Origin of the sequence: Microcoleus sp. F10-B2 (genome assembly GCF_036704965.1) — a bacterium.
GTDB lineage: Bacteria > Cyanobacteriota > Cyanobacteriia > Cyanobacteriales > Microcoleaceae > Microcoleus.
The window spans coordinates 1-97486 of the sequence record NZ_JAUBTB010000018.1 but is presented as its reverse complement, the minus strand read 5'-3'; the positions used below and the strand labels follow the sequence as shown (position 1 = coordinate 97486).

At 46.4% G+C, this 97486-nt stretch carries 60 protein-coding genes and 1 pseudogene; 34 read left to right on the top strand and 27 right to left on the bottom strand.

Translation table 11 applies throughout. The features are described from left to right. Nucleotides 1–28: 28 nt before the first annotated feature. The 5 genes from QUA99_RS09800 to hetZ form a co-directional block, all read right to left on the bottom strand. Nucleotides 29–358 carry a hypothetical protein gene (locus tag QUA99_RS09800; RefSeq protein WP_333235839.1) on the bottom strand — a complete coding sequence of 110 codons (330 nt, stop codon included), beginning with the start codon at nt 356–358 and terminating at the stop codon, nt 29–31. A 346-nt stretch (nt 359–704) separates the two neighbouring features. Beyond that, the gene (locus QUA99_RS09795) at nt 705–914 is read right to left on the bottom strand and encodes a hypothetical protein (RefSeq protein ID WP_333235840.1); all 210 of its coding nucleotides are present in this window, start codon (nt 912–914) and stop codon (nt 705–707) included. A 106-nt stretch (nt 915–1020) separates the two neighbouring features. Further along, nucleotides 1021–3387: a DUF3488 and DUF4129 domain-containing transglutaminase family protein gene (locus tag QUA99_RS09790; protein ID WP_333235841.1), complete on the bottom strand. Its 2367-nt coding sequence runs from the start codon at nt 3385–3387 to the stop codon at nt 1021–1023. A 506-nt stretch (nt 3388–3893) separates the two neighbouring features. Continuing rightward, entirely contained in the window at nt 3894–4964 is a 1071-nt protein-coding gene (locus QUA99_RS09785) for a hypothetical protein (protein ID WP_333235842.1), read from the bottom strand. Beyond that, nucleotides 4957–6138 (bottom strand): heterocyst differentiation protein HetZ, encoded by a 1182-nt coding sequence (hetZ, locus tag QUA99_RS09780; RefSeq protein ID WP_333235843.1) that lies wholly within the window; start codon nt 6136–6138, stop codon nt 4957–4959. Before hetZ ends, QUA99_RS09785 begins: the two co-directional genes overlap by 8 nt. A 151-nt stretch (nt 6139–6289) precedes the next feature. On the opposite strand from hetZ, the gene QUA99_RS09775 reads away from it, so the two are divergent. After that, nucleotides 6290–6754 (top strand): hypothetical protein, encoded by a 465-nt coding sequence (locus tag QUA99_RS09775; RefSeq protein ID WP_333235844.1) that lies wholly within the window; start codon nt 6290–6292, stop codon nt 6752–6754. Nucleotides 6755–6950: 196 nt separating this feature from the next. Here QUA99_RS09775 and sds read toward each other — a convergent pair whose 3' ends face one another. After that, nucleotides 6951–7922 carry a solanesyl diphosphate synthase gene (sds, locus tag QUA99_RS09770; RefSeq protein WP_333235845.1) on the bottom strand — a complete coding sequence of 324 codons (972 nt, stop codon included), beginning with the start codon at nt 7920–7922 and terminating at the stop codon, nt 6951–6953. Nucleotides 7923–9484: 1562 nt separating this feature from the next. Between sds and QUA99_RS09765 the strand changes: the two genes are divergently transcribed. From QUA99_RS09765 to QUA99_RS09710, 12 genes are all read left to right on the top strand, one after another. After that, nucleotides 9485–9712: a helix-turn-helix domain-containing protein gene (locus QUA99_RS09765; RefSeq protein WP_333235847.1), complete on the top strand. Its 228-nt coding sequence runs from the start codon at nt 9485–9487 to the stop codon at nt 9710–9712. Between the two features lie 370 nt (nt 9713–10082). Further along, nucleotides 10083–10247, top strand: a complete 165-nt coding sequence (locus QUA99_RS09760; protein ID WP_333235848.1) for a hypothetical protein — start codon at nt 10083–10085, stop codon at nt 10245–10247. Nucleotides 10248–10285: 38 nt separating this feature from the next. After that, nucleotides 10286–10546, top strand: a complete 261-nt coding sequence (locus tag QUA99_RS09755; RefSeq protein ID WP_333235849.1) for a transposase — start codon at nt 10286–10288, stop codon at nt 10544–10546. Between the two features lie 535 nt (nt 10547–11081). Next, nucleotides 11082–11255: an ATP-binding protein gene (locus QUA99_RS09750; RefSeq protein ID WP_333235850.1), complete on the top strand. Its 174-nt coding sequence runs from the start codon at nt 11082–11084 to the stop codon at nt 11253–11255. 448 nt (nt 11256–11703) lie between these two features. Next, complete coding sequence (locus QUA99_RS09745) at nt 11704–14256, top strand: CBS domain-containing protein (protein ID WP_445250997.1); 2553 nt, start codon at nt 11704–11706, stop codon at nt 14254–14256. 51 nt (nt 14257–14307) lie between these two features. Next, complete coding sequence (locus tag QUA99_RS09740) at nt 14308–14706, top strand: response regulator (RefSeq protein ID WP_333235853.1); 399 nt, start codon at nt 14308–14310, stop codon at nt 14704–14706. Next, nucleotides 14703–17861, top strand: coding sequence for a PAS domain S-box protein (locus QUA99_RS09735; protein ID WP_333235854.1), 3159 nt, complete (start codon nt 14703–14705; stop codon nt 17859–17861). Before QUA99_RS09740 ends, QUA99_RS09735 begins: the two co-directional genes overlap by 4 nt. 58 nt (nt 17862–17919) lie before the next feature. Then, nucleotides 17920–18057 (top strand): hypothetical protein, encoded by a 138-nt coding sequence (locus tag QUA99_RS09730; RefSeq protein ID WP_333235855.1) that lies wholly within the window; start codon nt 17920–17922, stop codon nt 18055–18057. 106 nt (nt 18058–18163) lie between these two features. Continuing rightward, the gene (locus QUA99_RS09725) at nt 18164–20104 is read left to right on the top strand and encodes a response regulator (RefSeq protein WP_333235857.1); all 1941 of its coding nucleotides are present in this window, start codon (nt 18164–18166) and stop codon (nt 20102–20104) included. Then, entirely contained in the window at nt 20105–22012 is a 1908-nt protein-coding gene (locus QUA99_RS09720) for a PAS domain S-box protein (protein WP_333235858.1), read from the top strand. It begins immediately after the preceding gene. A 584-nt stretch (nt 22013–22596) separates the two neighbouring features. Next, nucleotides 22597–23049 carry a response regulator gene (locus QUA99_RS09715; protein ID WP_333235859.1) on the top strand — a complete coding sequence of 151 codons (453 nt, stop codon included), beginning with the start codon at nt 22597–22599 and terminating at the stop codon, nt 23047–23049. A gap of 129 nt (nt 23050–23178) precedes the next feature. Further along, nucleotides 23179–24840, top strand: coding sequence for a diguanylate cyclase domain-containing protein (locus tag QUA99_RS09710; protein WP_333235860.1), 1662 nt, complete (start codon nt 23179–23181; stop codon nt 24838–24840). A gap of 94 nt (nt 24841–24934) precedes the next feature. Here QUA99_RS09710 and QUA99_RS09705 read toward each other — a convergent pair whose 3' ends face one another. The 4 genes from QUA99_RS09705 to QUA99_RS09690 form a co-directional block, all read right to left on the bottom strand. Beyond that, the gene (locus QUA99_RS09705) at nt 24935–28234 is read right to left on the bottom strand and encodes a PAS domain S-box protein (RefSeq protein WP_333235861.1); all 3300 of its coding nucleotides are present in this window, start codon (nt 28232–28234) and stop codon (nt 24935–24937) included. A 477-nt stretch (nt 28235–28711) separates the two neighbouring features. Beyond that, nucleotides 28712–33733, bottom strand: coding sequence for a PAS domain S-box protein (locus tag QUA99_RS09700; RefSeq protein ID WP_333235863.1), 5022 nt, complete (start codon nt 33731–33733; stop codon nt 28712–28714). A gap of 553 nt (nt 33734–34286) precedes the next feature. Next, a complete protein-coding gene (locus QUA99_RS09695; RefSeq protein ID WP_333235864.1) occupies nt 34287–35507 on the bottom strand; it encodes a hybrid sensor histidine kinase/response regulator in 1221 nt (406 codons plus the stop codon). A gap of 248 nt (nt 35508–35755) precedes the next feature. After that, complete coding sequence (locus QUA99_RS09690; RefSeq protein WP_333235865.1) at nt 35756–42250, bottom strand: PAS domain S-box protein; 6495 nt, start codon at nt 42248–42250, stop codon at nt 35756–35758. 756 nt (nt 42251–43006) lie between these two features. Here QUA99_RS09690 and ppsA point away from each other — a divergent pair. Next, the gene (gene ppsA, locus QUA99_RS09685) at nt 43007–45484 is read left to right on the top strand and encodes a phosphoenolpyruvate synthase (RefSeq protein ID WP_333235867.1); all 2478 of its coding nucleotides are present in this window, start codon (nt 43007–43009) and stop codon (nt 45482–45484) included. Between the two features lie 490 nt (nt 45485–45974). Here ppsA and QUA99_RS09680 read toward each other — a convergent pair whose 3' ends face one another. Beyond that, the gene (locus QUA99_RS09680) at nt 45975–47222 is read right to left on the bottom strand and encodes an ISL3 family transposase (protein WP_333235868.1); all 1248 of its coding nucleotides are present in this window, start codon (nt 47220–47222) and stop codon (nt 45975–45977) included. A gap of 426 nt (nt 47223–47648) precedes the next feature. Here QUA99_RS09680 and QUA99_RS09675 point away from each other — a divergent pair, with 426 nt between their 5' ends. Together QUA99_RS09675 and QUA99_RS09670 are read left to right on the top strand one after the other, a co-directional pair. Next, nucleotides 47649–47969, top strand: a complete 321-nt coding sequence (locus QUA99_RS09675) for a DUF6464 family protein (RefSeq protein ID WP_333235869.1) — start codon at nt 47649–47651, stop codon at nt 47967–47969. A 1301-nt stretch (nt 47970–49270) separates the two neighbouring features. Continuing rightward, a complete protein-coding gene (locus tag QUA99_RS09670) occupies nt 49271–56107 on the top strand; it encodes a DUF4347 domain-containing protein (RefSeq protein WP_333460334.1) in 6837 nt (2278 codons plus the stop codon). A gap of 51 nt (nt 56108–56158) precedes the next feature. On the opposite strand, the gene QUA99_RS09665 is transcribed toward QUA99_RS09670, so the two are convergent. Next, nucleotides 56159–56716: an NUDIX hydrolase gene (locus QUA99_RS09665; protein ID WP_333235871.1), complete on the bottom strand. Its 558-nt coding sequence runs from the start codon at nt 56714–56716 to the stop codon at nt 56159–56161. A 90-nt stretch (nt 56717–56806) separates the two neighbouring features. On the opposite strand from QUA99_RS09665, the gene QUA99_RS09660 reads away from it, so the two are divergent. Beyond that, nucleotides 56807–57592 (top strand): AMIN domain-containing protein, encoded by a 786-nt coding sequence (locus QUA99_RS09660; RefSeq protein ID WP_333235872.1) that lies wholly within the window; start codon nt 56807–56809, stop codon nt 57590–57592. Between the two features lie 66 nt (nt 57593–57658). Here QUA99_RS09660 and QUA99_RS09655 read toward each other — a convergent pair whose 3' ends face one another. Continuing rightward, on the bottom strand, nt 57659–58255 hold the full coding sequence (locus QUA99_RS09655; RefSeq protein ID WP_333235873.1) for a DUF3172 domain-containing protein: 597 nt from the start codon (nt 58253–58255) through the stop codon (nt 57659–57661). A 287-nt stretch (nt 58256–58542) separates the two neighbouring features. On the opposite strand from QUA99_RS09655, the gene clpS reads away from it, so the two are divergent. Then, the gene (clpS, locus tag QUA99_RS09650) at nt 58543–58824 is read left to right on the top strand and encodes an ATP-dependent Clp protease adapter ClpS (protein WP_333235875.1); all 282 of its coding nucleotides are present in this window, start codon (nt 58543–58545) and stop codon (nt 58822–58824) included. A gap of 241 nt (nt 58825–59065) precedes the next feature. On the opposite strand, the gene QUA99_RS09645 is transcribed toward clpS, so the two are convergent. Then, nucleotides 59066–59398, bottom strand: a complete 333-nt coding sequence (locus QUA99_RS09645) for an RNA-binding protein (RefSeq protein WP_333035208.1) — start codon at nt 59396–59398, stop codon at nt 59066–59068. A gap of 286 nt (nt 59399–59684) precedes the next feature. Next, a complete protein-coding gene (locus tag QUA99_RS09640) occupies nt 59685–60965 on the bottom strand; it encodes a hypothetical protein (RefSeq protein WP_333235876.1) in 1281 nt (426 codons plus the stop codon). 409 nt (nt 60966–61374) lie between these two features. On the opposite strand from QUA99_RS09640, the gene QUA99_RS09635 reads away from it, so the two are divergent. Further along, a complete protein-coding gene (locus QUA99_RS09635; RefSeq protein ID WP_333235877.1) occupies nt 61375–62757 on the top strand; it encodes a UDP-N-acetylmuramoyl-tripeptide--D-alanyl-D-alanine ligase in 1383 nt (460 codons plus the stop codon). A gap of 123 nt (nt 62758–62880) precedes the next feature. Here QUA99_RS09635 and QUA99_RS09630 read toward each other — a convergent pair whose 3' ends face one another. Then, the gene (locus QUA99_RS09630) at nt 62881–63315 is read right to left on the bottom strand and encodes a hypothetical protein (RefSeq protein ID WP_333235878.1); all 435 of its coding nucleotides are present in this window, start codon (nt 63313–63315) and stop codon (nt 62881–62883) included. 216 nt (nt 63316–63531) lie between these two features. Here QUA99_RS09630 and QUA99_RS09625 point away from each other — a divergent pair, with 216 nt between their 5' ends. Beyond that, complete coding sequence (locus QUA99_RS09625) at nt 63532–64668, top strand: HNH endonuclease (RefSeq protein ID WP_333235879.1); 1137 nt, start codon at nt 63532–63534, stop codon at nt 64666–64668. A gap of 121 nt (nt 64669–64789) precedes the next feature. Here QUA99_RS09625 and fusA read toward each other — a convergent pair whose 3' ends face one another. The 5 genes from fusA to rpsB form a co-directional block, all read right to left on the bottom strand. After that, the gene (gene fusA / locus QUA99_RS09620; RefSeq protein ID WP_333235880.1) at nt 64790–66874 is read right to left on the bottom strand and encodes an elongation factor G; all 2085 of its coding nucleotides are present in this window, start codon (nt 66872–66874) and stop codon (nt 64790–64792) included. 445 nt (nt 66875–67319) lie between these two features. Further along, nucleotides 67320–69833, bottom strand: coding sequence for an ATP-dependent DNA helicase RecG (gene recG, locus QUA99_RS09615; protein WP_333235881.1), 2514 nt, complete (start codon nt 69831–69833; stop codon nt 67320–67322). A gap of 164 nt (nt 69834–69997) precedes the next feature. Beyond that, the gene (locus QUA99_RS09610) at nt 69998–70927 is read right to left on the bottom strand and encodes a hypothetical protein (protein WP_333235882.1); all 930 of its coding nucleotides are present in this window, start codon (nt 70925–70927) and stop codon (nt 69998–70000) included. Nucleotides 70928–71118: 191 nt separating this feature from the next. Continuing rightward, nucleotides 71119–71778, bottom strand: a complete 660-nt coding sequence (tsf, locus tag QUA99_RS09605) for a translation elongation factor Ts (protein ID WP_333235883.1) — start codon at nt 71776–71778, stop codon at nt 71119–71121. Between the two features lie 321 nt (nt 71779–72099). Continuing rightward, nucleotides 72100–72924, bottom strand: coding sequence for a 30S ribosomal protein S2 (gene rpsB / locus QUA99_RS09600; RefSeq protein ID WP_333235884.1), 825 nt, complete (start codon nt 72922–72924; stop codon nt 72100–72102). Between the two features lie 211 nt (nt 72925–73135). Here rpsB and QUA99_RS09595 point away from each other — a divergent pair, with 211 nt between their 5' ends. The 4 genes from QUA99_RS09595 (at nt 73136) to QUA99_RS09580 (ending at nt 78259) form a co-directional block, all read left to right on the top strand. Then, nucleotides 73136–75562: a cation:proton antiporter domain-containing protein gene (locus tag QUA99_RS09595; protein ID WP_333235885.1), complete on the top strand. Its 2427-nt coding sequence runs from the start codon at nt 73136–73138 to the stop codon at nt 75560–75562. 116 nt (nt 75563–75678) lie between these two features. Next, nucleotides 75679–76182 carry a hypothetical protein gene (locus QUA99_RS09590; protein ID WP_333235886.1) on the top strand — a complete coding sequence of 168 codons (504 nt, stop codon included), beginning with the start codon at nt 75679–75681 and terminating at the stop codon, nt 76180–76182. 296 nt (nt 76183–76478) lie between these two features. Beyond that, nucleotides 76479–77084 (top strand): DUF3038 domain-containing protein, encoded by a 606-nt coding sequence (locus tag QUA99_RS09585; protein WP_333343236.1) that lies wholly within the window; start codon nt 76479–76481, stop codon nt 77082–77084. Nucleotides 77085–77086: 2 nt separating this feature from the next. Continuing rightward, a complete protein-coding gene (locus QUA99_RS09580; RefSeq protein ID WP_333235888.1) occupies nt 77087–78259 on the top strand; it encodes a DUF4335 domain-containing protein in 1173 nt (390 codons plus the stop codon). 230 nt (nt 78260–78489) lie between these two features. Here the strand turns inward: QUA99_RS09580 and QUA99_RS09575 are convergent, their stop codons facing one another. Further along, a complete protein-coding gene (locus QUA99_RS09575; RefSeq protein ID WP_333235889.1) occupies nt 78490–80568 on the bottom strand; it encodes an abortive infection protein in 2079 nt (692 codons plus the stop codon). A 5-nt stretch (nt 80569–80573) separates the two neighbouring features. Beyond that, nucleotides 80574–81245, bottom strand: a complete 672-nt coding sequence (locus QUA99_RS09570) for a hypothetical protein (RefSeq protein ID WP_333235890.1) — start codon at nt 81243–81245, stop codon at nt 80574–80576. Nucleotides 81246–81623: 378 nt separating this feature from the next. Between QUA99_RS09570 and QUA99_RS09565 the strand changes: the two genes are divergently transcribed. Beyond that, on the top strand, nt 81624–82892 hold the full coding sequence (locus QUA99_RS09565) for an RNA-guided endonuclease TnpB family protein (RefSeq protein WP_333235891.1): 1269 nt from the start codon (nt 81624–81626) through the stop codon (nt 82890–82892). Then, nucleotides 82889–83827 (top strand): OmpA family protein, encoded by a 939-nt coding sequence (locus tag QUA99_RS09560; RefSeq protein WP_333235893.1) that lies wholly within the window; start codon nt 82889–82891, stop codon nt 83825–83827. Before QUA99_RS09565 ends, QUA99_RS09560 begins: the two co-directional genes overlap by 4 nt. Nucleotides 83828–84104: 277 nt before the next feature. Here QUA99_RS09560 and QUA99_RS09555 read toward each other — a convergent pair whose 3' ends face one another. Beyond that, a complete protein-coding gene (locus QUA99_RS09555; protein ID WP_333235894.1) occupies nt 84105–85217 on the bottom strand; it encodes an AI-2E family transporter in 1113 nt (370 codons plus the stop codon). A gap of 145 nt (nt 85218–85362) precedes the next feature. Between QUA99_RS09555 and QUA99_RS09550 the strand changes: the two genes are divergently transcribed. Then, entirely contained in the window at nt 85363–86313 is a 951-nt protein-coding gene (locus QUA99_RS09550; protein ID WP_333343238.1) for an alpha/beta hydrolase, read from the top strand. Between the two features lie 91 nt (nt 86314–86404). Here the strand turns inward: QUA99_RS09550 and cysS are convergent, their stop codons facing one another. After that, nucleotides 86405–87994, bottom strand: coding sequence for a cysteine--tRNA ligase (gene cysS / locus QUA99_RS09545; protein ID WP_333235896.1), 1590 nt, complete (start codon nt 87992–87994; stop codon nt 86405–86407). Nucleotides 87995–88482: 488 nt separating this feature from the next. Between cysS and QUA99_RS09540 the strand changes: the two genes are divergently transcribed. The 7 genes from QUA99_RS09540 (at nt 88483) to QUA99_RS09510 (ending at nt 96053) form a co-directional block, all read left to right on the top strand. Next, entirely contained in the window at nt 88483–88686 is a 204-nt protein-coding gene (locus QUA99_RS09540; RefSeq protein ID WP_333235897.1) for a hypothetical protein, read from the top strand. Between the two features lie 98 nt (nt 88687–88784). Further along, nucleotides 88785–90119 (top strand): DUF4912 domain-containing protein, encoded by a 1335-nt coding sequence (locus tag QUA99_RS09535; protein ID WP_333235898.1) that lies wholly within the window; start codon nt 88785–88787, stop codon nt 90117–90119. A gap of 568 nt (nt 90120–90687) precedes the next feature. After that, a complete protein-coding gene (locus QUA99_RS09530) occupies nt 90688–92001 on the top strand; it encodes an ABC transporter substrate-binding protein (RefSeq protein WP_333235899.1) in 1314 nt (437 codons plus the stop codon). Nucleotides 92002–92185: 184 nt separating this feature from the next. After that, nucleotides 92186–93085, top strand: a complete 900-nt coding sequence (locus QUA99_RS09525; protein WP_333235900.1) for a sugar ABC transporter permease — start codon at nt 92186–92188, stop codon at nt 93083–93085. 219 nt (nt 93086–93304) lie between these two features. Next, nucleotides 93305–94168, top strand: coding sequence for a carbohydrate ABC transporter permease (locus QUA99_RS09520; protein WP_333235901.1), 864 nt, complete (start codon nt 93305–93307; stop codon nt 94166–94168). A 118-nt stretch (nt 94169–94286) separates the two neighbouring features. Beyond that, complete coding sequence (locus QUA99_RS09515; RefSeq protein WP_333235904.1) at nt 94287–95369, top strand: ABC transporter ATP-binding protein; 1083 nt, start codon at nt 94287–94289, stop codon at nt 95367–95369. Between the two features lie 333 nt (nt 95370–95702). Continuing rightward, nucleotides 95703–96053, top strand: coding sequence for a hypothetical protein (locus QUA99_RS09510; protein ID WP_333235902.1), 351 nt, complete (start codon nt 95703–95705; stop codon nt 96051–96053). Nucleotides 96054–96627: 574 nt separating this feature from the next. Here the strand turns inward: QUA99_RS09510 and QUA99_RS09505 are convergent. Together QUA99_RS09505 and QUA99_RS09500 are read right to left on the bottom strand one after the other, a co-directional pair. Next, a pseudogene (locus QUA99_RS09505) lies at nt 96628–97028 on the bottom strand (Rpn family recombination-promoting nuclease/putative transposase); the annotation flags it as partial. A 94-nt stretch (nt 97029–97122) separates the two neighbouring features. Then, nucleotides 97123–97486 (bottom strand): transposase (locus QUA99_RS09500; protein ID WP_333241866.1); only part of this gene is annotated, 364 nt, incomplete at its 5' end.

The following is a 97486-nucleotide window of genomic DNA, read 5'->3' as shown; positions in this document are numbered from 1 at the left end:
TCTTTCACCGATCGCGTCATTGGATTTCTCACCGGATGGTCTTGGATTTTACAGTCTTTATCTCTATCACATCTTTACAAAAATGGTATAAGGAATGCCGATCGCACCCCGTTGCCGTCTTAAACTGCCACTCAATCTTATGACAAGGCGACTGGGCATAATAAGCCCCACACAACCGAATCGGTTCCATTTTCATACCCACTCCAGCAGGCGGCAACATCTGGACTAACCGATCGCCCCCCACGCCTATCACCGCCGCCAACGCCTCCAACTGCTGAGGAGAAGGAGGCGGATTAAACCGAAACTTTTCCCAACGGGCGATCGCACCCATTGGTGACAAGTTAAGACTTAATTGCATTTGTCAATCAGCAATATTACTCAAAAAAACTGCTTTTTTAGGAGTGGAAAATTCACGATTTAAGAGGGAGTAAGTATAAATATCACCCTCGGCACGATCGCACGATCGCCCAAATCTCAGTTTTCTACCCAAAATCCGAGTAAATGTTGAGCATAATTGCTGATTGACAAATGCTTTCTTAGCTTAACTTGTTACCAATGGATCGCACCTCCTAACCCCGCCATCTTACTCAACCCATTCGGCGTTAACTTATTCGCCCGTCGAAACCGCCCCCAAAAATGGCTCAAACTCTCACCATCCAACGGTTCCACCCGAAACACTCAAGGCTGGATATCGATCGCTTCCATCACTTGTACTCCCCAGTAACTTCTTTGAGAGTTTCCAAATCAATCCTTGATAATCCCTTCTTCAAAGCCCGAATCGCCGCCTCCCTGAGAATCATATCCAATAGCCCCACATAACCCCTAGTCGCCTCCCCCAAGACCTTTAGCATCGGCTTACTATAAAGATTAGAAGCCACTGGTAACTGCAAAACCTTCTTTTCCCAAACCTCCACCGCTTAAACTCCTGCCCCGACAACTTACCAAACCGAAGACTTAACCGAAAACGGTTATAAACCTGTTCATCCCGCTTAATCACCGCATCTAAGCGATCGGTATCGCCTAAAACCAGCGCTTTTTGAGTTTCTTCAAGTGCGATCGCCTCAAATTTTCCACCAACTGCCGCAACTGGTTCAAATTTCCCGCTTCACCGCCGTACTTCCAGCGCACGTAAGCTTGCGAAACTTCATCAATCACCTCAGCTTCATCAGTTGCATGATTACCGCGCATAGCCTCAGCATACTCCAAAGGCGTTTGAGCGCGAGGTTTCACAAATCCCCTACTCGCCAAATCCTTAAGCATTTCCTGATAAACCCCCTCCACCGGCGGCAATTTCGCCAGCCAGCGGCGGTGGCGCCATTTGCGCCACAGTTGCCAAATTAACCAGCCAATAAAGCCAAAGCCGATCGCAGCAATCAAGCCAGTAAATAACCCCACCCAACCCCTAGCAAACTGGCCCACAAACCAGCCCACAATCAAACTGATCCAGCCAATTACAAAACCTATAACTGAATCCAGCCCGCTTCTGAGAGGAGTCGGTAGCCAACCCGCGATCCACTTCCAAAACGATTCGATCGCACTAAAAGTCTGGTTGTCTTCCACCGAAGCCGGAATCAGCGGATAACCGGGAATCGGATTAAAAGCAAACCAGCCGTGATTGGGAAAATATACCTCTGTCATCAAAAAAGCGTCGGTATTTTTCACAATATACAAACCCGTAAACGGGTTAAATTCCCCCGTATCGAAACCGCCCGCCAGTCGCGCCGGAATCCCGATCGACCTCAGCATAATTGTCAGTACCGTCGAAAAGTGGTCGGGATATCCACCTGTAACTTTTTTGCCATCCTGGGTATTTTTGTAACCAAACAGAAAAGCCTGGACTAAATCTTCACCTTCCTCTAAGTAAGGCAAAGCTTTTTCAATTTTATAATTAGGGTTTTGCTTCAAATATTGAGCTAAGTACAAAGCTTTTTCGTAAGGAGAATCGATCGGTCTGTCCGACTGAGATACTCTAGTTCTTGCCGCCAAGATTTCTTCAGTTTTTTCTCGCACCTTCTGGGCAATTTCCGGCGGCACATCCAAATAGAACTTGCGAATATTTTTCGGGTAATTAGTACCAGTTTTCCCCAACAAAGAGCGATCGCGAAAAGGCACATTTGAAATCACCGTATAAGTCAAACCTTCCGCCAATTCCACAGGCGATCGCAAACCCCCCTCCGCATCAATCGCCACATCGGTCGTCGGAAAATAAAGTTCCCTCGGCTTGTTTAAAGCCGGAATCAAATTCGGCAACTGAGCCACAATAGTATAACTTTGAATCACCTCTTGGAAGCGGGGCGCATTGGGAAACGGATTCAGATAAAATTGATAAGACCACCTAGGTCTATTCACCTTAAAAGCGTCGTCGTTGCGAGAAATTTCCCAACCCTGACCGGTGTATTTGTCAAATCCCAACACGCGCCAAAAACCCGCCGCCTGCGATCGCACCCGCATCACCACTTGAGGTTTCATTTCTCCCCGCAAATTTTGATTGATGCGCTGGTTGAAACCGTAATAAAAAGTAGAGTCTACCTCTCCTGGTCCAGAGTCTGGGTTTCTCCCCCTGCCTCCGCCAGTCCCTTTTTCATTTCCCCCTCTGACATACCCAGGATTCAGAATGCTGCGGGAGTCAAACTCGCCCTGATATTCAATAGGAGCACTCACCGGAAAAGTCCGCAACTGATAGCCAGGGAGGCGCGGCAAAAACGCAAAAATAGTCAGCCCCAACCCGACAGTTATCAGCAGCAGCCAACCAAAATACTTTGGGGATAAAGTAGCAGCAAATAGCGACAGGCTTTCATTTTTCCCTTTACCTCGTGCTTTTTCGCCAATGACTTCTGGCTTCAAAAATCCCAAGCGCGATCGATAATCCAACACCAAAGTCGGCAGCGCTAAAGCCAAAAACAACAACAGCAGCGGCCCAAAAGTCAAGGTTTGGCTGAGAGTCGCTGCTACCCCCAACAAAATTAGCCCGATTACCATCGAGTAGCCTAAATCCTTGCGGCGGGGCAAATCAAAACTGTGCAGAACTTGAAGTTGGATTAACAGTTGCGCCAAAACTAACCGCGTATCGTTCAATTCTCCCACCAAGCGGCTAAAAAAAGCGAACAGCGCCACCAGCATTCCAATAGCTATGCAGAACTTAGCAGCTACATTGCGATCGCGGCGGCGGTACCAACTCCAAGTTGCTCCCACAATACTAACAGGCACAGCCCACAAGTTCAGGGCTTCTTCAGCAGCAACGTCAGTAGCTACAATTCCCACAATTACCAACAACTGAACTAGGATTCGCAGCAGTAAAGAATCCTCAACCACCGGCGGAGGCATAGCCTCGATCTGCTCCCACAGCTTACCCAAAACAGGTATATTTCGCAGGTTATCAGTTGTCATGTGCACCCATCCAACGATTTTAGATTTTAGATTTTAGATTTTAGATTGAACCCACAGATTAATCTGGGTTTTAACTAATATCTAAATCTGATTTCCCTGTCAAACGATTTTAGATTTTAGATTTTAGATTTTATCCACATATCGATCTGGGTTGTAACTAATATCTAAATCTTATTTCCCTGTCAAACGATTTTAGATTTTAGATTTTAGATTTTATCCACAGATTAATCTGGGTTGTAACTAATATCTAAATCTTATTTCTCTGTCATTAGATTTTAGATTTTAGATTTTAGATTTTATCCACAGATTAATCTGGGTTGTAACTAATATCTAAATCTTATTTCTCTGTCATTAGATTTTAGATTTAATCCACAGATTAATCTGGGTCTTAACTAATATCTAATTTTTGGGGCTTTCCACGACAGAAGTCGAGGGATTGCATCTGTTTGTGTGTGAGGTCAAACCAGAGAGTAAAAACCTAAATTATTTACTCTAATTATACCTTTCTAGTTGCTATCTTGTTCTGCCCAAATTGGACGAATAGCAAACATCAAAGGTCTGGTCTCGAAGTTTTGGAATCGAACTTCTAGAGCATAATTCTTGTTAGGTTGTGGGTCAAACAACTCCACACTTAAATGCCCGGAATTCGGACGATGTGCTGTTGCTTCGGCATCTCCTCCCTTGAGTTCCAAACTTCCTGCCCCTGGAAATTGGCACTCAACTCTTAAACACGGCATTGGCTGTTCTCTGTTGCGGTTCGACAGGTATTGAGCCTCCAGAGTCAGCGAACCCAAACCAGTCAGCCACTCCCGCGAAACAGGTGCCTGATTCACAGGACAATCCAAAGTTAGAGACTCAATGATTTCCCTGGCGGCCAATAGCGACAGCACCATTTGTTGATCGGTACTCGCTGCTTCGTAATTCGGGAAATCTTCTAAATCTAGAAGTCCCCGCAAAGAACCTCTGAGCACTAAACCAGCTAACTCGTTAAGTTCCTGAGATTGGCCCGGAAACAAGCTATCTACAGCGCGAACTAACTTCGAGCCTTCCCGCAGCGACGACATTACCAGTTCCTGACAAGGTTCTAGCAGTTGAGCAAAAACCCTTTCGGCGATCGGAATTGGCAGGCGGCCCCACCTGATATTTTGTAGTTGGGGAGTCCAGAGGTGCAGGGGGGGAACCCATTGCGGGGCTACATCGTCTGGGTAATCGTGGTCGTAGCTTTTGAATTCTGTTTCCCAGGGGAACAGCGGCGGGTTAGATTCAATTGCGGCTCTAAGCCTTTCTTTTAACAAGGTCTGAAAACGGTCTTGCACGGTCGGTATTTCTCCAATTGTCAGCGGTTGTGCGGGTGCATTGCTGTGCGCCCCCACTTGATAGTCCAGCGGGTCTGGTTCGTCCCATTCCCAGTATTCCACCCCGGAATTCTCTTCTGTGTCGCCCCACTCTTGTGAGCGAGGGGACGGATTGAGGTTTTCCTCATCTTGGCTAGAGGCATTCGCGATTGGCGCCTGCAATATCCAGTCTAAAAAATGGCGCTCGAAAGCCTCTGCATCCCTGTTCGTTTCGTTATTCATCACTAGATGCCCCTTCTCCGGAATCTGAACGATTTCGCAATTCCCACGCAAGTTCCAGCAATTTAAACCACCGCTTCTGTACCTGGGCTACCGTGCTGCCCAGGGTTTGGGCGATCGCTGACTCTGACAGACCTTGTTGCTTCAACTTTAGCAAACGCTGTCCCTCAGGGCCAATTTGCTCACCAAAATCCTGCCACTGAGAAGGCAGCAAACCCAGATTTCGATCTAAGTCTGCTTCCAGCCACTGGTGAACGAGTTCCCAGCGGTGCGACATGGCGAACCTGAGCAAATGGTACTTGAAGCGCTGCTGCAAATAGTCTCTTTGGCGGGGAGTTATGCCCAGGAGCGACTCTATTTCATTAGTCGGCAAGTCTTGCAAGCGCAGCACGAAGTAATCAGCGCAGTCTTGTTGGTTGCGCTCTTTCAAGTAAGCGACTAATTCGTCAATCACGTTTTGCCGCAGAGATTCTGACTCGTCGCCTAGCGGGCGAATTGCCGCCGAACCCTGTCCGGCCATCGCTTCCCGCACCGAGTGCACCGAGGTGTCGTTCCAAGTTTGGTCGGAATCAGAAGCCCCTCCGTCGGCGGCTTGTTCCATATCTACGGAGGTTTCTTTGGGCTGCTGCTGGGAAAAGGTTTGGGCCCGTAAAATAATTAGTTGCTGGCTGCGGTTCCGAGGCAAAGGAATGCGCCGCTTGCCGAAGCGCTCTACAAAAGCCATGTACTCTGCTAGTTCTAAGCGAGTCCGGGGACTGTAGGTAGGTGGCAGTTGGGTTTCGCGCCGGAATGCCTTTAAAGCTTCGAGATAAAATCCTTGCAAAAAATCTTTGATCAGTTCTACTCGCGCCTGATAGCTAGACTGCACCTGCGGAGGGGTGATGTAGCGATAGACGATCGCGCTGAGGGTACTGTGCAATTCTACTCGCCCGGGCCCGGAACCTAAATCGTGATAGTGGAGGCATTGTTGCAAGCGGTGCTGGGCGAGACTTAGGGCCGAACCTTCTATGTCTCCAGAGGCTTGAATCCGCTGGCTTTCGGTGCATATCCTGTTGACTTCTGCTGCGAGTCGTCCTGCTACATCCCGGCAGTTCTGCTCAGACGCGCGAGTGGACTTTTTGAGTTCGTCTAACAGCAGTTGAAAGATGGTTTCCACGCTCTGGCAGATTTCCCGCATGATAGTTTACAGCTAACAATGAAACTAGCACACCCTGCGACTTTAAATTTGGGATTTTACATTTTATAGTGGGCAGTGCTGGGTATCACATACTTGGACGCCCACCTGTTACCCTGAAATTCTTAAACTCAAATCTCAAATTAACTGACTGATGGATTTAGACCAACAGATTCAAGCACTGATCGAAAAAGCTCCGCCCGACGGTTCGACGCCACAAATCTTAAAGGCGATCGCTCCTGCCCTGGTGTTGATTGCCCAACAGCTACAGCACCTGGAATACTCGATCTTGCAAGCGGTAGACCAAAGTTGGGCGATCGTGGTTTTGAGCAATCTCAAGCAACCGGGACGGGAAAAGAGGGTGATTTATGCTTGGAGCAGTCTTAAAGATGCGTCGCAGGCGGCGACGGCTGGGGGCGATCGCCTCAGACCGGTGACTTTGCCTGTCACTCACATTTTATTTCAGATGATAGCTCTTGAAGGTCTAAACAGCGTTGTTTTTTTTGAAAGTCCAGGCAATCAGGAAGTGGGGACGGAAATCCCTCGCGAGCAAATACAGAGCTTAATTAACGTTTACTTGCAACAGTATCGATCTGCTCCGCCGCCGGATATTGCCTAAACAACTCTATTTTCTATTAATTGGTAATAGGGCATTAGGTATTGGGCATTACCCATTACCAATTCCCCATTACCAATCAAGTCTGTCTTGGACGCGCAGACTCTAACTGTAGGGCGATGCACACCGCACCTTAGCACTACAGATAGTGTAAAAAATGATTTCTTGCCTAAGTCCTAAAAGTGTAACTTTTTAACCTCTAATAAAGTCTGCTCAAAACGTATTCAGCCAAATCAATCAAAGCTTGACGGGATTCTGAATGGGGCAGCGCAGCTAAGTATTCGACGGCTTTCTGTGCGTGATTTGTGGCTAGTTCTCGCGATCGCTCTATGCCTTTAGAATCTTCTACCAGTGCCAGGGCCTGCTCTATATCTCCTTCTTGAGCAAACTCGCGATCGACGAGAACTTCCAAGAAAGGCTTTTCTTCTAGGGCAAATAGCGCTGGTGCTGTCAGATTACCGCTTCTGAGATCCGAGCCTGCTGGTTTGCCCAAAGTTTCCGTTGAAGCGGTGAAATCTAATATATCATCTACTATTTGGAATGCCAAACCAATGTTGCGACCGTAGTTGTACAAATCGTCTGCTATTTCCGGTGAAACCTGGCTCAAACAGCCCGCTGCTTTGGAACTGTTGGCAATTAAAGACGCTGTTTTGTAATAACTTTTTTCTAGGTAAGCTTCGATCGACAAGCTGGTGTCAAATCCATTGAGTCCCTGTTGAATTTCCCCCTCAGCTAAATCCATAATCACTTCTGAAAGCAGTTTGACTACTGGCAGGTTGTCGAGATTTGCCAAATGCCAGGAAGATTGAGCAAACAGAAAGTCCCCCGCCAATACTGCCACTCGGTTGTTAAACCTACTGTGAACCGTCGGCACTCCCCGCCGCAGATCCGACTCGTCAACCACGTCGTCGTGCACTAGACTAGCTGTGTGGATCATTTCCGTGATTTCAGCGAGGCGGCGGTGTTTTTCCGTGATTTCCCCATCGGGCATAGTCGCCTTGGCCATCAACAGAACGATTGCGGGTCTCACTCGTTTTCCCTTTGTGCCGAATAAGTATTCTGCAGCCGCGTACAAGATGGGATGACGGGCACCCACTAACTGTTTTAAGTTTTCTGTCAACAGTCGCAGGTCTTCTTCAACCGAGGAAAATAGGAGAGTGCTAGAGATCATGAATACGCCGACTCAAGCCGTAAAGTAACAAAATTTTACATATCATATCTTTATTTTAAGGTAATTCTCTGTAATAGAAAAGAAAAATTTAGGCGATCGTGAGTTATTTGTCATCTGCAAGCCGATGGGAGTGACCCGACTGCCAGAGACGACGAGTAGCCCCCGGCCAGATGGGTTGCCCCTATTGTATCGAATTGTTAAGGACACTGCCAAAAAATCTCTAAATCCCAGAAACCCTGTGTTATTATGGCTATTAAGGATTTAAACAATTCTATACATTAAGTACAGCCAGACTGGCAGGTAACTTTTAGGTGCCTGTAAAAGTTTCGTAGAGCCAGCCTTGTTAGTCGATCGCAGCGAAAATTTCTGGGACAGATTTTTAGTTCCTCGCGGCTAAAAGTTTTCAGAAGTTAAGAGTAGCGCATCTTATGTGCACGGTAGCTCAAAGCAGCTAAAGTGGATAGTTTTAGGCTGTTTAAGCATCTGTAAAGCAGTAAATCATTGTTGATGACCGGGAACGCCTAAATGTTCCCGCAGGCTTGATATGGAAAAGCAGCCTTCAGAACCAAGGCATGGTCTTGCGTGCTGACTTAATGTAGTAGGTCTTGAACTTGTCCTCCTCCTCCTAGTCCTTGACTTTTGGTTCTAATTATGATTTATCGCGATATTCCTCTAATTATTCCCATTCTGGCCGCCGGCTATGTAATGACTATTTATGTACTGCTGATGTTGGCCGAACGCAGCGCTAAAATAACTCGATTAGGCGAGTAGTGCACTGGACTGCAGCCGAATTCGGCTGCAGTGCCCTGGCTTCACCGCAGAGAATTCCGAATACTCAATAATAACCCTGCCTTGAATGCTTGCGCACAAAGGCAGGGTTATTATTTACAATTGCCGGCACCGCGATTTTCTGGGGTACAAGTTACTGCAAAACTTAGGACAATTTCCAGGCCTAAGCATGGGGACGCTTATTCCCATGCGAAAAATTTGGCGACCAGGAACGACAAATATACGAATAAACCCGGTTTATGCGGTCTGCGTGCGTAAGCGAACTAAGTTTTGAGGTCGTAGTCTGAAACCTTGATTTACCAGAAAGCTTATAGTGTGCCTCGGCAAGAGAAGCCCTCTTACCGACCGCCCTGAAAGCTTTATTCTACGGTTGGCAATCAAAAACTGTCCGAAGTGTTGCTGTAGGGAAATTCACCGATTTCTGCTTTTTTCAACGCGGCTTGGGGGTCGTTTTAAACGCCGCATCTCAAGACATTCAACCGGCAAATAAGTTAGCAAATTTGGCTTTAAACTTAGTATTGATGTTCAATGCCAAAAGCCTGTGAGGCAGGATCTTATATGTAGTAGCAGCTTGTATCGCTCACATCAAATATCGTGTCGTGGAAACCCTAGCAATGTTCCTATAAAGCTATCAAAGCGCTCTCAAAAAGGGAGATTTTGAACTTGTCGGTTATGGTGACAAACCCAAATATAGCAATTCCATTTTAGATGTAAATATGGATTTCTATGGTCAAATAGAAAAGTTTGATAATAAATGAAAGGGAAGAAAGCAAATGTCAGCCAATCAAAATGAAAAAGAAAGACAAATAGAAGGTTTAATCAAATTTATAAATAGTAATGGAGACTCGCGAGAAATGAAGAGATCCTTAGCCGTAAAACTGGCTCTACAAGGTTATGTGTACAGAGCGATAGAAAATATACTAAATGTATCTCAAGGTTATGTAAGTAAATGGAAAAAAAGATTTATAACACAAGGAATACCAGGTCTAAGATTAGGCTAGAGAGGAGCGAAAACCAAGCTAACAAGAGAAGAGGAAGAATCAACCATAGAGTGGTTATCATGCCAAGAATATTGGGATATATCCGAACTAGAAATATATTTAATAGAGGAGTACGATGTCATATTTGCATCGAAAGAAAGTTACTATAAGATTTACAGAAAAGCGAAGATAACCAGACAAAAAGCTGAAAAAGTAAATCCGAGAAAAAATGAAGAATTAGTCAAAAAAAGAAATGAAAAAATCAACCAAATTCTCGAAGATAATAGAGAGGAAATAGAGTCGGGACAGCTTGTAGTGTATGCAATAGACGAATGCCATTTAATGGGAGGAGACATCTTCTGGTGAAGCATGGGGAAAGTCAAAAGAACGCGTGGAAATACCAATTAATAATTATCAAGATAGACAAACTTATTATGGTGCATTAAATTTGTTAGAACCAGATTTAATTCTCGAAAAATATTCAACAGGAAATGGAGAAAATACTGTCAAATTTGTCGAAAATTTACAAAAAAAAATGTCGGAAAAAGATTGTTAATATTTTGGGATGGAGTCAGACATCATACCGGAGAGAATATGCAGAATTTTTTAGCAAAACAAAATGAAGGACTAGCCCCTTCGGAATGGAAAATTACTTGTGAACTTTTTGCCCCGAAGGCCCCCGAAGAAAATCCAGTTGAAGCAATTTGGTTTCAATTAAAAAGTTTGCTCAGGAGGTTTTATCGTTTCGGCAAAAATTTTAATATTGTTAATCTTTTATTTCAATTGTTTGCTAAATATAATCTTTTCAATTTTCCTAACTTGAAAAGATTTGATGCCTTTTCACAATTCATTTAGGATTGCTATATCAATATTCCTATTTTTTTATGGCAAGACCTTACAGACTTCTAACATGAAATTGCCGCGTCTAGCAACCTGCTAGCTTAACTCAAAAATCAATAAACTTGCAGTGCGATCGCTATATTTGATCGAACGGTGCTTAACTGCCTGACTCAGGCCGATATTCCCTGAACTTTCTCGACACCTTGCCAAGCAGAGCATCTGCTGCTACAGATAGAGCAGCCCAAGTAGTTTTCGCTTGAAAAAGATATTCTCGCTCTCACTGTACGGGAGAAAAGTAATTGCCAATATTAGTGACAGTATTGAAACTATATTAACTCTTTATTTCAACCAAAAGACAGATGACAATTTGTCCGACATTATCAAGATCGACGGCTTCAATTGCGGTGTTATCCAGCCGAACTAAATCAAGTTTGGCAAAATCTGATTCACAATGCTTTACAAGCGGCGGACAATTGCCGAGTTTTAAACGTAGAGGCGAGAGCATAAAATCAGAGCCTGCTCGTCAGCGGCAAAGGAATTCCCCGGGGATTTGATTTGGCTGCGAATATTTGAGCCGTTCTTTACCACAAAACCAGGCGGCGAAGGCAGCGGGTTGAGACTGGATATTGTTAAAAAAATTGTGGAAAAACCTTCGGGTAAAATAGAAGTAACATCAGTTCTCGGTCAAAGAACCTTTATTTTGTCAATTTCGATCGCCGTTTAGCGCTATCGGGAGCATCTCATATTTGTAAAAATACTTCTTTTGGCTCCTTCCTTCTTCCTCTTTCCTTCTTCCTCGCAGCCTCGGGCCTCAAAACTCCTGCCTCAAAACTCCAATTTCTAGCTTGGCTGCAAAACTGAGATGCTCCCAGCGCTATCGCACTAAAAATGCTACCGATCCGCGACTAAAAATCCAACTCTAGACCGATGTCAAACCTCGATTGCGGTCAATCGATTTTAGATTTTAGATTTTAGATTTTAGATTGACTTGCGCGAGATAAATGCGGGGGCTTGAGGATTTTCGATTTTCGATTTTCGATTGATTCCACGGATAAATCACGTGGCGGGTACCACCTTTGAAATTCTTGGTCAGCGTGCCGCGACTGTAAAATCTGAAATCTAAAATGGTATTAATAGCTGGTTCCGCCTGCATCTATCCCCTTGATTTGCCCATGTCAACAACAGTTTCTGATACCCACAGCTTGCTAGAACAGGCGATCGACCCCAAACTGCCTGTGCTGCCTCCAGACACACCCTTGAAAGTCGCAATCGCTGCCATGACTCAGGCGAGGGCCAGTTGCATTTTAATCGCGTTTGAGCAGCAACTACTCGGAATTTTTACAGAGCGCGATGTTGTGGAAATAACTGCTAGGGGTATTTCGCTAGCAGGGGTGGCAATTTCTGAGGTAATGACTGAAAACCCGATCGCCCTGAACCTCAATACAGCGGGGAATATCTTCAAGGTATTGAGCATATTGCGATCGGCAAAAACCCGTCATTTGCCCCTCACAGACGAAGGTGGCAACTTGCTAGGCGCTATCACCTGCGAAAGTATCCGTCAAATCCTGAAACCGGGCGACTTGCTGAAAATGTGGCGCGCCGAAGAAATTATGACCGCAGAAGTAATAGTTACCTCAACCAGCGCCTCAGTTTTAGAAGTCGCAAAACAGATGACAACCCAGCGCAAAAGCTGCACAGTCATTTGCACTGACAGCGACAACAAAAATCAGAAACCTGTCGGCATAATTACAGAACGCGACATTGTTAAATTCCAAGCTTCTGGACTCGATTTCGCCGGCACTCCTGTCACCGCCGCGATGAGTTTTCCCCTGATACCGTTGCACGTAAAAGCCACATTGTGGCAGGCTCACCAATTAATGCAGCAGCACCGCATCCGGCGCTTGGTGGTGGTGGATGAGGAAGGATATTTAGCCGGTATTGTGACCGAAATTACCCTGCTGCAGGCATTAGATCCAGTAGAAATGCACGCGAATGTCGAGCTTTTGCAGGAAACAGTTGCCGAAAAAATTCAGGAGTTAAAACTAATGAACGAACACTTGCAAAAAGAAGCGTTTCGGAGAACAGAAGTAGAGGAAAAGTTGCGGATTATAAATGAAAATTTAGAAGAAAAAATTAAACAGCGAACTTTAGAATTAATTAATGCTAACAGTCAGTTAAAAAAGGAAATACAAGACCGCGCCACCGCTGAAGCAGAAGTCCGTCGCCTCAACGCCGAACTCGAACAGCGAGTTTTAGACCGCACGGTTCAACTAGAAGCCAGTAACGCAGAATTGCAGCAAGAAATTAGCGATCGCAAATTGATTGAAGAAAAATTGCAGTTTTCTGAAAGCAAAGTCCGCGCAGTTTTTGAAGCGATGACAGACCTCGTTCTACTGCTAGATATTCATGGCAACATAGAAGTTTTACCGACAAATATGGCAGCTTTTTCCGATCCGGATTGCGATATAGTCAGCTCGACCATCGAACATTTTTTTGACGACGACAACCCGGATGATTGGTGGGTGTTAGTTCAGCAAGTGTTAGAGACGCAACAAACTCTCAATTTTGACTACAGCTTAACAGTTAGCGGTCGCGAGATTTGGTTTTCCGCTTGCATTTCTTTGTTCTCAAAAGATGCAGTAATTTGGGTTGCCCGCAACATCAGCGCCCGAAAACTAGCAGAGTCAGCGCTGTCCCAAAAAAATGCAGAATTAGCTCATACCCTGCAAGAACTGAAACGCACTCAAAAAGAACTGATTCAGTCAGAAAAAATGGCAGCCCTCGGACAGTTAATTGCCGGAGTTGCTCACGAAATCAATTCTCCTTTAGGGGCGATTCGCTCCTCGGTGCAGAACATCGCCGACTTCTGGGCCGAACAATTGCAGCAGTTGCCGATGTTTTTCCAACAACTATCCCCGGAACGGCGGCAGGATTTCTTTGCTTTGTTGCACAAGTCAAGCCAAGAAACGAACAGCTTATCTAGTAAAGAAAAACGTCAGTTAAAAAAACTTTTGCAGCGTCAATTAGAATCAGAACAAATTGACGACGCCGACAGCCTTGCCTGTACCTTATTAGATATTGGCATTGGTAATAATGTACAACCTTTTTTACCTTTGTTGAAAGACCGCAAAAATCGAAATGTTTTAGAAATTGCCTACCAATTTGCGACAGTCCAAAAAAGCACTAAAAATATTGCTAATGCGACAGATAGGGCAGCCAAAATCGTCTTTGCTTTGAAAAGCTACTCTCGTTACGACCAGTCGGGTTCCAAGACTAGCGCTAATATTACTGACGGCATTGATACTGTTTTAATGCTTTACCACTACCAAATCAAACACGGTGTGGAAGTAGTCAGAAACTATGGTACTGATTTGCCCTCTGTGCTATGCTATCCTGATGAACTAAATCAAGTTTGGACAAATTTGCTTCACAATGCTTTACAAGCGATGGGCAACAAAGGAGTGTTAAAAATTGATGTCAAACACCAAGCGAACGCAATATCAGTCAGTATTACCGACAGTGGCCCCGGCATTCCCCCAGAGATTATGCCGAGAATTTTTGAGCCATTTTTCACAACTAAACCTCCCGGAGAAGGCAGCGGTTTGGGATTGGATATAGTTCATAAAATTATTGAAAAACACCAAGGTGAACTGCAAGTAGAAAGCGTGCCCGGTAAAACCAAATTTACTGTCTCTTTGCCCATCGAAATCCCTAGTTACCCTTAAAAAAATGAGAAACAACCTCCGAAATTTAAAATTTAAAAACAGTAATTTTTTATGCCAAAACCAGTAATTTTGTGCGTTGACGATGAAGTTGTGGTTTTAAACAGTTTAAAAATTCAGCTTAAAAAAGAATTTGGGGATGCTTACCTCTATGAAGTAGCAGAAAATGCCGATGAAGCTATGGAAATTATCGAGGAAATTCAAGAAGAAGATGAAAGTGATATTTTGGTCATAGTATCTGACTGGTTAATGCCAGGTATTAAAGGAGATGAATTTTTGATTCGGGTTCACCAAAAATATCCCAAGATTGTGAAAGTCATGCTGACCGGGCAAGCCGATGAAGTAGCAATAGCACGGGTGAAAGAGCAAGCAAACTTGCACCGCTGTTTGTACAAGCCGTGGGATCGCAAAGAATTAGTAGAAACTATAAAAAGTGGTTTGGCAAAAATATGAACAATAAACCTGTGATTATTTGCGTGGATGACGAACCGATAATTCTTGAAAGTTTGAAAATTGAGTTAAAAAAAGCCCTGGGAGAAGAACACTTATTAGAAACCGCTGAAGGGGGCGAAGATGCTTTAGAGTTAATGGAGGAATTACTGGCAGAGGGATGCGAAATTGTGGCAGTGATTTCTGACTATCTAATGCCCAATATCAAAGGGGACGAATTGCTGAAGCAGATTCACAGAATTTTGCCAAAAACTATCAAAATTATGCTAACGGGGCAAGCAGACCTCGAAGCAGTCGCGAATACTATTAAATATGCTAAATTGTACCGCTACATATCGAAGCCTTGGCAGTCAGAAGATTTGAAGTTGACGGTAAAAGAAGCGGTTAACAGCTATTTTATGGAGAAGCAATTAACGGAACAAAATGTTCAACTCCAAAAGCTGAATCAAGAATTGGAAACTTTAGTAGAGGAGCGGACTGCACAACTACGCTTGTCTGAGGAAAAGTTTGCTAAAGCTTTTCGTTCTTCTCCCAACCCGATTACTATTACCAGACTTAATGACGGTCGTTATTTAGAAATTAATGAGGCTTTTTGCCAGACAATCGGTTATTCGGCAGCAGAAATTATCGATCGCACGGCGCTTGAATTGAATCTTTGGCAAAATATACCAGCCCGCGCCGAGTTGTTTAAAATGTTAGACGAAAAAAAAATTGTTCTCAACTACGAATTTGATTTTCGCACTAAAATAGGGGAACTCAGAACCGGGCTGCTGTCAGCAGAAATCATTGACATTCATGGCGAAACCTGCGTGATTTCTGTGATTCAAGATATTAGCGATCGCAAATTAGCCGAAGAACAACTCCGAGCTGTAGCGGCTTCTTTAGCAGCAGCGCAAAGAATCGCGCGTGTCGGTAATTGGGAATGCGATTTCTCTGCCAACACAACTACTTGGTCGGAAGAGTTATCTCGGATTTTTGGGATCGATCCAACCCAGCCTGCGCCAACACTAACTGAGTTTTCGCAATACGTGCATCCGGACGATCGACAACAGTGGCAAACAACGATCGACACTGCTATTGCTAGCGGGCAATCTTACACTTTGGAATATCGAATTCTGCGACCCGAAGTGACAATTGCTGCGGATAATTGCCCGTTAAAAACCGGTGAATGCGGTTTCATCCGCTACATCGAAGCCAGAGGAGAAGCAGTTGTCAACCAACAAGGGCAAGTGACAAAACTCTTCACAACTTTGATGGACATTACCCCACGCAAGCTGGCAGAAATAGCCCTAGCAGAGAGCGAAGAAAAATACCGTCATTTAGTTGAAACTTCTCAAGATATTATCTGGTCTTGCGATGCTGAAGGACACATTACTTTTGTGAACCAAGCAGTCAAACAAATCTACGGTTACGACCCTGAAGAAATGATCGGCTGTTCTTTTAGCGATTTTTTAGCGCCAGCACAAATAGACCGGAACTGGGAAATTCAGCACCGCTTGCTGACGGGAGATTCTGTATTTCAGTACGAAACTATAGTATTAGGAAAAGACGGCAGACCGATTGATGTAAATACCAAGGCGATCGCGCGCTTGGACGCTGAAGGAAACATCATCGGCACAACAGGCACAGCTAGCGATATTACCGAGCGCAAACAAGCAGAAATAGCCCTGAAACAAGCCAAAGAAGAAGCCGACAGAGCCAACAGGGCGAAAAGCGAATTCCTATCGAATATGAGCCACGAATTGCGAACTCCCCTCAATGCAATTCTCGGTTTCAGCCAACTGCTGACCCGTGACCCAGCTCTCAGTGTAGACCAACAGCAATACTTAGGAATTATTATCCGTAGCGGAGAACATTTGCTCGATCTGATCAACAACATTCTTCAAATGTCAAAAATTGAGGTGGGGCTGGTGACACTTAATAAAAACACCTTTGACTTGCACAAAATGTTAAAAAACACTGAAGATATGCTGAAGCTGCCAGCAGAAAAAAAAGGGTTGCAGTTAATTTTTGATTCCACACCCGACCTACCTCAATATGTAGAAACAGACGAAAGCAAGTTGCGCCAAATATTAATCAATATACTTGGAAATGCTATTAAATTTACTACAGAAGGTGGTGTTAATTTAAGAATCAAACATGAGCTGTTGAAAAAGAAAGAACGCGGTGAAATTCAGCTAAGTGACAATTGCTGTTTGCTATTTGAAGTGGAAGACACGGGTTCGGGAATTTATGCGGAAGAAATGGAAAATTTGTTTAAACCTTTTGCGCAAACAGAAAGCGGAAAAAAATCTCAAGAAGGAACCGGTTTAGGCTTGCCGATCAGCAAACAGTTTGTCGAGTTAATGGGAGGAAAAATGACAGTGACAAGCAGTGTCGGTCGCGGCAGCGTTTTTAGATTTGATGTTAAAGTTTCGCTCCCTAATGCAGTGGAAATTCAGGTGGCTCAAACAGCTCGCCGCGTTGTGGGTCTCGAACCCGGACAGCCGGAATACCGCATTTTAGCTGTTGACGATCGCCTGGAAAGTCGCTTGCTGTTAGTCAGAATACTGAAATCCCTCGGCTTTGCTGTGCAGGACGCTGAAAATGGTGTTAAAGCTTTGGAAATGTGGTCGAGTTGGGAACCTCATTTGATTTGGATGGATATGCGGATGCCGGTGATGGACGGTTACGAAGCTACTAAACGGATTAAAGCGCATTTGAAAGGTCAAGCAACGGTGATTATTGCTCTGACGGCAAGTGCTTTTGATGAGGAGCGATCGGTGATTTTGTCTGCTGGTTGCGATGATTTTGTAGCGAAGCCTTTTCGAGAGCAAGTGATTCTGGAAAAGATGGCTAAGTATCTGGGAGTTCGCTATGTTTACGATCGAGAAACTTCGCTAAGTTCTGATGCTGTGGCGTCCGGCGAGGTTTCCAGGGCAACTGAAACGGCTGATTTGGCTTTTACGCTCAATGCTTCATTTTTTGAAGCTATGCCTGCGGAATGGGTTGATGAATTGTATTCTGCGGCGGATGCGGTTGATAACGAGCGGATTTTTCGGCTGCTGTTGTCGATTCCTCCTATTAATGCTAGTTTCCGCAGCGCGCTAGCCGATTTGGCGAATAACTTCCGGTGCGATCGGATAATTGATTTGATTGAGGAATTTAGAAATTTTTGAAGGAAGAAGCAAGAAGCAAGAGGGGGGGGAAGCAAGATGAGCGAGGGGCGGGTTCGGGATGATTGATGATTTAGGTCGATCGACTATTTGTAAACTCGCCGGCGGGCGATCGGCTAATTTACCTGTAGCCAAACTCCCAACCTTGCTAATCATCAGTCTTTCCCAAATCTCAAATCTCAAATCTCAAATGATATAAGTTATGTAAATCTCAAATTAGTTGATTGACGAAGTAGTGCTATAATCAGAAGTTAACTGGTTTTCATAATCTCAGAAATTCTCAATTTAACAAAAAATAGCGCTCGATGATCGGCAATCAAACAGAAGATAATAAAGGCAACATATTAATTGTTGACGACACTCCAGAAAATTTGCAAGTTTTATCAGCAACGCTCTCCGATCGGGGCTACAAAGTCCGGGGCGTAATTAACGGCAAAATGGCAATCAGAGCCGCCCGTTCTGGTTCTCCAGATTTGATTTTGCTCGACATCAAAATGCCGGAAATGGACGGCTATGAAGTCTGCAATCAGCTCAAAATAGATCCAAAAACATCAGAAATTCCAGTTATTTTTATCAGCGCTTTAGATGAAGTATTGGACAAACTAACCGCCTTTAAAGTTGGAGGTGTGGACTATATCACAAAACCGTTTCATGTAGCAGAAGTTTTAGCGCGAATCGAACACCAACTGACGATCCAAAGACTGAAAAAACAATTGATCGATCGCAATACAGAACTCCAACAAGAAATAATAGAACGCAAAAAAGCCGAAGAAGAAGCAGCCGCTGCATCCCTTGCAAAAAGTCAATTCGTTGCCAACATGAGCCACGAATTGCGAACTCCCCTGAACGCTATCTTGGGTTTTACCGAAGTCATGAGCCGCGACTATTTACTCAGCCACGAAAATCTCCAAAATCTCCGAATTATTAACCGCAGCGGTCAACATTTGCTGGAACTAATTAACGATGTTTTAGACTTGTCAAAAATAGAAGCAGGGATAATTAGCTTAGATGAACGCAGCTTTGACCTTTATCAACTCCTGGACACTCTCGAAGAAATGTTTCAGATCAAAGCTGAAACCAAAAAATTGCAACTGAGATTTTCCGTGCAGGCGAATGTTCCCCAATATATAAAAACTGATGAAAAAAAGCTCCGCGTCTGCTTAATTAACCTGCTGGGAAATGCCATAAAGTTTACTATCGACGGCGGCAGCATTTGGCTGCGCGTGAGCGTGGCAGGCAAGCAGCCGGAACCGGCAGAATCGGAGATTTATCATAACTCTACCTCTGTCGAAGAATGTTTAATTTTTTTTGAAGTTGAAGACACAGGAGTTGGCATAGCAGCACCAGAAATTGATACTTTATTTGATGCTTTCGTGCAAACAGAAGCGGGGAAAAAAGTGGCAGAGGGTACGGGATTGGGTTTGACAATTACTAAAAAATATGTGCAGATAATGGGCGGGGATATTGGGGTAAAAAGTGTTTTAGGTGAGGGAACCAGTTTTCAATTTAATATCAGAGTATGTCCCGCTATTTCGTCTGAAATAACAGTCGCGACACTGCAGCGGGCGATCGGACTAGAAGCAAACCAACCTATTTATCGGATTTTAGTAGTTGACGACAATCAAGAAAATCGGCTGCTGCTGGTGAAAATGTTGCAACCAATTGGTTTTGAAGTCCAAGAAGCGGAAAACGGCCGCCAAGCTGTTGAACTGTGGGAAAGTTGGCAGCCTCATTTAATTTGGCTGGATACGCGAATGCCACTAATGGACGCTTTTGAAGCTGTCAGACAAATTAGAGCTAAAGAGAAACAAACTCAGCCACGAACTGTAATTATTGCTCTGACTGCTAGCACTTTTGAGGAAACAAAAGCCGAAATTATCGCCGCAGGTTGCGACGATTTTGTGCGGAAACCTTTTCAAGAACTCATCCTCTTTGATAAGATGGCTTGCTACTTGGGAGTGCGCTATATTTATCAAGAGTTCCCCCCACAGGGAGCGGGGGCTTTACGCCGTTATTTTGTTAGCGAAAAACCAGATTCATTTTTCCGGAGGCTGCTGGCCGAGATGCCTCACCATTGGGTGCAGGAACTCTACGACGCAGTTAGTGATGTTAATGAAGAGCTGGCGATTCAAATTGTCGATCGCATCTGGGAAAGTCATCCAACTTTAGCTGAGGCTTTAAAAGATTTGCTTGCTGATTACCGACTCGACAAGATAATGGATTTAACTCAAGCGAGTTTAAAATAAATGGATAATAGCGAAATTAAAGTATTGGTGGTTGATGACCAACCGAGGAATCTGCGGTTCTTATCCAAACTGCTAACAGCCCAGGGGTATCAAGTTTACCGAGCTATTTGCGGTCAACTGGCGTTGAATGCTGCGATTACCCATTGCCCCGATTTAATTTTGCTCGACATTAGAATGCCGGAAATGAACGGTTATGAAGTTTGTCGTAGACTGAAATCGACAGCGGAAACTGAACAAATTCCCGTGATATTTTTAAGCGTATTAGATGACATTAACGATAAATTACAAGCTTTTCGAGTTGGCGGTGCTGACTATATTTCTAAACCATTTCAAGTAGAAGAAGTTTTAGCGCGCATCGACAAGCAAGTCGGCTTGCAAAAACTGCAACAGCAACTAAAAGAGCAAAACGCTCAACTGCAACAGTCGCAGTCGCTGCTTGCTAGCATATTAAATAGTTCCTTAGACGGTGTGGTGGCTTATTCTGCCGTCCGCAACAGTCAGGGAAATATTGTGAATTTTCAGTGGCTGTTGATCAACCCTGCCGCCGAAAAAATTTCGGGTCTGCCATTAAAAGAGATAGTTGGCAAGAATTTATTGGCTGAAATTTCCGAACTTCGCAAAAACGGGTTATTTGATTTGTATGTTTCTGTAGTAGAAACAGGAGCAACTGTAGACCAAGAATTTTATTACGAACACGATGGAGATACAAGTGGTTGGCTGCACATTGTTGCGGTCAAATTAAACGATGGTGTGGCAGTAACTTTTCGCAACATCACCGATCGCAAACTAGCAGAAATTGCCCTGCGAGAAAGCGAAGAACGCTTCCGCGCGATATTCGAGCAAGCGGCAGTCGGCATAGCTAAAACCGGGCTTGGCGGTCAATTTATGCGTGTAAATCCCGGCTTTTGCCAAATAGTCCGCTATGCAGAATCGGAATTGTTACAGCAAAATTTCCAGGCAATTACTCAGCCGGATGACATCGAAGCTGACAGAGAAAACCTGCGCTTGCTGTTATCCGGGGAGATTCAAACTTTTTCTAGGGAAAAACGTTTGATCTGCAAAGATGGGGAAGTGCGCTGGGCAAATGTTACTGTTTCGGCAATGCGCGATGCCGAGGGGACGCCGCAGTATTTGATTTGTGCGATCCAGGATATTTCCAAACGCAAGCTGGTACAAGAACTGCTGCAAGCGAGTTTAGACACTCAAACCCGTTACGCTCAAGAATTAACTCGTTCTAATGCCGAACTAGAACAGTTTGCCTACGTGGCTTCTCACGATTTGCAAGCGCCTTTGCTCACGATTTCCGGCTACGCTCAAATATTAGAAAAACGCTATCACAACCAACTTGATGCCCAAGGGAATAAATTTATCCGCAATATTGTTAATTCTTGCGGGCGGATGCAGGCGCTGATTGATGACTTGCTGGAGTATTCGCGGGTCGGTCGCAGTCAGAAACCTTTTGAGCTGATAGATTGCAATCGGGTTTTTGAGGATGCTTGTGCTAATTTGCAGTTGGCCATCCGGGAAAATCAAGCTTCTGTTACTAGGGGCGATTTGCCAAGGGTAAGAGGTGATAGTTTTCAACTGCTGCAACTGTTTCAAAATTTAATTGGCAATGCCATTAAGTACCGCAGCAGCGATGCGCCGGTGGTGCAGGTGGGCGCTTCGCGTCAGGGCGATAATTGGGTGTTTTCGGTGCAGGACAACGGTATTGGGATTGCCGAACAGTACCATCCGCGAATTTTTCAGCTTTTTCAGCGCTTGCACACCCAAAAAGAGTATTCGGGAACGGGTATCGGTTTAGCGATTTGTCAAAAAATTGTCGATCGGCACGGCGGTCGCCTTTGGGTAGAATCACAACCCCATCGAGGCTCGACTTTTTATTTTTCTATTCTAGAACAAAAGTGAAGCCAGCAGTCCGCTTGCAGAAGTCAGCAGTCATTTATACCATTTGAGATTAAAGAATTGAAGAACTGGCAATGATTGATGACTGCTAGGGTTTGAAGCTTGCCTAAAGTTGCATTCTTTTTTGAAACTGTTTTACTTAAGCTTTAAATATCTTTATCTTTTCTTTACACAACGGTGCATAAACTGTAGCATATTCACTGATGACATACATCTAAAAATCTATCACTATAAATCTATTAGCTCGATCCTTATACAACTTAACAATCAGCGGTGCCCGTAAGACTTGTCAGTTTTTTTCAACTTTATCCAGAGCATCTTGCTTTGGGATTCAGTAGTTTCCCTAGTAGTTCGCGGACAATAATTTGTGATGTCTTTGCAGTTGGCAGGTTCTCGGACAGACTGCTAATTGAAACAAGCATTAGTGCAAAAATTTTGCGAATCAAGCAAAACGGGAAATTGCTGCAACACAAACTTATTGTTCTCAGCCAGATTTGGCGGATGATGGCAACAGATGCTTTGCAGGCGCTCAGACACCGATCCAAGTCCCGCCACCTCACAAAATCTGTTGGTCGCGAGGCAAAGCCGTGAATTATAAAAAGAAAAATTTTACTCTTTTAATAGCCAACGATGACGAGGACACGCGCTTTTTGGTGAAGGAAGCAATGCGAGAAGTTCGATTAGCAATTAGGAGCGAATTTGTGGAAAATGGAGAACAAGTGCTAGACTATTTGTACCGTCGCGGTCAATATACTGGCAGCAGGAATTGGCATCGGCCCGACTTGATACTTTTGGATCTGAATATGCCGCGGCTTGACGGGCGAGAAACACTAATTTCGATCAGATCTGACCCCGACTTACAACAAATTCCGGTTGTGATTTTAACAACTTCGCACCGCAGCGGAGATATATTGCTTTGCTACCGTTTGGGTGCTAATTCTTTCATATCCAAACCAGTCACTTTTGAAGGATTGGTTGAAGTAATGAAGACTTTATGTCAGTATTGGTTTGAAATAGTTTCGCTCCCGCCGGAGCAGTAAGCTTTAATTCAGGGCTAGATCGATAGTTTGAGTGTAGAGCGAATTTGATAAACCGACATATTGGCCCGATCGCAAGTATCGCTCTCAAAACTAAAAAGTTTCCTTCAACCCGCTCCCAACGCTATAGTTGTGTTAACACGTAACCAATCTCTGAAGATTTTGTTGATTGAGGAAGACCTCGCAGATTCGATGCTGATCCAAGACCTTTTAGGGTCATTCTGCGAATCTCTATTTCGCCTCCAAACTGTTAAATCTGTGGAGATAGGACTCGCGTGTCTGGAAGCAGAAAAATTTGACGCCATACTATTAGATTTTTCAGTGTCAGACAGCTTGGAGGGAAGGGAGGCGATCTCGGTCTTGAAAACCCGATCGCCCACAGTGCCAATTGTGGTGCTGACAGATATCAACGATGAAAATACGGCCCTGTCGGTATTGCGATCGGGCGCTCAAGATTGTTTGGTAAAGGGAAGATTTCACAGAACTCTGCTGGTGCGGGCAATCCATTACGCGATCGAACGCCAGCAAATCGAAGAACAATTGCGGCAGCAGGCCCTCCGAGAGCGGCTGTTGGGCAAAATGATCGAACACATTCGATCCTCAATAGACACGGCAAGCATTCTCCAAAGTACCGTCGCAGAAGTGCGCCAATTTCTCAAAACAGACCGCGTTTTAATTTATCGCTGTCAGGATGGGGCGTCTCAATTCGACGCGGAAGAGCAAAAAGGTGCGATCGTCGCAGGTGACGGTTTGCCATTGGGTTATGTTGACAACCAAAATATTAGTGCTGCTTTGGCGGTGTCATGCTTTGTTTTGGTCGAATCCCAGTCGGTACAAGCAATAGCAGATGTCAGCGCTGCGGACTTGGCTGGCAGTTGCAAAGAATTGCTGGCAGATTGTGAAATGACAGCAGTTGTAAGCGTTCCAATTTGGCAATCTGGCGACTGGGAAACGGTAAACCAAAGATTAGAAAACACTGTTTGGGAAGAAGAAACAACAGAAGATGCAGCCGAAAGTTATATCTGGCAGCCGGCGACAGGTAAACCGCAGGTGCAGGTTTCAAGTGCGCCGGATTCGATCGCAGAAAATGGCAATACTTTGTGGGGAATGCTGACAGCATACAATTGCAGCGGTGTCAGGGAATGGCAGCAGTGGGAAATAGATTTTTTACAGCACTTAGCAAATCAAGTGGCGATCGCGATCGAACAATCTCAACTTTACCGCCAGCTAGCAATAGCCAATCAAAAATTGCAGCAACTGGCAACTACTGACGGACTGACGGGCATTGCCAACCGCCGCCACTTCGATCGCGTTTTGATGTTAGAGTGGCGGCGGTTGGCAAGAGAGGAACTGCCGCTGTCTTTAATGATCTTTGACATCGACTTTTTTAAACTTTACAACGAGTTTTACGGTCACCTCGGCGGCGACGATTGTTTGCGCCAAGTTGCTGCGGCGATTGCCAAAGCTGTCAAGCGGGCTGGGGATCTGGCAGCCCGCTACGGCGGCGAAGAATTTGCCGTAGTGCTGCCCAACACTACCGCCGAAGGGGCAAAGGCTGTCGCCCAGAAAATTTGCGACCGTATCGCCAGCTTGAAACTGCCCCACGCGCGATCGTCGATCTGCCCCTACGTTACCCTCAGTTGCGGCATTGCTACGGCGATTCCTTCTGGCGGCGAATCTCGCGACACCCTAATTCGGAGCGCTGACAGCGCCCTTTATCAAGCCAAAACCGAAGGCAAAAATCGCATTTGTCACGCTAGCAGCAAATCGGAATCTTCCCCGCTTTTTATCTAAAATTTGAAAGTAATTGGTAATTGGTAATATCATGTCTGCGGTCACTACAAACGTTATAATAGTTATTTTACCAGACACGAGAGCAACTTATAACTCACAAGTTTTCTTCTGCTTGCAATTGGCGGATTGGTATTTCGATGACAAACTCCGTACCAATGCCTAATTCTGAATTGCACAGCAATTTTCCTTGATGTTTTTTTACGACAATTTCGTAACTAATAGCCAATCCCAATCCCGTTCCTTTGCCGACGGGTTTCGTGGTAAAAAATGGGTCGAACAAGCGCTGCTGCATAGACTCGGGAATGCCGGTACCGCTGTCGGCGATCGCAATTTTCACCCGTTCGCCCTCCACAACTTCCGTGCGAATCTTAATTCTAGGAACTGGCGAGCTATCCCCGGCCGGTGGGAAACTTCTTTCCCTTTCTTCTACAGCATCGATCGCATTAATCAACAAATTCATAAACACTTGGTTCAATTGACCCGAGTAACATTCAACTTGCGGTAAATTGCCGTACTCTTTAATTAGTGCAATAGCGGGTTTATTTCCTTGCGGCTTCAAACGGTGAGCAATAATCATCAAAGTGCTGTCAATTCCTTCGTGCAAATTCACAGCCTTAAAAGCTGCTTCGTCCAGACGCGAAAAAGTGCGCAAACACTTGACAATCTCCTGAATGCGGTCTGCTCCAACTGCCATTGAATCCAGCAGGTTCGGCAAATCTTCTTGGATAAACTCTAACTCAATTTCCTCAAGTTCTGCCTGAATTTCTGCCGTGGGTTCTGGGTACGCTGCGCGGTAAAGTTCGAGAAGCCTCAACAAATCATTTGTGTAATCTTTGGCATAGCTGATATTGCCAAAGATAAAGCTGACAGGATTGTTAATTTCGTGAGCAACTCCCGCAACTAATTGACCCAAAGAAGACATTTTTTCGCTTTGCACGAGCTGCGCTTGAGTATTGGTAAGCGCGTGATAAGCCATTTCTAATTGCGCTGCTTGTTCTCTCAGTTGCGCTTCCGATTCTCGCAGGGCTAATTCTGCTGCGGTTCGCTCCGTAACATCGACACCGATTCCCCAAAAATCCCACCCTGGAACGGAAAAATCAGCAGAAACATTCGACCAAGCAATTGTTTTGACGCTGCCGTCAGCAGCCTGAATTTCTACTTCTAAATCTCGAAAGTTATGACCGAACTCTACAACTTTTCTAAAGATTTTTTGACGGTAGTTAACATCTGGCATGAGCAGTTGTATTGCTTGCTGGTTGCCGACAAGTTCTGCGGTGCTGTAACCCAGGACTCGTTCAGATTCTCGGTTCCAGACTATGATATTGCGATCGGCATCAACAGCGCTCAGCATTACTGGCATATTTTCGAGAATTAGGCGCAGCTTTGCTTCGCTTTGTCTCAGAGCTTCTTCAACCCGCGCCCTCTCTGTAATGTCAATGGAAACAGCAATTAATCCTGCAACTTGTCCTTTTTCATCTAATATTGGTGTCGCGCGATTTTCATGAATGTGACCTTTGAGTTCAGAAGACCAAATTCTTTCCTTGCCTGCTAAGATAAAGTTAATATTTTCAATAATTTCGGGATAATCTTTGTAGAATTCGTACACTGATAAGCCAACTACTTGTCCGGGCTTAAGTCCTAAAGGTTCTAAGCCTTTTCCTTCAGAAAGCGTAAATATGCCGTAGCGGTCAATGCAGTATAAAACTATGGGTGCATTGTTGACAACGGCGCGGAGGCGTTTTTGGCTGACTTGCAGTTCCAATTCTGCTTGTTTGCGCTCGGTAATATCGATCGCAGCTCCGAATAATTTTACGACTTCGCCTTGCTGGTTTTGCAAGACTTGCCCCCAACCGATCAGATATCTCATTTCTCCGTCGGAACGGTAAATGCGGTGGTCAACTTCGTAGGGTTGGCGGCACGCGATCGCTTGCTTTATAGTTTTTTGAAAGCGTTTTCTATCGTTGGGATGAAGTTTTTGCAAAAAATCTGCATAACTTGGTGTTGGCTCTTCTGGTTGTAAAGCAAAAATTCTTTTCAATTCATCCGACCAAGTAATCTCGCCAGTAATGAGGTCGAATTCCCAGTTACCGATATGAGCAATTCTTTGACTTTCTTCGAGTTTTCGCTGATATTCTAATAGTTCGTCTGCAGCTTTTTTGCGCTCGGTAACTTCTTTGGAGTTGCCGATAATTCGATAGATTCTGCCTGCTTCGTCCCGCAGCGGAGTTAGGGTAACTAGCCACCAAGTCTCTGCTCCTTGGAACTGCAAGCATTGTTCGGAAGTAACGGAATTTTGCGATCGCGCGCAACTGATATAAGTTTGCCGCAGCATGGTTCCGACTTCCTCGCCAAATACAGCTTCGGGAGTTTTGCCGCACCACTCGCTATCGTCCCTGATGCCCAGAATTCGCTTGCCGAGAGGGTTCAAACCGGCATACCGAAATTCGCCGTCAGCCCCTGCATCGATCGCAAAAATTATTTGGTCAATACCGTCATAAATACTGCGCAAAAACTGTTCTTGAGAGCGGAGTTGTTCTTGTACTTTTTTGCGATCGCTAATGTCTCGAATAGAACCGGCGAATCTCAGCGGCCTGCCACTATCGTGCCAAATTGCTTGTCCGCGAGCTGCTACCCAAATGTATTCGCCACTTTTTTTTTGCATCCGATATTCTATATCTTTGAAAGGGATTCTTTGTTCTAAGTGAGCGGATATTGCTGCCAATACCCGCTCGACATCTTCTGGATGAGTTCGCGCTATCCAGCTACCTAAAACATTTTCAAACTCGCTGCTTTCATAACCGAGCAATTCTTTAAAGCGGGGCGACCAATACACCGGATTTTGCGGGTTAAACACGTCTTCCGAAACAATCGGCGCATCCCAAATGCCGTCAAAAGATGCCCTGACTGCTAAGTCAAACCGATTTAAGTTCGCTTCTACAATTTTATGTGCTTGTTGCAGGGCGATTTCGGCTGTTTTGCGATCGCTGATATCTGTCGCCGTGCCGATCGATCCTTGAAATTCACCTGCTGGCGTCAATTTAGGAACTGCTGTCTCCTCGATCCACCGATACTCCCCGTCAGCTCTTTTTAGCCGATATTCTCGCTTAAATTTAGAGTTTAAATTCCAAGCATTCCGATACATTTGTTCCCAAGAGTCTAAATCGTCAGGATGAATGTTTGCCGTCCAACCCTCCGCAGAAATTTGTTCTTCAGTCAGCCCAGTAAATTCTGCCCACTGGAAATTAAAGTAAGTGCAACCGCTCTCTGCATCTGCGATCCACAGCATTACTGGGATGCGGTCGGCCCAGTCGCGCCAGCAATTTTCGGTCGCACCGGAGAAACTGGCGATCGGCGCTTGTTTGGGCTGTTGAGTTTCACTTGTAGAACGGGTCATAAATTTACAAATCGTAAGTTGACAGTTGCTATTTTTATTGTTATTATACGTCGCAATTAACTATCAAAAAATCTCAGCTTTTCCCAACTAATATATCAAGGTGAGATTGATTTGTGCAAGCGTCACATAAATCGCGCAGAATAAACGTAGCACCGCGCACATAAATAGACTCGTGCCAGCGCCATAAAACTTGTTGGCAATGGCTGAATATAGAGTGCGAGCTGAGTACATTAAACGCCGATGAATATTGATAAAAATCCCTGAATTTTATCTGGGGGTTGTGGCGCACGCTAGAGGTCATAGATTGTTCTTGACTTTCTTGCCAATTACCAATTACCCATTACCGATTCCCAATTATCCCTTACCAAGTGCTAATTTATAGCATAAAAAAATAAGGGAACTGCCGGCCCTGCCCGTACTCCAAACCATGATAATCATCAGTCATTCCGAATCGACAATCGAAAATCGAAAACGGTATTATCCCCCCAAATTTGAGTTCGTACCAGTTAAATTGGATCGCACTGGAATTTCAATCAAAAACTCCGCTCCCTCTCCGGGTGTCGAAATACAGCTCAATCGTCCGCCGTGCCGATCGACTATAATCGAGTGAGAAATCGACAGTCCCAAACCCGTCCCCTTGCCCACAGGTTTAGTCGTGAAAAACGGGTCAAACAGCCTCGATAGCACCGGCTCCGGTATCCCCCGCCCGTTGTCCGCAATAGATACCGTTACGAAGCCCGCAGCAGCCTGATAACTGCGAATAGCGATCGTGCTGGGATGTCGATCGCACTCCTCGATCGGACGCTGCTTGTCCCGTTCTTCCAAAGCATCGATCGCATTAATCAAAATATTCATAAATACCTGATTCAACTCGCCGGGAAAACATTCAATTTGCGGTAATAGTTGGTAATCTTTAACTATCTTAATCCCCGGATGGCTGCTGTGAGGTTTTAACCGATTTTGCAAAATCATCAAAGTGCTATCAATTCCCTCGTGAATGTTGACCGATTTGCCAGCGGACTCGTCCAAGCGGGAAAAGTTGCGCAACGATTTCACTATCTCGACAATTCGCTCGGTTCCTACTTGCATCGAATTAAACAATTTCGGGAAATCCTCAGCAATATAATCCAAGTCTATTTCATTAATTTTATCCAAGACTTGGGCCGGAGGATGAGGGCAGTAATGCTGGTAAACTTTAATCAATTCCAGCAAATCTAAAGTGTAATTGCGAGCCGGAGTGAGATTTCCGTGAATAAAGCTGACGGGGTTATTAATTTCGTGAGCGACACCAGCAACTAAGTGACCCAAACTCACCATTTTTTCATTCTGAACAAGCTGAGCTTGAGTGGTTCTGAGTTTGTTAATAGCTGCTTCTAACTCTAGCGCTTTTGAACGTTCTCGGGCTTCCGATTCCTGCAAAGCTGACTCGGCTTGTTTGCGATCGGCAATTTCAATTTGTGCTTGCTCAAACAGCATCGATTGCTGGATCGCGATCGCCAACTGCACGCTAATTTGTTTGAGACACTCGACCTCAATTTCTAGCCAGCGACGGCTGCCCGCGCACTCGTGGGCAATCAATAGCCCCCACAACTTCTCGCCTTGCAAAATCGGCACTACCAAATTAGCTCGTACCTGAAATTGACTTAATAAATTAATGTAGCACTGGGAAAGACCGGCTTTGTAAATATCATCTACAGCTACAGTGCGACCCTGTTCGCAAGCAGAAGCATAGCGGTTTTCAAACCAGGAATCATTAATAGTTATTCCCCCAACTGACAGCCAATTTTTGCCCACCGACTCTACAGTTACAAAACCGCTCCAATCGGGATTAAACCGATAAATGATTGTCCGGTCTGTTTGCAAAAATTGCCGTACTTCAGCAACAGCTTTGGTCAAGATTTCTTTTAAGTTGAGAGAAGAGCGAATACGTTCCAGCATCCCTGCCACCAGACGTTCTCGCTTTAATTGCTGGCGCAAGATAGCCTCGGCAAGTTTGCGAGCGCTAATATCTTCAATCACAGCAATTACATAGTTCGGTTCCCCAAACGCATCCCGCACTAAAGATACAGTCATATTAGTCCAAACAAATGAACCGTCTTTGCGAACAAAGCGTTTCTCAATTGAATAATTCAAAATTTCCCCAGCTAACAGTCTGTCGCGCGACTCGACATCTGCTGCGACATCTTCCGGGTGAGAAATATCTTCAACATTTCGCGTTTTCAGTTCCACTTGTGAGTATCCGACAATATTGCAAAAGCCTTGATTTGCATTCCAAAATTGACCGTCCCGCCACAGTTTAACAATGCCGATCGCCGCTTGTTCAAATACAGCTCGAAATCGATGTTCGCTTTCTTGCAAAGCAATTTCTGCTTGTTTGCGATTGGTAATGTCCATTGCCGTGCCAAACAGCCGCACCACCTGACCAAGCTCATTTTTAACAGCTTGTCCTTTACCGTTAACGTGCCTGATTTCTCCTGATGGAAAATAGATGCGGTGGTCGATATCGTAAGCTGTCCCTTCAGTCACTACCTGTTGCACAACTTCTCTAAATCTTTCTTTGTCATCGGGATGAATTTGCTCAAAAAGTTCTTCCATTGTCGGCGGCCGATTCAATTCTCGACCGTAAACTCGAAACATTTCCTCAGACCAAGTAATAATTCCTGCCTCAATATCGAATTCCCAATTGCCGATGCGGGCTATTTTTTGCGCTGCTTGCAACTGGTCGGCAAGTTGTTGCAGAGATGCGATCAACTGAGTTTTTTCGGCTTCTGCTGCAACGCGGGCGCTGATATCTTTGTGAGTGCCTGTCATCCGCAACGGCCCACCCCATTCGTCGTACTCGACTACCTTGCCCATCGCCATAATCCACTGCCAATTTCCCGCTTTGTTGAGCAGCCGAAATTCAACTTCATAGATATCGGTGCTACCTTCCCAATAGGAATGTAAAGATTCCATTACCTTCGGTCGGTCTTCGGGATGCAGCAAACTTTCCAAACCTTGGATGTGATTTTCAATTTCAGTTTCTTCGTAACCTAGCATTGATTTCCAATGCTGGTCGAAATAAGTTTCGCCCGTAGCTATATTCCAATCCCACAGCCCCAAGGAGCTGCCGGAAACCGCCAACAGCAAACGCTCTTGACTGAGTTTTAATGCCGATTCGGCGCGTTTTAGTTCTGTGAGGTCGGCAATTATCGCCATCATTCCTATTGGTTGACTGGCGCTATCTTTAATGCAGTCAGCTCGCAATTGAGTTTCTTGAATTTCGCCATTTTTAGCCTTGAGTTCAATTTCAGTGCTCCAGGACAAACCTTTCCGCAGCAGCCTAAATAACTTTCTCAAATCTTGAGATTTGGCGTACATTACTGCTGGGCCGCCGGCATTATTTAGTTCATCAACTGTATAGCCGTAGCGCTGAATAAATGCTTGATTGTGATAAATTGAACAGCCGTCCAAATCTGCGATCGCGATCGCGTCGCTAGCGCTGTTTACAGCTTGAGTTACCAGGCACAGAGTCAGTTCGGCTTGTTTGCGAGCGGTAATATCAAAAATCGCTCCGTCGAGCCACACAACCAACCCTTCTAGATTGTAAGTCGGCCTGCCTCTTTCCGACATCCACCGCACCGCGCCGTCAGCGCGAACAATCCGGTATTCTAGATGGTACGGCTGTCTCGACTCTACCGCTGCGTTGACTTCTCGATAGACCATTTCAGTATCTGCCTCATGGATGATGCTGGCAAAACTCAAGCGGTTGTTGCGAATAAAATCCCCAGCAGGATAGCCGCTAATTGCCTCAATTTCATCGCTAATAAATACCATCGTCCACTCAGCGTCACACAGGCAACGATAGATAGCGCCGGGGATATTCTCAACGAGCGATCGAAATCTTGCTTCGCTCTCCCGAAAAGCTGCTTCTGTCTGTTTTAAATTAGTAATATCCAGCACCATACCTTCCCAAACTATATCCCCTTCCTGCCCTATTTCAGTAGGACAATCAACTCGTTCCGGTCTCGCAACCCCTTGCATCCACTTAAATTTTCCCGACGGCACAATCGCGCGCCATTCCTGCTGGCAGGGCTGCATATTTGCCGCAGAAACAGCCAGGGATTCTTCTATTTTTCGGCGGTCGTCTGGATGAATACAACTAAAAATAAGTTCGGGATTCTGCTGAATATTTTCTGGTTCCAATTCATATAAATCGCGACTGCCAGAAGAAATGTAAGGAAAAGATTTTTTACCGTCGGTTGAGAGCCGAAATTGATAAATTATTCCAGGCAAATTGGCAGCAAGTTGCCGCAGTCTAGCTTCGCTTTCTTGCAGGGCTAATTGTTTGCGCCTATCCAGAGTGATATCTCTAATTATACCCACGAGAATTTTACGGCCGTCGGTATTTTCAAAGACGGTTTTTTTTGTAGACAGAATGTGCTTTGCACCGCTGGCGTCCGTAAATATTTCCTCGCTCGCGTTTTCTTCCCCCGTCCTAAACACTTGTTGGTCATTCTGCCAAAAAATTTCAGCTTCTTGTTTAGGGAAAAAGTCGTAATCCGATTTGCCCAGCAGTTCCTCGCGCTGCTTGCCGATTAGCTTGCAAAAAGCATCATTTAACAGTATCGAGCGGTGCTGTTCGTCCTTGACAAAAATTGGGTCGGCAACTGCATCGATGGTATAATTCAAAAACTTTTTACTAGCTTCGAGTTCTGAGAGTGCTAAAATTTTATCTGTAATATCGTTGATAGTTCCTGTCGTCCCCTGCACCGCGCCGTTCCCGGCAAACATCAAAAATTCTTGCACTTCCACCCAGCGAACTTCGCCATTTTTGGTAAGATATCGAATTTGATAGCAGCAGGATGTTTCTTGATGTTTTCCCAGACCTCTAAACGAATTTAAATATTGGTATCGCTCCTCAGAATGAATGTAACTCAAACAAGAAGTTCCTAAGCTTTCATCAACGGTAAATCCGGTAATTTTCGTCCAAGCCGGATTGAGAAAAGTCCAATTGCCAGCAGTATTTGTTTCAAAAACTACTGCTTTGATATTGTCAACAACCTGCTGGTATTTTTCTTGACTTTTTTGCCATTCTGCTTGCCGTTTATGGCGGGCGATCGCGCACCTGAGGGTCCGCACCAGCAGCCGGCTGTCTACTTGTCTTTTCACCAGATAATCTTGGGCGCCGGCGGCAATTAACTCGAGGGCCAGTTCTTCGTCATCGGCGGCTGTCAGAATGACGATCGGAATATTTATACCGCAATCTTGCAGCCGGACAAGAGTATTAAGTTTTGGGCTGTCAGGAAGTGAAAGGTCTAATAAAATTACATCAAAAATCTCGCAGCTTAAAAATTTTATAGCTTCCCGGAGGCTAACTACATTCGTCAAATCAATTGATTGTCCCAGTCGGCGCTCTGACAGCAGTTCTTGAATGAGTTCTGCATCTTCTGCACAGTCTTCTATTAAAAGAACTTTCAAGCAAGCAGGCGTTAAAGTTGACTCAAAAACAGATGTCATACCATTTTAGATTTTATATTTTAGATTTTAGATTTGGAATGACTGATGACTATCGCGGTTTGGCTGTTGTATAAAGTGGCATTTTTTTACTGGTATCCTTTTGCTATTTTTTAGTAATAAAAAAATCAGCAGCGGAGGGAGTTACCTAGCTCATTATTGGGTAACTTAAAGCGCAGGCTTTAGGGTGGGCCGGGTGCTTGCAGACCGCCCCGATTTATTTGTAGAATTGAGTTGTTCGCTGCAAGTTGTCCGCCTGGCCCCAAACCTAGTGGCCCAAAATTATCATACTCTTACCGATATTGCAACTCCACTCTGTTTTAATTTACAACCTTTGGCAGGGAAATAGCAAGGGGAAAAGCAAAATAGTAAGGATGAATCCGGACGAAATTCCTTACTAGAAACTTAGAATCATTACTGTTGAGTAATCGGTTTGTAGTGAGGACTTTCGTCTTCTCTTTCGGGAGGCATCAAGACTTGCATTCCTTACTAATAACCTAATTACGAACTTAATTACGGTTGTCTAACCGGACACAATTTTGCTGAGTTTATTCGATTAAGTTGTCTGCTGTTTGGGCAGTACCACTGTAAACACGCTGCCTTGGCCGACTTTGCTGCTAATAGCAATCTCACCGTTAAAAGGTTTTAAAAGTTCAATACAGGTATAAAGTCCTAGCCCAGTTCCTGTCGGTTCTCCGTCGGTTTTTTCCTCCCCTTTAGGCGGCTTTGAGGTGTAAAAAGGGTCAAAAAGTTTTGACAAATCTTCAGGTGATATACCGCATCCCGTATCTGCAATATCCATGTATATGTTCGATTCGTCTTGGCGAGTCACGATAGTTAGTTCCCTGCTTTTCTTTTCCCACATAGCATCCATTGCATTGTTAATTAAGTTATAAAACACTTGAGAAATATAAGAATAAATTAATGGAATACTGGGAATTTCTTCGTCATAAAAGTATTTTTTCCTGATCTTATTTTTAAAATACAGATTGCCTTCCAATAGCTGAATTTCTCGCTGCACTAAATCGTTGATATTCACAGGGTGCAAATCTTGCTTTTGCTCTTTTCTGCTTTTCATCATCAGAGTGTCCATGATCTGATTGATTTTTGTGACCGCTTGAAAAATATACTTAGTATAATTAAATAGAGAGTCTTCTTGAATTTTTGTGGCTTTTGTTTCAATCAAATCGACGCTAGTCTGGATCACTTGCAGCGGACTTTTGAGGTTGTGAACCATTCCCTGGGTCAAACGTCCGATGATGGCTGTCTTTTCCTGGTCGATCAATTGCTTGGTTTTTTGTTCGACAAGTCTTTCTAGGTTTTGGTTGAGGTGGGCAAGTTCGAGGTTTTTTTCTTCGAGTTTTTTTTGTAAGCTGCGGATTGTCAAATGAGTTTGAATGCGGCTCAACACTTCTTCGTGCTGGAAAGGCTTAGTGATGTAGTCAACGGCTCCTGTCTGAAAGCCTTTTACTTTGTCAAGCGTGTCGGAAAGGGCGCTCATGAATATGATGGGAATGTCTTGCGTTGACGGGTCTGCTTTCAAACGCAGGCAAGTTTCAAAACCGTCAATTCCCGGCATCATGATATCCAAAAGAATCAAGTCTGGATGAATGTATTCAATTTGCTCGATCGCACTTTCGCCATCTAGAGCCACTAATACTTTAAACCCGTAATTCCTTAACAACTCAAAAAGTACGTCGAGATTTGTTTGGTTGTCATCAACAATTAGTATGATGCTTCTTTCGGAATTCTTATCGTTCATATTCAAGGGAAACATTCACTTTCTTGAGTGTTGAGTTGTAGGTTGTGACTTTCAATCGGATTCAAGGCATTTTCTGCATATCTAGAAACCCAGTTGCTTCGTAGATGCTTCTATTTGGAATAACCCTTTTAGGGGCTGGCTGCGAGTGACCGCCCCACAAGCAAATTAAGTTGTCGCTTTACGGGTCGAAGAACCCGTTATTGAAAATGGTGGAATATGTGAGATTTAACTGATTTTGAGTTGTCTGTTAACTACTGTCAATTTTACGACAAATGTTGCTTCAAAAAATCTCGAATTTGCTTGAGCTGAAATCCTTTAGCAAGTTGGCGCACGTGATGAACGAAAGGCACTAATGTCGAGTCAGAATGTTCGAGTTTAGTCGTTTCCTCCAGAATAGCTTCAATATCGCCCATTGCAGCCAATCTTAACAAGCCCAAGAGTGACTCTGACGCAGGAGACACCATGGTTGAGTCAGCAGCAGCGAGCTCAGATGATGCTTTGAGAGTTTGAGCTTTCAGTTTTGTGGTTTCCGATCCGTCTTCGTAAATCCATTCTAGTCTCAAATGCAGGCGCAATAATTCTAACAGCTCGTTAGTTTGAATCGGCTTGGTGAGAAAATTATCGCAACCTGCAAGTATGCTCTCTTGCCTGGTAGTCTCGTAAACCTGAGCGGACAAAGCAAGGATAACCGCATCTTTTAATTGCGGCAACTGTCGCAGCCGCCTGGTAGCTTCCCAACCGTCCATTACGGGCATCAGCAAGTCCATTAAAATTAGATCCGGTAGAAATGCCTGTGCTTTGTGCAAGCAGTCTGCGCCGTCTGTGGCCTGTGCAATTTCAAACCCCAAATGAGAAAGCAGCCTGTGCAGCATGGCGCGATTTACTTCGCGATCGTCCACGATTAGCACTTTGCGCTGGCGGCCGCTAAAACCGACAAGCCGGCGTTTTTCTTGAGTCGAGGGGAGTTCAGAACACTGGGCGACTGCGGGCAAGTCTAGATCGAACCAAAATAAGCTGCCTTTGCCGCAGGTACTTTGGACGCGAATTTCGCTGCCCATCATTGTGACTAATTTTTGGCTGATGGAAAGTCCCAGTCCGGTACCTTCGACGAAATTGTTATGATCGCCGACTTGATGAAAAGGCAAAAATATTTCTTCTAATTTATTCTGCCCGATGCCAATGCCAGTATCTTCGATTTGAAAGCGAATTTTAGCGGTAGGGGGGCGATCGCCAGTATTTGCTGCTGTTATCACCTCGCGCGCTTCTTTTGTTCCCAGCGGCTGGTTCGACATTTGCTGCGCGTCTAACTTCGCGGTCAAATTGATTGTTTGAGTAGCAACTTCCGCTGTTAAACTCGAATTGGGGCTGTTGGTTTCAGGATAATCTTCTGGTGAATTTTCTACATAATCGACTTTAAATGTCACGCTGCCGCTGTTAGTAAACTTAACGGCATTGCTGAGCAAATTAATCAAAACTTGGCGCAACCTTTTTTCGTCAGCAAAAACTGCATCAGGCAGCCCCGACACCTGCTCGTAATTAAAGGTAATTCCTTTTTGAGCCGATCGCATCTGGAACAAATCAACAATACTTTTAACAAAGCTGGGAAAATGCAGGTTGGCCGGTGAGAGTTCCATTTTACTAGCTTCGATTTTAGAAAGGTCTAAAACGTCATTAATTAGCATCAGGAGGTGGTTGGCGCACTGGTGAACGTTGTTGAGACTTTCCTGCTGATCTGCGGTTAAATTCTTATCTAGTTTTAGCAATTGAATGTATCCTAAAATTCCGTTCAAAGGCGTCCGCAATTCGTGGCTCATGTTGGCGAGAAAGTCGCTTTTAGCCCGGCTGGCGGATTCGGCGGCTAATGCGGCTAATTGCAGGGCGGCTTCTGCAAGTTTGCGATCGGCAATTTCGGTTTGTGCTTGTTCAAATAGCGTCGATTGCTGAATGGCGATCGCCAACTGCACCCCCAATTGTTTCAGGCACTCTGCCTCCAATTTGTGCCAGGGACGCGGGCCCGTGCAGTGGTGGGCAATTAACAGCCCCCACAAGTTTTTGCCTTGCAAAATCGGCACTACCAGATTCGCTTTCACATCCAACCGAGTCAACAAACTCAAGTGGCAGTCGGTGAGGCCGGCATTGTAAACATTATCTGTGGCTCTAATTCTGCCATCTTGGTAAAGAGTAACATAGGCTTCCCCAAAACAGGGGTCGTAAATTTCCATTCCGACAATTGGTCTGGTATTTGCGTCCACCGACTCGACAGCGATAAACCCGCTCCAATCTGGATTGAATTGGTAGATAACAGTGCGGTCTACTTGCAGAAAATGCCGCACTTCTTCGACTGTTTTGGTGAGAATTTCTTCTAAATTGAGAGAAGAGCGAATGCGTTCTAGCATGGCTACTGCCAACTGTTCGCGTTTTAATTGCTGGCGCAAAGTGGCTTCTGATTCTTTGCGTTTTGTGATGTCTGTAATCACTGCAATTAACCCTATTGAATTGCCATTTATATCTTTAATACTGTCGGCTCGCACCAGAGCGGTAACAGCTTCACCGAGCTTATTTTGCAGCGCAACTTCGCCGCACCAAGAGCGACCTTGGCGAAGGTTTTTATAGATTTGTTTGTAATTTTTAGGCCGGACGTAAAGCAGGGTGCTATCGGCGAGTTCGTTGAGTTCTTGCACCGTGTAGCCGTAACGCTGAATGAAGGCTTGATTGTGGTAAATAGACCGGCCTTTCAAGTCGGCGATCGCGATCGCGTCGCTGGTACTTTCGACGGCTTGAGTCACCCGCCACAAAGCTAATTCTGCTGCTTTGCGATCGCTGATATCCGTCATCGAACCCACCATCCGCAGGGGGTTTCCGGCTTCGTCCCACACTGCTTGGGCCCGGGCGAGCACCCACTTGTAGCCGCCGTCTTTGCACCGCAAGCGGTACTCGGCGGCGTAATTGGGGGTTTCGCGGTCGAGATAATTTTGAATTGCTGATTGCACTCGCAAGCGATCGTCTGGATGGATGCGATCGATCCATTCGCTGTTCCTGTTATCAATTTCGCCCTCTGCGTAACCGATAATTTCGTGCCAGCGGGCCGACCGAAAAGCTTCATTTGTTTGAAGATTCAGATCCCAAATTCCGTCTTGATTACCTTTGAGAACTAACTGCCAGCGTTCTTCGCTTTTGCGCAATTTTTCTTCGGCTTGTTTGCGCCGAATCTGAGAACCCAACTGAATCGCTACCGCCTTCACCAACTCCACTATACGCGGTTCGATAATCGATCGGTCGCGCTTGCAGAATACTAAAACTGCCAGCACCTTTGATGTAGCGCGAATTGGCACTCCGAAACAACCTTTGAGTCCCACTGCGGACGCCATTTGCGATCGAGCAAAAAGATAATTATTGGCTATAGAAATATCTTCAATCCACTCTACATTTCGGGTTGACCAAATCCGTCCCGGTACTCCCACTCCGGCGGCGAATCTAATTTTTTTACTTTCGCGGCCGAACCTATCTAAATCGCGATCGGTAGCGTACCAAGTTTCGCTGTGTTCCAAAAAAGTACCGTTAGCAGTCGGTATCCAAGCTTCCGCAAAATTCCAGCCGATCGCATTGCACAGCAACCGCAGGATATCTGGGAGGGCGCTGTGAAAATCGGCTGACTGACTAATTGCTTGAGTTGCTGCCAGCAACAGCTTAATTTCATCTTCTGCTTGCTTGCTTTCTGTAATATCAGTTCCCGTGCCGAGAATTTGTTTTAACTTCCCATCTGCTGTTTTCGCAAATACAGTATCTCGGCTCACAATCCAGCGCCAAGAACCATCCTTGTGCCTGATTCGGTATTCAATTTCAAATATATCCCCTTCCGTTCCCGTTTCGACTTGCTGTAAATAATCAGGTATTTTGATTGCATCTTCCGGGTGGATTAAAGTTGAAATCATCCACGGTCCGATTGCCTGCATCTCCTCTACTGTATAGCCGAGAATGTGGTATAGAGAAGCGTTTGCATAGATATTTTTTTGTTCTATTAAGTCGTAAACATACAACATATTAGGACTTGCCTCAGCAATTTGTTGAGTTAACCGCTGGCTTTCTCGCAGTGCTGCTTCTGTTTGTTTTCTTTGGGAAATATCGCGAACAATGCAAATGATTTCCCCGTCGGGCAGGATTGTCAGGGAAACATCTATAGGGACTTTCGAGCCGTCGCGGCGGCATCCGACTGCTTCGGTGCTGTAACAACCTTTCTGCACTAAAGCCGGCACAACTTCTCGCTCAAATCTTTGCAGTTCTGCACCTTCATAGAAGATTTTCCAACTTTTGCCTAAGATTTCTTCGAGAGAGTCGTAACCGTAGATTTTTAGTCGGGCTGCGTTGCAATAAATCACCTCTCCGCCGGCATCGATTATGGCTATACCTTCGGAAGCGGCTGCCATTGCTGCTGCTTGCCTCTGGAGTGCGGACTCGGATCGTTTGCGTTGAGTGATGTCGCGGACGATCGCGATAATTTCGTCATCGGGGCAGAAAACAATTCTCGCTTCAAAATCGTAAAGTTCACCATTAACTGGCATTTGATATTCTACAACTTGAATTTCGGCCGTGTCGATCGCTTGTTGATTGCCAGATAAGATTTTTTCCACAAAAGCAGCCGGCAATATGTCTTGTGCTTTTTTGCCAATTACTCTTTTTTGATGTAGGATATTCTGGAAATCTTTTGCTGGTTTGAAGTCTACAAAAGTGCCGTCGGCCCGACAGCGAAATATCATGTCTGGTATCGCATTTAAAAGAGCGCGATTGGTGGCTTCGCTCTTGCGCAATTCAGCTTCAGCTTGCTTGTTCAATGTAACGTCGCGAGCAACTGCATAAATCAAACCTTCTTCTGCAAACGGCGAGGCAGTCCACGACAGCCATTTATAATTGCCATCTCGGCAAAGATAGCGGAGTTTTACGTTGACAATTGAACTGCCGTTTTTGAGGTATTCTAATTGGTTCAAACATTTTTTTCGGTCTTCTGGATGTACTAATTCGACCAAAGGTTGGGCTAACATTTCATCGCTGCTGTAACCTAATACATTAGACCAAGCCGGGTTTAAGCGTTTGAAATAGCCGTCAAAACCTGCAATGCAAAGTAAATCCAGCGAGATATTAAAAAATCGATCGCGATCTTGCTGGGTTTGTTTTAATTCGGTGACATCCATCACCAAACCGTCCCAAACTATATCGCCGTTAGCTTGCTTTTCTGGCTTCGATGCACCTTGCAGCCACTTCACTTTGCCCTGGATAATTTGCCGCCACTGGTGCTGCCAAGGTTGCAGAGTCGTTGCTGAATTTTTTATCGAGTTTTCAAAGCCTGTGAGGTCATCGGGATGAATTGTTTCATAAGCAAAATTTTTCTGATTTTCTATATCTTTTGCTTCTAATTGGTAAAGATTCTTGCTGCCCGAAGAAACGTAAGTAAAATACTTTCTACCCCCCGGCTCGACGCGGAATTGATAAATCATTCCCGGCACGTTGTCCGCCATTTTATGAAATCTAGCTTCGCTCTCTTTCAAAGCTAATTGTTGCCGTTTGTACTCGGTGACATCTCGAATTGTCCCAACTAAGATTTTACTGCTGTCAGTGGCTTGAAATACACTTTTCTTAATCGAAATGATGCGTTTTTTTCCGGCACTGTCTGTGAATTTTTCTTCCGTTTCTTCAGCGATGCCAGTTCTGAATACCTCTTCGTCTTTTTGGCAAAATCTTTGCGCTTTTGCTGGTGACAAAAATTCGTATCCCGACTTGCCAATCAGTTCTTGTCGCGGTTTTCCCATTAACTCGCAGAAAGCGTCGTTTAATACGAGCCAGCGATGCTGCTCGTCTTTGACAAAAATTGGGTCGGGACTAGCATTAATCGTGTGCTTGAAAAACTCTTCTGATCTTTTTAATTTGTGTTCGTAATGATAGCGATCGCTAACGTCCAAGATTACTTTAATCATCCGCTCGATTGAGCCGTCCCGGCGGCGAATACAGCGCAGGGAAACTCGAGTGTAAACTATTTCTCCGTCTTTTTTGCGCCACCTTTGGTCTAAAACATAGCCTTCGCTTTCCCCTGCCAAAATTTTATTTAACTGTTCTAAACTGGCCGGCAAGTCATCAGGAAAACCCCACTGCTCCCACTTTCCGTGCAAAAGTTCTTTGCGTTCGCATCCCAGCAAATCGCACAAAGCATCGTTAACTTCCAACCACTCGCAGTTTTCGGCTTGTGATGGGGAAATTGGAGGGGCAATAATGGCAATTCCGACGAGGGAATTCTCGATAACCGAGCGATATTTTTCTTCGCTTGTACGCAAAGCTTCTTGGTTGTACTGCCGCTCGACTGCGTAGCGGAGCGATCGCATTAACACTTCGCTGTCGATTTTTCGCTTGACTAGATAATCCTGAGCTCCTACTTGGATTGACTGCAGGGCGAGTTCTTCATCGTTGCGGCCCGTCAGTACAACGATCGGAGTATTTAGGCTGTATTCTTGCATTTTGACAATTGTACTTAAGTCTTGGCTGTCGGGCAGCGAAAGGTCTAGTAAAATCACATCAAAATGTTCGTCGCTCAAAAGTTGCTGCGCTTTGCTGAGACGGTCTGTACAGCGTACTGACAGTTTGTGGGGTTCTGCTCGACTGACATTTTTTTCTAATAATAGTTCTTCGATCAAATCGGCTTCGGCTTGATTGTCTTCTACCAGGAGAACTTTAAAGCCGTTTCGCTTTACGGTTGGGCTCAAAACTGATATCATATACCTTGCTATTTGTCATAAGGCAGTCGAGTTAGCTATTATAGCATATAAATAATTGAATGCCCCAACATACCGCAGAAAAAACTTAAAAATCTCGGGTTTAACAACTACAATGCACTCTCTGCGACTGTGTTTTTGCTCTAAGTAGGTTAACCCGATCGGAAATAAAACTTTTACGGTTTTGAGAAGATCCGTTGCTTGAGAAAACAAAGCTGCTGGGCGTTGTGTTGTTTTTGGCTATCGCCCCTTTGAGTAGATTTTAGATTTACTCGACAGATGAATGTGGCAGCTTGAACTAGGGTTTAAAATTTTGGTCGGCTCACGACTCCTGTCGGAAAGCAAGTATCGGTTTTTGGGCGGGGTCTACCCAAAACCCGATCGCAACCCATTCTTTGTTGCCCTTGAGTTCCGCTACCAACACCATCCGAGCCATATCCCCGCACGACTGGGCGCTCAGCGCAAAAAAAGCGGTGGGAACTATCTTCGCTATTCATATTTTTAGCACTTCTTTTATGATAGCTCACAGAAACTCCTTAGTACGATTTCTTTACTTTTTGCAATCAAATAAAATTTATCCACAGCTCTTGCTATTTACCCAAAAAGTGATACTCTTTAAATAGAGGAGAACAAAAGTCGGCTGGAGACAGCATCGGAAAAAATCAGATATTTTTCGCAATAAAACAAGATTTAAAAACCTACAGTAATTTATTGACTGTCTAGGTATCTAACTGCTCTGAAGTAGAGAGGAAAAAAGCCATGCTAGAAAAATTAGCAATTCCCGAAAAACAAGTTTTAATTCCCAAAGAAAAATCCTTAGTATTGTGGTTTGATGAAGTCGGCATCGCCGACATCCCATTAGTAGGCGGGAAAAATGCTTCTTTAGGCGAAATGATTCAGCAGTTAAGCCCCCAAGGAGTCAGAGTTCCCAGCGGATTTGCAACTACAGCATACGCTTACCGCTACTTCATCCAGTCGGCAGGTTTAGAAGCTAAATTGCGCGAAATTTTTGCCGATTTAGACGTAGAAGATCTGCAGAACCTGCGCCAAAAAGGCAAGCAAGCGCGGGCACTGATTCTCGACACACCATTTCCGCGAGAACTCCAAGCGGCGATCGCGGATGCTTACGAGAAATTGTGCGATCGCTACGGCGACAGTACAGACGTAGCAGTGCGTTCCTCCGCCACCGCCGAAGACTTACCAGACGCCAGTTTCGCGGGACAGCAAGAAACCTACCTCAACGTCCAAGCTTGCGCTGGCGTCCTCGAATGCTGTCACAAATGCTTTGCTTCCATATTCACCGATCGCGCGATTTCCTACCGCCAACAGCGGGGATTCGACCACTTTGAAGTCGCGCTATCAGTCGGCGTCCAAAAAATGGTGCGATCGGACTTAGCATCCTCCGGCGTCATGTTCAGCATCGACACCGAAACCGGATTCAAAAACGCCGTATTAGTCACCGCCGCCTACGGATTAGGCGAAAACGTCGTCCAAGGCACCGTCAACCCCGACGAATACTTCGTTTTTAAACCAACATTAAAACAAGGTTTTCGCCCAATTTTAGAGAAACGACTCGGCAGCAAAACCCTCAAAATGGTCTACGATATCGGCGGTTCTAAATACACAAAAAACGTCTCCGTGATCGCAGCCGAAAAAAATAAATTTGCCATCCAAGATGATGAAATTCTGCAACTAGCCAAATGGGCCGCAGTCATCGAAGAACACTACTCTAAAGTGCGCGGAACTTATACCCCGATGGACATTGAGTGGGCAAAAGACGGCAATACTGGCGAATTGTTTATCGTCCAAGCGCGACCCGAAACAGTACAATCTCAAAAGTCTGCTAAAGTTTTGCGCAACTACAAATTGCAAGGTACCAGTGCAGTTTTAGCAAAAGGACGCGCCGTTGGCGAATCAATCGGACAAGGCCAAGCCCGCGTGATTTTAGACGTTCACAGAATCGCTGAATTTCAATCAGGAGAAGTTTTAGTTACCAACAAAACCGACCCGGATTGGGAACCGATTATGAAAAAAGCTAGCGCGATCGTCACCAATTCCGGCGGCCGCACTTGTCACGCCGCGATTATCGCCCGAGAAATGGGAATTCCCGCCATTGTCGGCACCGGCGACGCCACCCAAATCTTGAAAAACGGGCAAGAAATCACTGTTTCTTGTTCGGAAGGAGATGAAGGCAAAGTTTATGCCGGTTTGCTTCCTTTTGAAATTCAAGAAACTGCGATCGAGAATTTACCCCGTACCCGGACTCAAATTTTAATGAATGTCGGGAATCCAGAAGAAGCCTTTGGTTTATCAGCAATTCCTTGCGACGGCGTAGGCTTGGCGCGGCTGGAATTCATCATTGCCAATCACATTAAAGCACACCCGCTGGCACTAATTCACTTTGACGAATTGGCAGATCAATCAGTCAAGGAAGAAATTGCCGAACTGACAGCACTTTACCAACACAAACCAGATTTCTTCACCGACAAACTAGCCCACGGAATTGCCACAATTGCCGCCGCATTTTATCCAAATCCAGTTATCGTGCGGATGAGCGATTTCAAGAGCAACGAATATGCTAATCTTTTGGGAGGGCGGCAGTTTGAACCCAAGGAAGAAAACCCGATGATTGGGTGGCGCGGCGCTTCTCGCTATTACGACCCAAATTACCGCGAAGCTTACGCTTTGGAATGCAAAGCGCTGAAGCGAGTTCGCGACGAAATGGGCTTGACAAATGTGATTCCGATGATTCCATTTTGCCGCACCCCGGAGGAAGGCAGAAAAGTGCTGGCCGAGATGGCAAAACACGGTTTAGTCAAGGGCGAGAACGGCTTGCAAGTGTATGTGATGTGCGAATTGCCTAGCAATGTGATATTTGCTGACGAATTCGCGCAAGTTTTTGACGGATTCTCGATCGGCTCTAACGATTTAACTCAGCTAACATTGGGGTTAGACCGGGATTCTGCTTTAGTCGCGCACATCTTTGACGAACGAAATGAAGCTGTCAAGCGAATGGTAGCAATTGCCATTAAAGCCGCCAAGAAGTACGATCGCAAAATTGGGATTTGCGGTCAAGCGCCCAGCGATTATCCTGAGTTTGCTCGTTTCTTGGTTGAGTTGGGAATTGATTCCATTAGTTTGAATCCCGATTCGGTTTTGAAGACTTTGTTGGATGTTGCTAAGGTGGAAGGTGCGGGTTCGTTGATGGATTTAGCGGAGGATGTTGCTAAGGTTTAAGCGTTTTGCTTTTTGATAGAAACCGGGTTTCTCAAACAATATCTGCCCCCTGTTCTGACCACGAATTTCAAAGGTGGTACCCGCCACGCGATCGATCAGTGGGATCGATCCCAAATCGAAAATCGAAAATCCTCAAGCTCCCGCATTTATCTCGCGCAAGTCAATCTAAAATCTCAAATCTCAAATCTCAAATCGATTGACTTGCTTGTTTTTGAACTAGACCCGGTTTCTCATATCTAGTCCTGTAAAATAACCGATCTCGCGTTTGTAGTGATGAACCCAAGTCCTCGGATTTCTATCAGGACTTGGGTTCATCACTACAAACCTATTTGATTGCTGGTAATTGACTTGACATAATATCACATCATATCTGCACTTCTGGCTTTGTTGGGCCCTGGGGATGCGCTTTACGAAAAAAGTGGTGTCAGCAGCTCACGCCTTTCTTAGGAATGAGAATTAAATAAGGCTCTTCATTAGTTGGTATGCTAAACTAACAATTAAATGCTTGCGTAAGCAAACATCTATTTTTGTAGTTGTCAAAATTCCTAAACCCATATGCAGAACGTTTTATTAACTTAAGCTTGTTGTTAATACCCTCAACAATACCACTTGTTGTTCTATTATCAAAGTAAGCAATTATCTCATCAATCCAATTGGTAATAGTCTTCACACTATCAGGAAAATATTGTTTAGCTCTTTTCTGCCAGATCCCAATTCTCAACAATCCCCTCAACCAATTTGTTTTTGGGTTGTTAAATATTTGTCGGAATTTTTCTTTTAATTTATGCATTTTTGCAAGAGGGGGACACACTTTTTTCACCTCCCTTAATTTGATATTTTGCTTTTCATTTAAATCCTCTTGATTCTTTAATAATGAATATTTACTGTCGTTTATTCCCTCTAATATTTTTTGATACTCTTCTACTTTTTGGGACGATTTTGATGTTTTATTTAAATCTATTACTTGCCTTTTTTCGCGCTTTCTTTGTGTATCTAACTCCTTGTTGACTTGTACCATTACATGAAATCTGTCCGCTACTACTTGAGCATTTGGCATCAATTTTTTTACTAGGGTTTTATAACCTGTCCACAAATCTATACTTACTTCTTCTATTTGTTCTAAGACCTCTGAACCCCATGAATTAAGGACTGGCTCGATTTCCGCTTGCGTTCTTCCGGCAATGATTGTAATTAATTTAGATGTTGATAAATCTATTAATACGGCACAGTAATTTCCTTGACCTTTAATTAACGCTATTTCATCAATTCCTAGCTTTTTTAAGCCTGATGGTTTTGACGATAATTCTTGTGAGGCATCTGACAAGATTCTTTCTATTTCTTCTGTTGTTACTACTCCTTGTTTTGCTACACTATGAATGTCAATTGATAAAACTGATTTGATGATTGTATCTGCTAGTCGTTTTGTATAAGTTCTTCGGTTGTTTACAAAGTCCAATTTTTCGCTAAATGGTTTGCCACATTTTTTACATTTAAACTGTCGTCTGTTTATTTCTAAGAATACTGGCTGTTCTCCCCACGATAAATCTTTTACTACGTATCGATGGTTTTGATGTAATCTATTACTTTTTGTCCCGCAATGATGACAATGACTTTCTTTCTGAATTGACTCTACCTGTAATATTATTCCAATTCCCGGTAGTTGACTCATTTGAACTACTTTAATTCCTTCTATATTTAGGAGCTCTGTTAGAACTTTAGTACCCTTTTTTGTGGTCATGATTGTAATTTGCTCTCAAAAACTCTTGTGGTTATTTATAGTTAACAATTAAACAGGCATAAATGTCAAGCCTGACAAGGACTTGATTGATTTTTCTATATATTTGTTCAGATATTTTTACTGATTTAGCTATTGATTTAGCATAGTAAGTAAGGAAGAACCTTAAATAACTTCCACTCTTGAAAGTGGGATGGGCGTCCCGCCCGTCCTTTTTGAACGGGCGGGACGCCCATCCCACAATAACAATTAAAATTGTAAGTTATTTAATTCGCCATCCTCACCCGCCAACTAACGGTTAAAACACGGGCGGCCTAGTTTGAGACTTGCTCGGGAACTTTTCTGATTTAAAACGGTCGTTTTGGAGATAATTTTCTGTTGCCGATCGCCTAAATTAAAGCCAATATTCTCCACATAAGCTCTGAAAAAGTGCTAACTGCTCTCCTGATTATTTCCATAGGTTTAGTTCCGTCGCTGGTGTCTTTGTGGGTGATGCGCTCTGCCGAGAGCCAAGCCCGCGATAGAATTGCAGCGGCTAGGCGGGCGGTAGCGAACAGACCCCTGCGAACTCAACTACCAACGGCCGATCGCACCTACATAGAAGGCCTCGGTTATCCGATCGGCGATATCACTTGCGAGTATAACGCCCGCTCTCATTACATTCGCTGCGCTGTCAATCCTTCTGGGCCCTGTCAAGATTGTCGGTACTACCAAGCCAGAACTCTTGACGTTAGCGGTGAAAAGATATAGCTTATATGGGGGCTTCTGGGTACGCATATTTGCGGATGTAATAATCCATGAGTTAATATGTACTTAGGTGTAAGAATTTTGGTTGAAGCTTGTTCTGGATAAGCCTCGCTAAAACTCAGCAATTAAAACCCAATCAAGCAGTATTGCTCGGTTAAAGTTGCCATAACTGGCGCATGGCGATCGGTGTTTTTCTAGTTGAGGACTTGCGCTCAGAAACCAGGTTTAGGCTATAAATCTTGGTTGGGCAGCGAGAACTTTAGGAATAAATCTGGTTTCTAGTCTCCTGGGCCTAACTCCTGCAGTTAAGAAAATTAGCGAATAAAAATCGCAAGTAGCTCTTGTACTGAGCGCAGTCAAAGTAGACGCGCAAATCTGCAAGCCGATTTCTCCAAGAGATCGTGAAAAATTCTGCACCAACGATTGTCACGAGCAATTACCTTAAATATAAACCCGCTCGCAGACTCTAAGTTGACAGTTTGAGAAGTTGGTTGTGGGCGGGACTAATCTGTTTTTGCGATCGCAGCAAAGCAGTCTCAAACCAGAATTGTGGTCTCCCGACTGCAAGTCATGAATTTTTAAGACGCCTCGTCTATATAGGGTATGTATATTTTAATTTAATCGCACGCCTTGGGCACTGCCGACCTAATTATGTCACGCCCAGCAGTTCGTAATTAATGTCTGGTTGCCCGATGCGAACAGGGCTTGCACACCAAAACCGCATAAACCGGGTTTTTACCGGGAGCGAGGGCTGCCACGAAGTCTTTGCGTCCATCAAACCAGGTTTGTGCGTCCATAAGTGGTGAAATTTATCTGCAAATAAAGTGCATTAGACGATGACAGAAAACCTCATCAAGTAAATTTTTTAGGACTTACGCATTCCGACGCCTAGAAATCGGGTTTTTTACCGAATCTGCGGGCGGAAACGAAATCTTTTGTTAAAAAACCCGGTTTCGGATTCCCTAGTAAGTCCTTTTTTTGATAAGTCCTGTTATTGTCTACTGCGGGATAGAAATATCTGCGTTTAACAGATACACTCCCTAACAGAAAACCGCAAACAAAATATCATTCGCTAGATAGATTATTGGAAATTAAACTTCCAATCCTCAGCGCTTGCGTAGGCGATATTTGTAATGCTATCAAATAGCAAGATAGCACCGCTTTGCGATGAATAAAATCCGCATTTTGCTCTCAATTGCAGTCAAGCAGCAGAACATCTAACTCTGCAATTAAACCTTTTCAAAAGGTGATAACTATCATCTTGAAGTGGGCATCTTACATACAATCCACGAGGTAATTCTACCATGCAAAGCATCTACCAAAACCAGATTTTTGACCACAAAAACGCAGGAAAATTCCCGGAAAATATTGCCGAAAAAATTTTCCGAATAACAGCAACTTATACTCAGCAAAAAACAATAAAACTAGCACAAAAAGAGGAGGGTTTCCTGTCTCAAAAACCCAGTAGCGGCGCGGGAATTGGGCAACCCCACAGAGAATTTTGGCTGTTGACGGAATCGGTGGATGCCCGGACTGTAAAAAATGTACTGTTCGTCGATTCGAGAGTAGAGAACTGCGATAGCTTGGCAGGGGGAGCAACAGCGGGTACACAGGTATTTGTACTCGACTCGAGGCGGGATGGAGTCGAGCAAATTACTAGAATTCTGGCTAATTGCAGCGATTTAGAAAGCATTCAGATCGTTTCTCACGGTCGAGAAGCGGGGGTGCAACTAGGGTCGATCGAACTTTGCAGCGACAACTTAGAAACCTACACCCCTTTGTTGCACCAGTGGGGAAAAACCCTCAGCGACAGAGGAGATATCTTGTTATTCGGGTGCAGCGTCGCAGCAGGAGAAAAGGGCGCGGCCTTCGTGCGGCGGCTGAGCTTGATTGCCGGTGCAGATATTGCAGCGAACGACGGCTTGACGGGGAGTGCGGCACTCGGCGGCGACTGGGAATTAAAATTCGCCACAGGGCAAATCAACGCGAGTATCGCCATTGAAAAAGAAGTCCGGGAGGCATACAGTTACGTCCTCAGCACCTTAGTTAACGAGACTTTCAAGAACGCGACAGTTAGGGGACCTTGGATTTACGGGGGAAAAAACGGTGCGCTGTTCGATCCGGCCGGGCCTCCAGCAGCGAATCAACCTATCCCCGGCATTACCGGAGGCACAGTATCCGGCGTACTTCCGGCTTTGGGCGGGGATAGGCCAGGCGATGGCGTTCTGCGATTAACTCCTGCAGTAAACCTTCGGGAAGCGTTCGTCATCTACAACAACCCCCTTCCTTCAACCGACGGTCTCAGAATCCAGTTTGATTTTTATGCCTACGGTTCAACCCAGCAATCTCCTTCTCCTGCGGACTCATCTATTGACCCTCAGCCTGCAGACGGCCTGGGTTTCTTCTTCATTGACGGCACTGTCAGCCCAACTAGGACTGGGGGTTTTGGCGGTTCTCTGGGCTACGCTCAACGAACGGGTGTACCCGGTATTGAAGGAGGTTATTTAGGCATTGGACTTGACGAGTTTGGCAATTTTTCAACATCTACAGAAGGGCGATCCGGCCCGGAGCCCCCTCCGATTCCCGGGTCATCTCTTGGTTCTTTCAGACCTGATTCAGTAACGGTTAGAGGCAAAGAAGCAGACGGTTATCCGTTTTTAACAAATGCGATCGTTCCCTTCGGCATCGATCACATTCCTACGAGTATTAACTTTATCGGCCCTCCCGGCAGCACTTTTAACTTCAGCAATACGTTCACCAGCGATCGCGATTTAGCCAGAAGATCCGTTCAAATTACGCTGAATCCATCTAACGATCCAGATAATCCCTCTCGCCTCACCGTAGCCTTCGATGAAGAATTCGACGGCATCTACGAAACGACAGCGATCGACATCCCCAACTTGGTAAACATCAACGGCGCAATACCGCCAATTTTCAAGTTTGGTTTTGGCAGTTCGACAGGAAGCGCCAACAACGCTCACGAAATTCAAAACCTGGTAGTGGAAACTATCAATCCTCCCACGCTCTCGGCCGAGGTTGCCACGATCAAGACCGGCCCGCAGTTCGTCAAGCCCGGGGGCAGCATTACCTACACGATTACTACTGTCAACAAGGGGCCAGCGCCAGCTAGAAACGTCCTGATTCAAGACGAAATACCGTTAGAAATGCTGGGTCCGGGCGGATTGCCGCCAGTTCTCAGTGCCTCCAACAACGGCACTTACGTGAACCAAACGAAGGCTGTCACCTGGCCGTTAATTCCCGTTCTCAATGCCGGCGAGACTCTCACTTACACCCTGACAATTAATCTGCCGCCCGGTTTAACCAGCGGTAGCAGTTTTGCCAACGTTGCATTCAGCACTAGCTCGACTTTCGACCCAGACCTCAGCAACAACAGCGGTATACTCCCGCCGGGGCAAGTCGAGGGGCCTGGTGTAGTCTCTACCACAGTTGTCGATACAGTAGCGGATTTAGTAACTACTAAAAGCGGGCCTTTGACTACCTCGGCCGGGTCAAGCGTCACCTACACGCTGACCACGACTAACAGGGGGCCAGACCCCGCTGCCAACGTGACTATCACTGACAGCATTGTTCCGGGTTTAACAGGAGTCAGCGTATCGGACGGAGGCACTTACGACGCAGTTTCTGGGATTGTCACCTTCCCAGCACTGACAGCGCTGGCAAATGCGGCTACTGCGACCCGCACTATCAGTTTCATTGCCCCAGCCACCCTAAGTTCCATCAGCAACACGGCCCGGAGTAGCGCGGCGACTTTCGATCCGATCGCCACTAACAACAACGGTTCGGCAACCAACAAAGACGGCACTCCCACTAACTCTAGCGTTGCGACAAGTATTGGGCCCAACGCCGACCTTGCAACCACCAAAACCGGCTCTACCAGTGCTACCCCCGGTAGTTCCGTCAGCTACACGATCGCCACAGTCAACTTAGGCCCGAGTCCAGCAGAAGCTGTAACCATCACTGACAGCATAGTTCCCGGGCTAACCGGAGTCACGGCATCTAACGGCGGCGTTTACGACCCAGCGACGGGCATTGTCACCTTCGCGCCCGTGGCAATTGCCAACGCGGAGACAGTCACCCGGACGATCGGCTTCACAGTACCGCTTACCGTAACTTCGATCGGCAACACGGCCAGAAGTAGCTCGATCACTCCCGACTCGACTCCGGCCAACAACAACGGTACAAACCCCAACGCCACCGTCACCACCACCGTCACTCCCAGGGCCGATGTTGTCACTCAAAAAACAGCTCCGGCCGCCATCAACGCGGGCGGCACTCTCACTTATACAATTACTACTACCAACAACGGGCCGAGTGCAGCGGCCAACGTAGTCATCACCGACAGCTTGATTCCCGGCTTAACAGGAGTCACCGTGTCCGACGGCGGAACCTACAATCCAGCCACAGGGACGATCGAGTTCCCAGCGATCGCGAATTTAGCCAGCGGCACCAACCAGAGCCGCACCATCAGCTTTGTACCGCCGACTACCCTGACGAGCATCACCAACATTGTATCGAGCCGGTCGGACACTGCTGACCCCGACTTGACGAACAACAACGGCTCGACAGTCGCAGCGCCCGGTCAGCCTGGGGGTCGAGTCACTACCTCGATCGGTGCAGCCCGCGCCGACCTGGTTACGTCCAAGACCGGTCTCACATCTGCTCCGGCCGGCAGTTCTGTGACTTATACTATAACTACCGCCAACAACGGGCCGAATGCTGCTGAAAACGTAGTGATTACAGACAGCATCATTCCCGGTTTAACGGGAGTCAGCGCATCCGATAACGGCACTTACGACCCAGTGACAGGGGTTGTCACCTTCCCAACAATTCCCAGCTTGACTAGCGGTAGCAACACCAACCGCGAGGTAACAGTAGTCGTTCCAGCAACGGGTACCATTAGCAATACTTCCCAGAGCCGATCGACCACTTTTGACCCAGAACTCAACAATAACAACGGTTCTGAACCCAGAGCCACTGTCACCACCGCCATCAGCGCGCAGCCCGCACCCCCCAACCAATTTCCATCAGCCGACAGCAGCAACGCAGGGCTAACGCCCAACAGCGTTGTCAAAATCAGCGGGCTCGGAGGCAGAGACTCAGACGGCACAGTGGTTGCCTACACCATCAACACCCTGCCACCGGCAAATCAAGGCGTCCTGTTCTTGGGCGACCCCGCAACCGGGGGAGTAGCCGTCACGCCCGATCGAACCCTGACAGCCGAGCAAATCACGCAGTTATTCTTCCAGTCGGCCGGCAATTTCACAGGGGCTAACTTTACCTACAGCAGCAGGGACAATCTCGGTGACAGCAGTCCTGCAGCCACAGTTTCTCTGGTGTCGCTGGCGTTCAACGACCCGCCGATACCGACAAATATCAGCAAGACGCTACCGCCAAACAGCACCTTAAACCTCACAGGACTGACGACCACAGACCCCGACGACTCGATCGACTTCTACACCATCAACACCCTGCCGCCGGCCAATCAAGGCGTCCTGTTCTTGGGCGACCCCAGCCTGGGAATCCGGGTGACGCCCAATCAAAGACTGAACACAACTCAAATCAGTCAGTTATTCTTCCAAGCAACCAGCGAATTTGCAACCGCCAACTTTACCTACAGCGCCACAGACAGCCGCGGCGCCATCAGTCCAGCCCCCGCTACAGCCTCCCTGCTAGCACTATTACCTCCCGCCGACCAGCAGCCACCCGTCGCCAACAACTCCAGCGTCGCTTTGTTGCCGGGAACAAGCGCGAACATCCCCGGACTCGGAGGAATCGACCCCGACGGGACCGTGGTTTCCTTTACCGTAAACACCTTGCCCCCGGCCAATGAAAGCACGCTGTTCTTGGGCGACCCCAGCCAGGGAGTGCCGGTCACGGCAGGTCAAACCCTGACACCCGAGGAAATTACCCAGTTGTTCTTCCAGGCGTCCGGCAATTTCACAGGGGCAAACTTCACCTACAGCGCTACAGATAACCTCGGTGCCACCAGTGCGGCAGTTGCCACTGTCTCTGCCATTCCCCTTAAGGAACCGACACCGACTCCAACACCGGAACCCGCGCCGACACCGACTCCAACACCGGAACCGATACCGACTCCAACACCCGCGCCAACACCGGAACCGATAACGACACCGACGCCAACACCGGAACCCGCGCCGATACCGACGCCAACACCCGCGCCGACTCCAACACCCGCGCCGACTCCGACGCCAACACCGGAACCGATAACGACACCGACGCCAACACCCGCGCCGACTCCAACACCGATACCGATAACGACTCCAACACCCGCGCCGACTCCAACACCGGAACCCGCGCCGACACCGACGCCTATTTTCGATCGAGTTCCCGAACCGGATACCGGTTGCGGCTGCAACCCCTTGCCCCTGCCACCAACGATCGCATTTATCCAACCCCAGCCTTCGCAAATACTTAACTTCGACTCAAACGCCGGACAACTCACCGACATCCAAAACGCGATTCTAGGCACTCCCGGAAACGATTCCTTAACAGGGAACGATGCTAACGAACTGTTTGTCTCCTTTGGCGGCGACGACACAGTTTTAGGTGAAGGCGGCAGTGATATCGCTTTCGGCGACCAACAGCGAGACTTCATCGCTGCGGGTAAGGGCAACGACATCGTTTACGCGGGCAAAGAAACCGATGTGGTGTTCGGCGGCAAAGAAGACGATCGCATTTTTGGCGATCGCAATTCCGACACATTGTACGGCGATCGCGGCCCCGATACGATCGTCGGCGACAACGGCAACAACATCGACTTGACCGCTAACGACGGCGACCTGATTTTCGGCGGTTCTTCAGGCGACGCCATTGCTGGCAATCAAGGCAGCGACACCGTTTACGCGGGCAAAGGCCCTGACATCGCGACAGGGGGCAAAGAAGAGGACTTGATTTGGGGCGACAAGGGCCCGGACACCCTCTACGGCGACAGCGGAGACGACACCCTGCTGGGCGGCGTCCTCAACTCCCAGGACAGCGACCCCGACGGACGAGATTTGCTGTTTGGAGGCGACGGGAACGACTTACTTAACGGCCAAGAACAAGACGACACCCTGCTGGGCGGCAACGGTCGGGATTTGGTGTTTGGAGGCAAAGGGGGCGATCGCATTTTCGGCGAAACTGACCCAGACACTCTCTACGGCAATCAAGGTTCGGACACGATACTCGGCGACTACGGCAATGCCGCTGGCAGCATAATTGCTACCGAAGAAGGCGACTTAATTTTCGGCAACGACACCGGCGACATCATCGGCGGAGGTAGCGGTAACGACAGCATTTTTGCCGGCAAAGGTAACGACTTAGCCGTAGGTGGCAAAGATAACGACATGATTTGGGGCGAACTCGGTTCCGACACGATAGTGGGCGACGAGGGAGACGATTCGCTTTACGGCGGCTTGCAAAACCAGTTAGTGTCGGATGTTGACGGCCGCGACTTGCTATTTGGCGGAGAGGGGAACGATTTCCAGGGCGGCGGTGAGAGTTCTGACTCTCTCAGCGGTGGTTTTGGCAATGATACTGTTCGCGGTGGCAAGGATGACGATTTCGCGCACGGAGATGCCGGCGACGACTTGATTTACGGCGATGACGGCAGCGATATTTTGTGCGGCGATGAGGGCAACGATACCATTTTTGGCGATCGGGGGGAAAATGCTCTAGGCGCCGTGGGTGCAAACGGTCAGCAAGACTGCATCAGCGGCGGCAGCGGTGACGACCTTCTCTACGGCAATGAAGGCCAAGATACCCTCAACGGCGACGATGGTAACGACACTATTTACGGAGGGAAAGATAGCGACATTCTCAACGGAGGTGCAGGGGATGACTGGCTGTTTGGCGACGGGGGAGACGATACTTTAATTGGAGGTATTGGGAGCGATCGCTTTGTGTTAAATAGCAACAGCGGTATCGATACAGTGCTCAATTTTGAAGTAGGAACTGACAAGTTTGTCCTCGCCGACGGCTTGAGTTTCGACTCCTTGCGAATTAACTCCGATGCGAACAGTTATGTCTTGCAAGTTGCTGCCACTGGCGAGATTTTGGCTAATGTTTTTGGGGCCAACTATGCTATTACTGCTCTGGATTTTGTGACTCTTTCTCGGTAAGACAGGACTGAGTTGAACAAACAGCGTGTAGGGTTCGATGCACACCGCACCTTACTGCTGTTTGTTCAAATATTCTAATCCTAAAAAAATAGCTGCAATGCTTCCTGCTACGCAAATTTCTCGGTTTGCTATTTTCAACACAACTTCGGAAATCGGGACTAAAACTACTTCAATATCTTCTGTAATGTCCAATTGTATTTCGCTGGCAAGCTTGACATTTTTAGCAAAGTATAGGTAAATAGAATTGGTGTCTTTTACGGGGTTATCATATAAGGTTGCTAGTTCCAAAATTTCTTCAGCAACATATCCCGTTTCTTCGGCAAGTTCTCTGGCAGCAGCAGATTTGCCGCTTTCTTCCGCAGGATTGAAACTTCCGGCCGGCAGTTCCAGCAAAATCTCGCCTGATCCGTGCCTGTATTGGCGGACAAATACAAGTTCTTGCTGCTGTGTCGCGGCAAATACTAGGGCGATATTGGGTCGGACATGAACAAAAAAGTCGTCGATAATTTGTCCGTTTGGTAATTCTATTTCATCTTGTCTGACCTGACACCACTTGTTGTTAAGAACGAAGCGCGATCGCAATAATTTCCATTTATTTAAATTTTTCATATCCCCATAATGCTAAACTTTCAGCGTCATCCGAAGGGACAATTTTCCCATCCATAATCTATTTCACATCGCAACTTTCACGCAGCAGCCATGCCATACAAAACATTACTCACCAGATTTGGGGAAGACTTACAAAAATTGAGTGTTAATTCTCTAGCACCCGGATTTTTTGCGATCGAGTCACTGAGTCTGAGTCTAGCAGTCGCCGCCGCAGTTGCGACAGTGCCGGTCGCACAACACGCAAACGCTTCAACAGTCACAAGTTGGCAATTCGATCCGGCGACAAATGAGCTAGTAATTACTCTTCCCGAGGGAACGGCGCCTAAGTCTTCTCTGCTAAATCCCAGCCAGATTGCTGTGGATTTGCCCAATACGGAGATCGGAATAGATGCAACTCAGCTATACCCAGAAGGCATGGTGCGTTCTGTGGGAGTCAGTCAAATAGAAGGCCCGAAAGCGAGAATTGTGGTGGATTTGGCGCCCGGATTTGCTGTGAGGACCGATCGAACTATATTCCAAAAGATCGGGACAGCAAATCGCTGGGTGCTGATTCCGTCGATCGAACCAAGTTCGACCGGCAACACAACCCAAACCCAAACCCCGTCAGCAACACGAGTACCGCAGTCCAGGCCGGTGAGAACTCCCAACTCAGTGGCAGATCGAGAGCCTGTCTCACCCGCCCCGATCGCCACTCTAAATTACGATCGCAATTCTTCCCGGCCAACAACCCAAAATGACCAAATACGACCGATTACAGTGCCTTTAGTCAGGGTTGCAGTCAAGGAACGGCAGGGGATACCTCTTGCTCCCGTACCCCGTCCTGCTGCATCAAAACAGCGGATTATCAATTTTGGTGAACCCCTGCCCAAATACTAGGTTTAAGAGTCTTGGAGGCACGGTGGTTAGGGTTTCTTTGGTTTTGATGCCTCAGTCCTGTCAAAGTTAGAAATTTTGACCTTCAGTGGTTGGAGCTATCGAACCCGGTTGGTTGAGGAACAGGTTTTTAGCGCCGTCGTTTTGATATATACAGTTAATTTCGGGTTGAGCTTCCAGGGGGCCGGTGAAGCCAAAGGTGTTCATGCGATTTTTGCACTCCCGGACTTGGTTTTGGCTGATCAGTTTTCTTTGTTCGAGAATTGCCCAGTTATTGGTTCGCAGGACGCATCCGGGGCGCATGCTCGGCTGCGAGATGTAGACGTTGAAGGGGTTGAGGGTGACGTAGAGCCGCATATCTGTCACCATCGCACTTGCTCCAAACTGCACGCAAAGTTCTGGGTTCGGGGCGCTGCGATCGATAAATTCGCGGGATGCTACGTTTTCTGGGCTAATGGTAGCGGTGGAGCTAAAAGCAATGCCAATCCCAATTCCTAGAATAAAGACGGCTGTTAAAATCCCAAGGGTGGCGGAATTCAGGAAAGAGGGTTTGCCGGACTGAGGTTGGCGGCGCGACGGTGCGCCAAATAAGCCGGAGTCTTCATCTCCCCAGGATGGGTCGCCGCTGAATCTATCGTCGTTGTAGGATTTAGGTTTGCGTTTCATATAAGGTTCCGTCAGTTCTGGAGACTCAACAGGTAGTAGTTGGTTATTTTTAACAGATCTCGCCTTTCTAATATTATGGCGCTAGGAAGGTTGTTGCTACAGGCCCGGGACAGCCCCTCTGGCTTTGGTGTGGGGTTGACAGCTCGCGATCGAGCAAGGGGCTGCCTTGTGTGAATTTTCAGATTTCAATAAAATAACTGAAAGTGACATACTCTTGCACAGCCGAGGAATCCGGCTCAAGATTGTTGACAAATTTTAACATTTTACAAGTCAGGAGGTATAGATTAGTGTCTGTCGAAATTATTCAAAAGCCTTCCACAGTCCGCAAGCTTGCACCGCGCTACCGCGTGCTGCTGCACAATGATGATTTCAATCCTATGGAGTACGTGGTGCAGACTTTGATGGCTACGGTACCGGGTCTGACTCAGCCACAGGCTGTGAATATTATGATGGAAGCCCACACTAACGGGTTGGGACTGGTGATTGTTTGCGCTCTCGAACACGCTGAGTTTTACTCTGAAACGCTCAACAATCATGGATTGAGCAGCAGCATCGAACCTGATGATTAGAACCTGAGGGCACTGCAAGGGATTCGCCCAGCGCGTTTCTGAGTGAAATAGCTCATACCCCGATCTAAAAAAGCCAAGGGTTAGGCCCCTGGCTTTTTGTTATATTTACTGCGGTAGAGATGGAAACTTGAAGAGGATAGGTTTTTCGGAACAGCAGGAAGTGGTTCGGAGCTAGGTGAGCTCTCGCGCCAATTTCAACTCTCCAATCTCAAATCTTTATCCGAGGAAATTAATGAGGAAATTAATAACGTCCTCCTCCGCCTCCTCCTCCTGCGCGACCAAATTTTCCAGGGCCGCCGCCCCGGTTGCCACCGCCCCGGCCGCCTTCATCTTCGCGGGGCTTAGCTTTGTTAACTTTGAGATCGCGACCCATCCACTCTGCTCCGTCGAGAGCACTAATGGCTGCATCTTCTTCTGCATCTGTTGACATTTCTACAAAACCGAAGCCGCGGGGGCGACTGGTTTCTCTGTCGGTAGGTAGATGTACTCGCTTAACAGTTCCGTATTCGGCGAAGACGGTGGTGATGTCTTCTTGGGTAACTTGGTAGGATAAGTTACCGACGTATATCGACATGAGGAATAACTCCAAAATTTAGACAGTGCGAAGATTTCAGTTTCGGAGAGTCCCCTGCCGATACAGAAGGGCAAGTTTTTAGACAATTCTGTAGCAATGAACAAAGCCTGCAACCGAATCTGATTCACACTTGGTACTTTAACATAGAATAGCGTCTTTTGAGTAGGTTTGAGCAGTGAATTAGGTAGTTCAAATTAAACCTAAAACTTTTGGGGTATTCAGAAAGCTGGTTCCTCGATTTGATGTTTTGGCAAGGTGGAAGCACAGAAAGTTGTGATGCCGACTCTCACCGCAAGAAAGATACGTCTACCTTGCCAAAATTGGTACTCAAAGCTAGATTCAGGTTTTCCAGGGCTTTGACTAACCAAACCACGCCTTCTCGGGTACTGAATTCGTAGTGACCGAACAAAATTGCTAACCGCTTTTCTAGGTATGGCTTGACTTTGCCGCAAATTAGTACGATCTTCAGCAGCAAACCTGTGGTTTGGGTGGGGCCGAGGTTTGAGATCAGGTCGATGAAAACAAAGTGGTTGGGCCGCACAGGACTCTCTACTACTAGAAAGTTCAATAACTGGCTGCAAGTTCTGATCATTAAAAATTCGTTAAACTTCTGACCCTCGCTGTGAGGGAGGGTATTTTGTAGTTGCTTATACAATTTTTCGTTAAATAGACGTTTGCCGTAGCGGTCGTCGGCGACAGAAGAAATCAAGTATTCGTACAAGTCGTCTTTAAAGGAGCCGTAGGACTGATTTGTGCTGGCGTTTGTCCTGAACCGGCTCGCTAGCTGTCTGTAGGTATCGGCTCCTTCTACTTTTCCCACAAATTGCTTGAGGGCAAAGAATAGTTCCGGGTCGCTCAACAGCGTCGGGTTTTTTATAGGCTGTATATTTCTGCCAAAGGAAATTGATGTTTCCCGACGTGCTATTTGCGCTTTCCTCACTTGATGAGCGACGTATTGCGAGAGGTTGACTTCAAATTGCTGCTGCTTTTGAGCTTGGATTTTTTTGATGATTTTCTGCTGTTCGTAGGTGCTGTCGTCACTGAGGAGGCAGTGTTTGTAGAGGTAAGGATAGCGAGGAATTAAGTTTCCCAGGGCAAGGCTAGCGGGGGTTTTGCTGTTGCTGCCGTCTTCATTGCTGTGAGTGATGACTTTGGCTAAGCGTTGGAGGGTGAGGTACTGTTCGCTTTCGGTAAATTGATTGACTAATTTGGGGATGGAATGAGTCGCCCGCCGACTGTATCCAAATAATATTTTCGGGGCTTCTTCAAACAGAGCGATCAATTCAGGGATGGCTGCTTGCTTGCTGGGGTATGTTTGCCAGCGGTTGATCAGGATGTGGCAGCACCGGTTGAGGATGTACTTGAATTCTTGTTCGGCGTGTTTCGAGGCTGCTATTTTTTCGAGTGCGTCGGCGACGGAGCGATCGGGATATCCGATGCCGTGGATAAACAAAGTGCGAAAACGGCTGATGAGTTCGGCCGGCGGCTCTACTTGTACCAACTCCAGCCAGTGGTTGTAAAGTAGCTGTTCTTCTTCTTCGTGGCTTTGTCTGTTGTAGTCGTTCACTGTGGATTAACCCTCCGAGGCTGGGGCAGGAGCTTTCAACGCTATGAGCTTAATGAATTGGCAGTTCAAGGGCAACAATTGAGTCAAGCGAGTTTTTCGCCGGATGAGGCTTAGGGGTAGAAGCTGCGAGCAGCTTAAGCCGATCGATATTTTTTGCTTAGTTAAACTATTTACCAACACCAGCATGACATGAATTGTTGGTAATTAGCAAGGCCTTAAATCACCATCCACTTTGTAAAGTATTGGTAAAGATTGTGGATGGGTACGGGAGGATTTCTTAGTTGGCTGACGATTTAATATTAGGATTGTTGAGATCAATTCTGGTCGGCAGCCCCCAATCAGTTAAATGTGAGGTCTGGCGAGGTAGAATTAGCTGTGAAAATAATTATTTGAAATGTGAGTGCTGGTTATGGTTTGTCGCGTAAGTATCGCCCAACTTGCTGAAATTTTAACTGTACCTTTGCCTGCTGTGTCTGAAGGCGTTTTGACAGCTTTAGGGACAGGGATTGCCACAGATACGCGCACTCTTGAGGGGGGCGAAGTATTTTTGGCGCTGCGGGGAGACAATTTTGACGGCCATCAATTTGTGGCAAAAGCTCGGGATTTGGGTGCGATAGCAGCAATTGTCGATCGAGATTGGCAAGAGGAATTGCCTAATTTTCCGCTGTTGCGCGTTGACGATACTTTAAAAGCTTATCAGTCGATCGCAGCCTGGTGGCGCGACCAGTTCAGTATACCTATAGTTGCTGTTACTGGTTCTGTCGGTAAAACTACTGTTAAAGAGTTAATTGCGGCGGTGTTGTCAACGAGGGGAAATGTTCTTAAAACTCAATATAACTACAACAATGAAATTGGCGTACCAAAAACTCTGTTGGAGCTTTCATCGGCACACAATTATGCTGTAATTGAAATGGGAATGCGCGCGAGTGGCGAAATTGCGCTGCTGTCGCAAATTGCGCGTCCTACTGTGGCGGTCATTACTAATGTAGGAACGGCACATATCGGGCGACTGGGTTCGGAAGAGGCGATCGCCCAAGCTAAGTGCGAACTTTTAGCCGAAATGCCTGCTGATAGCATTGCTATTCTCAATCACGATTGTGACAGATTAATCGCAACGGCAGCCAAAGTTTGGCAGGGAAAAACTTTAAGTTACGGTCTAGAAGGCGGGGATTTGTGGGGAGAATTGATCGATCCTGATACAATGTTAGTAGCAGGTGTGGAATTGCCACTGCCGCTGCCGGGACGGCACAATGCTGTAAATTATTTGGCGGCTTTGGCGGTAGGAAAAGTTTTAGGTATTGATTGGGAAGTTTTAAAACAAGGTTTGTCTGTGCAGTTACCGGATGGACGGGCGCGCCGCTACGATTTGCCGCAGGATATTGTGATTCTGGATGAGACTTACAATGCTGGTTTGGAGTCGATGTTGGCGGCGCTGAGACTGTTGGCAGATACTCCGGGAAAGCGCCGGATTGCGGTGTTGGGAACGATGAAGGAATTGGGCGATAGGGCGATCGCATTTCACCGACAAGTGGGAACGGCGGCACGAGATTTGAATCTTGATGCTTTGTTTGTTTTTGCTGATTTTGAGGAAGCAGCGGCGATGGCTGCGGGTGCCGCGGGTTTGCCTTTTGTGGAGATAGGAGATATTACAGCCAAGGATGGGCGGGAAGATTTAGCAAAGCGGTTGTTGGGATTTGTCGAAAATGGCGATCGGATTTTATTTAAAGCTTCTCATTCAGTTGAGTTGAATCGAGTTGTGGAGAAGTTTAGGGCAGATTTTGCGAGGGAGTAATAGAAAAGAAATTTTGGGGATGTTAAATTATGCGATCGCTTCTAGTCGATCGCCGCCTCAAACTCACGTTTCGATCGTTGATGCGTAGGGTAAGATGCCCATCTGCACCTAAGTCCCGATGGCTCAATATTTTGATAGCCCTCTGGCCTCGATTTCGATATCGGGATCGATCTCAATTATTGAAATTTTGGCATTTTCAACTACTGTATTTCCCATCATTGTATTGTGCATTGCCTCAAACTTAGATTCTTCCTTAGCAATTCGTTCGTAGTGCAAAATTACGTGATAACGCTTTTCAATCGGCTCTCCCGAATCCGAAATTTCCACCGCATCCCAATCTATATTTTGAGAGTCTTCGGCTTGCTGGCGGTAGCGAGATGCTAAATTTTCCAGGGCGATCGCGATCGCGTGTTCTTTCGTTTGTCCGTAAAAATTCATGCGATCGTCGGGGCGATCGCTCAGAGACGATGAAATCTGACAAACATACTGCCCGTTTGATTGAGCGAAAACGTCGATCGCAATTGTTCCAGTAGTGCGATCGGGATTTATTTGAGTCATAAGCTGTTCGGCATTTAAAAGACGATAGTAGGGTGCGTCAGTCCATAAGCGTTTCCCTTGTCCAGTAAGTATTCTAACTGACGCACCCTACAAGGCTGAAACTCACCACAGCACAAGTTTTAGGAGCCGGGGAAGCATGACCTATTTCAGGATATGTCGAAAAAAAGCTAAAATATCGATTAGTTTTCGTTGCACTTGTCATGTCGGAGAACAAATATGAATTCAGTTGAGGAAACCGAATTGTCACAAATCGTTGACTTGCCACTGATAGGGTCTGCTGAACAATATCTCTTCTCAGTCGAAGACAATCGAGAGCGTGCTGATAAGCTAAAAAAATTACTTGTCCCTAAGCTTAAAACACTCATTAAACAAGCTTGTGACCAAATTCACCAAGTTTATGGCACAGATGTACTCTCAGATTGTCGAATAGTGACTACACCAGCTCATCGCTCTGGAGCCAAGAAAACCAAGCCCGTGGAAATAGCAACCGCTGGCTTGACTATAAATGGAACAAAAACTTGGTATTTCCAACAGAGGTTAGAGTGTACTTCTGATAGTTTATTTGTGAACTTTTTTGGATTGAGAGGGCTAGAAGGAAATCCGATTGTCCAAGTCTTGAATAACAATTTAAAAGATGTAAGTCGGATTTTAAAACAGGGTAGATATGAAATTATCTCTCATACTATTACACCTACTATTACACAGGAAGAAGCTGACGGGTTAGAGTATGATGAGTACATTAACAAAATGCAATTGGTTCCTGAACGAGAGTGGAAAGGTACTTATATTCTGAGTCCATCCCTAGTTCTTCCTATTAAAGACCTAGATGCAACTCAGCCAGTGATTGATAACTTTGTCGAACTCTTTGCTATCTTTCGTGCTGCAATAAATGTGTATCTTGGTGAGGAAGACCGTTTTGAGGACTACCTAAAATGTTTGAGGGATTGGCAAAATCCGCTTCAAATTCAGGAATCTGTAACTACTACTAGATACTTTCCTGATGAAGTAGATTCAGTACAAACATTTCGTGAGGGGGCAGTACGGCAAGTTTCAGTCAACGCCTATGAACGTGAGCCTAAAGCTCGGCAAAAATGTATTGATTATTACGGTTCAAGTTGCTCTATTTGTGGTTTCGATTTTGGCAGAGCTTTTGGGCAACTGGGAAAAGGTTTCATTCATGTTCATCATCTAAAACCCCTTTCAGAAATTGCAGAAGAGTATGAAATTGACCCTATAAAAGATTTGCGTCCTGTTTGCCCAAATTGTCACGCTATGATTCATCGTAGTTCACCACCATTAAGTCTTGAACAAATCAAGATGTTGTTGAAGTCTGCTCGTGATTCTACTATCTAATATGTTTTGTTGACTTATTCTAACCGATAGTTTACAAAAATTAGATCCCCGATTTCTTCAAAAAGCGGGGATCTAATTTTTCTGTTTGACTCCAGATAGCACCTACCAGGAGTCAAATACACTACTTCGCGGCTTGACGCTCTTTTGCCGCCTTAATCACTTCTTCAGCGATGTTATTCGGACAAGGAGCATAGTGCGAGAAGGACATTGAGAACTGGCCGCGGCCAGAGGTCATAGTACGCAAGTCGCTAATGTAACCAAACATTTCGCTCAACGGCACATCTGCCTTGATCCGTGCTCCTGTCTGGCTTGTCTCTTGAGATTTCATCATCCCCCGGCGGCGGTTGAGGTCGCCGATCACGTCGCCCATGTAATCATCTGGAGTGAATACATCGACATTCATAATCGGTTCGAGCAACTGAGGCGCCGCTTTAGGCAGAGACTGCCGATAGGCGGCTTTGGCAGCAATTTCAAAAGCCATTGCTGACGAGTCAACGGGGTGGAAACCGCCGTCTAGTAGGGTGAATTTCAAGTCCAAGCAAGGGAATCCGGCCAAGACGCCTTTGTCGATGCAGCTTTCAAAGCCTTTTTCGACCGCTGGCCAATATTCTCTCGGCACGCTACCACCGGTCACTTTTGACTCAAACTGGAAGCCGCTTCCAGCCTCACCAGGCTCGATCACGTAGCCAATTTTGGCAAATTGACCGGAACCACCTGATTGCTTTTTGTGGGTGTATTCGTCTTCGAGACGCTTGGTAATCGACTCGCGGTAGGCTACCTGTGGTTCGCCGACTTCTACTTCGATGCCGTGGGTGCGCTTGAGAATGTCTACTTTGATGTCGAGGTGTAACTCGCCCATCCCCTTGAGAATCGTTTCGCCACTTTCTAGATCCGTCACCATGTGGAAGGATGGGTCTTCTTGCACCATCTTGGTGAGGGCTGCTCCCATTTTTTCTTCGCCGCCTTTTTGTTTCGGTTTCACCGAAATCGAAATAACGGGATCGGGGAATACCATCGGCTCTAGGGTGGCGGGATTTTTGGGGTCGCAGATGGTGTGTCCGGTGCGGACGTTTTTCATGCCAACGATCGCCACAATGTCCCCTGCTTGGGCCGATTCAATTTCTTCGCGAGAGTTGGCGTGCATCTCCACCAAACGGCTGATGCGCTCGGTTTTGCCTGTGGCGGTGTTGAGTACGGTGTCGCCCTTGGACAACTTACCGGAGTACAGGCGCGTGAAGGTTAAAGCACCGTAGCGATCGTCCATGATCTTAAACGCGAGTGCCCGCAATGGCCTGTTGGGATCGACAACGGCAAATTCGCCGGTTTCATTCCCATCGAGATCGACTTCTGGCTGCGGTGTGACTTCCATCGGGTTCGGCAGGTAGTCAACTACGGCATCGAGAACCAACTGCACGCCTTTGTTTTTAAAGGATGAGCCGCAGTAGGTGGGGAAAAATGCCCGATCGCGAGTACCTTTGCGAATGCAGCGCTTGAGGTCGTCAATGCTCGGCTCGTTGCCTTCGAGATACTGTTCCATCACATCGTCGTCTTGCTCGACGGCCAGTTCGATCAACTTTTCGCGCCAAGCTTCGACATCATCGACCATATCGGTCGGGACATCTTTAATTTTATAGTTCATCGGATCGCCGGAGTCATCCCAGATCCAGGCTTTGCGGGTCAGCAAATCGACTACGCCGCAAAACTTTTCTTCTATGCCGATCGGCAATACCATTACCATCGGTTTAGCGCCAAGGATTTTATCGACTTGCTGGACAACGCGGTAAAAATCTGCACCAGTGCGATCGAGCTTGTTGATGTAGATAACGCGAGCCACTTTTGAATCGTTAGCGTAGCGCCAGTTGGTTTCCGATTGCGGTTCAACTCCACCCGAACCGCAGAACACACCGATGCCACCATCGAGAACCTTCAAAGAACGGTAAACTTCGATCGTAAAATCGACGTGTCCCGGGGTATCGATGATGTTGAGCTGATGCTCGTTCCAGAAGCAGGTGGTAGCAGCGGACTGAATCGTAATTCCGCGCTCTTGCTCCTGTTCCATGAAGTCAGTCGTCGCCGCGCCTTCGTGAACTTCACCAATTTTGTGGATTTTACCTGTCAGTTTCAGGATTCTTTCTGTTGTGGTGGTCTTGCCAGCATCTACGTGGGCGAAGATGCCGATATTTCGATAACGAGTGAGATCTTTCATAATTACTGTTGAGATTAAATGCGACGAACCGTCGGCGACCACCTGCAAGCGTGACAAGCGAGGAATCAATGTTGCCTGGTAAGGCCAGTACAGGCTAGATTTTCTTTCCCCTGTTTCTGGCAGGACTATCTTAATTTTGACACTTTCTCGTCATTCCTGCGAAGGATTCTTGCTTTAATAAGTGCTGCAAGCCTGACAACTCATTAAAATAACCCAGACCAAGGGCAAAATCTTCTCAGAAATTAGGTTCGGTTGAGGAACTCATCGAGCAAATAGTCCTGCACCCACGGGTGGTCATAAACTGGGTTTTTCTACCAAAATATTAGACAAGATTGCATAAATCTTTGATTAATACGGAACCGCAGATGTAAGGCAGATTACGCAGAGAAACGCAGATAATTTCAATATAGCTATAAAAAAACCTAATTGCTGCGTTCAAAACTATCTAAGTCAAAATCGAGCCGCTCATCATCCGCTGATATCTCCGCTCCAATTCATCGCGCACCACCGGCCACTGATGCAAACTTTCATCATTCTCAATTACCATTTGAGCCGCCGCCCTCGCCAACTCCAAAACCTCCTGATCCTCCACCAAACTGGCTAAAGCAAAATCCGGCAAACCCGACTGCCGAGTTCCCAAAACCTGACCCGGCCCGCGCAATCTCATGTCCATTTCCGCAATAAAAAAGCCATCTTGAGATTGTTCTAAAACCTTCATTCTCTGCATGGCTTCCGCAGTTTTGGAACCGGGCATTAACAAACAATAAGAACGGTTGCTGCCCCGACCGACTCTACCCCGCAACTGGTGCAGTTGCGACAGTCCAAAACGCTCCGAATTTTCAATCAGCATTACCGTGGCATTCGGCACGTCTACTCCCACTTCAACCACAGTAGTAGATACTAAAATATCAGTTTCTTTGTCCCGAAACTTAGAAATTGCTTCATCTTTGTCGGCACTGCTCATTCTACCGTGCAGCAAACCCACCTTAAATTCAGGAAATACGCTTTTTTGCAGTTTCTCTTGTTCCTCAATTGCCGATCGCACGTCCAACTTTTCCGACTCCTCCACCAGCGGCAGCACCACATAAACTTGACGCCCGCTCGCCACTTCCCGCCGAATCAAATCGTAAGCTTGGATGCGTTCTTTGGCAGACAGTACAGTGGTTTGAATCGCCTGCCTGCCGGGGGGAAGTTCATCAATTTGACTCACGTCTAAATCCCCGTGCAGCGTCAGCGCCAGGGTGCGGGGAATGGGAGTTGCCGTCATCGTCAAAACGTGGGGAGCTTCGCCTTTTTGCTGCAATTTAGCGCGCTGCTGCACGCCGAATCTGTGCTGTTCGTCAATTACCGCCAAACCCAATTTATGGAAATTCACCGTATCTTGAATCAGCGCGTGAGTTCCTACTAAAACGGGCAATTCTCCGGTTTCTAACTGGTTGTGAATTTCGCGGCGCTTGGCTACTTTTGTGGAACCAGTTAACAGTTCGACAGACAAGTGCATCAAGTTAAACCAACCTACCAATTTGCGGTAATGCTGTTCTGCTAAAACTTCTGTCGGCGCCATTAAAGCGGCTTGATAGCCGGATTGAATTGCTGCTAGCATTGCCACAACGGCGACTACGGTTTTGCCAGCACCGACATCGCCTTGCACTAATCTGTTCATCGGTTGCGGCGAAGCTAAATCGTTGAGGATGTCGTTAATTACTCTTTCCTGAGCATTAGTCAAGGCAAAAGGCAAGATTTCATAAAAATGTTCGATCAATTTGCCGCTAGGAATGATGACTGCACTCGCTTGAGCTTTCCTTTGGGTTTGGCGGCGCTTTAAAAGTCCTAATTGCAGGTAGAAAAATTCGTCAAAAACTAAGCGGCGGCGGGCGGCGGCCAAACAATCTCGATCGAGCGGAAAGTGAATATTAGTCACGGCATCGGCTAAACCCATTAAACCGTAACGCTCGCGCAAATCCTCCGGCAGCGATTCTGGCAACATTTTCGCCGCCGGCATTGCAGCCAAAATCGATCGCCTCACCGAACCGGCATCCACCCCCTCCGTCAGCGGATAAACTGGTATCAGGCGGCCGACTTTCATTGATTCGATCGCACCGCCGGAGTCGTCTAATACTTCTAACTCAGGATTTTCTAAAGTAATTCCATATTTACCCCGCTTCACCAACCCGGAAGCTGCCAGCACCGCACCAGTACAATACTCGCGCTTTTTGAATTCTTGCCAGCCGCGATTGCTGTAGCGAGGGCCTGCAAAAAAACGACTAATTTTTATTTCTCCGGTACGGTCTTTTAAAATTACTTCTAATATGGTTAACTTCTTATTTTTCGGACTAGAAAAGCAATTGCAGCGCTTTACTTCTGCGATTAAAGTGACAGTTTCCCCGGCTACTAACTGGCGAATTTGTACTTGCTTTGCATAGTCGATGTGGTTGCGGGGATAGTAGTAAAGCAAGTCATATACAGTGTATAAACCCAGTTTTGCCAAGCGGTTGCCGTTGGCGGGGCCGATGCCGGTGACGCGGGTTAACTGTTGGTCGAGAGTCAGGCTGGGGGGTGGGGGTGCTGAACTCAGGGGTGCAGTTCGGGGAACGGCAACTGCTGGGGCGGTTGGTTCAGAAGGGTTAGCGTTTGCGGGTCTGACTTGTCTTGCTTGTTCTTGCTGGTGGCGAGTTTCGTGTTCCCAAACTTGCTCCATTTGCCTCAGAAAACTGACCGTAATGGCGATCGAATGTTGGCGCTGTTCGAGATCTTTCTGAGGGTAGATGTCAAATTCAGCGGCTAGCTGTCTGGCTCGATCGCGCGCCGAAGCCGCCACAGAACCTGCCAACTGTCTCAAACTCAGGCCCAGAAACTCGCTGAAGCGGTATTGACTGCCTTGGATGTCGTTAAATCCGCGATCGGCTTCTACTGAAAGAGCTTTTTGCAATCGCTGCCATTCTGGTTGATTATTAGTCATCAGTCATTAGTAATTAGCCATCAGTCATTAGTCATCAGTCATCAGTCATTAGTCATTAGTCATTAGTCATTAGTTATTAATCATAGCTCAAGAATTCCCGACAATTACCTACTGACAACTGACAACTGACAACTGTCAACTGACAACTGTCAACTAACAACTGACTAATCTTCAAACCAACTCGATCGCCAAGCCGACTCAGCGTCCACCACAGCCAATTCCCGCTGCTTTTTCTGATAATCGCGACCCAGCGAGTTCAACTTTACAGAGAGGTTGCGAATTTGCTGGCGCCAAGCCGAGGTTCCCGCATCGGCAAACTCTATTTCCGACAGCCGCAGTTTAATAGCTGTAATGTGCAGCGCCCTACTGCTTAAGGTTGCTGCTAATTTTCGCGATGCTGGTGAGGCATCGGTTTCGATGATTAAGTTTAACAAGTTAGGCGGCCCGGCAACGCTGTCGCCGGAGGATTCAGCACCAGAAGCAGCTTCTAGAACAGCTTCTGGCAATTGACTGGGCAACATTCCCGATTGTTGCAGCAAGCGGTTGGTGTCGCGAGAAAGCAGCTTGAGTATATGGACGATCGACTTTTCAATACTATTTTGCCAGCGTGCCAAACTTTCTGGGGAATTGGCACTCGGCAATTGATAATTTGCCAATGAAAATAGATAGTTAATGGCCGAAACTGGGTTTTTTTCCTTTTCGTTTTCTTCCTTGTCATCTGCGTCGTCTTCGTCTTCTTCCTCTTCATCGAAGTCGTCTTCGTCTTCTTCTTCCTCTTCCTCTTCCTCTTCCTCTATTTCTTTATCTGCTTCTGATTGAGTCACCAGCGATCGCAATTTTTCCTCTGACGCCGCAGCCAAAGCCCTTACAGACTGCTGCATTTTTTGCCGCCCCTCGAAGGACAACTTGAGAAACGATTCCGGTACTGCTTGAGTGCAAAGGTGATAGCAAGCCAAAATTAACTGCTGCCGCACCGCTTGTCCCAACGCAGTTAAATAACCATCGTAGGTACTGCGAAACTCCAAATTCAAGGCTGCTAAAGCCTCTTCGAGTCCTGCCAAATCTTGCTCTATTCGCTCTCGTGGTCGCACCATATCTCTCGTATAAAATTAAAATTAGGAGTTACGCAAGTTTTCCATTTTTACGATATCTGTAGTAGTAAGGTTTGCAGTGCACACCCTACAAATATACTCTGTCCATAAGTCCTGTAAAAATTAAAAATTAAAAATGCAAAAAATCAAGCTTTCACATTTTTAATTTTTAATTCTAAATCTTAAATTTGGGATTATTGAACACCCATTTGGGCTGCCACTTCATCGGCAAAGTTAGCTTCTACCTTTTCAATGCCTTCGCCCAAGACAAAACGCACGAATCGGCGCACTTGGACATTTTCTCCAATTTGGGCGATCGTTTGTTTAACCAACTCTTCCACCGAGATATTCTGATCTCTAATAAAAGGCTGATCCATCAAAGATAACTCTTTCATGCGCTTGTCAATACGCCCTTGAACAATCTTTTCTTTGATGTTGTCCGGCTTGTTGCCCAAGTCGTCCTTCTCCATTTCAATTGCCTTTTCTCTTTCGACAACTTCGGCGGGGATATCTTCAACTTTCACGTATTCCACATTCGGGCAAGCTGCAATTTGCATCGCAATATTCCGCACCAAAGTTTGGAATTCTTCGCGGCGTGCCACAAAATCAGTTTCGCAGTTAACTTCCACCAGCACTCCCACGCGGCCGCCTGTGTGAATGTAGCTACCTACGAGCCCTTCTGAGGCAACTCGTCCTGCTTTTTTGTCAGCTCCGGCGAGACCTTTTTTCCGCAGCCACTCAATGGATGTTTCGATATCGCCATCGTTTTCAGCGAGGGCTTTTTTGCAGTTCATCATGCCCGCGCCGGTTTTCTCGCGCAGTTCTTTAACAAGTTTTGCAGATATGTCCGCCATCTTCTTTAAGTTCCCAATCAAAATTAGTTATTAGTCATTAGTCATTAATCATCAGTCATTAGTCACTAATCTTAATGTTAATGATTAGACCAAAGTGAAGAAATACCCAGTCCGCCATAGAGCGGAATTTGTACGTGTAGCGCCAGAATTAATTCTAGCGCTGACACAATGAATGCTTTTGCCAGAACTCTACTAATGACTTAGACTCCTGCCATGTACAATTAAAAATTAAAAATATCCCACTAAAAATAATAATTATTTTTAATTTTCAATCTTTAATTTTTAATTTCCTGGTGTCAGATTCCGAGGGCAATACTAGCTCTAGGTTTCTTCGCCGTCAGCGTCAGCGGCGTCGTCGGGATCTACATAATCGGGGTCATCCAATTCTTCGATTTCGACATCATCTTCAGCGCCTTCGTAACCACCGTCGTAGTCGTAGTCTTCATCAGAGTCGCCGCCCTGCTGACCGTGACGACCTTCGTAGATGGCATCAGCTAACTTGCCGACAATCAGCTTGATCGATCGAATAGCATCGTCATTTGCCGGAATCGCAATGTCAACCAAATCCGGGTCGCAGTTGGTATCCAACAGAGAGACGATCGGAATTCCCAACTTTTGGCATTCCAACACCGCATTATACTCGCGGCGTTGGTCTACCAGCACCACTCCGTCGGGAATCTTCCGCATAGATTTAATCCCGCCCAGATATTTCTGGAGTTTAGCCATTTCTCGGCGCAGTACCGAAGCTTCTTTTTTCGGCAGCAAATCGAGCGCGCCGATTTCCTCGCGGCGCTCCAAATCCTTGAGGCGCTCCACGCGGGACTTAATCGTCGTCCAGTTGGTGAGCATTCCCCCCAGCCAGCGCTGGTTGACGTAATAAGCACCGCAGCGTTGAGCTTCTTGGGCTACAATCCCGGCAGCTTGGCGCTTCGTACCCACGAACAAAAACTTTTTGCCTTTTTCTGAGGCCACTCTCATGTACTCGTAGGCGTCTTCCATAAGCTGAGCGGTTTGCACGAGGTCGATGATGTGAACCCCGTTGCGCTCTGTAAAAATGTAGGGAGACATTTTCGGGTTCCACCGGCGGGTTTGGTGTCCGAAGTGAACCCCTGACTCTAACATTTGAGCCAAACTGACTACTGGCATTGTATTTTTAACTCCTAATTCGGGTTAATCCTCCAACCGGTCGTATTTCTGAAGGTTTGCGCCTTAGAAACACCCGAAAACCCGGATGTGCGAATTTAAACAACTTTTCTAGTTTATCACAAAGCGCGCTACTTTTTCTGACAATCTGATATCCGTAGGGTTGGCTGGGCACCCGGAGGTGATGATTTAATGGGCGGGTTGGGTGCGGGGTGTGCACGCTGCGGTTAAAGTTACTCACAAGCGCTTCTTACAAACGAAAAATGCCGGTGGGAGGTTGCCAAAGCCTTTGTTGGCTTGTGAGACAATGGCGTTGTTGGTGCGCCTCTTGTGCCTTCTACCTTCGATCGAGCTGGTATCCATTTTTTTCGAGCAATTCAGTCAGCTTTTGTACCCTGCCCTCTCGATCCGCAAAAATCCCAAAGCTAAAAACGCCATGCCCATACCCATTCTCGTTCTGCTTGAAGTTCTAATTGTCATCGCACTTTCGAGACTTGTAGGTTTAGGATTTCGAGCGATCAAACAACCTCAAGTCATAGGAGAAATTGTAGCAGGAATTATGCTGGGGCCTTCTCTGTTTGGCTTAGTTGCACCAGATTTAGCAACAGCACTTTTTCCAGCCGAAGCCGTTCCCTTTCTCAACGTGCTATCTGAGGTGGGGCTAATATTTTTCATGTTCTTGATTGGTTTGGAACTGAATCCCAAGTATCTCAAAAGCAATTTAGATATCGCGATTTTAACTTCCCACGTCAGCATTCTAGTGCCGTTTTCTCTGGGAAGCTTGCTAGCGCTGCTGCTGTATCCCATCGTTTCAAATAATAGCGTTTCTTTTACAGCCTTTGCCCTGTTCTTGGGCGCTGCGATGTCAATTACAGCGTTTCCAGTGCTGGCAAGAATTATCACAGAACACAACTTGCAGAATACAAAATTGGGGACGCTGGCCCTGACTTGCGCTGCCGTTGACGATGTGACAGCTTGGTGTTTGTTAGCAGTGGCGATCGCAGTCACTCGCACTAACTCAATGCTCGGTGCTTTGCCGACAATTATTGCATCTTTAATTTACATCGGTTTCATGCTGACTGTAGTCCGCTGGTTCTTACAGCGACTTTCCAAACAGTACAACCGCACTGGCAGATTAACACAGTTATTGCTCTCCGGCATTTACATGGGAGTTGTAGCTTCTGCCTTAATTACTGAACTGATCGGCATTCATTTAATTTTCGGTGCATTTTTGCTGGGTGCTGCCATGCCTAAAAATGCGGCATTAACCAGAGAATTAGCAGAAAAAACCGAAGACTTTGTACTAATATTTCTGCTGCCAATATTTTTTGCTTACAGCGGCTTGCGCACTCAAATCGGCTTGCTTAACAGCCCCGAATTGTGGCTGCTGTGCGCCGCAGTTTTGGGAGTGGCAATTGTCGGCAAATACGTCGGCACTTACGTGGCGGCAAGAGTTTGTGGCATTAGCAACCGCGAAGCTTCAGCCCTGGGATGGCTGATGAATACTCGCGGTTTGACTGAACTAATTGTGCTGAATATCGGTCTTTCCTTGGGCGTAGTTTCGCCGCTGCTATTTACGATGTTAGTCATCATGGCTTTAGTGACAACTTTTATGACTTCGCCGCTGTTGGAGTGGACTTATCCAAAACGTTTAATTAGGTTAGATATTTCAGAAGTTAACTCTGAGGATTCAGAATTAGAAGATTCACAAATGGCTGACAGCAGCGAAGAAACTGCTAATAAATTGCTACCAACTTATCGAATTTTGGTACCTGTTGCCAATCCCAGCACGCAGAAAGGTTTACTGCAACTAGCGGTAGCGCTGGCACAGCCGGCCGCTGGTATGGGTGGTAATGATTTACAGTCGGCGGCGGTTCACCCTCTGAGTTTGATAGAATTAAATGATGACTATGCCTTTGAAAGTACGCCTGCGGAAGCCGATCGCATTATTCAAGAGCGCCGCTCGAAATTATCAGAATTGATTGATAGTTTGGCACTGCCGGAGGCGCGAAAATTCGTACATCCCATCATTCGGATTACTAATGATGTAGCCCGGGAAACGGCCCAAATTGCGGAAATCGATCGCGCGGATTTGATTTTACTAGGATGGCACAGGCCCACTTTTAGCAGCAACCGTTTGGGAGGACGTGTCGGTCAAATTCTCAGCAACGCTAAGGTGGATGTAGCAATTTTTGTTGACAGAGGCCGGGAAACGTTGAATAACTTGTTAGTACCTTACGCGGCAAACATTCACGATGATTTGGGGTTAGAATTGGCCCTGAGACTGTTAGTTAATAGCGAGGAACGCCGTTTGACGGTGCTGCGGGTGGCGGTTGACGGGGAAGCTGAAAACGAGCTGAGTTACGAGTTTCAGCGAGTGATGGATCAGTTACCAGTTGAGGTGCGATCGCGAATTGAAACTCCGATTGTGGAGGCTGCTGAGCCAATTCAAGCTGTGGTGGCGGCTTCTGCTAATGCTGATTTGACTATTGCGGGTACGAGTCGGGAATGGGGAATTGAGCGCCAAACTTTGGGACAGTATACTGATGAATTGGCTGTGCAGTGTCATTCTTCCCTGCTGATTGCGCGGTGCTACGTTAAAGTGCGATCGCACTTGGCTTCGGCACTTCCTCAAAGCTAGTCGGTTGAGTGTTGACTGTTGACTGTTGGCAGTTGTTATTAGTTATGGGTTATTGGTTATGTGTGAGTTGCTACCAATGCCCAAGGCCCAATGCCCAATTATTAATTACCAAGATTATGAATCATTTAAGCCTCAAATCGCTGGCATTTTACGGAATTGCGATCGGCTCAGTTTTGCTGCTGTTTAAAATAGTGAGTGCTTACGGCGAAACAAATTTAAAGGCTGCTCCGGCAATTGGGGGAAAATATCGATTCGATGCTAAAAGTTTGCCCGAATGTTTGAAATCAGATTCCTTGGTATTGACAATCGAGCAATCGGGTGTTTATTTGAGCGGTAATTTGCGATCGGGCAGCAGCGAGGGCAGGGAAAAAACAGGAGAGGAGACACCTTCTCTATTTGGCAAGTGGGAAACTCAAGGATTGAGCTTGTCGGGTGCGGTTCCTAATTTAGCGGGTTGCAGCGACTCCACAGCAACCAATCAAAACAGTTCTGTTAAACTGCGAGGAATTGTGGACAAAGAAAGCCTCAAGGGAAAAATTAGTCTGACCGATGGGGCAGCGGCTAGTGATTTTACGGCTCAAAGAGAAGCAGCGGCGAAACCCCAGAAGCAGGAACATTGATCGATCCCAATAGGAAATAAGCAATGGGAAATGGGTAATTCTTTGTCGCTTTCCGACTTTCCCCTTCTCCCCTAACGAAGCAAGGAATCACAAAGCGGGGGCGGGGGTGGGGGAGCGGGCGATCGAACTCCGCCGGAACTCGCCTGCGACGGTCGGTTGCTGCTAAATTGAAAATATACCTAAAAGTTAATGATAAAAATAAAGTATCCCAGAGAAGTTCTTGGTTGAGAATTTGTCTTGCTCAAGACCCCCCGTGCCCGTATAGTTTGTTTTGAATGGATGTTGCCGTGATATTAATGCCGTCAGAAACTTCGCTTACCCAGTCAAACCCGTTAATTTTAGACAGTTTGCCAGACTTGTCGCCCTCCGATGGGGGATGTCCCCGCCGGGCTAGATTGCAAATTGACTTGATGTTGCTGGCGATCGAAGCCTTGTATCTCGGAGGTGCTGAAGAAATGCTGGCAGTGTCAAAGGAACTCGAATTGGAATCAATTATCAAAAATCGGGTTGCCCTTTGGCTGATGCGCAATACTAACCCGCTGAGACGCTACGCCCAGCGCCGCTCGCTTACCATGGTGGAGGCAAAAGCGCTGGTGGCGATCGCCTGCAATATGGCGCGCAAGTTAACCGCGACAATTCGGCAGTTGCTGCTAGATTCGCAGCAGTTGCGATCGAGAAATATCCCCCTCAACCAGAACTTGCCGCTGGCCGAGTATTTAGAACGCTTTCGAGCTCATTTTCGATCGCGCATGAACCCCAAGCGATCGCTAGTTGTAGCTTACGATTCCGACGAAAAGCTCAACGAACTAGCTTTGAACTTGTTAAGCAAACTGCTATTTTGTACAGGCACAGCCGGAATGCAGCGCTTCTGGGTTAGCCTGTTTGATGGAGAAGTTGAATAACGATGACTATTAGGCGTCAGTACAGTCTGCCAAATTGCACCCTGGTTCTAGAAGGGTTGAGCGATGGATCGGCAGCCAGCCAGTTAGATATACGGCCGGTGCTTTCGATATTAATGAGCGCTGAATGCTATGTTACAGGTCTCGGCGAGCCCCTAAGCGGGGGACGGGAGTTTTTTGAAAGCTTGGTGAGGGCCGTCAGCAGCTACGCTCAAGAATTTATGAGCGGAGTGCATTATCCCGATCGCTACGGCCCGAATTTGGGTATGGTACAGTTGCACAGAATTGACGGGAATTTGCACCGATTGACCGTTCTACCCGCCTCCACAGGCAGCCCAACCCAAATCGATCAAAACACAGAACTGTCGGCAAAAGTAGATTTGACAACGGTACAGCTATTTGACTTGGTAGAGGCGATCGATCAGTTTTTTGCCGACACGCAGACGCTGCCGGAATTATCGCTGCAATTAACTCCAATTTCCAGGCGTTATATCAAGTCGGCCGAACCTTTGGCAAAGCGGAGTTTGCCTGCTGTCGTGGGGGTGTCGAGTTTGGCTTTGGCTGCGATGGCGTTTTTCTTGGTGCCGGTGCCGGAAGTCCAGCGCCCCAGAGATCCGGTGCCGCAGCCCAATCCTGCAGGCCAGAATCTCGGAACGCCGAATCCCGGCGGATCGGGTTCGCCGAATCCCAATCCCACGCCCCCTGCTGACGGTTTGTTGCCGGGGAATCAAACTCCGAACGCTGAACCGATTTCGCCGACTCCGAGCCCCGCGCCGCAGTCGGACGTTTCACCAACCGCCACACCGCAGTCGAGCACTTTGCCGGAAAGCACGCCCAGTCCTGTTTCTGAAGGTTTGGCAAGTCCTGAAGCAGCAGCCGTGGCAATTACCGATCCAGCGACAATTGAGGTGTTGAGGGGCAAACTTTCTCAGCAAATAGACGGAGTTGTCAAGAATCAGCCTCCGGTTGGTGCGGAGTTGGTTTATCGGGTGAGTGTGGCCCAAGACGGGGCGATTGTCGGTTACAAGTCGGAGAATTCGGCAGCAGTCGAGAGATCCGAAACGCCCTTGTCGGAGTTGCTTTACAAACCGATTGGCAGCAGGCCACCTGCGGAACCGCTGGCTGATTTTCGGGTGGTTTTGGCACCCGACGGTACTGTTCAAGTCAGTCCTTGGTAAAGTAGGGTGCGCAATGCGCACCTGACCAATTAGTCTGCGGAGGCAGACTTCGCTTGTGTAGTTAGAGATTTGAATCGCCGAATCATATCAATTCCGGTTGCACTCAGACAGAATATAGAGGACACGGCAGTGCCGTTTCCCTACCCCGATTAATTGTAGGGAAACGGCACTGCCGTGTCCTGATTTCGGGTAATGTTAATTCCGATGCTACCGGATTTGATATCATCTACTCAAAATCCTGTTGGTGCGATCGGCTCAATGTCTGGGTCAAATCCTCCGACTTGATTTGTGCGAATTATCCACAAAAATGCTCCCTGTTTTAAGAAAATTTTGGCGATTTCATCTTGGGTGCGCCTGGGCAACATTGTGCGGTAACTAATAGCAGCTTTTATCAGGTTCGCTATACCACCAAAAAAGGTTTTTTTCAGTTCAGAATCAATCCCCGCCAATCTCGAATTTTTGCGCCAATCTGGACGGACAATGCCGAGGGGCATTAATACTGTTTCTAAACTCTCTCCTAATGCTACTAGCTGATTAAATCGTTGAGTTTGTGCGTCGGTGGGATTTGTTTTCAGCCAGTCTTGAATCTGAGGATTTGACTCTATTTCGGAAGTTATTTTTTTAATTGTCGCGTAAATTGCCTGACTTGAATCTTGGACGCAAGAAGTTGCTGGCGTGACTAAACTTGCGCCGGTGCCGTCTCCGCTGCGGTAGCGGGCCATCATGATATCTAGTTGCTGGTTTAATTCGGTTAAAGGCGACAAGGTGATGCCGTCAAAATCGTAGTCGCAACACACGCAATCTAATTTACAGATGATATCGCAAACCGGGCGATCGCCCAACCAGCCGCGCTGCAAGTCTCCCATATAGCTTTGCCATTTGCTGGAACCGGCGACAATTCCGTCGGGATTGTGGGCGTAAACTTGTTTGTATTCTATGTCAAAACGCAGTTCGCCGGTAAAGCGATCGCGCACTACTTTTGCTACTCCGAAAGCAAAATGTCCGGTGACAATTCCCAGCGGTGGCCGTTCGCCTTTTTTACCGCCGATACCGCCGAAACTGTGAATCACTATCCCGATATCTCCTTCTTGCCAAGGAGAGATTGAAGCGTTTTCTGCAGCATCATTTGGCGTTAACAATACTCTTTTTGCTTGCCCTTTTTGGGCTGGTGTATTTTTCCAATTTTGGCTGCTTAAATAAGCGAGAGATTTTTTCAGACCGAAATGTGTTTCATCTGGGATTAATTGAGCAATTTTGCGGGGTTCGATAGCCTGCACTACAAATATACTGTCTTCGTCTCTTTCGCCGTAAATGTACCAGCCGTCTGGATTTAAGGGCGATTGTTCGATCTGGTGATTGGTAGACCTCGCTACGCCATTTTTGTCTGGCTGTACTTGCGGAATCCGAATAATTTCGGCTGCGCCGTCAAATTGTTGAGATGTTTTGTTGAAATGCCGGACAATAAATTTGTCGCTGTCGGGTTCTTTTCGCTGTAAAATTGATACTAAGGCGCACAAACGTCCGATAATTTGTACCGGTTCGCGATCGATCGCGAGTTCGCGGCGATCGCTGCTGCTATAATTAATCGCAATCACCGGCCTGCGCAGCATCACAGTCACGCTGTCTTCGAGTCTGCTGCCTGCTAGAGTTTCTAAAGGGCCGACATTTCGCCACCCGTTCAATCTATCTGGATGGATGTTGCCAGATTTTTGACTTTTTTGAGTTTGTTTTGTGAAGTTTATATCTTGACTGACTGCGTGGACAAAAAACTGTACTTCGCGATTTGTGCTCCATTTCAAAAAGGCTGTTTTGCCAATGAAATGTTGATATTTTTTGGGCGCATTTATCACTTCAAAAAATACTGTACCGTAGGGCTGGCGCTCTTGGTTTAAGGGCAAAATTAAGCGCCCGTGCCAAAGAGCGATCGGCTTGTAGAGATAGGCAACTGCTGCTGAACTTTCGCAGGTAATCTCCCGATCTAACGCTTTTGCAATATCGCTTTTGCCTCCAAAAATAGCAGCAGCTAAATTGCCGTCACTTTCTACGAATACAGGTTCTAAAAAAACGTTTTCAGGTTCTAAACTATTAGCGGTTGAATTGTCAGTCTTTCTTGTGAATGAGCGTCTAAAAAAAAGGTGATTTTTTTCCAGTTTCGCCTGCAACCAATTGAGAAAAATCCGAATAAAAATAAAGGCTGTTAAACCGAAAACAACAGCTAAAACAATCAGCCCCAAAGTCAAAATCAATTGGTCGAAAGACTGACCTGATATTAAAAAAATTGTTGGCCCGCTCAAAGAAAATGTAGCCATAATATCTAAAAACGAGTTTTAGGTTCGATCCAGTCTGTGCTGGCTTGACTGCCGAAAACTAGGGGTTTGTCCTCGCTGACAGCTACCGTTTGGCCTGTCATATCCACTGCACAAAGAGGCCAAGATCGATCGCCCAAATTGCCCGCGCGGAACAGAACTTGTCCCGGACAAACTTGACTCCAACCCAACAATACAGCATGAGTGTAAAGACTGCGAGCGGGAGCAACGGTATAAGTGTAATTATCATTTTTGTCCCAGATGACAGCGTAGTCGGACATATCGGAAGAGTTGAAAAGCGCTTCAAATTCGCGGGCGAGAACGCGGGAACCCTCTTGATTCCAAGAAACAGGCACTAAAATTGCGATCGTCCCCGACATATCTGTATCATCGCTAGCATACATCCCGCTTTCTGCCAGCGGCGAAGCAGCCGCAACTGTTTGCAGTTCCCCGGTTTTGAGATTTTCCACAAACATGATGCTGCTAACCCGACACCGGGAGAATTGCGGCTGCACTTGCAACTCAATTCGACTGTAAGCTGCGTATTGGCCGTTAGTTGAAAGTAGGGAAGGGCTGCGATAGTAGCGGAGGCCTGTGCCGGCAGTGGAGCTCACTTTAGCGTGAGTCTCGCTAATCCATTCCCAAGGAACGGGATAAGGGCTATTTAAAGGGTCAGTCATCGGTTTTTTTTCCAAAAGTTTTACTGAATTATCCAACAGATTCAGCCTTGCAGGCAACGGACTAGAAACCCGGTTTCTGCCTCGATGCTTCGCAGTCAAACCCCTGATTTGTAGAAACCGGGTTTCTTTTTTACATTTTAGATGGCAGGACAAATCTAAAATCTAAAATCTAAAATCTAAAATCGGATAGGTAAGATAGTATCGAAATTAACTTTTGAGGGGGTTTGGGGGAGCGATAAGTCCAACGTTCCGTTGGGTCAGCGTTGGGATACATGGACTCCCCCAAGCAAATTTTATCCGGTCAAACAGGCGTAAAATTTGCCAACAATGTTGACTTTTTATCATAAATGTATATAATGGTAACGGGAGGTGGAAGTAATGCAGCATCAAGCCGTCAAAGTTAAACTGTATCCGACAATTGAACAACAAACGATATTAGCTCAACACTTTGGCTGTTCCCGTTGGTGGTGGAATTACGCACTCCATATGTGTATTGAAACCTACAAAGCCACGGGTAAAGGCTTGACTCAGATTGCGTTGAACAAACTCCTACCAGAACTCAAAAAACAAGAAGAAACACAATGGTTGTCTGAGTGTTATTCTCAGGTTTTGCAAGCGACTACGCTCAACTTGGTAACTGCTTACAAGAACTTTTTTGAGTCGAGAGCTCAATACCCTAGATTCAAAGCAAAGAAAAATAGGCAGTCAATCCAGTACCCGCAATCAGTCAAACTTGTTGACGGCTCCCTCAAGTTTCCCGGTCGTGTCGGCACTGTCAAAGCCAAGCTACATCGACCGATTGAGGGAACCATCAAAACCGTAACTGTAAGTGTTACTCCTTCAGGGAAATACTATGCCTCTGTGCTGACAGAACTAGAAGGAGATAAACCAGTTGCTTGCACGGATGGAAAAGTAGCCGGAATTGACCTAGGGTTGAAAGATTTTGCGATTGTCAATGATGGTATCAAGACATCCAAGTACCCTAATCCAAAGCCTTTAGCAAAACACCAGCGCAACCTCAAAATAAAACAGAAAAAACTAGCCAGAAAGGAGAAAGGAAGCAAGTCAAGAGACAAAGCCAGGAAACTGGTGGCTAGGGTTCACGAACGAATTAGCAATGTCCGCCAAGACTACTTACATAAGCTGTCAAGAAAGCTTGTTGACGATAACCAAGTCATCGTAGTCGAAAGTCTAAACACAAAGGGCATGGTTCGCAACCACAAACTAGCTCAAGCAATTTCTGATGTAGGTTGGGGAATATTTGTCAATTTCTTGCATTACAAACTAGACCGTGAAGGTAAAGTTTTGGTAGAGATTGACCGATGGTTCCCTAGCTCGAAACTCTGCTCAAATTGCCACTATCAGGTGAGTGAAATGCCATTAGACGTTAGGACATGGACTTGTCCTAATTGCGGTACTCATCACGATAGGGATGGAAACGCCTCAATAAATATCAGAGCAGAAGGAATCAGAATGCTATGGGTCTTGGGAACCAGGACTTCTGCTGATGGAGGGGATGTGAGCCCGAAACTGGGACGCAAGTCCAAGTTGACGCAATCCCCGTTGAATTCAGAAGCTCACGCTGTACCTTTATGTCAGCGCTGGGTAGTTCACTCTGCTATGTACACCGAGAGGGAGGAAACATGACGCCATCTTTTAATCAAAAACCTTCAATCCCCCCGACTCGCGTCTCCAAGTCGCGGGGAAAAGGTTTGCTTGTACTGTCGCTGATATTTCGACTGCTGCTGCTGGGGGTTGGCAGCGGTTTTGCGTGGGTTTTGGGGATGGCGATCGCTCAAATTTATCCCTCAAGCGCGACGGAGATGCCGCTGGCAGAGAGATTGCTGCGTGTAACTCAAAATTTGACCCCCAGCCCGAAACGCGCCCCAGCAACGCAAATTCCGGCGCTCCCGACACCAACCGCTACACCGACTCCCCAGTCAAACGTCAGTCCTGCCCAGAGAGAGAAATTGCAGTCGGATTTGAGACAGTTGCAGGGCGAGCTCAACGCGCTGATTGGCCGCACTGCTGCTTTGGAGAGTCAGTTGGGCAGCAGCCGCCCGACGGAAACTTTGGAAAAGCGTTTGCAGTTGATGTCGCGGGAATTGGCAGGGCCGGAAACGGCGGCAACTCCTGTTCCTGCTTTACCTGCGGTGGCGGGCAGCAGCCCGAGTCTGAACCCTGAAACGGTGAATACTGCCCCACAGAATGCCAACAATCCGGTGTTTGGGGGGGATGGGCTGATGGTGACTCTCCCCAGCGATGTTTTGTTTGATACTGGCAGCATTTCTTTGCGCCCGGGAACAAGTGCGATTTTGGACAATTTGGTGGCGGAGTTGGGCAATCACGAGGGGGCAAGTGTGCGGGTTGCCGGCCACACTGACGACGCGGGGGAAGCGGCGGACAATCGCAATGTGTCGTTTGCGCGGGCTCAGGCGGTGGTGCAGTATTTGTCGGGCGTGCTCGGTCAGAAGTATCATTGGGTGGCGATCGGCTATGGGGAAAGTCGCCCTTCGGTGGATAATAGTTCTGATGCTAATCGGCAGCGCAACCGCCGCATTGAAGTGGCAATTCATCCTTAGTCATCAGTCGGCCCACTTGTAGATACTGTGTTGAAGTGTCAATGGTAGCGATCGAATAATTGGAGTCAAACGGCTTTTGGGATGTTAAAACTCTGGTTGTGAATTTAATCTCAAACCCGGTAAGTAAGGAATTATACACCAGTACGATCACCGCCGCGAGCAAGTGTTAAACGCGAGACATTAAGCTCGCACTTCACTCCTAAAATTATTATTCCGATGCCAACAGAAACGATATAAATTATATATTTCACTTCCCGAATTTTCTTCTCCTCCGCTATCACGCCGAAGGTGTAACAGGCGGCAAGTCAGAATTATTTTTAGCCTGATTTATTGTCTCTCGATGTTCGCTCCTAAGCTTCGGTTTTAAATACAAGTTCTCAATCAAAGCTGCCACTCCCGCAAACCAAGGCGGTACAATTACAGCTCCAATAATTCCCAATACTTGAACGCCTCCCAAGACAGACAGCAATTGATATAAAGGATGCACGCCAACCGACGAACCAACCAGCAAAGGATCGAGCACGTAGGTTTCCAAATTCTGGATGATTACAAATAACAGCAATACCCACAAAAGTACCCAGCCACCTTTAGCTAATGCTACGATTAATGCTGGTACTGCTCCCAAAACTGGCCCGATGAAGGGAATCAAGTTGGTAACACCTGCGATCGCACCCAAGCCTAAAGCAAATTCCGGCATTCCCAAAACGCTCAAACCTGCGGTAATAAATATTCCTAAAATGCCCGAAACTAAAACTCGCCCGCGAATGTAACTCCCCATTCTTTGACCGATTGGCGTGGCTTGTGCGGCTAATCTTGCATCCCAAGGTTTCGGGAAAAACTGCACCAAACTTTTGATTAATGTGTCGCTGTCGGCAACCATGTAACCTGAAATAAATAATGCTAAAACTAAACTGAAGAAACCGCCGAGAATGCCTCTAGTTAAACTGTACGATCGCAAAACCAGTTGCTGGCTCGATCGAATCAGCCAATTAGTCAGCGATTGAGTGTCCACAAACTGACCCACCAAGGTTGGGGCATTGTCGCTCAACCGACTCAATACATTAGTTGCCACAGTTCGCAAACTTTCGACATAAACTGGTAACTGCCGCAGCAGTAACTCTATTTGTTCGATGACCGCGGGCCCGATTAACACTACCGTCCCGCTAAATCCGCCGATGAGAGTTAAATAAACCATAATCACCGCCAGCCAGCGGGGAACCCGCATCGTTTGGGCCCAATTAACGATCGGGACGATCGATGCTGCCAGCACAACTGATATCATCAGAATTACTAGCAGGCTGCGCAATTGCCAAAGCAGCACTAGCAGCAAGGACGATGCTACAATTAGCAGCAAGTTAGGTAAAGAAATGGTAATCCGCTGTTCAGACATGATTAAGTAATCAAGGTTTGTATTGGCGCTTATGTCATCCCGCCCTGCGGGATTATTTATATTCTCATTTACCAAATATATGTCGGGTAAAACCCGTACTACTCATATTATAATAAAAAGTAACATCGGTTCAAAAAAAAATAAGATGCAACCGCCATATTCAACCCAAAATTTTTCCACCATGTCGTCTATTAAATCACCAACGCTGTTTTACGAATGGCAAAATTATCGCTGTGCTTATGATGTTTATCAACCAACTACTGCGACCGAAGATAGCATCCCTTTGTTATTAATTCATCCGATAGGAGTTGGGTTGTCAAGAGTCTTTTGGCATAGATTTTGTGAGAGTTGGTACAAAGCAGGGAACACTAATCCGATTTACAATCCCGACCTTTTGGGCTGCGGCGATTGCGAAATGCCGGCTGTGGCTTGCTATCCTGACGATTGGGCCGCACAGTTGCAGTATTTCTTGGAAACTGTAGTAAAAAAACCTGCGATCGTACTCGTGCAAGGTGCTTTACTGTCTGTAGCCTTGGCTTTAGCAAAAATGCAGCAGGAAAGCGGCTCAAATTTAATTCGCGGGTTAGTTCTCGCGGGACCTCCAGCTTGGGCGGTGATGAACAAACTTTCGACAGACAGACAGCAAAGAATTGTCTGGAATTTGTTAAATTCTCCCTTGGGAAACGCTTTTTACCGCTACGCCAGACGCGCTGAGTTTTTGCGTTCTTTTTCAGTGAAACAACTCTTTGGCGATGCGGCAAAAGTTGACAGCGAATGGTTGGATGCTTTGCAGGCTGGGGCGGCGAATCCTGACAGCCGTCACGCGGTTTTCTCGTTTTTAGCGGGGTTTTGGCGCCAGGATTACAGTAACACGATTCAAAAGTTCGATCGACCTGCACTCATTGTGATGGGAGAAAAAGCCTCCAGCATCAGTCAAGAGGGAAAGGAAGAAAAACCCGATGAAAGATTGGCGCAATATTTAGCCCATTTTCCCAATGCGGAAGGTTTATTAATGCCGGGGCGGAATGTTTTGCCCTATGAATCCACCGCAGAATTTGTCGCGGCTGTTGCGGAGTTTGTGAATGGGAGTTTTTAACCGCAGATATCAGCAGATGAACACAGATGAACGCGGATGGAATTTCATCTGCGTTTATCCGCGTTCATCTGCGGTTAAAAAACTCTAAATTTCAACTGCGATGCCAGATGGTTGTACCATCCTTTTGATCTATCAAAGTAATGCCCCGATCCTTAAGTTCGTTGCGAATGCGATCGCCCTCTGCGAAATTCTTAGCTTTCCGGGCATCTTTCCGCTGCTGAATCATCGCCTCAATCTCCTCATCAGTTAATCCGCTAATTACTTCAAGTTTATTAATACTCATGTTCGAGTTATCGGTATAGAGAGTTGCACTTAGCGGGACGCTTATGCTAAATCCTAAAACTCGGGCTAACTTAACAAGATTCTGCCACTTTTGTTGCAACACTTGCGAAGGCATTTCCGTTTTTCCCCCATGTACAATTATATTGCTTTCGCGCCGCAATTCCTTCGCCAATTCAAACATAACAGCTAAAGCATTAGGAGTATTGAAATCATCATCCATCGCTGCTCTAAATTGCTGTACAGCCTCACTCTCCACTATGGGCAATTTCAGAATTTTATCTGAATCCCAGCCCAATTGGGAACCGTGCACAAAACCAAAAACTATGCCTTCGTTAAGAGTATTCCAGCCATTTCGAGCCCTAGCGATCGCCTCTTCAGTAAAATCAATTTGACTGCGATACTGCGCCATCAACACAAACAGCCTCACCGCCATCGGTTCCACCGCTTTTGACTTCTCGCTTCCTTCATTCTGACTCCCCCCCTTACCAAGGGGGGGCTGGGGGGGGTTAGATTCCCAATCGCCCGACCAATTCCCATCCAACAAATCGCGAATTGTAATAAAATTGTGCAAAGATTTCGACATCTTTTTGCCGTTGACAGTCACAAAAGCATTGTGCATCCAATAATTAGCAAGTGACTTGCCAGTCGCGGCTTCAGATTGAGCAATTTCGTTTTCGTGGTGCGGAAAAGTTAAATCAGAACCGCCGCAGTGAATGTCAATTGTTTCGCCCAAGCAATCGCGCACCATTGCCGAACATTCAATGTGCCATCCGGGGCGGCCTTTTCCCCAAGATGAATCCCAAGCAGGTTCTCCCGGTTTAGCGCTTTTCCACAGGGCAAAATCAGAGGAATCTTGCTTTTTTTGAGCTTCTATTTCTGCGGTTTCCAATCTACCGCTAGCCCCGGCTTGCATTTCTTCCAACTTGCGGCCGGAAAGTTTTCCGTAATCTGGAAATTGCCTCACGCTGTAGTAAACGTCGCCGCCGGAAGCATAAGCATAACCTTTATTTTCTAACTCGTGAATCAGCCGTTTTATGCCGTCCATTGTATGAGTTGCGCGGGGATATTCATCGGCCCTGAGAATATTTAGCTTGTCCATATCTGCAAAATATTCATCGATGAAGCGTTCCGCCACGGCTTCCATTGTGGAATTGGTTTCGCGGGCGCGGTTGAGAATTTTGTCGTCAATATCTGTAAAATTCTGCACGTAGCGCACATCGTATCCCCGCCACATCAGATAGCGGCGCACCATGTCCCAAACAATGTAAGCGCGGGCGTGGCCGACGTGGCAGTAATCGTATACCGTAACGCCGCAGCAGTACATCCGCACCTTTCCCGGTTCGATGGGTTCAAAAGGTGATTCGCGACGGGTCAAGCTGTTGTAAAGCGTTAGAGTCATTCGATTTTAGATTTTAGATTTTAGATTTTAGATTTTACAAGATTTACGCAGAACCTCTATGTCTGGGGTGTGCAGCGGGCAACTTATCTGTATAGGTAGCGCGTCAAACCATTTTTGCGTTCTGGACTGCGGGTTTGTAGTTGCGATCGCCCGTTAGCGAAGCTTGCAGAAGACGATCGCCCAACTGCCAGCCTGGGAAATTTGGTACTTAATTTCTTCTATCTATACTACCGCCCCAGCCGACTCAATCTTACATCTAATTTATGTCATGGAATCTTGACAATAGTTCCTGGGACGATCCCCGAGCGCACTGCATTATCAAGATTTCATGACAATTTGATCCCCAAACTCACGAAAATGCGTATAAGTACCCATAATTGAGGGCAAAGACCCCTTGACCCGATCGCAACTTGTCTGCAACATTAAGTCATGACAAAGCGATCCCAAAGAAATGCTTCGATTAAGCAGCCCTGGGAGTCGAATAGCGCGTGTGCTGCCAGCACAACGTTGCTAGCAGCACCGATCGCACTCACAAAATCGATCTTGTCAATCAAGAATCGACAGATAAAGCTTTATTTAGATCGAACGGTGCGCGCAGAAGCCAAGAAGTCAAAACCCCCGATCGCATGGGGAAAAGACAAGCTAAAAACAAGCAAGGCTTCAAAGGTTGGAGAGATTTAGAAGCTCGATAATATGTGCATTTAAAAGAGTTTCTAACTCGAAAAGTCAACACATTTGTGTTGAAAGGAAAAATCTAACCCGCCATCCCAAATTAGTGGAGAACCAACTCATGGCAAAAGAACGCCCACCATTAGAAGAGATGACTTTGCGACAACTCCGCAGAGTTGCTAGCGAATGTGGAGTCTCTCGCTACAGCCGGATGCGGAAATCGCAACTTCTGGCATCTATTCAAGAAATTCAGCGCACCAAATTTTCATATAGTCCATCTCGCAAACTAGAGGCACAAGAAGCAGTGGAAGCAGCAAAGTTTGAACTCGGTCAAGAAGATAGAACAGGCGGTTCTTTGTCGTCTGTAGATGAAGGTTTAGCAGATTTGCCCAACGGGTACGGCGAAAGTCGGGTTGTGTTAATGCCGCGCGATCCAGAATGGGCTTACACTTACTGGGACATCCCCAACGATCGCAAAGAAGAAATGCGCCGCCAAGGAGGACAGCAACTCGCCCTGCGGATCTACGACGTTACAGATGTTAACCTCGACACTCAAAGCCCCCACAGCATTCAAGAATATCCCTGCGACGAACTGGCGCGGGAATGGTACGTGCCAATCCCCGTAAGCGATCGGGACTACGCAATCGACATCGGCTACCGCTGTGCAGACGGCCGCTGGCTGGTATTAGCTCGATCGGCCGAAGTCCGCGTTCCTCCCGTCTATCCCAGCGACTGGATTGAAGACCAATTCATCACCCTCGACTGGGAAGAAGAGTTGCAAGGCAAAACCTTCGCCGAACTGGTTCCTCCCGCCAAGAAAATGGCACAAGCAGGCAATGGCGCTGGTTTCAGCACCGGCAACGCCATCTACGAACAAATCTTCGGCATGGCAGAATCTGCCGAAGCCCTGCGCGTAGCCGGTTCTATCTTCGGTTCCATGCAGCACGTCGCCGGTTCCGTGCAACAAGTCGGCATCCACGAACAAGCTCTCAGTTCCTACGTGTTCCCCTCCGGCGTCGGAATGTGGGCTGTTCCTACTATGTCCGCTCTCACCATGTCCGGTGTCGGTATGTCCGGCCTCACTATGTCCGGTGTCGGTATGTCCGGCCTCACCATGTCCGGTATCGGTATGTCCGGTGTCGGTATGTCGGGAGTTGGCTTCGCCGCCCCGATGCGCCCCCGCCAGTTCTGGTTGGTTGCTGATGCCGAACTGATCGTCTACGGTGCCACCGAGCCCGACGCCACCGTCTACGTAGGCGGACAGCCGATTAAACTCAATGCTGACGGCACTTTCCGCTTCCAGATGTCTTTCCAAGACGGCTTAATCGACTATCCGATTTTTGCAGTAGCAGCCGACGGCGAACAAAACCGCGCTATCCACATGAAATTCAACCGCGAAACCCCAGAACGGCACACCAATACCAAGGAAGATGCTGTTGTGGAATGGTTGGGCTGATCGCTCGCGGTCGATCGCGATCCGGGCGATAATCCAGGTTTGTGCCAATTTTTTAACCATCACAAGACATAGCCTGAGGCGATCGTGATTTGTTAGGGTTAATCCCAGACAACAACCCATAACACCCCCTATACACCGTTCTCCTGTTTTGAGGAGCGGTGTTTTTTGTATTTAGAAGGAAGAAGGAAGAAGGAAGAAGGAAGAAGGAAGAAGGAAGAAGGAAGAAGGAAGAATTATTTATTTAAATGTTCTCAATAGACTTGAATTGCATAAATCTTTGATTGAAGGAGCAACCGCAGATTACAGGCAGATAAACACAGATAAACGCAGATCATCTCAAGATAGTTGATGATTTTTGTAATATGTCTAATATCTATCTGTAGATAGATGTTGATTTTACTCGCCATCTAATCACTTAAATCAAAATTTGCACTTTCCACTCAAGCATTATTAAGTAAGCTAAAGTTTACTTAAATTTTTATTGCACAAACTCGCTAAATCCAGCGAAACAAAAGAAAGCGAGTTATGAGAGAAACAAGGCGATCGCACCGCCACTTCTCAAAAACAAATGCAAAAAATAAATTCCCCGCCGCAACGAAGGCAGAAGTGTCGTCTTTTAGCCTTATTCGCTGCCACATTAACCGCCGTCTTGCTTTTATTTGTTCTGCCTGCACTGACTCAGCAGCCAGTCGTGCTCACCATGTTAATGCAAGGTCAAGACATTGTTAACTGGAGACCATTTGTCAAAGAATTTGAACAGAAAAACCCCGCCATTCGCATCAACCTCATAGAAGGGCCTTTTGACACCAACCTCATAGAAAATCTTTACACATCTGCCTTTCTTTTAGGCGACTCGCCCTACGACATCATCAACATGGATATTGTCTGGGTTCCCAAATTTGCAGCCGCAGGTTGGGTAAGGGATTTGACAGACAAAATTCCCCCCAAACAACTATCAAAATTCATCCAAGGTAACGTCGAAGGCGGGCGGTATCGGGGCAAACTTTACCGAATTCCCCACGCTTCCGATGCCGGAATGCTTTACTACCGAAAAGACATTTTAGAACAAGCGAAAATTCCACAGCCGAAAACCTTTGAAGAGATGGTAAAAATCTCTCAAAACTTGCAGAAACAGGGAAAAGCAACTTGGGGTTATCTTTGGCAAGGCAAACAATACGAGGGAGTATCTGCGATGTTTGTCGAAGTGCTCTCCGGTTTTGGCGGTTTCTGGGCGAACCCTCAAACTTTTGAAGTTGGGTTAGATAAACCGGAGGCAATTAAAGCAGTGGAATTTCTCAAAAATACGATCGCCACCGGCATTTCTCCTCCGGGTGTCACCACCTACGGCGAAGAAGAAACCAGGCTGTTGTTTCAAAACGGCAAAGCGCTTTTTTTGCGAAACTGGCCCTATGTTTGGAAGCTGGCAAATACCGAAGGATCGAATGTTAGAGGCAAAATTGCGATCGAGCCAATGCTCAGCAGTACGGGTAAAATAGGGGGTTCCTGCTTGGGCGGCTGGGGCTGGGGAATTGCCAAAACCTCAAAACATCCAGAACAAGCGTGGAAAGCAATTCAGTACCTTACCAGCGAGGAAACCCAGCGCAAATTTATTTTACAAACCGGTTTAATTCCCAGTTACAAATCCCTATTTACCAACAAAGAAATAGTCGCCAAATATCCCCACTACCCGCAACTGCTAAAAGTAGTGGAACGGCCAGCTTTGCGCCCGCCCCTGGCACAATACGCTCAAGCTTCTGATATTTTGCAGCGCTATTTAAGTTCAGCTTTTACCGGGAGAATGAGTGCAGAACAAGCAATGAAAGCAGCAGCTACCGAAACTCGCAATTTATTAGGCAGTTTGAAACAACCCCAAGCTTCGTAAATTTGACATCTTGCCTCTGTTAGAAACAGGCAAGATGCCTGTTCCACAAAGAGTGAATTTTTTTATTGTGGGGTGGGCATCTTGCCCGCCCGAACAGGCTTTCGGGCCTGTTCCACAAAAAAAAGTTAATTCAATTGTGGGGTGGGCTTCTAGCCCGCCCAAAAATAAATGAAAGGTGAACAATATGCAATTAGACAAGATGCGACAGCGCGAACAAAAAACCGGGTGGATATTAGTAGCACCAGCTTTGATAATTCTGATGCTAGTATTTGCTTACCCAATATTGCGGGCTTTTTGGCTGAGTTTATTCACTCAAAACCTCGGTACTGAATTAAAACTGGTTTTTTCCGGTTTTGCTAACTACAGTCGAATGTTAGGCGACGGGCGTTTCTGGCAAACTTTAGCCAACACCACAGTATTTACAGTCGCCTCTGTTGTGCTGGAATTAATTATCGGTATGGGCATTGCCTTAGTCTTAAATCAATCCTTCACAGGGCGCGGCATTGTTCGCACAATATCCTTGCTGCCTTGGGCGCTGCCGACTGCCTTGATGGGAGTAGCTTGGGCATGGATTTTTAATGACCAATACGGCGTAATTAACGACATTTTGAGGCGTTTGGGATTGATTCAAAATAGCATTAGCTGGCTGGGAGATCCGACTTTGGCAATGATGGCAGTGATTACAGCGGATGTGTGGAAAACTACGCCCTTTGTCAGCTTGCTTTTGCTAGCGGGATTGCAGTCAATTCCCGGTGATTTGTACGAAGCACACGCGATTGACGGCGCCAGTAGCTGGCAGAGTTTCCGTCAAGTTACCGTGCCCCTGCTGATGCCGCAAATTGTGATTGCTTTGCTGTTTCGATTTGCCCAAGCTTTCGGCATTTTTGACTTGATTCAGGTGATGACGGGAGGGGGGCCGGCGGGGGCAACGGAGACGGTTTCTATCTACATTTACAGCACGGTAATGAGGTATTTAGACTTTGGGTACGGGGCGGCTTTGGTGGTGTGTACTTTTTTGCTGTTAGTGGCAGCAGTTGCGATCGCCGCTTACCTGTTATCGAGAGCCCGCGCCAGTCAATTTTAGATTTTAGATTTTGGATTTTCGATTTGCGATCGCACACAGAACCCAGAAACCGGGTTTCTTCGTAAATTTCTCGTTCCTGTTCGCAAAACTCATAGAAACCCAGTTTCTCGCCGCACAATCCTATTTCTTGAAAATCTTGTGGGGTGGGCATCCTGCCCGCCCCAAAAGTTAAATCTAAATGCCGAACAACTTAGCACATTCCTTTAATTGGTATAAATTATGTCGATCGCCCGCGAACAACCCACCAAAAAAACCTTTGACATCCGGCAATTAATCTTGCCAATCTCCGCGATATTAATTGTCGCATATTTCCTCGCACCTATTATCTGGCAGGTGCTAACTTCTTTCAAAGTAAATCCAGATATTTCGGCAATTCCCAACATCTACATTCCCAAACGAATTACTTTCGAGCATTACCTGTCCCTATTCCAGCGCCGCCCTTTTGCTATTTACATTTTAAATAGCGCTTTTGTTTCCATTAGTTCAACATTGCTGTGTTTGGCTGTAGGCGCTCCCGCAGCTTACGCTTTGGCAAGATTGCGGCTGTGGGGCGAGAAAATCATCCTGGCAACTGTGACGATTGTTACCCTATTTCCGGCGGTGCTGCTATTTTTAGGACTGCTGGAAATTGTTAAAGCTTTGGATTTAGGCAATAATTATTTAGCATTAATTATTCCTTACACCGCGATCAATCTGCCGCTGACAATTTTGGTGATGCGGAGTTTCTTTCAACAGTTGCCAAAAGATTTGGAAGATGCTGCTAAAGTAGACGGGTACAACACTTTCCAAATGCTGTGGCAAATCGTACTGCCGATGACATTTCCCGCGTTAGTAACCACTGGAATTTTAACATTTATTTCAGCTTGGAACGAGTTTATATTTGCCCTAACATTTATGACTCGCGAATCTCTGAAAACTATTCCCGTCGCCACGGCTCAACTCAGCGGCACGTCAGTCTTTGAAATCCCTTACGGGCCGATCGCCGCAGCTACCGTTTTAGGAACTTTGCCCTTAGTTTTCCTCGTTTTGGTGTTCCAGCGGCGCATCGTTCAAGGTTTAACAGCCGGGGCTGTAAAAGGATAAATCGATTTTAGATTTTAGATTTTAGATTTTAGATTGAACTGGTTCCTAGGCTGTGCCTGGTAACGAGTCAAACAACACAGTCAACAGTCAACAGTCAACAGTCAACAGTTTAAAAATCATGGCAAAACTGCAACTAAAAAACCTCAATAAAACCTACAGCCCTAAAGTTGTTCCCGTAAAAGACATTAGTTTGGATGTCAGCGAAGGAGAATTTCTGACCTTGCTGGGACCGTCGGGGTGCGGCAAATCTACGACACTGCGGTTAATCGCAGGGTTGGAACAGCCGACTAGAGGCGAGATTAGAATTGGCGATCGCAATGTCACTTATCTCAGACCGGGCGATCGCGATATTGCCATGGTTTTTCAAAGTTACGCGCTGTATCCGCACATGACAGTATACGAGAATATGGCATCGAGCCTCAAACTTCGCAAAATATCCTCCAGCGAAATCAACCGATTAGTGACGGAAGTTGCAACATCCCTCGGATTGACGGAATTAATCGATCGCAAACCCGGAAAACTATCAGGCGGACAGCGGCAGCGAGTCGCCCTCGGCCGTGCATTAGTGCGCCAACCGGAAGTATTTTTGCTCGACGAACCTTTGAGCAATCTCGACGCATTATTGCGGGAAAAAGTTAGGGCCGAACTCAAACAATTGTTTTCCTCCCAAAAAGCTCCTGTAGTGTACGTCACTCACGACCAAACCGAAGCAATGACGCTTTCTACAAAAGTCGCCGTTCTCAACAGCGGCAACGTCCAGCAACTAGACCCGCCACACTTAATTTATACCCGTCCTGCAAATCAGTTTGTAGCGGGTTTTGTGGGCAGCCCGCAAATGAATTTGCTCGTGCTTAAATGCCAGGGCAATTTTGCTCTGTTGGGGGATTATCGAGTTCGACTACCAGATATGCCGACTGTGCCTCCAGAAATTGTGTTGGGAATTCGCCCGGAACACGTCAGCTTTGCAGATGTAGAGGCCGGCAAGATGTCGGCCCCAGAGGCAATTCAAGGTGAGGTTTATTTAGTGGAAAACTTGGGAATGCAAAATTTAGTTAGCGTCCGAGTTAAAGGTTTGGAGTCAGTCACGGTGCGGGCTTTACTGCCAAATGACTGCCACTGGAATTCGGAAATTGTAGAGCTGGTTTTTGGGCCTCAGTTGCTGCACTGGTTTGAGGTGAAAACGGGCGATCGCTTGCAATAAGAATTTGCCCTGCATAGCATGATTGATTAAAAATTGTCTAACCATGTGTATAAAAATATGTTTTTTGCTTCTAATTAAGTTATGACTTTAGTTAGAGGTATAACTATTTTGCTGCTGTTAACGTGATATCCATGTGTGAAAAAGCTAATTGGCTTGCACATAGGTGGCGTATTTACCAGATTTTATCGCTAACCTATAACTCTATTTAGGTGGTTAATAGCAAGGTAAAGCTAAGTTGGCTTTCTCTGGCGTTAGCTGCTAATTTTGGGGCGAGTCAATTAGATCAAAAAATGTTGAAAATTATCACCAATTAACTTAGGGAGTATTACCGAGATGAATTTGATTTCCACAGCCATTGCTCGCATCAGTTCCCTGCTTAAGGGCTTTCAAGTGAAGAGTTTTTTGAGTGTCGTCCTAGTCGGTTTTATGCTGCTGACGGCAAATGTTGATTCGGGACACAGTAACAAGGGTTTTGGCACTTCAGGAGGCTCTAAAGCCGATCTAAACAATCCTGAAAGACCCCAAACAACCCGGGAATGGAGGCAAGAAGCTCGCGAAACGTCAGACTCTCCGGGCGAACGAGCTCAGAAGATTGGACAAGAAGCAGGAGCAGCCGTGAAAGAATTCGGGGAGATGTACAAAGACACTGCTAAGAGAAGTATCGGCGAATTAAAGGGTAACTAGCTTCAACTAAAAAAATATAACACTGAGAAACCTGATGGCTGTTGGGCTGCTGCCAAAAGTGCTCGCCCTTGAGGGTTTCTCAACACCTGAAAAGTTTGACGTTTAAATAGCTTGAGCTGCTTAATACGGCAGACGCAATCAAGTAGGCGAGCATAAATAAACTAGGACTGATATCGTTTCCGGCTGCACCGGAACGATCAGCGAGGACACGGCACGGCGCCGTGTCCCTACCACGATCGATTGTAGGGACACGGCATTGCACTGGCGGTGTCCTCCCTTTATATCATTTCGATGAAGAGCGGAATTGATATGACACTCAAAAACCCGGTTTCTCATGTGGAACTGGGTTTTTGATTTGGAAGCCTTTTACGTTAATAGGACTTACCCACCAAAAGCCTAAAACCTCGCTCTCTCCAGGGCGTGTTTTCAAACTACCACAACAGAGTGCAGGCGATCGCGCGATCGTGGCTGTATAATACCATTTCTCTAAAATCGTGCAACACTCTTCGACCCCCCTAGCCCCCCCGCTGCATTGCGGGGGGAACAAGAATACTGTTATTTCGTTTAAAATTGGTATTACTTCTCGGTCATTGTCAAACATTTCAAAATCAGTAATTGTCAAAGCAATTACAGGTTTTAACTTAAAATAACCTTGACCGCGAATCAGTTGAGTAGAGTAAGTTTTCGCAGATTGTAAATGTAAACCACCAGTTTCGCAAAAGATGCTACATTTAAAACTTGCATCTCGATAATTACAGTTGCACCTCCTGCAAGTCTGGCTTTGACATCCAGCTAAGAGTCTTTGAGATAAGAGACTTTGGATGGTAAATACGGGTCGATAATTTCTAAGTCGGCTATGGTGGGACTGCCATCATAAATCATGGCATTGAGAAAGCTGATTAAAATTGGTTTGCTTTCGCTGGAGCCGAAGATACTTTTGAAAGCGAACTCAATTTTGGGGTTAATAAATCTCACGGTCAATCTATTTTAAAGTGAATTAAGTATTATTTAAATCCAGTTAGCGCTTGCCATATCTTCGGGTCTTCTGGGTTTGCGGTGATAAGAAAGACTAATTAGAAAAGCAAGCTAATAGTCGATCTCGAAAATTGTCAAAATTAACAAATCCATAGGCTTGACGTTTAATCAGTTTGAGACGATTGTTGATTCCCTCCATAACACCACTCGTTGTTCGGTTCAAAAAATAGTTACAAATTCCATCGATATGATTGCGAAGCATGGTTAGGGTATCCCTGTAAATTGGTTGTGCTTTCTTAATCCATTCAAGCAGTGATTCTTTCCCCTCTTCCACACTATGATGACTTTCAAAAATCTCTCTGAATTCTTCCTTCAATTCATAGGCAAGCTTAAGGCGCTTAGATTGACTTAAAACTGTAGCCAATTTAACCCGTTCCTCTTCTTTTAAATCTACACCA

Coding starts and splice junctions, on each gene's coding strand:
- QUA99_RS09580 (WP_333235888.1), top strand. CDS start 77,087: ATGACTATTAGGCGTCAGTACAGTCTGCCAAATTGCACCCTGGTTCTA.
- QUA99_RS09630 (WP_333235878.1), bottom strand. CDS start 63,315: ATGACTCAAATAAATCCCGATCGCACTACTGGAACAATTGCGATCGAC.
- QUA99_RS09575 (WP_333235889.1), bottom strand. CDS start 80,568: ATGGCTACATTTTCTTTGAGCGGGCCAACAATTTTTTTAATATCAGGT.
- QUA99_RS09695 (WP_333235864.1), bottom strand. CDS start 35,507: ATGTTTCCCTTGAATATGAACGATAAGAATTCCGAAAGAAGCATCATA.
- QUA99_RS09555 (WP_333235894.1), bottom strand. CDS start 85,217: ATGTCTGAACAGCGGATTACCATTTCTTTACCTAACTTGCTGCTAATT.
- QUA99_RS09515 (WP_333235904.1), top strand. CDS start 94,287: ATGGCAAAACTGCAACTAAAAAACCTCAATAAAACCTACAGCCCTAAA.
- QUA99_RS09735 (WP_333235854.1), top strand. CDS start 14,703: ATGAACAATAAACCTGTGATTATTTGCGTGGATGACGAACCGATAATT.
- QUA99_RS09565 (WP_333235891.1), top strand. CDS start 81,624: ATGCAGCATCAAGCCGTCAAAGTTAAACTGTATCCGACAATTGAACAA.
- QUA99_RS09660 (WP_333235872.1), top strand. CDS start 56,807: ATGCCATACAAAACATTACTCACCAGATTTGGGGAAGACTTACAAAAA.
- QUA99_RS09700 (WP_333235863.1), bottom strand. CDS start 33,733: ATGACATCTGTTTTTGAGTCAACTTTAACGCCTGCTTGCTTGAAAGTT.
- QUA99_RS09625 (WP_333235879.1), top strand. CDS start 63,532: ATGAATTCAGTTGAGGAAACCGAATTGTCACAAATCGTTGACTTGCCA.
- QUA99_RS09790 (WP_333235841.1), bottom strand. CDS start 3,387: ATGACAACTGATAACCTGCGAAATATACCTGTTTTGGGTAAGCTGTGG.
- ppsA (WP_333235867.1), top strand. CDS start 43,007: ATGCTAGAAAAATTAGCAATTCCCGAAAAACAAGTTTTAATTCCCAAA.
- QUA99_RS09745 (WP_445250997.1), top strand. CDS start 11,704: ATGTCAACAACAGTTTCTGATACCCACAGCTTGCTAGAACAGGCGATC.
- QUA99_RS09590 (WP_333235886.1), top strand. CDS start 75,679: ATGAATCATTTAAGCCTCAAATCGCTGGCATTTTACGGAATTGCGATC.
- QUA99_RS09585 (WP_333343236.1), top strand. CDS start 76,479: ATGCCGTCAGAAACTTCGCTTACCCAGTCAAACCCGTTAATTTTAGAC.
- QUA99_RS09730 (WP_333235855.1), top strand. CDS start 17,920: ATGATTGATGATTTAGGTCGATCGACTATTTGTAAACTCGCCGGCGGG.
- QUA99_RS09535 (WP_333235898.1), top strand. CDS start 88,785: ATGGCAAAAGAACGCCCACCATTAGAAGAGATGACTTTGCGACAACTC.
- QUA99_RS09785 (WP_333235842.1), bottom strand. CDS start 4,964: ATGAATAACGAAACGAACAGGGATGCAGAGGCTTTCGAGCGCCATTTT.
- QUA99_RS09725 (WP_333235857.1), top strand. CDS start 18,164: ATGATCGGCAATCAAACAGAAGATAATAAAGGCAACATATTAATTGTT.
- recG (WP_333235881.1), bottom strand. CDS start 69,833: ATGACTAATAATCAACCAGAATGGCAGCGATTGCAAAAAGCTCTTTCA.
- QUA99_RS09740 (WP_333235853.1), top strand. CDS start 14,308: ATGCCAAAACCAGTAATTTTGTGCGTTGACGATGAAGTTGTGGTTTTA.
- tsf (WP_333235883.1), bottom strand. CDS start 71,778: ATGGCGGACATATCTGCAAAACTTGTTAAAGAACTGCGCGAGAAAACC.
- QUA99_RS09610 (WP_333235882.1), bottom strand. CDS start 70,927: ATGGTGCGACCACGAGAGCGAATAGAGCAAGATTTGGCAGGACTCGAA.
- QUA99_RS09670 (WP_333460334.1), top strand. CDS start 49,271: ATGCAAAGCATCTACCAAAACCAGATTTTTGACCACAAAAACGCAGGA.
- cysS (WP_333235896.1), bottom strand. CDS start 87,994: ATGACTCTAACGCTTTACAACAGCTTGACCCGTCGCGAATCACCTTTT.
- QUA99_RS09755 (WP_333235849.1), top strand. CDS start 10,286: ATGCAGAATTTTTTAGCAAAACAAAATGAAGGACTAGCCCCTTCGGAA.
- QUA99_RS09635 (WP_333235877.1), top strand. CDS start 61,375: ATGGTTTGTCGCGTAAGTATCGCCCAACTTGCTGAAATTTTAACTGTA.
- QUA99_RS09520 (WP_333235901.1), top strand. CDS start 93,305: ATGTCGATCGCCCGCGAACAACCCACCAAAAAAACCTTTGACATCCGG.
- QUA99_RS09680 (WP_333235868.1), bottom strand. CDS start 47,222: ATGACCACAAAAAAGGGTACTAAAGTTCTAACAGAGCTCCTAAATATA.
- QUA99_RS09645 (WP_333035208.1), bottom strand. CDS start 59,398: ATGTCGATATACGTCGGTAACTTATCCTACCAAGTTACCCAAGAAGAC.
- QUA99_RS09525 (WP_333235900.1), top strand. CDS start 92,186: ATGCAATTAGACAAGATGCGACAGCGCGAACAAAAAACCGGGTGGATA.
- QUA99_RS09510 (WP_333235902.1), top strand. CDS start 95,703: ATGAATTTGATTTCCACAGCCATTGCTCGCATCAGTTCCCTGCTTAAG.
- sds (WP_333235845.1), bottom strand. CDS start 7,922: ATGATCTCTAGCACTCTCCTATTTTCCTCGGTTGAAGAAGACCTGCGA.
- QUA99_RS09550 (WP_333343238.1), top strand. CDS start 85,363: ATGCAACCGCCATATTCAACCCAAAATTTTTCCACCATGTCGTCTATT.
- QUA99_RS09530 (WP_333235899.1), top strand. CDS start 90,688: ATGCAAAAAATAAATTCCCCGCCGCAACGAAGGCAGAAGTGTCGTCTT.
- QUA99_RS09655 (WP_333235873.1), bottom strand. CDS start 58,255: ATGAAACGCAAACCTAAATCCTACAACGACGATAGATTCAGCGGCGAC.
- QUA99_RS09765 (WP_333235847.1), top strand. CDS start 9,485: ATGTCAGCCAATCAAAATGAAAAAGAAAGACAAATAGAAGGTTTAATC.
- fusA (WP_333235880.1), bottom strand. CDS start 66,874: ATGAAAGATCTCACTCGTTATCGAAATATCGGCATCTTCGCCCACGTA.
- QUA99_RS09800 (WP_333235839.1), bottom strand. CDS start 358: ATGCAATTAAGTCTTAACTTGTCACCAATGGGTGCGATCGCCCGTTGG.
- QUA99_RS09720 (WP_333235858.1), top strand. CDS start 20,105: ATGGATAATAGCGAAATTAAAGTATTGGTGGTTGATGACCAACCGAGG.
- QUA99_RS09690 (WP_333235865.1), bottom strand. CDS start 42,250: ATGATATCAGTTTTGAGCCCAACCGTAAAGCGAAACGGCTTTAAAGTT.
- QUA99_RS09570 (WP_333235890.1), bottom strand. CDS start 81,245: ATGACTGACCCTTTAAATAGCCCTTATCCCGTTCCTTGGGAATGGATT.
- QUA99_RS09665 (WP_333235871.1), bottom strand. CDS start 56,716: ATGAAAAATTTAAATAAATGGAAATTATTGCGATCGCGCTTCGTTCTT.
- hetZ (WP_333235843.1), bottom strand. CDS start 6,138: ATGCGGGAAATCTGCCAGAGCGTGGAAACCATCTTTCAACTGCTGTTA.
- rpsB (WP_333235884.1), bottom strand. CDS start 72,924: ATGCCAGTAGTCAGTTTGGCTCAAATGTTAGAGTCAGGGGTTCACTTC.
- QUA99_RS09560 (WP_333235893.1), top strand. CDS start 82,889: ATGACGCCATCTTTTAATCAAAAACCTTCAATCCCCCCGACTCGCGTC.
- QUA99_RS09705 (WP_333235861.1), bottom strand. CDS start 28,234: ATGACCCGTTCTACAAGTGAAACTCAACAGCCCAAACAAGCGCCGATC.
- QUA99_RS09775 (WP_333235844.1), top strand. CDS start 6,290: ATGGATTTAGACCAACAGATTCAAGCACTGATCGAAAAAGCTCCGCCC.